General features: G+C 58.0%; 105 protein-coding genes, 1 tRNA gene and 1 riboswitch (1 of these 107 cut by a window edge). Of the genes, 68 read left to right on the top strand and 38 right to left on the bottom strand.

The window, feature by feature from the left end; all coding sequences use genetic code 11:
• The 4 genes from surE to rlmD all read left to right on the top strand — a co-directional run.
• Positions 1-464: the 3' portion of a 5'/3'-nucleotidase SurE gene (gene surE, locus B472_RS01305; RefSeq protein WP_019428023.1), read on the top strand. 307 nt of this gene lie to the left of the window's left edge; 464 of the gene's 771 nt are visible here — the last part of the coding sequence; its start codon lies off the left edge, out of view; it ends in the stop codon at positions 462-464.
• The gene (locus tag B472_RS01300; RefSeq protein ID WP_081504989.1) at positions 461-1,255 is read left to right on the top strand and encodes a protein-L-isoaspartate(D-aspartate) O-methyltransferase; all 795 of its coding nucleotides are present in this window, start codon (positions 461-463) and stop codon (positions 1,253-1,255) included. Before surE ends, B472_RS01300 begins: the two co-directional genes overlap by 4 nt.
• A 14-nt stretch (positions 1,256-1,269) precedes the next feature.
• The gene (locus B472_RS01295; protein WP_019428021.1) at positions 1,270-2,121 is read left to right on the top strand and encodes a peptidoglycan DD-metalloendopeptidase family protein; all 852 of its coding nucleotides are present in this window, start codon (positions 1,270-1,272) and stop codon (positions 2,119-2,121) included.
• A 106-nt stretch (positions 2,122-2,227) separates the two neighbouring features.
• Positions 2,228-3,664: a 23S rRNA (uracil(1939)-C(5))-methyltransferase RlmD gene (rlmD, locus tag B472_RS01290; RefSeq protein WP_019428020.1), complete on the top strand. Its 1,437-nt coding sequence runs from the start codon at positions 2,228-2,230 to the stop codon at positions 3,662-3,664.
• Between the two features lie 95 nt (positions 3,665-3,759).
• Here the strand turns inward: rlmD and B472_RS01285 are convergent, their stop codons facing one another.
• Positions 3,760-4,452: a Bax inhibitor-1/YccA family protein gene (locus B472_RS01285; RefSeq protein WP_019428019.1), complete on the bottom strand. Its 693-nt coding sequence runs from the start codon at positions 4,450-4,452 to the stop codon at positions 3,760-3,762.
• Positions 4,453-4,643: 191 nt separating this feature from the next.
• Here B472_RS01285 and B472_RS01280 point away from each other — a divergent pair, with 191 nt between their 5' ends.
• Entirely contained in the window at positions 4,644-5,051 is a 408-nt protein-coding gene (locus B472_RS01280) for a heme-binding protein (RefSeq protein ID WP_019428018.1), read from the top strand.
• 90 nt (positions 5,052-5,141) lie between these two features.
• Here B472_RS01280 and ilvD read toward each other — a convergent pair whose 3' ends face one another.
• A complete protein-coding gene (ilvD, locus tag B472_RS01275; protein ID WP_019428017.1) occupies positions 5,142-6,842 on the bottom strand; it encodes a dihydroxy-acid dehydratase in 1,701 nt (566 codons plus the stop codon).
• A 125-nt stretch (positions 6,843-6,967) separates the two neighbouring features.
• Here ilvD and lgt point away from each other — a divergent pair, with 125 nt between their 5' ends.
• The 3 genes from lgt (at position 6,968) to B472_RS01260 (ending at position 10,476) form a co-directional block, all read left to right on the top strand.
• Positions 6,968-7,765, top strand: a complete 798-nt coding sequence (gene lgt, locus B472_RS01270; RefSeq protein ID WP_026039743.1) for a prolipoprotein diacylglyceryl transferase — start codon at positions 6,968-6,970, stop codon at positions 7,763-7,765.
• An 87-nt stretch (positions 7,766-7,852) separates the two neighbouring features.
• A complete protein-coding gene (locus B472_RS01265) occupies positions 7,853-8,848 on the top strand; it encodes a tripartite tricarboxylate transporter substrate binding protein (RefSeq protein ID WP_019428015.1) in 996 nt (331 codons plus the stop codon).
• 62 nt (positions 8,849-8,910) lie between these two features.
• Positions 8,911-10,476 carry a malonyl-CoA synthase gene (locus tag B472_RS01260; protein WP_026039742.1) on the top strand — a complete coding sequence of 522 codons (1,566 nt, stop codon included), beginning with the start codon at positions 8,911-8,913 and terminating at the stop codon, positions 10,474-10,476.
• Positions 10,477-10,509: 33 nt separating this feature from the next.
• Here B472_RS01260 and B472_RS01255 read toward each other — a convergent pair whose 3' ends face one another.
• On the bottom strand, positions 10,510-10,953 hold the full coding sequence (locus B472_RS01255; protein WP_019428013.1) for a universal stress protein: 444 nt from the start codon (positions 10,951-10,953) through the stop codon (positions 10,510-10,512).
• A 105-nt stretch (positions 10,954-11,058) separates the two neighbouring features.
• Between B472_RS01255 and B472_RS01250 the strand changes: the two genes are divergently transcribed.
• The 8 genes from B472_RS01250 to B472_RS01215 all read left to right on the top strand — a co-directional run bounded on the left by B472_RS01250 (position 11,059) and on the right by B472_RS01215 (position 18,697).
• Complete coding sequence (locus tag B472_RS01250) at positions 11,059-13,473, top strand: cation-translocating P-type ATPase (RefSeq protein ID WP_081504988.1); 2,415 nt, start codon at positions 11,059-11,061, stop codon at positions 13,471-13,473.
• Between the two features lie 9 nt (positions 13,474-13,482).
• Complete coding sequence (ccoS, locus tag B472_RS01245; RefSeq protein WP_019428011.1) at positions 13,483-13,620, top strand: cbb3-type cytochrome oxidase assembly protein CcoS; 138 nt, start codon at positions 13,483-13,485, stop codon at positions 13,618-13,620.
• Positions 13,621-13,690: 70 nt separating this feature from the next.
• Entirely contained in the window at positions 13,691-15,130 is a 1,440-nt protein-coding gene (gene ccoN / locus B472_RS01240) for a cytochrome-c oxidase, cbb3-type subunit I (protein WP_019428010.1), read from the top strand.
• 13 nt (positions 15,131-15,143) lie between these two features.
• Entirely contained in the window at positions 15,144-15,770 is a 627-nt protein-coding gene (gene ccoO, locus B472_RS01235; RefSeq protein ID WP_019428009.1) for a cytochrome-c oxidase, cbb3-type subunit II, read from the top strand.
• 9 nt (positions 15,771-15,779) lie between these two features.
• Positions 15,780-15,920, top strand: coding sequence for a cbb3-type cytochrome c oxidase subunit 3 (locus tag B472_RS01230; RefSeq protein ID WP_026039741.1), 141 nt, complete (start codon positions 15,780-15,782; stop codon positions 15,918-15,920).
• 38 nt (positions 15,921-15,958) lie between these two features.
• Positions 15,959-16,879, top strand: coding sequence for a cytochrome-c oxidase, cbb3-type subunit III (gene ccoP / locus B472_RS01225; RefSeq protein ID WP_019428007.1), 921 nt, complete (start codon positions 15,959-15,961; stop codon positions 16,877-16,879).
• 125 nt (positions 16,880-17,004) lie between these two features.
• Positions 17,005-18,387 carry a cytochrome c oxidase accessory protein CcoG gene (gene ccoG / locus B472_RS01220; protein WP_081504998.1) on the top strand — a complete coding sequence of 461 codons (1,383 nt, stop codon included), beginning with the start codon at positions 17,005-17,007 and terminating at the stop codon, positions 18,385-18,387.
• Between the two features lie 28 nt (positions 18,388-18,415).
• Positions 18,416-18,697 (top strand): hypothetical protein, encoded by a 282-nt coding sequence (locus B472_RS01215; protein WP_019428005.1) that lies wholly within the window; start codon positions 18,416-18,418, stop codon positions 18,695-18,697.
• Positions 18,698-18,735: 38 nt separating this feature from the next.
• On the opposite strand, the gene fnr is transcribed toward B472_RS01215, so the two are convergent.
• Entirely contained in the window at positions 18,736-19,455 is a 720-nt protein-coding gene (gene fnr / locus B472_RS01210) for a fumarate/nitrate reduction transcriptional regulator Fnr (protein WP_019428004.1), read from the bottom strand.
• Positions 19,456-19,661: 206 nt separating this feature from the next.
• Between fnr and hemN the strand changes: the two genes are divergently transcribed.
• On the top strand, positions 19,662-21,044 hold the full coding sequence (hemN, locus tag B472_RS01205; RefSeq protein WP_019428003.1) for an oxygen-independent coproporphyrinogen III oxidase: 1,383 nt from the start codon (positions 19,662-19,664) through the stop codon (positions 21,042-21,044).
• A 74-nt stretch (positions 21,045-21,118) separates the two neighbouring features.
• Positions 21,119-21,793, top strand: a complete 675-nt coding sequence (locus B472_RS01200; RefSeq protein WP_019428002.1) for a sulfite exporter TauE/SafE family protein — start codon at positions 21,119-21,121, stop codon at positions 21,791-21,793.
• Between the two features lie 24 nt (positions 21,794-21,817).
• On the opposite strand, the gene B472_RS01195 is transcribed toward B472_RS01200, so the two are convergent.
• Together B472_RS01195 and B472_RS01190 are read right to left on the bottom strand one after the other, a co-directional pair.
• A complete protein-coding gene (locus tag B472_RS01195) occupies positions 21,818-22,630 on the bottom strand; it encodes a sulfite exporter TauE/SafE family protein (protein WP_019428001.1) in 813 nt (270 codons plus the stop codon).
• 4 nt (positions 22,631-22,634) lie between these two features.
• Positions 22,635-24,152, bottom strand: coding sequence for an acyl--CoA ligase (locus B472_RS01190; protein WP_019428000.1), 1,518 nt, complete (start codon positions 24,150-24,152; stop codon positions 22,635-22,637).
• 123 nt (positions 24,153-24,275) lie between these two features.
• Here B472_RS01190 and B472_RS01185 point away from each other — a divergent pair, with 123 nt between their 5' ends.
• Genes B472_RS01185 through B472_RS01175 form a run of 3 tightly spaced genes read left to right on the top strand, consistent with a single transcriptional unit; the run spans position 24,276 to position 27,278 of the window.
• Entirely contained in the window at positions 24,276-25,268 is a 993-nt protein-coding gene (locus B472_RS01185; RefSeq protein WP_019427999.1) for a tripartite tricarboxylate transporter substrate binding protein, read from the top strand.
• Between the two features lie 19 nt (positions 25,269-25,287).
• Positions 25,288-25,785 (top strand): tripartite tricarboxylate transporter TctB family protein, encoded by a 498-nt coding sequence (locus tag B472_RS01180; protein ID WP_019427998.1) that lies wholly within the window; start codon positions 25,288-25,290, stop codon positions 25,783-25,785.
• Between the two features lie 2 nt (positions 25,786-25,787).
• Positions 25,788-27,278, top strand: a complete 1,491-nt coding sequence (locus B472_RS01175) for a tripartite tricarboxylate transporter permease (protein ID WP_019427997.1) — start codon at positions 25,788-25,790, stop codon at positions 27,276-27,278.
• Here the strand turns inward: B472_RS01175 and B472_RS01170 are convergent.
• The 4 genes from B472_RS01170 to B472_RS01155 form a co-directional block, all read right to left on the bottom strand.
• A complete protein-coding gene (locus B472_RS01170; protein WP_019427996.1) occupies positions 27,265-28,269 on the bottom strand; it encodes a 2-dehydropantoate 2-reductase in 1,005 nt (334 codons plus the stop codon). The genes B472_RS01175 and B472_RS01170 overlap by 14 nt on opposite strands.
• Positions 28,266-29,039 (bottom strand): fumarylacetoacetate hydrolase family protein, encoded by a 774-nt coding sequence (locus B472_RS01165; RefSeq protein WP_026039738.1) that lies wholly within the window; start codon positions 29,037-29,039, stop codon positions 28,266-28,268. The genes B472_RS01170 and B472_RS01165 overlap by 4 nt, the downstream gene beginning before the upstream one ends.
• Positions 29,040-29,340: 301 nt before the next feature.
• Positions 29,341-29,670: a cell division protein ZapA gene (locus B472_RS01160; RefSeq protein ID WP_019427993.1), complete on the bottom strand. Its 330-nt coding sequence runs from the start codon at positions 29,668-29,670 to the stop codon at positions 29,341-29,343.
• Positions 29,667-29,894 (bottom strand): hypothetical protein, encoded by a 228-nt coding sequence (locus B472_RS01155; protein ID WP_026039737.1) that lies wholly within the window; start codon positions 29,892-29,894, stop codon positions 29,667-29,669. The genes B472_RS01160 and B472_RS01155 overlap by 4 nt, the downstream gene beginning before the upstream one ends.
• A gap of 84 nt (positions 29,895-29,978) precedes the next feature.
• Positions 29,979-30,227, top strand: a riboswitch (cobalamin riboswitch).
• Between the two features lie 172 nt (positions 30,228-30,399).
• Between B472_RS01155 and B472_RS01150 the strand changes: the two genes are divergently transcribed.
• Genes B472_RS01150 through B472_RS01125 form a run of 6 tightly spaced genes read left to right on the top strand, consistent with a single transcriptional unit; the run spans position 30,400 to position 35,941 of the window.
• On the top strand, positions 30,400-32,157 hold the full coding sequence (locus B472_RS01150) for a TonB-dependent siderophore receptor (RefSeq protein WP_192877836.1): 1,758 nt from the start codon (positions 30,400-30,402) through the stop codon (positions 32,155-32,157).
• A 7-nt stretch (positions 32,158-32,164) separates the two neighbouring features.
• Positions 32,165-32,968, top strand: coding sequence for an ABC transporter substrate-binding protein (locus B472_RS01145; protein WP_019427989.1), 804 nt, complete (start codon positions 32,165-32,167; stop codon positions 32,966-32,968).
• Positions 32,961-33,887 (top strand): ABC transporter substrate-binding protein, encoded by a 927-nt coding sequence (locus tag B472_RS01140; RefSeq protein WP_019427988.1) that lies wholly within the window; start codon positions 32,961-32,963, stop codon positions 33,885-33,887. Before B472_RS01145 ends, B472_RS01140 begins: the two co-directional genes overlap by 8 nt.
• A complete protein-coding gene (locus tag B472_RS01135) occupies positions 33,884-34,897 on the top strand; it encodes an iron ABC transporter permease (RefSeq protein ID WP_019427987.1) in 1,014 nt (337 codons plus the stop codon). Before B472_RS01140 ends, B472_RS01135 begins: the two co-directional genes overlap by 4 nt.
• On the top strand, positions 34,894-35,661 hold the full coding sequence (locus tag B472_RS01130; RefSeq protein WP_019427986.1) for an ABC transporter ATP-binding protein: 768 nt from the start codon (positions 34,894-34,896) through the stop codon (positions 35,659-35,661). The genes B472_RS01135 and B472_RS01130 overlap by 4 nt, the downstream gene beginning before the upstream one ends.
• 37 nt (positions 35,662-35,698) lie before the next feature.
• Positions 35,699-35,941 carry a glutaredoxin domain-containing protein gene (locus tag B472_RS01125; RefSeq protein WP_019427985.1) on the top strand — a complete coding sequence of 81 codons (243 nt, stop codon included), beginning with the start codon at positions 35,699-35,701 and terminating at the stop codon, positions 35,939-35,941.
• Here B472_RS01125 and B472_RS01120 read toward each other — a convergent pair.
• The 5 genes from B472_RS01120 to nth all read right to left on the bottom strand — a co-directional run bounded on the left by B472_RS01120 (position 35,926) and on the right by nth (position 40,773).
• A complete protein-coding gene (locus B472_RS01120) occupies positions 35,926-36,525 on the bottom strand; it encodes a DUF2894 domain-containing protein (protein WP_019427984.1) in 600 nt (199 codons plus the stop codon). The two genes, B472_RS01125 and B472_RS01120, sit on opposite strands and share 16 nt — an antisense overlap.
• Positions 36,522-37,172 (bottom strand): OmpA family protein, encoded by a 651-nt coding sequence (locus B472_RS01115; protein ID WP_019427983.1) that lies wholly within the window; start codon positions 37,170-37,172, stop codon positions 36,522-36,524. The genes B472_RS01120 and B472_RS01115 overlap by 4 nt, the downstream gene beginning before the upstream one ends.
• Positions 37,172-39,211 (bottom strand): hypothetical protein, encoded by a 2,040-nt coding sequence (locus tag B472_RS01110; RefSeq protein WP_019427982.1) that lies wholly within the window; start codon positions 39,209-39,211, stop codon positions 37,172-37,174. The genes B472_RS01115 and B472_RS01110 overlap by 1 nt, the downstream gene beginning before the upstream one ends.
• Complete coding sequence (locus B472_RS01105) at positions 39,208-39,993, bottom strand: DUF3348 family protein (protein ID WP_026039735.1); 786 nt, start codon at positions 39,991-39,993, stop codon at positions 39,208-39,210. Before B472_RS01105 ends, B472_RS01110 begins: the two co-directional genes overlap by 4 nt.
• A 147-nt stretch (positions 39,994-40,140) precedes the next feature.
• A complete protein-coding gene (gene nth / locus B472_RS01100; RefSeq protein WP_019427979.1) occupies positions 40,141-40,773 on the bottom strand; it encodes an endonuclease III in 633 nt (210 codons plus the stop codon).
• A gap of 66 nt (positions 40,774-40,839) precedes the next feature.
• Between nth and B472_RS01095 the strand changes: the two genes are divergently transcribed.
• Genes B472_RS01095 through B472_RS01085 form a run of 3 tightly spaced genes read left to right on the top strand, consistent with a single transcriptional unit; the run spans position 40,840 to position 43,063 of the window.
• Positions 40,840-42,036 (top strand): PLP-dependent aminotransferase family protein, encoded by a 1,197-nt coding sequence (locus tag B472_RS01095; RefSeq protein ID WP_019427978.1) that lies wholly within the window; start codon positions 40,840-40,842, stop codon positions 42,034-42,036.
• A gap of 3 nt (positions 42,037-42,039) precedes the next feature.
• A complete protein-coding gene (locus B472_RS01090; RefSeq protein ID WP_019427977.1) occupies positions 42,040-42,837 on the top strand; it encodes an alpha/beta fold hydrolase in 798 nt (265 codons plus the stop codon).
• Between the two features lie 16 nt (positions 42,838-42,853).
• Complete coding sequence (locus B472_RS01085) at positions 42,854-43,063, top strand: DUF3820 family protein (RefSeq protein ID WP_019427976.1); 210 nt, start codon at positions 42,854-42,856, stop codon at positions 43,061-43,063.
• A 12-nt stretch (positions 43,064-43,075) separates the two neighbouring features.
• On the opposite strand, the gene serB is transcribed toward B472_RS01085, so the two are convergent.
• Both serB and mfd read right to left on the bottom strand, forming a co-directional pair.
• The gene (gene serB, locus B472_RS01080) at positions 43,076-43,792 is read right to left on the bottom strand and encodes a phosphoserine phosphatase SerB (protein ID WP_019427975.1); all 717 of its coding nucleotides are present in this window, start codon (positions 43,790-43,792) and stop codon (positions 43,076-43,078) included.
• Between the two features lie 32 nt (positions 43,793-43,824).
• On the bottom strand, positions 43,825-47,319 hold the full coding sequence (mfd, locus tag B472_RS01075) for a transcription-repair coupling factor (protein WP_026039733.1): 3,495 nt from the start codon (positions 47,317-47,319) through the stop codon (positions 43,825-43,827).
• 166 nt (positions 47,320-47,485) lie between these two features.
• Here mfd and ispD point away from each other — a divergent pair, with 166 nt between their 5' ends.
• Positions 47,486-48,220, top strand: coding sequence for a 2-C-methyl-D-erythritol 4-phosphate cytidylyltransferase (gene ispD, locus B472_RS01070; protein WP_019427973.1), 735 nt, complete (start codon positions 47,486-47,488; stop codon positions 48,218-48,220).
• Positions 48,217-48,711, top strand: a complete 495-nt coding sequence (gene ispF / locus B472_RS01065) for a 2-C-methyl-D-erythritol 2,4-cyclodiphosphate synthase (protein WP_019427972.1) — start codon at positions 48,217-48,219, stop codon at positions 48,709-48,711. Before ispD ends, ispF begins: the two co-directional genes overlap by 4 nt.
• Here the strand turns inward: ispF and B472_RS01060 are convergent.
• Genes B472_RS01060 through B472_RS01050 form a run of 3 tightly spaced genes read right to left on the bottom strand, consistent with a single transcriptional unit; the run spans position 48,689 to position 51,584 of the window.
• Positions 48,689-50,035 (bottom strand): ATP-binding protein, encoded by a 1,347-nt coding sequence (locus tag B472_RS01060; RefSeq protein ID WP_050995482.1) that lies wholly within the window; start codon positions 50,033-50,035, stop codon positions 48,689-48,691. The genes ispF and B472_RS01060 overlap by 23 nt on opposite strands.
• Before the next feature lie 32 nt (positions 50,036-50,067).
• Positions 50,068-50,799: a two-component system response regulator OmpR gene (ompR, locus tag B472_RS01055; protein WP_019427970.1), complete on the bottom strand. Its 732-nt coding sequence runs from the start codon at positions 50,797-50,799 to the stop codon at positions 50,068-50,070.
• 14 nt (positions 50,800-50,813) lie between these two features.
• Positions 50,814-51,584, bottom strand: coding sequence for a 3-hydroxybutyrate dehydrogenase (locus tag B472_RS01050; protein ID WP_019427969.1), 771 nt, complete (start codon positions 51,582-51,584; stop codon positions 50,814-50,816).
• 96 nt (positions 51,585-51,680) lie between these two features.
• Here B472_RS01050 and B472_RS01045 point away from each other — a divergent pair, with 96 nt between their 5' ends.
• From B472_RS01045 to B472_RS01035, 3 genes are all read left to right on the top strand, one after another.
• Positions 51,681-52,631: an alpha/beta fold hydrolase gene (locus B472_RS01045; RefSeq protein WP_019427968.1), complete on the top strand. Its 951-nt coding sequence runs from the start codon at positions 51,681-51,683 to the stop codon at positions 52,629-52,631.
• Positions 52,632-52,671: 40 nt separating this feature from the next.
• A complete protein-coding gene (locus tag B472_RS01040) occupies positions 52,672-54,906 on the top strand; it encodes a bifunctional (p)ppGpp synthetase/guanosine-3',5'-bis(diphosphate) 3'-pyrophosphohydrolase (RefSeq protein WP_026039732.1) in 2,235 nt (744 codons plus the stop codon).
• A gap of 63 nt (positions 54,907-54,969) precedes the next feature.
• Positions 54,970-55,046, top strand: a tRNA-Val gene (locus B472_RS01035).
• Positions 55,047-55,154: 108 nt separating this feature from the next.
• On the opposite strand, the gene B472_RS01030 is transcribed toward B472_RS01035, so the two are convergent.
• From B472_RS01030 to B472_RS01015, 4 genes are all read right to left on the bottom strand, one after another.
• Positions 55,155-57,194, bottom strand: coding sequence for a M3 family metallopeptidase (locus B472_RS01030; RefSeq protein ID WP_019427966.1), 2,040 nt, complete (start codon positions 57,192-57,194; stop codon positions 55,155-55,157).
• A gap of 38 nt (positions 57,195-57,232) precedes the next feature.
• On the bottom strand, positions 57,233-58,084 hold the full coding sequence (folD, locus tag B472_RS01025; RefSeq protein WP_019427965.1) for a bifunctional methylenetetrahydrofolate dehydrogenase/methenyltetrahydrofolate cyclohydrolase FolD: 852 nt from the start codon (positions 58,082-58,084) through the stop codon (positions 57,233-57,235).
• Positions 58,085-58,161: 77 nt separating this feature from the next.
• Positions 58,162-58,788 (bottom strand): response regulator transcription factor, encoded by a 627-nt coding sequence (locus tag B472_RS01020; protein WP_019427964.1) that lies wholly within the window; start codon positions 58,786-58,788, stop codon positions 58,162-58,164.
• Between the two features lie 4 nt (positions 58,789-58,792).
• A complete protein-coding gene (locus tag B472_RS01015) occupies positions 58,793-61,315 on the bottom strand; it encodes a PAS domain S-box protein (protein WP_019427963.1) in 2,523 nt (840 codons plus the stop codon).
• A gap of 162 nt (positions 61,316-61,477) precedes the next feature.
• Between B472_RS01015 and aceE the strand changes: the two genes are divergently transcribed.
• The 3 genes from aceE to lpdA (B472_RS01000) are packed head-to-tail and all read left to right on the top strand — an operon-like array spanning position 61,478 to position 67,765.
• Positions 61,478-64,174: a pyruvate dehydrogenase (acetyl-transferring), homodimeric type gene (gene aceE, locus B472_RS01010; RefSeq protein WP_019427962.1), complete on the top strand. Its 2,697-nt coding sequence runs from the start codon at positions 61,478-61,480 to the stop codon at positions 64,172-64,174.
• A gap of 15 nt (positions 64,175-64,189) precedes the next feature.
• A complete protein-coding gene (aceF, locus tag B472_RS01005) occupies positions 64,190-65,854 on the top strand; it encodes a dihydrolipoyllysine-residue acetyltransferase (protein WP_019427961.1) in 1,665 nt (554 codons plus the stop codon).
• A gap of 57 nt (positions 65,855-65,911) precedes the next feature.
• Positions 65,912-67,765 carry a dihydrolipoyl dehydrogenase gene (gene lpdA / locus B472_RS01000; RefSeq protein WP_019427960.1) on the top strand — a complete coding sequence of 618 codons (1,854 nt, stop codon included), beginning with the start codon at positions 65,912-65,914 and terminating at the stop codon, positions 67,763-67,765.
• 85 nt (positions 67,766-67,850) lie between these two features.
• Here the strand turns inward: lpdA (B472_RS01000) and B472_RS00995 are convergent, their stop codons facing one another.
• The 3 genes from B472_RS00995 to B472_RS00985 form a co-directional block, all read right to left on the bottom strand.
• Positions 67,851-68,180: an XRE family transcriptional regulator gene (locus tag B472_RS00995; RefSeq protein ID WP_019427959.1), complete on the bottom strand. Its 330-nt coding sequence runs from the start codon at positions 68,178-68,180 to the stop codon at positions 67,851-67,853.
• Complete coding sequence (locus B472_RS00990) at positions 68,164-68,520, bottom strand: type II toxin-antitoxin system RelE/ParE family toxin (protein ID WP_019427958.1); 357 nt, start codon at positions 68,518-68,520, stop codon at positions 68,164-68,166. Before B472_RS00990 ends, B472_RS00995 begins: the two co-directional genes overlap by 17 nt.
• 239 nt (positions 68,521-68,759) lie before the next feature.
• Positions 68,760-69,152 (bottom strand): hypothetical protein, encoded by a 393-nt coding sequence (locus B472_RS00985; protein ID WP_133176044.1) that lies wholly within the window; start codon positions 69,150-69,152, stop codon positions 68,760-68,762.
• A 42-nt stretch (positions 69,153-69,194) separates the two neighbouring features.
• On the opposite strand from B472_RS00985, the gene B472_RS00980 reads away from it, so the two are divergent.
• Entirely contained in the window at positions 69,195-69,413 is a 219-nt protein-coding gene (locus B472_RS00980) for a hypothetical protein (RefSeq protein WP_019427955.1), read from the top strand.
• Positions 69,410-70,573, top strand: a complete 1,164-nt coding sequence (locus tag B472_RS00975; protein ID WP_019427954.1) for an MFS transporter — start codon at positions 69,410-69,412, stop codon at positions 70,571-70,573. The genes B472_RS00980 and B472_RS00975 overlap by 4 nt, the downstream gene beginning before the upstream one ends.
• Before the next feature lie 31 nt (positions 70,574-70,604).
• On the opposite strand, the gene B472_RS00970 is transcribed toward B472_RS00975, so the two are convergent.
• Complete coding sequence (locus B472_RS00970; protein WP_019427953.1) at positions 70,605-71,420, bottom strand: hypothetical protein; 816 nt, start codon at positions 71,418-71,420, stop codon at positions 70,605-70,607.
• 273 nt (positions 71,421-71,693) lie between these two features.
• Between B472_RS00970 and B472_RS00965 the strand changes: the two genes are divergently transcribed.
• Complete coding sequence (locus B472_RS00965) at positions 71,694-73,769, top strand: ATP-binding protein (RefSeq protein WP_019427952.1); 2,076 nt, start codon at positions 71,694-71,696, stop codon at positions 73,767-73,769.
• Between the two features lie 3 nt (positions 73,770-73,772).
• Here the strand turns inward: B472_RS00965 and B472_RS00960 are convergent, their stop codons facing one another.
• Both B472_RS00960 and B472_RS00955 read right to left on the bottom strand, forming a co-directional pair.
• The gene (locus B472_RS00960) at positions 73,773-74,639 is read right to left on the bottom strand and encodes an N-formylglutamate amidohydrolase (RefSeq protein WP_040506065.1); all 867 of its coding nucleotides are present in this window, start codon (positions 74,637-74,639) and stop codon (positions 73,773-73,775) included.
• 11 nt (positions 74,640-74,650) lie between these two features.
• The gene (locus B472_RS00955) at positions 74,651-75,622 is read right to left on the bottom strand and encodes a tripartite tricarboxylate transporter substrate binding protein (RefSeq protein ID WP_019427950.1); all 972 of its coding nucleotides are present in this window, start codon (positions 75,620-75,622) and stop codon (positions 74,651-74,653) included.
• 92 nt (positions 75,623-75,714) lie between these two features.
• Between B472_RS00955 and B472_RS00950 the strand changes: the two genes are divergently transcribed.
• A complete protein-coding gene (locus tag B472_RS00950; protein ID WP_019427949.1) occupies positions 75,715-76,635 on the top strand; it encodes a LysR substrate-binding domain-containing protein in 921 nt (306 codons plus the stop codon).
• A 23-nt stretch (positions 76,636-76,658) separates the two neighbouring features.
• Here the strand turns inward: B472_RS00950 and B472_RS00945 are convergent, their stop codons facing one another.
• The 4 genes from B472_RS00945 to ylqF all read right to left on the bottom strand — a co-directional run bounded on the left by B472_RS00945 (position 76,659) and on the right by ylqF (position 80,707).
• A complete protein-coding gene (locus B472_RS00945; protein WP_019427948.1) occupies positions 76,659-77,369 on the bottom strand; it encodes a response regulator transcription factor in 711 nt (236 codons plus the stop codon).
• On the bottom strand, positions 77,366-79,003 hold the full coding sequence (locus tag B472_RS00940) for a HAMP domain-containing sensor histidine kinase (protein ID WP_019427947.1): 1,638 nt from the start codon (positions 79,001-79,003) through the stop codon (positions 77,366-77,368). The genes B472_RS00945 and B472_RS00940 overlap by 4 nt, the downstream gene beginning before the upstream one ends.
• A gap of 176 nt (positions 79,004-79,179) precedes the next feature.
• The gene (locus tag B472_RS00935) at positions 79,180-79,773 is read right to left on the bottom strand and encodes a 3'-5' exonuclease (protein WP_019427946.1); all 594 of its coding nucleotides are present in this window, start codon (positions 79,771-79,773) and stop codon (positions 79,180-79,182) included.
• Between the two features lie 7 nt (positions 79,774-79,780).
• A complete protein-coding gene (ylqF, locus tag B472_RS00930; protein WP_026039728.1) occupies positions 79,781-80,707 on the bottom strand; it encodes a ribosome biogenesis GTPase YlqF in 927 nt (308 codons plus the stop codon).
• 106 nt (positions 80,708-80,813) lie between these two features.
• Between ylqF and B472_RS00925 the strand changes: the two genes are divergently transcribed.
• From B472_RS00925 to B472_RS00910, 4 genes are read left to right on the top strand one after another with little or no spacing between them, the layout of a single operon-like run.
• Positions 80,814-82,883, top strand: coding sequence for an ATP-dependent DNA helicase RecQ (locus B472_RS00925; RefSeq protein ID WP_026039727.1), 2,070 nt, complete (start codon positions 80,814-80,816; stop codon positions 82,881-82,883).
• A 35-nt stretch (positions 82,884-82,918) separates the two neighbouring features.
• Positions 82,919-83,407, top strand: a complete 489-nt coding sequence (locus B472_RS00920; protein ID WP_019427943.1) for a hypothetical protein — start codon at positions 82,919-82,921, stop codon at positions 83,405-83,407.
• Positions 83,404-84,621: a CaiB/BaiF CoA-transferase family protein gene (locus B472_RS00915; RefSeq protein ID WP_019427942.1), complete on the top strand. Its 1,218-nt coding sequence runs from the start codon at positions 83,404-83,406 to the stop codon at positions 84,619-84,621. The genes B472_RS00920 and B472_RS00915 overlap by 4 nt, the downstream gene beginning before the upstream one ends.
• 39 nt (positions 84,622-84,660) lie before the next feature.
• Entirely contained in the window at positions 84,661-85,053 is a 393-nt protein-coding gene (locus B472_RS00910; protein ID WP_019427941.1) for a VOC family protein, read from the top strand.
• A 28-nt stretch (positions 85,054-85,081) separates the two neighbouring features.
• Here the strand turns inward: B472_RS00910 and B472_RS00905 are convergent, their stop codons facing one another.
• Positions 85,082-86,101 (bottom strand): tripartite tricarboxylate transporter substrate binding protein, encoded by a 1,020-nt coding sequence (locus B472_RS00905; RefSeq protein ID WP_019427940.1) that lies wholly within the window; start codon positions 86,099-86,101, stop codon positions 85,082-85,084.
• 181 nt (positions 86,102-86,282) lie between these two features.
• Between B472_RS00905 and B472_RS00900 the strand changes: the two genes are divergently transcribed.
• Positions 86,283-87,467 (top strand): YbfB/YjiJ family MFS transporter, encoded by a 1,185-nt coding sequence (locus tag B472_RS00900; protein WP_202862765.1) that lies wholly within the window; start codon positions 86,283-86,285, stop codon positions 87,465-87,467.
• On the opposite strand, the gene B472_RS00895 is transcribed toward B472_RS00900, so the two are convergent.
• Together B472_RS00895 and B472_RS00890 are read right to left on the bottom strand one after the other, a co-directional pair.
• Positions 87,468-88,175: a VOC family protein gene (locus B472_RS00895; protein WP_019427938.1), complete on the bottom strand. Its 708-nt coding sequence runs from the start codon at positions 88,173-88,175 to the stop codon at positions 87,468-87,470.
• Positions 88,172-88,723, bottom strand: a complete 552-nt coding sequence (locus tag B472_RS00890; RefSeq protein ID WP_019427937.1) for a C40 family peptidase — start codon at positions 88,721-88,723, stop codon at positions 88,172-88,174. Before B472_RS00890 ends, B472_RS00895 begins: the two co-directional genes overlap by 4 nt.
• 124 nt (positions 88,724-88,847) lie before the next feature.
• Between B472_RS00890 and B472_RS00885 the strand changes: the two genes are divergently transcribed.
• From B472_RS00885 to B472_RS00845, 9 genes are all read left to right on the top strand, one after another.
• The gene (locus tag B472_RS00885) at positions 88,848-89,453 is read left to right on the top strand and encodes an isochorismatase family protein (RefSeq protein WP_019427936.1); all 606 of its coding nucleotides are present in this window, start codon (positions 88,848-88,850) and stop codon (positions 89,451-89,453) included.
• 117 nt (positions 89,454-89,570) lie between these two features.
• On the top strand, positions 89,571-91,469 hold the full coding sequence (locus B472_RS00880; protein ID WP_019427935.1) for a propionate--CoA ligase: 1,899 nt from the start codon (positions 89,571-89,573) through the stop codon (positions 91,467-91,469).
• A 216-nt stretch (positions 91,470-91,685) separates the two neighbouring features.
• Positions 91,686-94,553, top strand: coding sequence for a 2-oxoglutarate dehydrogenase E1 component (locus B472_RS00875; protein WP_026039725.1), 2,868 nt, complete (start codon positions 91,686-91,688; stop codon positions 94,551-94,553).
• 43 nt (positions 94,554-94,596) lie between these two features.
• Complete coding sequence (odhB, locus tag B472_RS00870) at positions 94,597-95,847, top strand: 2-oxoglutarate dehydrogenase complex dihydrolipoyllysine-residue succinyltransferase (protein WP_019427933.1); 1,251 nt, start codon at positions 94,597-94,599, stop codon at positions 95,845-95,847.
• Positions 95,848-95,907: 60 nt separating this feature from the next.
• Positions 95,908-97,335, top strand: a complete 1,428-nt coding sequence (gene lpdA / locus B472_RS00865; RefSeq protein ID WP_019427932.1) for a dihydrolipoyl dehydrogenase — start codon at positions 95,908-95,910, stop codon at positions 97,333-97,335.
• A 114-nt stretch (positions 97,336-97,449) separates the two neighbouring features.
• The gene (zapE, locus tag B472_RS00860; protein WP_019427931.1) at positions 97,450-98,547 is read left to right on the top strand and encodes a cell division protein ZapE; all 1,098 of its coding nucleotides are present in this window, start codon (positions 97,450-97,452) and stop codon (positions 98,545-98,547) included.
• Positions 98,544-98,927, top strand: a complete 384-nt coding sequence (locus tag B472_RS00855) for a hypothetical protein (RefSeq protein WP_019427930.1) — start codon at positions 98,544-98,546, stop codon at positions 98,925-98,927. The genes zapE and B472_RS00855 overlap by 4 nt, the downstream gene beginning before the upstream one ends.
• Positions 98,927-99,166 carry a YdcH family protein gene (locus B472_RS00850; protein ID WP_019427929.1) on the top strand — a complete coding sequence of 80 codons (240 nt, stop codon included), beginning with the start codon at positions 98,927-98,929 and terminating at the stop codon, positions 99,164-99,166. Before B472_RS00855 ends, B472_RS00850 begins: the two co-directional genes overlap by 1 nt.
• Positions 99,163-101,280: an ATP-dependent DNA helicase gene (locus B472_RS00845; RefSeq protein ID WP_019427928.1), complete on the top strand. Its 2,118-nt coding sequence runs from the start codon at positions 99,163-99,165 to the stop codon at positions 101,278-101,280. The genes B472_RS00850 and B472_RS00845 overlap by 4 nt, the downstream gene beginning before the upstream one ends.
• Here B472_RS00845 and B472_RS00840 read toward each other — a convergent pair.
• Entirely contained in the window at positions 101,255-102,019 is a 765-nt protein-coding gene (locus B472_RS00840) for an outer membrane protein assembly factor BamD (RefSeq protein WP_019427927.1), read from the bottom strand. The two genes, B472_RS00845 and B472_RS00840, sit on opposite strands and share 26 nt — an antisense overlap.
• A gap of 94 nt (positions 102,020-102,113) precedes the next feature.
• On the opposite strand from B472_RS00840, the gene B472_RS00835 reads away from it, so the two are divergent.
• From B472_RS00835 to hfq, 12 genes are all read left to right on the top strand, one after another.
• The gene (locus B472_RS00835; protein ID WP_019427926.1) at positions 102,114-103,109 is read left to right on the top strand and encodes an RluA family pseudouridine synthase; all 996 of its coding nucleotides are present in this window, start codon (positions 102,114-102,116) and stop codon (positions 103,107-103,109) included.
• 124 nt (positions 103,110-103,233) lie between these two features.
• The gene (scpB, locus tag B472_RS00830) at positions 103,234-103,914 is read left to right on the top strand and encodes an SMC-Scp complex subunit ScpB (protein ID WP_019427925.1); all 681 of its coding nucleotides are present in this window, start codon (positions 103,234-103,236) and stop codon (positions 103,912-103,914) included.
• Entirely contained in the window at positions 103,911-105,119 is a 1,209-nt protein-coding gene (locus tag B472_RS00825) for a pseudouridine synthase (protein ID WP_019427924.1), read from the top strand. Before scpB ends, B472_RS00825 begins: the two co-directional genes overlap by 4 nt.
• A 149-nt stretch (positions 105,120-105,268) precedes the next feature.
• Complete coding sequence (gene ndk / locus B472_RS00820) at positions 105,269-105,694, top strand: nucleoside-diphosphate kinase (protein ID WP_019427923.1); 426 nt, start codon at positions 105,269-105,271, stop codon at positions 105,692-105,694.
• A gap of 33 nt (positions 105,695-105,727) precedes the next feature.
• Complete coding sequence (gene rlmN, locus B472_RS00815) at positions 105,728-106,867, top strand: 23S rRNA (adenine(2503)-C(2))-methyltransferase RlmN (RefSeq protein WP_019427922.1); 1,140 nt, start codon at positions 105,728-105,730, stop codon at positions 106,865-106,867.
• 4 nt (positions 106,868-106,871) lie between these two features.
• Complete coding sequence (locus B472_RS00810; RefSeq protein WP_019427921.1) at positions 106,872-107,804, top strand: helix-turn-helix domain-containing protein; 933 nt, start codon at positions 106,872-106,874, stop codon at positions 107,802-107,804.
• A 2-nt stretch (positions 107,805-107,806) separates the two neighbouring features.
• On the top strand, positions 107,807-109,096 hold the full coding sequence (gene ispG, locus B472_RS00805; RefSeq protein ID WP_019427920.1) for a flavodoxin-dependent (E)-4-hydroxy-3-methylbut-2-enyl-diphosphate synthase: 1,290 nt from the start codon (positions 107,807-107,809) through the stop codon (positions 109,094-109,096).
• 17 nt (positions 109,097-109,113) lie between these two features.
• Complete coding sequence (gene hisS, locus B472_RS00800; protein ID WP_026039722.1) at positions 109,114-110,433, top strand: histidine--tRNA ligase; 1,320 nt, start codon at positions 109,114-109,116, stop codon at positions 110,431-110,433.
• 24 nt (positions 110,434-110,457) lie between these two features.
• A complete protein-coding gene (locus B472_RS00795) occupies positions 110,458-111,129 on the top strand; it encodes a tetratricopeptide repeat protein (RefSeq protein WP_019427918.1) in 672 nt (223 codons plus the stop codon).
• A gap of 8 nt (positions 111,130-111,137) precedes the next feature.
• Positions 111,138-112,259 (top strand): outer membrane protein assembly factor BamB, encoded by a 1,122-nt coding sequence (gene bamB / locus B472_RS00790; RefSeq protein ID WP_238147353.1) that lies wholly within the window; start codon positions 111,138-111,140, stop codon positions 112,257-112,259.
• 19 nt (positions 112,260-112,278) lie between these two features.
• Positions 112,279-113,619, top strand: coding sequence for a ribosome biogenesis GTPase Der (der, locus tag B472_RS00785; RefSeq protein ID WP_019427916.1), 1,341 nt, complete (start codon positions 112,279-112,281; stop codon positions 113,617-113,619).
• Between the two features lie 37 nt (positions 113,620-113,656).
• Positions 113,657-113,953: an RNA chaperone Hfq gene (gene hfq / locus B472_RS00780; protein ID WP_019427915.1), complete on the top strand. Its 297-nt coding sequence runs from the start codon at positions 113,657-113,659 to the stop codon at positions 113,951-113,953.
• Position 113,954 lies beyond the last annotated feature (1 nt).

Raw genomic sequence — 113,954 nt, 5'->3', positions numbered from 1 at the left:
CGGGCACGGTGGGCGCGGCCATGGAGGGGTTTTTGTTTGGCATACCGGCCATTGCCGTGTCTCAAATTGACAAAGGCTGGGCCCACTTGGATGGTGCGGCCAGCACGGTCAAGCGAATGGTGCAGCAAATGATCCAGCAAGACCTGATCGGCACGCGCCCATGGTTGTTGAATGTGAACATTCCGAATTTGCCGGTCTCGCAGATCAAGTCGCCCAAGGTATGCCGCTTGGGCCGTCGTCATGCGGCCGAGCCGGTCATTACCCAAGTTGATCCCAGGGGGCAGACCATGTACTGGATTGGCGCTGCAGGTGCCGCGATGGATGACAGCGTTGGCACTGACTTCCATGCCGCTGACCAAGGGCATGTCGTGGTGACACCTTTGAAAGTGGATTTGACCGAGCACGACCACCTGCAAGCCTGGCGCCAGACTTGCAATCTCCTGTGGCAACAGGACGGCGAATGAAGCCCAGGCCCAGTTTCCCTGCCAATTTGAGTGGCTCGGGCGTTCCGCCCAAGTCCAGCTTGAGCAGACCCGTACCGAAAACGCTGGCCAACGCAACAAACAAGAGCAGCTCTGTCCATCGCCCACCTCCTGTGTCAATGGGTTTGGGATTGGATTCAAGTGCTGTCAGGGCTCAGATGGTGGCCAAGTTGGCGGCTCAAGGGGTCCAAGATGCGCTGGTTTTGCAAGCCATGGGCCGGGTGGAGCGACACCTTTTTGTGGAATCGGCATTGGCCGGTCAGGCCTACGAGGACACCAGTTTGCCGATTGGATTTGAACAAACCATCTCCAAACCCAATGTCGTGGCCCGGATGATCGAGTTGCTGCGTCAAGACGCTCAAGGCAAGTTGGGCCGGATTTTGGAAATCGGCACCGGCTGTGGTTACCAAGCCGCTGTGCTCAGTCATGTGGCGAGCGAGGTTTACAGCATTGAACGTTTGCGCGGCTTGCACGAAAAAGCCAAAAAGAACCTGCTTCCCTTTCGTTTGCCCAATGTGCACCTGATCTTTGGAGACGGCATGTTGGGCTTTCCCAAAGGGGCGCCATACGCGGGCATCATTTCAGCCGCGGGTGGAGACAATGTTCCTCAGGCTTGGTTGGACCAGTTGGCCACAGGGGGACGCTTGGTCGCACCCACGGTCACGCCTTCGGGCCATCAAGCCTTGGTGGTGATTCACAAAACCAGTCAAGGGTTCGACCGACAGGTTTTAGAGGCGGTTCACTTTGTGCCTCTAAAATCAGGTATTGCTTGAAGGATTGAACCCGGATGATTTTTAGTCATGTTTCTCGTCTTTGGCTGGGTGGGTTCACCCTGGCACTTTTGGCTGCTTGCAACACGCCGCCCAGAGTGCCAGCGCCAGTGGAAAGCCGCAATGTGGGCGGTCGGACTGCCATGTCTGCCCCCGCTCCTGTGGCTTCGCCTGCGCCCGATGTTTCGGCGGCGAGTCCTTCCGCCAAAGTGATGCCCGGTGCAGAAAATGCGGGCAAACCAGGTTTTTATACCGTGCAACGTGGCGACACTTTGACACGCATTGCACTGGACAACGGTCAGTCTTGGCGCGATTTGGCCACTTGGAACAATTTGTCGAATGCCAACTTGATCGAGGTCGGCCAAGTCTTGCGTGTGGCCCCGCCAACGGCCATCACCGAGGCCAGCGGCGTCGTTGTCCAGCCGATGGGTCCTTCGACTCAAGCAGCGCCCAAACCCTTGCCCCAAGCTCCAACGCCCCCCGCACCCGCCGCTGCGGATCAGGGGTTCGCGTTTTCTTGGCCAGCCAATGGCCAGGTCATTGGCGCCTTTGACGAGGTGAAAAACAAAGGCCTGGACATCGCGGGCCAAGCGGGCGATCCGATCTTGGCGGCTGCCGATGGCCAAGTGGTTTATGCCGGTGCGGGCCTGCGCGGTTATGGCAACCTGATCATCTTGAAGCACAACAACACGTTCCTGACGGCTTACGCTCACAACCAGGCACTGCTTGTGAAAGAAGACCAGCAGGTTCGCAAAGGTCAAAAGATCGCCGAGATGGGCAAAACCGATGCAGACCGCGTCAAGCTGCATTTTGAAATTCGGCGTCAAGGCAAGCCTGTCGATCCCGCCAAGTTTTTGCCCGCTCGTTGAAATGGCTTTGGGCACTGTGGCCAGTGCCGGGCGTCAGCGAGAAAATCCATGGGCCTTCGGCGTGGCACTTTGATTTTTCGGCCGCTCATCCTGAGACAATCGGGGGATGAGCGAACCAGACATCTCCCTATCCCAAGCCCACGCCGACGAAACCAGTCACTCCAGTGAAGACCTGCCTGCTGGGTTTTTGCGTGTGGGGTCTTTGGACATGGATGCCCAAGGCATCGCCCGCCGGCCCGATGGCAAGGTGGTTTTCATCGAAGGCGCTTTGCCCTTTGAAATTGTCTCGGTGAACGTGCACCGCAAGAAAAACAATTGGGAGCAGGGCACTGTGACCGATATTCACCACGAATCGTCCCAGCGCGTGCGCCCGGGGTGCCCCAATTTTGGTTTGCACCAAGGCGCGTGTGGTGGCTGCAAGATGCAGCACTTGGAGGCCTCGGCCCAGGTAGCGGTCAAGCAGCGCGTGCTTGAGGACAACCTCTGGCACCTGGGCAAGGTCAAGGCTGAAACCCTGTTGCGCCCCATCGAGGGGCCGACATGGGGCTACCGTTACCGTGCCCGACTGTCTGTGCGCTATGTGATCAAAAAAGGCGAGGTCTTGATTGGTTTTCACGAGCGCAAGAGCCGCTACATCGCCGACATGAAAGTGTGTCCCGTGTTGCCACCGCATGTCAGCGCCATGCTCATGCCCTTGCGTGCACTGATCGCTCAAATGGATGCGCGCGAGTCACTGCCGCAAATCGAGTTGGCTTGCGGTGACGAGATCACGGCGCTGGTGCTGCGCCACCTGGAACCCTTGAGCGATGGCGACCAAGCCTTGCTGCGCGCTTTTGCTGCGCAACATCAGGTTCAGTGGTGGTTGCAGCCCAAAGGGCCCGACACGGTGCATTTGCTGGACGAGGGTGGGGTGCAACTGAGTTACGGCTTGCCCGACTTTGGCATCACCATGCCGTTTCGGCCCACCGACTTCACCCAGGTCAACCCCTTCATCAACCGCGTGCTGGTGGCGCGTGCGCTGCGTTTGCTGCAAGCGCAAAAGACCGAACGCGTGATCGACTGGTTTTGCGGCCTGGGCAATTTCACGCTGCCGATCGCCACGCAAGCCGCGCAGGTTTTGGGGATTGAGGGTGCCGAAACCCTGGTGGCCCGTTCGCGAGAGAACTACGCCGTCAACCAGTCCTCGCGCCAAGCAGGTCAGGCTTTGGTGCCCACAGAGTTTGTGGCGCGCAATTTGTTCGAAATGACACCAGAGATGCTGGTGGCCGATGGCACGGCCGATAAATGGTTGGTGGACCCGCCACGAGAGGGCGCTTTTGCTTTGGCCAAGGCATTGGCTGAGTTGAACGAAAACCAGGCCCTGCGACAAGGCTGGACGCCGCCCAAGCGCATCGTGTACGTGAGCTGCAACCCGGCCACACTGGCCCGAGATGCCGGCATCTTGGTGCACCGCGCGGGTTACCGCTGTGTGAGCGCAGGAGTCGTCAATATGTTTGCGCACACCGCGCACGTCGAGAGCATGGCGGTCTTTGAATTGGCATGATCTGAAAGCGCGTCTGATGTGCAGCCCCTTCGGACAATGGGCGGACACAAAAAAGGCTCCCGAGGGAGCCTTTGTCTTGAGGGGAGGGGCTGGGTTCAGTCGCGCTCGCCACCCATGATGCCGAGCAGGGCCAACAAGCTTTGGAAGATGTTGAACACGCTGAGGTACAGGGCCAAAGTGGCGCTGATGTAGTTGGTTTCGCCGCCATCCAGGATGCGCTTGAGGTCATACAGCAAGAAGGCGCTGAAGATACCGATGGCCAAAGTGGAGAGGACCAACATGCCGGCGGTAGAGCCCACAAACACGTTGATGATGCCGCCCACCATCAGGACCATGGCGCCTACAAACAGCCATTTGCCCATGCCAGACAAGTCACGCTTGATGACGCTGGCCAGGCTGGCCATGACGAAAAACACACCGGCTGTACCTGCAAAAGCGGTCATGACCAGGTCAGAGCCGTTCTTGAAGCCCAAAACCATGGCGATCATGCGCGAGAGCATCAGGCCCATGAAGAACGTAAAGGCCAGCAGCACGGGCACGCCAGCGGCCGAGTTTTTGGTTTTCTCGATGGCGAACATGAAACCGAATGCGCCGCCCAAGAACACCACCAGGCCCATAAAGCCCGTGAGTGATTGGGTGATGCCTGTGCTCACCCCGACCCAAGCGCCCAGCACGGTAGGCAGCATGCTCAGGGCCAGCAGCCAATAGGTGTTGCGCAGAACGCGGTTGCGAGCCGCCAGGTCCACATGTCCCCAGTCAGCGGAATTGAGGGTGCGAAGGTCGCTCATGGTGTATCTCCTAGATAAGCCTTTAAAAAAGGTGATTCCATTGTAGAGGCCAGAGGCTTGCTTGGCCCCTGTTTTGCTGATTTCCCCTAGATGATGGGGTTATCCAGTTGAATCAGTTTTGCTTTGTGGTGGTCAATCTGCAGATCTGACGCGTGTATGCTCTGTTTTTTCTTTTTTTAAATGATGCCGTCATGAAGACCCAATCCACTCTTGAACTGTCCGATGTCAAAGCGATTGCCGCAGCAGCCGAGGCCGAAGCCCTCCAAAACAACTGGGCGGTGAGCATCGCCATTGTGGACGCGGGCGGCCATTTGCTCCATTTCACCCGTCTGGATGGTGCTCCCCCTGTGTCGGCTCACATTGCCCCGTCCAAAGCCCACACGGCCGCTTTGGGTCGCCGTGAAAGCAAGGTTTACGAAGACGTCATCAATGGCGGACGCACCTCCTTCTTGTCAGCGCCCACCATCCACGGCATGCTGGAAGGCGGCGTCCCGATCATGAAAGACGGTTTCTGCCTGGGTGCCGTTGGCGTGAGTGGTGTCAAGTCCACCGAAGACGCTCAGATCGCCAAGGCGGGCATCGCGGCCATCGGTTTGTGATCTCTTTCTTCAAGTCTTGACCTGTTGGTCAAGGCCAACCATGAAAAAAGCCACCTTGCGGTGGCTTTTTTCATGCTGGCGGGTCATGGATCAGAACATGTCCAAAACTGCGCCCTTGCTGGCACTGGAGGCGTTGAAAGCAAATTTGGCTTGTACGCCGCGGGTGTAACGCGGGGCAGGGGCTTTCCAGCCTTCGCGTCGCTTGGCCAGTTCGGCCTCGGGCACGTTCAGTTCCAAAAGCAGCTTGTGCGCGTCGATGGTGATGCTGTCGCCCTCATTCACAAAGGCGATGTTGCCGCCCGCTGCTGCTTCGGGCGCCACGTGACCGACCACCATCCCCCATGTGCCACCCGAGAAGCGGCCATCGGTGATCAGACCGACCGTTTCGCCAAGGCCCGCGCCGATCAGGGCACCTGTTGGGGCCAGCATTTCGGGCATGCCAGGGCCCCCTTTGGGGCCGAGGTAACGCAACACCATGACATCGCCCGCCACGATTTTTCCGGCCAAAATGGCTTCGAGGGCTGATTGCTCATCGTCAAACACGCGGGCAGGGCCGGTAATGACCGGATTTTTCAGGCCCGTGATCTTGGCCACAGCGCCTTCAGGCGACAGGTTGCCCTTCAAGATGGCCAAGTGGCCTTGCTTGTACATGGCTTTTTCGATGGTGTGGATGACGGTGTCATTCGGCGGCGCGTCAGGCACATCCTTCAGAACTTCTGCAATGGTTTGACCCGTGATGGTGATGCAGTCACCGTGCAGCAGACCGGCATTGAGCAAAATCTTCATCACTTGAGGGATGCCGCCTGCGACGTGCAAGTCAACCGCCAAAGCCTTGCCGCTGGGCTTGAGGTCACACAAAACAGGGGTGCGCTGACGGATGCGCTCGAAGTCGTCGATGCTCCACTCCACGCCCGCACAGTGGGCAATGGCCAAGAAGTGCAGCACCGCGTTGGTGGAACCACCCGTGGCCATGATCACGGCAACCGCGTTTTCAATCGATTTGCGTGTGACGATGTCTTTGGGCTTGATGCCTTTTTGAATGGCTTGCACCAAGACTTTGGCCGACTCTTTGGCAGAGTGAACTTTTTCTTCGTGCACGTTGGCCATGGTTGAAGAGTAGGGCAAAGAAATGCCCAAAGCTTCAAAAGCAGAAGACATGGTGTTGGCCGTGTACATGCCGCCACAAGAGCCCGTACCCGGGATGGCGCGCTTTTCGATTTCTTTCAAATCAAAGTCGCTCATTTTGCCGGCGGCGTTTTCGCCCACCGCTTCAAACACGCTCACAATGTTCAGGTCTTTGCCTTGGTAGCGTCCGGGCAGAATAGTGCCGCCATAAACGTAGATGGCAGGCACATTGGCGCGCAGCATGCCCATCAGGCCGCCTGGCATGTTCTTGTCGCAACCACCGACGACCAAAACACCGTCCATCCACTGGCCTTGCACGCAAGTTTCGACGCAGTCAGCGATGACTTCGCGGGAAACGAGTGAGTACTTCATGCCCTCGGTGCCCATGGCCATGCCGTCGGAAATGGTGGGGGTGCCGAAGATTTGGGCATTGCCGCCCGCCTCTTCGATGCCTTCGACCGCCGCATCGGCCAGTTTTTGCAAGCCGCTGTTGCACGGCGTGATGGTGCTGTGGCCGTTGGCAACGCCCACCATGGGCTTGACGAAATCGCCTTCTTCGTAACCCATGGCGTAGTACATCGAGCGGTTGGGGGCGCGTGATTTGCCCGCGGTGATGTTGGCGCTGCGTTCGTTGATGGGTTTGATCGGAATGATTTTGTCGGTCATGGTGGCGTCTCTTCGGGAAAGAAAAAAATTTGTCACATTCTAGCGGTCAGTCTCAAACCCAAGCCGCTTGACCACGGCATTTGACCCGGGCCATTCAGGACTTCTTGACGGTGCACAATCCGAGCATGCTGATCCACCCACAAATCGATCCTGTCGCCTTGCAACTGGGGCCCTTGGCCATCCATTGGTATGGCCTGACCTATTTGGCCGCATTTGGTCTTTTTTACTGGCTGGGCACCCGGCGCCTAGGGCATCTGCCTTTCTCGAACTTGCCGCAATGGCAAAAAAGAGATGTGGAAGACATCTTGTTCTTGGGCGTGCTGGGTGTCGTCCTGGGGGGGCGCGTGGGCTATTGCTTGTTTTACAAACCGGCGTATTACTTGTCTAACCCGCTCGAAATTTTCGCCATTTGGCAGGGCGGCATGAGTTTTCATGGTGGCTTGCTGGGCGTGATGCTGGCCATGGTCTGGTTTGCCCGCACCCGACAGCGTCCGTTTTTGCAGGTCATGGACTTCGTCGCGCCTTGTGTGCCCACGGGGCTGGCCGCTGGGCGCATTGGCAACTTCATGAATGGTGAACTTTGGGGCCGCGTGGCCGATCCGTCCTTGCCTTGGGGCATGGTGTTCCGAGGGGCGGGTGATTTGCCGCGCCACCCCTCGCAGCTGTACCAAATTGCGCTGGAAGGCCTGTTGCTGTTTGTGTTGCTGTGGTGGTTTGCCCGCAAAGACCGCCCTATGGGGCAGGTTTCGGGTGCTTTTTTGCTCGGTTACGGATGCTTCCGGTTTGTGGCCGAGTTTTTCAGAGAACCTGATGCGCACCTGGGCTTGCTTTCCTTGGGGATGAGCATGGGCCAGTGGCTGTGCGTGCCCATGATGCTCGCGGGCTTGTATTTCCTTTTTAAGTCTACGAAGGTAACCAGATAAAGCTTTGTTGTTCAAGATTTTTTCTGTGGTTTTGCATTCAATTCGCCACCACTTTATGATTCGGCACCCATAACTAGGAGACTATTCATGACAGATCAGTTCAAAACACCTCAACGCAGAGATTTCATCAAGACCATCGCCGCCATGTCTGGTGCTCTGCCTGTGTGGGCTCAAGCCCAGGGCGCTTGGCCGACCAAGCCGATCAACATGATTGTTCCTTTTCCTGCAGGCGGGGGCACCGACGCCTTTGCACGCCCGATGTCTGCCGCATTTGCCAAGCTGACCGGTCGTCAAATGATCATTGACAACCGCGGTGGCGCTGGCGGTACTTTGGGCGCTGGCATCGCTGCCAAAGCGACACCTGACGGGTACAACTACTTCATGGGGGCCGTGCACCACACCATCGCACCCAGCATGTACCCACGCCTGGATTACGACCTGGAACGCGATCTGATTCCCTTGATTCAAGTGGCGGCTGTGCCTCAGGTTTTGGTGGTCAACCCCAAGAAAATCACCTCGCCAGATTTCAAATCCTTCTTGGAAATGCTCAAAAAGAACCCCGGCCGTTTGAACTACGGTTCTGCGGGTGGCGGCACATCGCACCATTTGGCCGGTGAGTTGTTCAAGCTTCAAACCAAGACCTTCATCACCCACATTCCATACCGTGGCGCAGGCCCCGCCTTGCAAGACCTGATTGCGGGCAACGTGGACATGATGTTCGATGGACTCGGTTCCTCGGCTGCTCACATCAAGGGTGGGCGCATCAAGGCTTTGATGGTCTCTGGCACCAAGCGCAATCCTGCTTTCCCGGATGTGCCTTGCTCGACCGAGCTGGGCTTGCCCGACTACACCGTCTCCACTTGGTATGGCGTATGGGCGCCCAAAGGCACCACCCCAGATGCCCAGGCCAAAGCGATCGAAGAGTTCCGCCGTGCCTGCCAGACCGACGAAGCCAAAGCCGTGTGGGCCAACCAAGGCGCTGAATTTCCCAACCTCACGGGCGCGCAGTTCGAAGCTTTCATCAAGAAAGAGTTGGCCAAGTGGTCCCAAGTGGTGAAGGCCTCGGGCGCCAAACTCGATTGAGCCTTGGGCTGATTTTTCCGGGCCTGTGATCAGGCCCTTTTTCTCGTTTGATTTTTGCCACCATGACCCAAAACAACCTGTTTGCGGCCCTCAGGGCTGCTTTTCCATCCGATCTGTCAAGTGTGGCGGTTCAAACCGACGATGGTCTGGAATACAGTTGGCACGATTTGGATCGCGCTACGGCCATGATGGCCAATTTGCTGGCATCGCTGGATTTGCCCGAAGGCAGTCGGGTGGCCGTGCAGGTCGAAAAATCGGTGGAAGCCTTGATTTTGTATTTGGCCACCTTGCGTGCGGGTTATGTGTTCTTGCCCTTGAACACCGCTTACCAAAGCGCTGAAATCGAGTATTTCATTGGCAATGCTGAGCCTGCCGTGGTGGTGTGCAGTGGTGCCAACTTTGGCTGGGTCAACAAGATCGCCTTCAAGGCCGGTACGCAGCATGTCTTCACCCTGAATGAAGACCGAAGCGGTAGCTTGCTGGACCGCGCAGCCCTGCAAAGTGACCGTCACACCCCGGTGCAACGCCGTGCAGACGATCTGGCCGCCATTTTGTACACCAGCGGCACAACCGGCCGCAGCAAGGGCGCCATGCTCACGCACGGCAACATGCTGAGCAACGCGCTGACACTCAAGGACTACTGGGGCTGGACGGCGACCGGAGGGCCTACAGGCCAAGGCGATGTGCTCATCCATGCCTTGCCCATCTTCCATGTGCATGGTTTGTTTGTGGCCATTCATGGCGCACTGATCAATGGCAGCAAGATGATCTGGATGGCCAAGTTCGATCCCAAGCGAGCCATTGGCTTCATGGGCCAAGCCACCGTGTTCATGGGCGTGCCCACGCTGTATGTCCGCATGTTGGCTGAACCTTCCTTGACCCCAGCGGCTGTTCGCAACATGCGTTTGTTTGTGGCCGGGTCGGCGCCCTTGTTGATTGAGACGTTCACCGAATGGCAGCAGCGCACAGGCCACACCATTGTGGAGCGCTACGGCATGAGCGAAACCGCCATGTTGACCTCCAACCCCTATGCGGCAGACAAGCGCTACGCCAAACAGTCTGAGCGGCGCGGCGGCACCGTAGGCTTTCCCTTGCCAGGTATTGACTTGAGGGTGCAGGGGGATGACGGGAAAAAGCTGCCCGTGGGAGAGATCGGTGCCATTCAGGTCAAGGGCCCGAACGTCTTCAAAGGCTACTGGCGCATGCCCGAAAAGACCGCCGAAGAATTTACGCCAGACGGCTTTTTCAAGACCGGTGACGTGGGCAAAGTGGACGAGCGCGGCTATGTGACCATTGTGGGTCGCAGCAAAGACCTGATCATCAGCGGTGGTTACAACGTGTATCCGGCCGAGATTGAGGGCTACATCAATGACATGAAGGGTGTGGCTGAAAGCGCTGTGATTGGCGTGCCGCACCCTGACTTTGGGGAGGTGGGGGTGGCGGTGATCACGCTCAAGCCGGGCGCATCCGTGCAACCTGAATCCGTCCTGGCCGAACTCAAGGCCAAGCTGGCGAATTTCAAGATCCCCAAACGCTGCTTCGTGGTGCCCGAGTTGCCCCGCAACACCATGGGCAAGGTGCAAAAAAACCTCTTGCGTGATCAACACAAGGGTCTTTTCGCCTCCTGATACCGGTCATCTTTGCCTGAGCGTCCCGCCACCTCAGCGAAGCACCAAAACGGGGATGTGAGAATGGGTCAGCACTTGTTGTGTTTCACTCCCTAACAACAAGCGTTTGATGCCCTTGCGGCCGTGTGAGGCCATCACGATCAAATCCGCGTGCTGCTTTTTGGCAGCGGCAATGATGGCGTCCGACACCACATCGGACTTGACCACCAGCGATTTGATGGGGACGCCTTTGGCTTTGGCCGATTTTTCTACAGTGGCCAATTGGGCCTGGGCGGCCTCTGCCCATTGCTTTTCAACGCGCGACACTTCCTCTGCAGACAGGGGAATGCTGCCCTCGAAGTAGGCCTGTGGGTAGCGTGGGACCACTTTGAGCGCGATCAACTCCGCTGCGCAGGTGGATGCCAATTGCATGGCACTGGCCACGGCTTTTTTCGACAATGTCGATCCGTCAGTGGCGACAAGGATGCGTTCGTACATGTTTGGCTCCTGGTGTGAAAAGAAAACCCAGCATAAAAGAGCCGCAAACGCAGCGGCTTGATGCACATCAAGCTTTGAATGGGTCGGCTGGCGTATCTTTGAAACATGACACAAGTCAATGTTTTTTCGAACGTTCCTGCGCACGGTTCTGAGCCAAAGGGTGTTCTGCGCGCCCATTCAACGCCGAATGCAGATACAGCGGCAGCTGCCGATACCGATACCGCTGCTCGTTTGCAATTGCTGGACAGGCCAGAGGAGTGGGCTGCATTCAGTATTCCGAATCCAAGGGGTTCGGCGTGCTGGACGTCCAGTGTCGTGTTGGAGGGCATGCATTGCGCAGCATGTGCGATCACACTGGAAGATGCCTTGCGAGCCGTGCCCGGCGTGCAGTCGGCACAAATCAGCGGTGCCAGTCACCGGGGGCAAATTGTGTGGTCTGCTGAGCAGACCCGTCCGTCTGAGTGGATGCGCTCGGTGGAGCGCTATGGTTATAAAGCCTTGCCTGCCAACGATGCCCATGCCCACACGCTGCGGCGCGACGAGTCACGGCGCATGGTTTGGCGTTGGTCCGTGTCGGCAATGTGCATGATGCAAGTCATGATGTACGCGACCCCGGCGTACCTGAGTGATCCGGGTGACATTGCCCCCGAGTCCATGCACCTGCTGCGTTGGGCGTCTTGGGTCTTGTCTTTGCCAGTGATTTTTTTCTCTTGCGCCCCGTTTTTTAGAAATGCTTGGCGTGACTTGCGCGAGCGACACATCAGCATGGATTTGCCCGTGGCCTTGGGGCTGGTGGTGACCTTTGTGGTGAGCACCTTGGGCACGTTTGAGCCGCAAGGACTCTTTGGTGCAGAGGTTTTTTTCGACTCCTTCACCATGTTTGTTTTCTTTTTGCTAACGGGGCGTTGGCTGGAGTTGCGCATGCGCGACCGCACCGCGGGCGCCTTGGAGGCCGTGTTGAACCGACTGCCCGAAAGCGTTCGCAAGCGTCAGCCTGATGGCAGCTGGGTGCTGTTGTCGGTGCGTCGTCTGCAAGTGGGTGATGTGATCGAAGTCTTGCCGGGTGAAGCCTTTGCCGCGGATGGCTTGGTGCTGAGCGGCTTGGCCCAAGTCGACGAAGCCTTGCTGACCGGCGAGTCCCGGCCATTGGCCCGAAAAGTGGGTGACCGCGTGATCGCTGGCAGCCACAACCTGAGCGGTACCCTGCAGGTGCAGATCGAGCAAATTGGCACGTCCACGCGCTATGCGCAAATCGTGGCCTTGATGGAAAGTGCGGCCGTGTCAAAACCGGCCATGGCCTTGCTGGTGGACCGTTGGGCCAAACCTTTTTTGCTGGCCGTCATGTTGGCGGCGCTGGGTGCTGCCGCTTACTGGTGGCCCAGTGACCCGGCCCATGCCGTCATGGTGGGGGTGGCGGTGTTGATCGTGACCTGTCCTTGCGCCCTGTCGCTGGCCACGCCTGCAGCCATGTTGGCCACGGCTGGGGCTCTGGCCCGCAGCGGCGTTTTGGTGCGAAGGCTCAGCGCTTTGCAAAATCTGGCGGCCATTGACACCGTGATTTTTGACAAAACCGGCACCCTGACGCGTGACGCCTTCGAAGTGGTGCGCATCCACACCCGAGAGGGTGTGTGTGAAGCGCGGGCCTTGGATTTGGCGGGCGCTTTGGCGCGTCACTCTTTGCACCCCGTGTCTCGGGCGCTGTGGTCCAAGGCCCGGCGGCAAGCCGAAGCCCAGGGCCGATTGCCTGATCTCGAAGCGCTGACGATGCACAACGTGGATGAACCAGCAGGGCAGGGCGTGCAAGGCGCTTTGCGTGGCCCAGCACAAGAAGACACGCTGTTGCGCTTGGGTTCTGCCGCTTTTTGCGACGCGCCGCTTCGCGCCGGTCACCGCTTGCAGGTCAGTCTGGCCGATGCATCAGGTTGGATGGCCAGCTTTGAGCTGGCCGAAGAAGTCAGGCCCGAGGCTGCGCGTGTGGTGCGTCGGTTGAGCGAGATGGGGCTGCGCTTGAAAGTGTTGTCTGGCGATGGCCCAGCGGCAGTGACCCAAGTGGCGCAAGCGGTGGGCATCTCGGATGCGCAAGGCAGTTGCAGTCCACAACACAAACTGCAAGCGCTGCAGGGCTTGCAAGCCCAAGGTCACAAAGTGGCCATGGTGGGCGATGGCTTGAACGACGGCCCGGTACTGGCCGGGGCCGATGTGTCCTTTGCCCTGGGTCAAGCCGTTCCATTGGCGCAGTCCAAATCAGACTTTGTGCTGATGGGTGGGCAACTCGAGGTGCTGGTCAGCACCTTGCAGCGCAGTCGCCAGACGATGCGCATCGTTCGGCAAAACCTCTGGTGGTCGGCCATTTACAACGCTGCATGTGTGCCGCTGGCTGTTGTGGGTTGGTTGCCCGCGTGGGCGGCGGGTTTGGGCATGGCACTCAGTTCACTGGGGGTTGTGCTCAATGCGCTGCGCCTGTCCAAGGCATTGCCCGAGGTGTTGACGACACCGGATTCAGCCCATCCATCTCATTGAGAAAACAGCATGGACATCTTGTATTTGTTGATCCCTTTGTCGGTGGCCTTGGTGTTTTTCATCTTGGCGGGCTTGTGGTGGGCGATCTACCGCGGTCAATTTGAGGACATGGAAGCCGAAGGCGAACGAATTTTGCGGGACGATTGATTTCGATCAAGTCTTGCCAATGTGCGTCCGTGCACACTCGGTTCGAAGATTTTAAAAACAAGAGGTGAAAATGAAATTTGCCAATATGCAGGCGACGTCTTACAACGACAAAGTTGTCAGGCAGTTCGCCATCATGACGGTGGTCTGGGGTGTGGTGGGCATGCTGGTGGGCGTGATCATCGCGGCCCAGCTGACCTGGCCGGAACTCAACTTTGGCATTTCCTGGCTCAGCTATGGACGCTTACGCCCACTGCACACCAATGCGGTGATTTTTGCGTTCGGTGGTTGCGGCTTGTTTGCCGCAGCCTATTACGTGGTGCAGCGCACCTGCAATGTGCGGCTGATCAGTGACCCACTGGCGGCTTTCACGTTCTGGGGCTGGCAATTGGTGATTGTGTTGGCCGCCATTTCCTTGCCTCTGGGTTTCACCAGCGGCAAAGAATACGCTGAATTGGAGTGGCCGATCGACATTCTGATCACCTTGGTCTGGGTGGCGTTTGCTGTGGTGTTTTTTGGCACCATCGGCACACGCAAGGTGCGGCACATCTATGTGGCCAACTGGTTTTTTGGGGCCTTCATCATCGCCGTGGCATTGCTGCACATCGTCAACAGTGCGGCTTTGCCTGTGGGCATGATGAAGTCGTACTCGGCCTACGCGGGTGTGCAAGACGCCATGGTGCAGTGGTGGTACGGCCACAACGCGGTGGGCTTCTTTTTGACGGCGGGCTTCTTGGGCATGATGTATTACTTCATCCCCAAGCAGGCCGAGCGCCCTGTGTATTCGTACCGCCTGTCGATCGTGCACTTTTGGGCGCTGATCTTCACCTACATGTGGGCAGGCCCCCACCACCTGCATTACACCGCCTTGCCCGATTGGACGCAGTCCATTGGCATGGTCTTTTCTTTGATTTTGTTGGCGCCCAGCTGGGGCGGCATGATCAACGGCATCATGACTTTGTCGGGCGCTTGGCACAAACTGCGTGACGACCCGATTTTGCGGTTCTTGATTGTGTCTCTGTCTTTCTACGGCATGTCGACTTTTGAAGGCCCGATGATGTCCATCAAGACCGTCAACGCCCTGAGCCACTACACCGACTGGACCGTGGGCCATGTGCATTCGGGTGCTTTGGGTTGGGTGGGCTTGGTCACGATGGGCTCGATGTACTACCTGATTCCCCGCCTGTTTGGTCAAAAGCAGATGTACAGCGTCAAGGCGATTGAGGTTCACTTCTGGACCGCCACCATCGGCATCGTGATTTACATCGCAGCGATGTGGATTGCCGGGGTGATGCAAGGCCTGATGTGGCGTGCCATCAACACCGACGGCACCTTGACCTACACCTTTGTGGAATCGGTCAAAGCCACTTATCCGTTCTATGTCCTGCGTTTGCTCGGTGGCTTGTTGTACTTCGGCGGCATGCTGATCATGCTCTGGAACACCATCATGACCGTGACCCAAGGCCGCTCGGTGGAAGTCCGAATCCCCACACTGGCCCCTGCACACGCTTGAGGAGAAATAAAACATGGCTCAAAACCCCAAATCAGGCGGCCTGTCGCATGAAAAAGTCGAGACCAACAACTTCCTGATGATCGTGCTGATCTTGGTGGTCCTGTTGGTGGGCGGCATGGTTGAAATCTTGCCCCTGTTCTTCCAAAAATCCACCACCGAGCCGGTGCCTGGCCTCAAGCCCTACACCGCCTTGCAAGTGGTGGGGCGCGATGTGTATGTGCGCGAAGGCTGCTACAACTGCCACTCGCAGATGATCCGGCCTTTCCGAGCCGAAACACTGCGTTATGGCCCTTACTCGCTGGCCGGTGAGTTTGTGTATGACCGACCCTTTCAGTGGGGTTCTAAGCGAACTGGCCCCGATCTGGCCCGTGTGGGCGGCCGCTACAGCGACGAGTGGCACCGCATTCACCTGACCAATCCACGTGATCTGGTGCCCGAGTCCAACATGCCCGCCTACCCGTGGCTTGAGAAAACACCTGCCAGTGCAGCCTCGATCCAAGCCCACATGAACGGCTTGCGCACCTTGGGTGCGCCCTACAGCGATGACGAAATCGCCAAAGCACCTGAAGCGGTGAAAGATAAGACCGAGCTGGATGCCGTCATCGCCTACCTCCAGGTGCTGGGCACCCACCGTAAATAAGGAATGGTCATGGACATCAACACCGTGCGCTCCGTTGTGACCTTGCTCGCTTTTTGCTGCTTTGTTGGCATCGTGCTGTGGGCCTGGTCAGGCCGTCACCAATCTGATTTTGACGAGGCGGCACAACTGCCCTTTCGCCAAAACGACTGAAGTGTCCTCACGCCATCTCATAAAACCAAGGAATTTCCATGAGTGACTTTGTCAGCCATTTCTGGCACTGGTATGTGGCCGGTATCACGCTGGTCAGCATCATGGCCTGTTTGCTCTTGCTGTGGTTCAGCGGCAAGGCCAAGGCCATGACGGCCAACGACAACACCACCGGCCATGTTTGGGACGGTGACCTGCGAGAAATGAACAACCCGCTGCCCCGTTGGTGGGTGGGCTTGTTCATCATCACCATCATCTTTGCATTGGTGTACTTGGCCATGTACCCCGGTGTGGGCACATGGGCAGGCAAGTTTGGTTGGTCTTCAGCAGGTCAGTACGAGGCCGAGGTGGCCAAAGGCAATGCCGATGTGGCGCCGATTTACACCAAGTTTTCGGGCATGCCGCCAGAAGAGGTGTCCAAGGATCCGCAGGCGATGGCCATCGGCGACCGACTTTTCATGAACAACTGCGCTCAGTGCCATGGCTCTGACGCACGCGGCAGTAAAGGCTTTCCCAACTTGGCCGATGGTGACTGGCTGTATGGCGGCACGCCCGATGCGATCAAAGCGACCTTGGTCCAAGGCCGTGCCGGCAACATGCCGCCCATGGCCGCAGCCCTGGGCACACCCGATGATGTGCGCAATGTGGCGCATTACGTTTTGAGCCTGTCCCAAAGCCCGCACGACTCACTGCGTGCTTCTCTGGGCAAGTCCAAGTTCGGGGTTTGTGCTGCATGCCACGGCATGGACGGCAAGGGCAATCAAGCCGTGGGCGCCCCCAACTTGACCGATGACATTTGGTTGCACGGCTGGGGGGAAAGCGCCATTGTGAACATCATCAACAAGGGCAAAGTCAACCTCATGCCGGCGCAGGTTGACAAGCTGAGCGAGGCGCAAATCCATGTGTTGGCCTCGTACGTATGGGGTTTGTCCAATAACGCTGTGGCCAAAGTTGCCAAGTGATGACCCCTGTCGCCTCTAGCCTTGCCCGCTGTAAAAACTGATCCAAGGTCTGCACGTTGTCTACTTCCGATGAACGCTCCTCGCGCAGCGTGATCCCCATCACGCCTTTGCCAGCCGAAGGCGAGATGGTGTCCTTGTACCAGGCGCATCAAAAAATCTACCCCCGCAGCGTGCAAGGCATGTTCGCGCGCTGGCGATGGTTCACGGTTTTCATCACCCAGTTGCTTTTTTATGGTTTGCCATGGCTGGAATGGGGGCAGCGTCAGGCGGTTTTGTTTGATTTGGGTGCGCGTCGGTTTTATATTTTTGGCTGGGTGTTCTACCCGCAGGACTTCATTTACTTGACGGCTCTGCTGGTCATTTCAGCGCTGTCGCTTTTCTTGTTCACGGCTGTGGCGGGGCGTTTGTGGTGCGGCTTTGCTTGCCCACAAACGGTTTACAGCGAAATCTTCATGTGGGTCGAACGGAAATTCGAAGGTGACCGCTCAGCGCGTTTGCGTTTGGATGCCGCACCCATGAGCATCAACAAGCTTTCTCGCAAAAGCGGTAAACAAATCGTTTGGCTGTTGTTGTCATTGTGGACAGGTTTCAGCTTCGTGGGTTACTTCACACCCATTCGCGAGCTGACTCATGCTGTCTTGTCGCTGGGTTTGGGTCCTTGGGAAATTTTCTGGATCCTGTTTTACAGCTTGGCCACTTACGGCAATGCGGGTTTCATGCGAGAGCAAGTCTGCAAATACATGTGCCCCTATGCGCGCTTTCAAAGCGCCATGTTCGACAAAGACACTTTGATCGTCACCTATGACGAAGCGCGTGGTGAGCCACGGGGTGCACGCTCCAAACAGGCAGACCTGAAAACCCTGGGGCTGGGTGCTTGTGTGGACTGCACCTTGTGCGTGCAGGTTTGTCCCACGGGCATCGACATCCGCAAAGGCCTGCAGTACGAATGCATTGGATGTGGCGCTTGTGTGGATGTGTGCGACACGGTCATGGACAAAGTGGGTTATCCGCGAGGTTTGGTCAAGTTTTCGACGCAAAATGCGCTCGACCAGGGCTGGGCTTGGGGGCAGATGGTTCGGCGAATTTTTCGGCCCCGTGTGCTCATTTACACGGCGATCCTTTGGGCCATCATCCTGGGCGTTGGCGCGTCCTTGTGGCTGCGTCTGCCGTTCAAGGTGGACATTGAGCGCGACCGCGCCACTTTGGCCCGAGTGGTTTCGGGTGGGCAAATCGAAAACGTCTACCGACTCCAAATCATGAATGCTTCTGAGCAGCCACTGATGTTTAACCTCGATGTGGCTGGATTGAGCGGCCTGCGCTTGGTCACAGAACCGCAGGTGCAAGTGGCGGCAACCGAATCGCGCTGGGTCTCTGTCCGTTTGCAATTGCCCTATGAAGCTGCGTCAGCAGGCTCACACCCGATTGATTTCCGCATCCAAGCCCGTTGGCCAAATGGGCATGAGGTCGGTCTATTGCACGAAAAAACGGTGTTTTTGGTGCCCCGTTGAACGAACTGATTCTTTTGGAAAGACAAGCATGAGCAATGCACTGAAGAGCCCTCAAGATGGACTGCCATGGTGGCGATTTGGCCTCGTCTGGATGGTGTTGGCAGGCCCAGCGGTGGTGGTGGTGGCGGGTTTTGCCACGCTTTATATCGCCGTGACCCATCCTGATCCAGTGATCACGGTGACACCGCGGACCGCCATTCAAGAACGCCAAGGCATCACCCATGCGCCCGCCATGCAAGGGCGAAACCATGCTGCGACGGGTGAGTTGCCGGTGCCTGCCGATTCGGCATCAGCGCCCAACAAACCTTAAAGCCCAGCCGCTCAAAGCCTCAGCCTTGCTTGAGTCTTTCAGTGGCAAGTGTTGTGGTTGACCAAACGCTGAAGGCCATCGCTGTCCAGAATTCGGACGTGGCGTTGTTTCACCTCGACCAAGCCGTCTTCGACAAATTTCGAGAAAGTACGGCTGACGGTTTCAAGCTTCAGGCCCAAGTAGCTTCCGATTTCTTCACGGGTCATGCGCAGCACCAATTCAGACTGCGAGAAACCCCGTGCATGGAGGCGTTGTACCAAGTTCAACAAAAAAGCAGCCAAGCGTTCTTCGGCACGCATGCTGCCCAAAAGCAGCATCACCCCGTGTTCGCGCACGATTTCACGGCTCATGATTTTGTGCACATGGTGTTGAAGTGCGGTCACCTCGCGTGAGATTTCTTCGATCCGGTCAAAAGGCATCACGCAAACTTCAGCGTCTTCCAGTGCCACAGCATCACAGGTGTGAAGGTCGTTCACGATGCCATCCAGGCCGATGATCTCGCCTGCCATCTGAAAACCTGTGACCTGGTCGCGTCCGTCTTCGGTGGCCAGGCAGGTTTTGAAAAATCCGGTGCGAATGGCGTACAAAGAAGTGAACTTGTCGCCATTGGTGAACAAGGTGGTGCCTCGTTTGACTTTTCGCCGAATGGCGACCAAGTCGTCAAGTCGGTTCAGGTCATGGTCGTTCAGGCCCATGGGCATGCACAACTCTCTCAAGTTGCAGTTGGAACAGGCGACTTTGATGGCTTGTGGATTCATGGTTTTATGCAATGTAAAAAAATGAATTTGCTCTGGATCAAGTCTTGAGCTTAAGGCCAAAAATTGACGGATGTTCAGTCTGTACCCGATATGGACCGGAAATCATTGAAAACCGGTAGCTTGTTTGATCTGGGTCAATACAGGGGCGTGGCCTGACAGGCAAAGTCACCACATTCTTTGGAACATGTTTTACCAGGGGCAGAACCATGTCCGTCATTTCGCCTGAATTGTTGACACGTTTTGATGTGTCAGGCCCGCGCTACACCTCTTACCCCACTGCAGACCGATTTGTGGAAGCCTTTGGCGAGGCCGATTACATCCAGGTTTTGCACCAACGCCAGTCCTGCCGTGTGGGTCAGCAGCCGCCTTTGTCCTTGTACGTGCACATCCCGTTTTGTGAGTCGCTGTGCTACTACTGTGCTTGCAACAAAATCATCACCCAACACAAAGACCGGGCGGCCACGTACTTGCGGTACCTCACGAAAGAGGTGATCCTGCACAGCCAACATCTGGGACAGGGTCAGCCGGTGAGCCAATTGCACCTGGGTGGGGGCACGCCCACCTTCATGAGCGACGAAGAACTGGGCCAACTCATGGCCATGTTGCGGGCGCACTTCACCTTTGTCCCTGGCGGTGAATACTCGGTTGAAGTCGATCCGCGCACCGTGGATGAGGGGCGTCTGGCGGTGCTGGCCGCGTTGGGCTTTAACCGCCTGAGTTTTGGCGTTCAGGACTTTGACCCTGCCGTGCAAAAAGCCGTGCACCGAATCCAACCAACCGAGCAAGTCTTTCAGCTGATTGAAGCTTCTCGCCGCTTGGGTTTTGAATCAGTCAATGTGGACCTGATTTACGGTTTGCCCATGCAAACGACGGCTTCATTTGACCGTACTTTGGAACAAATCAAACGTCTCAGGCCTGACCGCATTGCCCTGTATGCCTACGCGCATCTACCGGATCGTTTCAAGCCGCAACGGCGCATCCACGCGGAGGACCTGCCCTCTGGCAGCACCAAGGTGGCCATGCTGGCGCGCGCGCTCGATGCACTGACCGAGGCTGGCTACGTCTATATCGGCATGGACCACTTTGCCTTGCCCGATGATCCACTGGCGGTGGCCAAACGGCAGGGTCGCTTGCACCGAAATTTTCAGGGTTACAGCACGCAAGCCGACAGCGATTTGATCGCTCTGGGTGTGTCCTCCATTGGACGCGTCGGAGCCACTTACAGCCAAAATGCCAAGACCATGGACGAGTATGTCGACGCGCTCGACCAGGGCCGTTTCCCTGTGGTCAGGGGTTTGGCGCTGTCACGCGACGACCTGATTCGCCGCTCGGTCATCATGGCCTTGATGTGTCAGGGGCATCTCCAGTTTGAATCCATCGATTTGGCGTGGATGGTGGATTTCAAAACATCGTTTGCCAAAGAGTTGCTCCTCCTTGAAGACCTGCAGGCCCAAGACTTGGTTCAACTGAGCGAGACGGGCATTCAGGTCACGCCCACCGGGTGGTTCTTTGTGCGGGGTGTGGCCATGGTGTTTGACCGTTACGTCCAAGCCGATCAAAGTCGCCATCGGTTTTCCAAAATCATTTGAACCCTTATGCTGGCTTGTACAAGCAACAGGGGGACCGCTGACAAACTTCAGCTTGAACAACCAGTGAATTCACCGTGCAAAGTTCTTTGGCCATCACGGCTTTGATGATGGGTGTCTTGGGCGGGCCGCATTGCGTGGCCATGTGCGGTGCTGCCTGTGCGGGTTTGGGCCAGGCGGCGGGGGAGCGGCGGTCGCAAGCCCTGCTGGCGTTTCAGTGGGGTCGTGTGCTGGGCTATGCGCTCATGGGCGCCTTGGCTGCCGCCAGTGTTCAGGGCTTGGGGTGGTTGACCACACAATCGGCTGCCATTCGCCCGATCTGGACTTTGTTGCACCTGTCCGCCTTGGTGCTTGGTCTGTGGCTCATGTTTCAGGCGCGCCAACCTGTGTGGCTGGATGCTGCGGCGCGCCGTTTGTGGGCGCGAGTTCGCACATTCAACACGCGCTATGGCAGGGCAGCTCCCTGGGTCGTGGGTGGTCTTTGGGCCTTGATGCCTTGTGGTTTGCTGTATTCGGCACTGATGGTGGCCGCCTTGACCGCCCAGCCGCTAGAAGGTGCAGCCACCATGGCCTTGTTTGCCTTGGGCAGCAGCATCAGCCTGTGGGCCGGGCCGTGGTTGTTATTGCGCATGCAATCGCTGGGCGATGGCGCTTGGGGCATCCGCACCGCGGGATTGGCCCTGGCCGGCGTGTCCGGCTGGGCCTTGTGGATGGGGCTGGTGCATGACCAAGCCCCTTGGTGCATCACTTGATGAGACGCATGGCCAACCCAGCCGTCAAGCAGCACTCATGCCTTTGTTGAACATGTACACCGCAAGAAACACCAAGAAAAAAGAAAACACCCTTTTCAACTTCTTCACCGGTAATCGATGTGCCGCTCTGGCACCGAAAGGGGCCGTCACAACGCTGAAGCACGCAATGACCACCATGCCAGGTAGCCAGATATAGCCAAGTGACCAGGCTGGCAGATTCTCCAATTTCATGCCGCTGATGACAAAGCCGGTGACATTCGCAAGTGCAATGGGAAATCCCAATGCAGCGCTGGTGCCTATGGCGTTGTGTATGGCCACGTTGCACCAGGTCATCAAAGGCACACTCACGAAAGCCCCCCCAGCACCAACCAAGCCAGACAGCAGCCCGATCAGACCACCCATGCCCAATTGACCCGCGAAACCCGGCATTTGACGTGATGGCTTTGGTTTTTTATCCAAATACATTTGAAAGGCAGAAAAAGAGACAAACAGGCCAAACAAAATGGCCAATGTGGCGCCTTTGACGGCTACAAAAATCCAGAGGCTGGCCATGGCACTTCCCAGCACAATGCCAGGTGCTAAACCTTTGACCAAGTCCCATCGCACAGCGCCCAACTTTTGGTGGGTCCTCACGCTAGAGACCGATGTGAACAAAATGGTCGACATGGACGTCACAATGGCCATTTTGATGGACAGGTCTTCAGCGACGCCCATGTTGCCGAGTAAGAAACTCAACACTGGAACCATCATCAAACCACCGCCCAAACCCAGCAAGCCAGCCATGAACCCAACAACCGTGCCTGTCAGGGCCAGTTCTAAAAAGATTTGAGCTTCCATGGGTTTAGGCCAATCCGAGTTTCTGTGCCATGCCAATGCGTTGCAATTTACCGGTAGCCCCTTTGGGAATTTCTTCCATCAGCAAAACTTTGCGTGGCACTTTGAAATCGGCCAAACGTGTGGCCGTGTATTCGCGGAGTTCTTTTTCAGTGGCCGACATGCCCTCGCGCAGGACCACGGCAGCGCCGACTTCCTCGCCCAGCTTCTCATGAGGGATGCCAAAGCAAACGACCTGTGCCACAGCAGGATGGTCCATCAAGACTTCATCGACTTCGCGTGGGCTGATTTTTTCTCCACCGCGGTTGATGATTTCTTTGAGCCTGCCTGTAATGCTCACATAACCCTGTGCATCCAAGACGCCTTGGTCGCCTGTTCTGAACCATCCATGGGTGAAGGCTTCCGCGTTGGCTTTGTCGTTGTTCTCATAGCCAGGCGTGACGTTGCTGCCGCGGATCACAATTTCGCCAGTGCTCCCTACTGGCAATAAATCACCCTCTGCACTCATGATGGCAATTTCGGGGCCTGCAGCCAAGCCGACGGTGCCAGGTTTTCTTTGTCCAGGCGGCAGCGGATTGCAAGCCATCTGGTGAGCCGCCTCGGTCATGCCATAAGCTTCAATCACTGGCGCATTGAAGGTGGCTTCCAGCTCTGCCAAAACCTGCGGCGGTAACGAAGAAGATGATGAACGAATGAATCGAAGTGGCACCCTTGAAATGATTTCTTTGTTGTTGGCCGATCTGGACAAAATAGCTTGGTGCATGGTGGGCACTGCGGTGTACCAAGTGGGCTTGACTTCGTCCATTTGGCTGAAGAACTTCAAGGCATTGAAGCCACTGGTGCAAAAGACTTCCCCGCCTTGAGAAAGCGGAGCCAAGATGCCGGCAATCAGGCCGTGAATGTGGAAGAGGGGCATGACATTCAAGCCCCGATCGGAACTGGTGAAGCGTGTGCTTTGGGCAATGTTTTGCGCTGAAGCAGTGACGTTGCGGTGTGTCAGTGGAACAATTTTGGGGCGCGAGGTGGTTCCTGATGTGTGCAGTACCAGAGCCACGTCGTCAGGCTGAGCTTGACCAGGATGCTGCGCCGCCTTTTGCGAGAGGCCATTCATGTTCAGCGTGAAAGAGCCAGCGCCCACAGTCGGCGTGGGTTCTAGTTCAATGAGTGCGATGCCCATTTTGGCGGCGACTGCCACTGCAGGGCTGTTCGAACCTTTTTCAACGACCAAGGCTTTGGCGTTCAAGTCATTCAGATAAAACTCGAATTCATCGGCACGGTAGCTGGGGTTGAGGGGCGCTGACGTGCAGCAACAGGCCACAGTCACAAAACTGGCCGCCATTTCTGCGCTGTTGGGCAAAACGAGAGCCACACGATCGTTCCTGCCAATACCAACTTGGTTGAACTCTTTTTGCACATAGTTAATCAGTTTCCTTAATGCTGAATAACTCATGGGCGCACTGTTTGCAGCCGTCAAACAAACAGATTTGTCATTACCAAAAGCCAATAGATCGATGAGGTTTTTCATGGGTTAAAGATAAAAAAGTGTTTTTGAACGGATTTTTTACTCGACAAGATACAAATCATTCTAGTACGATACTAACGAGTCAAATAAATTACCAAGGAGTTTACTGTGAAAAATCGTCTCTGGATGTTCATCAACACAGCTGCCTTGGCGGTCAGCTGCTTGTTCAGTTTCAACGCTCAAGCCCAATCCAATTGGGAGCCCACTAAAAATGTCGAGTTCATCGTGCCTGCAGGTACTGGCGGCGGCGCTGATCAAATGGCGCGGTTTCTCCAAGGTGTGATCACCAAGCACAAGCTCATGGCCCAACCCTTGGTGGTGGTCAACAAATCCGGGGGGGCGGGCGCAGAAGGCTTTTTGGATGCCAAAGGCGCTCGACCAGATGGTCACAAAATCATCATCACATTGTCGAATTTATTCACAACCCCCTTGGCAACGGGTGTGCCCTTCAATTGGAAAGATCTGACCCCTGTGGCCATGCTGGCACTCGACGAGTTTGTGCTTTGGGTCAATGCCGAGTCTCCTTATAAATCGGTGGGTGACTTGACCAAGGCGATTAAACAAGCTGAACCTGGCAAATTCAAAATGGGCGGAACCGGCTCCAAACAAGAAGACCAGATCATCACGGTGGCCATTGAAAAAGCCACCAACAAAAAAATGATTTATATCCCGTTTAAGGGCGGTGGTGATGTCGCGGTTCAGTTGGTGGGTAAGCATATTGATACCACAGTGAACAACCCCATTGAAGCGGTGGCCCATTGGAAGGGTGGCACCTTGAGGGCACTGTGTGTCTTTGATTCCCAACCCATGCCTTATCCCAAAAAAATCACCGCCTCACTGTCTTGGAAAGACGTTCCCACCTGCAAATCGCAAGGCCTTGATGTGGAGTATCTGATGTTGCGCGGCATCTTCATGCCGCCCAAGGCCACGCCAGCGCAAGTGGCTTATTTCACCGATGTATTTCAAAAGGTTCGCCAACTCCCAGAGTGGAAAGAGTTCATGGAGACCGGCGCCTTCAAAGACACCTTCATGAAGGGCCAGGAATTTCAAGATTGGTTACTCAAAGCAGAGGTGGAACATTACCGCCTCATGCGTGAAGCTGGCTTCTTGGCCAAATAAAACCCTGAGGGACCTTGTCATGAAAACAAACACACACCTGCAAATGCGGTGGATGGAGTTGTTGGTGGCGGCTTGCTTTTTAGGCGTGAGCTTGTTGGTCATCACCGACAGTATTCGCGTAGGCAAGGCATGGGGCAGCGATGGCCCAGAACCTGGTTATTTTCCTTTTTACATTGGCTGCCTTTTGTTGGGCGGCGCTGCTTGGGTCATTTTGCAAACCTTGCTGACTTGGAAGCAAGACGATGGCAAAGAAGTATTTGCCGAAAAGCATGAGTTCAATTTGATGTCGCTGATGCTCATCCCGTCTGCGGTTTTCACAGCCGCCATTTTTGTTTTGGGAATTTATTTGGCCTCAATGACTTTTGTCGCAGCCTTTATGGTTTGGCAGGGCAAATACAGTTACTTCAAGTCCATGGCAGTCGGCTTGGGGATCAGCGCAGCTTTGTTTGCCTTGTTTGAGGTTTGGTTCAATTTGCCGTTGCCAAAAGGCTTCATCGAAACTTGGTTGGGTTATTGATCATGGATGAACTCAACAACCTGTTTCATGGCTTTGCCGTTGCGCTGACACTGCCTAACATCGGCTTTATGCTGGTGGGCATTTTTCTGGGCGTGTTGATTGGTGTATTGCCCGGTTTGGGCGGTGCCAATGGTGTGGCCATTTTGCTGCCGCTGACCTTTGGCATGTCACCCACCTCCGCCATCATCATGCTGTCATGCATTTACTGGGGTGCATTGTTTGGAGGTGCCATCACCTCCATCCTGTTCAACATTCCAGGTGAGCCCTGGTCGGTGGCGACCACTTTCGATGGTTACCCCATGGCACAAAAGGGCAAGGCCGCGCAGGCCTTGACCGCGGCCTTCACATCGTCATTTGTGGGGGCTTTGGTGGCTGTTCTCATGGTGACATTTTTGGCGCCCTTGGTGGCCAAGTTTGCGCTGAACTTTGGACCGCCTGAATTCTTTGCAGTTCAGTTGCTGACTTTCGCAAGCTTCATTGGGATGAGCAAAGAGCCGCCTGTCAAAACCATGTTGGCCATGATGCTGGGTTTTGCTCTGGCCGCAGTGGGTTTGGACAGCGTGACCGGTACATTGCGCATGACCTATGGCCAAGAAAGTTTGCTCAAAGGCTTTGACTTTTTGATCGCGGTCATTGGCCTCTTTGGTATTGGTGAAATTTTGCTCACCATGGAAGAGGGCCTTGCCTTCAAAGGACAAAAGGGTCGCATCACCCTCAGAGATGTCCTCGACACTTGGAAGGAACTGCCCAAATATTGGGCTACTTCCTTGCGGGCTTGTTTGATCGGGTGCTGGATGGGCGTGACACCAGGGGGCGCAACACCTGCTTCTTTCATGAGCTACGGCACGGCTAAACGGATTTCGAAGCAGCCTGAAAATTTTGGCAAAGGTGCCATTGAGGGTGTGATTGCACCCGAAACTGCTGCGCATGCCGCGGGCACCAGTGCTTTGTTGCCCATGCTCACGCTCGGAATTCCTGGCTCACCCACAGCGGCTGTTTTGTTGGGCGGACTCTTGATCTGGGGACTGCAACCCGGCCCCTTGTTGTTCACCGAGCAAAAAGATTTTGTTTGGGGTCTGATTGCCTCCATGTACTTGGGCAACATTGTGGGCTTGATTGTGGTCTTGACCACTGTGCCATGGTGGGCGGCGATCTTAAGAATTCCATTCTCGATCATTGCGCCAGTCATTGTGGTGATCTGTGCCGTGGGCGCCTACACGGTTCACAACAGCATGCTGGATGTTGTCTTGATGCTGGTCTTTGGCTTGATGGGCTACGCCTTCAAAAAGCTCAAATACCCTCTGGCCCCCTTGGTGTTGGCTTTGGTGCTGGGGGACATGGCCGAAACCAGCTTTAGACAGTCCATGCTGATTTCTAAGGGTAGTTTGGAAATTTTTGTGAGCACGCCATTGGCGGGCTCCATCACTGGGTTGGCCATCTTCATGCTGTTGTGGCCACTGTGGGGGGTCTTCAAGAAGCTCAGTCGAGGCTAAGCCCTTTGCCTCTTCTCAAAACACTCTGCTCGAGCAAGCGCGTCATGGCGTAAACCGAGTCGAGTGTGGGCGTGGGCATGTTGCAGATTTTGCCAAGCTCAATCACGCTGCCCAATAGCGCCTCTAATTCCAAAGCTTTGCCATGCTCAATGTCTTGCAGCATGGAGGTTTTGTGTGCGCCAACGGCTTGGGCGCCCGCAATCCGTTTGTCGATGCTGATCTTGAATTGAACGCCCAGTTTTTCTCCCACGGTTTGGGCTTCCGCCATCATGCGGGCGGCCAAATTGCGGGTGAGATCAAAATTACAAATGTCTTCGAGTGTGGCGTGCGTTAAGGCAGACACTGGGTTGAACGTGAGGTTGCCCCACAGTTTTACCCACAACTCGCTGCGAATGTCCGTAGACACAGGCGTCTTGAATCCAGCGGCAATCATGGCCTGCGCCAATTGGGTCACCCGCTCCGACTTTTCGCCACTGGGCTCACCCAAGGTAAAGCGGTTGCCCTCAATGAGTTTCACAACACCAGGCGCAACCAACTCGGCGGCGGGGTAAACCACTGCACCAATCACGCGTTGTGGGCCAATGTGCTGCCATTGGGCGCCACCAGGATCGATGGAACTCAATTGACGATCTTGATACTCGCCCACCAAGTTGTAAAAGTACCACCAAGGCACGCCATTTTGCAGGGTGACCACGGCGGTATTGTCGTGACACAGGCGCCCAATTTGTTCAGCAACTGGGCTGACCTGGTGCGACTTCATGGTCAAAAACACATAGTCGTGCGGTGTTGCTTCATCGATGGTGCAGGCCTTGACTTGAGGGGCGTGCAGAGATGTGCCGTCTTCTAAAGTCAGCGTCATGCCATTCGCTTGAATGGCTTTGAGATTCTCACCGCGCGCAATAAATGTGACGTTGCAACCCGATAAGGCCAACTTCACACCGAGGTAACCCCCAATGGCGCCTGCGCCCACAATGGCAATGTTCAAACTCATGCTGGGGCTTTCATGGTGTTAGAGAGGGTGCCAATGCCTTCAATGCTCACTTCGACAACGGCATCATTTTGCCAAGGCATGGCCCCGATGGATGTACCGCAAGAAATGATATCGCCGGGCTCTAAAGTCATGCCTCTGGAGAGTTTGGAGACCAATTCTTGGGGCGAGAAAAACATGTCACTCACAGGGTAATTTTGGCGCTCTCGTCCGTTGACTTTAGCGGTCACGATCGCTTGGGCGCAATCCAAGTCGGTTTCGATCCAAGGACCGAAAGGGGTAAAACCATCAAAATTTTTAGCCCGCGTCCATTGCTCAAAACTTGTGTCTGCTCTCAGCAGCTCAATGGCTGTGACGTCGTTCACACAGGTAAAGCCAAAAATATAGTTCTCAGCTTCCTCAAGCGGAATGTCGCGCCCGCGTTGACCGATGACGATGCCCAGCTCCGCTTCGTAAACCACCCGTCCTACATCGTGAGGGGGCCGAATGACAGCTTGAAGGTGGTGTGAAAATGAATTGGGCGATTTGAGAAAGTAGAGCGGTTCTGAAGGCGCACTCCAGCCATTCTTTTCTGCAGCCGTTTTGAAATTGTTCCAAAGCGCCAAAATTTTGGTGGGATTACAGGGTGCCAAAATCTCAACATCCGACACACTCAAGGTCTCGCCTGTGGCTTGCGGATGGTTAAAAAGAAGACCTTGATGAACATGTATGGTTTCACCCACCAATTGACCCATGCCCATATGGCCTTGGTGTGAATAGCGTAGCCACCTCATGCAATTTCCCCATTGAATACAAATGGTGTTAAAGGTGTCTGCAAGTGCCACCGGACCGGCATCCTGAACCGGGGTTCAGGTGGGCGAGGGCAGACTGGCGTTGGGTTCATCTGACGCGAGATGATCACGCTCACCAGCCGATGTTCCAAGCCCGGGCTCTAAGAGCATTGGTTCAAGGAAATATAAAGCCCGGCATGCACTGCAGACGGTTTGGATTGTAGGTCTTTAGCGGGGCGTCTGCAGGCCCATGATGAAAAGAGCCGCAGTGAACGCAAAAGCGTGAATCGGCATGGCGCCGCCATCAAAGCAGCTGGCCATCCTTTTCGATGACCTGGTCAAGGCGCTTGAGCAATTGATTCAAACGCTCTTGTGAGTCCGCAGGCAAGTCTGGGCTGCTCGGGGCAGAAGAGCTGGCTGCAACGGAGGGCGTGCCCACTTGCTCAAAGGCCAAATTCAAAGCCGCCAAGACAGCAATGCGGTCACGCGCCTTGATCTTGCCAGCATCGCGAATCTTGCACATCGCCTCATCCACCTTGCGTACCGCGGTCAGCAGGCTTTCTTCGCCGCCAACAGGGCAACCCAAGATGTAGCTTTGGCCCATGATCTGGACATCAATCTGTTTGTTGCTCATGAGGAGACCTCAGGCGATGTGGGTGCAGTAGTGGGCAATCGCTCGATCAAGGCATCCACACGCGCACGTGCGGCAGCCAAGCGTGATTTCAGTTGGTCCCGCTCGTTTGAAAGCGTTTGAACTTGTTGCGCCAACAAAACGTTGGTCTTCTGAAGCTCTTCGTGACGCAGCAACAGATGATCGACACGTTCGGCAATTTGATCGATGGTGTTGGAGTGGGCCATGGCAAATTGAAGAAAGAATTGACCCATTGTAGAACGTGCGCCCCCAGCTTCAATGACTTTGTAGGTTTGCCGACAGTTTTGCCCCTAGAATGGACAACTGTTGGTGCTCGCGGAACTGGTTCACAGTCCGCAGTTCAACGGGAAGCAGGAGGGCGAGGCCACCACGGCCCACCTAACCTGCGCTGCCCCCGCAACGGTAAGTAGACGGGTTTTCAGTCAAATGAAAACCCAGCTTTCATCTCAAACCACTGATGGCTCTGAAACAGGCTGTTGGGAAGGTGATGAAGGTCGCATCTACCAGCCCGGATACCGGCCAACAAGGTGACCTGTCGCAAGACAGGTTGTAAAGCCCATGCACTGTCGGGGAAGGCGGTGAGGGCATTTGACTTGTTAGTTTCCAATGAAAAATCGTTCCATTCGTGCATGCTCAGTTGTGCCCGTTCTTTCATCGTTGGCCGTGTTTTGTTCGCCACTTCTGGCACAAACCAGCAAGCCTGAGATTGTGGTGACAGCCAGTCGCACCGAGCAAATATTGACCGATGTCTTGCCCCACACCACCGTCTTGGGCCGTGATGCGATTGAGCAATCCCAAGTCATGGATTTGCCCAGCTTGCTGTCCAGGGAGGCCGGTTTTCAGTTCACCCAAACCGGCGGTCGCGGAGGGCAAGCCACTGCCTTTTTAAGGGGTGCTGCTTCGCTTCAAGTTTTGGTGTTGGTGGATGGGGTGCCGATGACGAAGCAGGATACGACGGGTGCTGTCAGCCTCGAACACATCATGCTCGACCAGGTGGACCGAATTGAAATCGTGCGAGGCAATGTGTCTGCCATCCACGGTAGTGGTGCGGTTGGCGGTGTGATCCAAGTATTTACCCGCCAAGGCACGGGTGAACCCACGGTTTTTGCCACCGCGGAGCAAGGCTCATTGGGAACCAGCAGAAGGCAAATGGGCACTCAGGGTTCCGTCGGGCGATTTGGGTACTCTGTGTCTGTGAGCCGCCTCGATACCCGCGGTATCAATGCCGCCAATATCGCTCAAACGACCAACGCCAACCCCGATCTGGATGGCTATACCAACGAAAATCGCACCTTGGCCTTGTCTTACAAACTCAATGACGACCATCAGCTGGGGCTGCGCTCCACACAATTCAATGGACGTTTTGACTACGATGTGTCGGGCAGCTTTTCTTCCCCTCAAGACGTTCACAAGGGGGGGGCCAAAATCGACAGCAACTCATTTTTTTGGTCTGGACGTTTGAACCCCATCTGGTCTGCTCGCCTGAGCCATACCGATGCCAAGGAGCGCAACACCACACAAACGCTGGGTTCCTTTCCTTTTGCGACTGAGGCCGAAACACGCAGCCAGATCACATCCTGGAGCAACAAATTTGATCTGGACTCCTGGGTGTTGTCATGGGGGGCTGATCACCAGTCGCAAGGCATTGACATGTCCACGGATGGTGTTTCAGGTTTGTCTCGCCAGCGCTCGGCGTCCGCGCTTTATGGAGGTGCTGTTTTCAACCGGAATGCGCACGGCCTGCAACTCAATGCCCGTCGTGATCATGTGCAGGGCATGTCGCACAAAGATTCTTTGTACTTGGGCTACGGCTTCAGCTTGAACCGCCAGTGGAAATTGATTGCAAGCCATTCGACCGCTTTCAATGTGCCGCCTTTGGGTTACCTTTTTGACCCTTACAGCGGCAATCCCAATTTGCGGCCTGAAACGGCGGAAACACAAGAGTTGGGTTTGCAGTGGGCTGCAGGGCCACATCGCCTGAGATCCACTTGGTTTGATACGCGGACCCGCGACTTGCTTTTGTACGACTTCAACACATGGCAATTTGGCAACGTCAGTCGAGTGAAGAATCAAGGACTTGAAACCAGTTACAGCGGTCGATTTCACATGACCGACTTGCGCGCCAGTCTGTCTTTGCAAGATCCGATCAACGAAACCACCGGCCTTCAGTTGGTGCGGCGCGCCAAGACGCTCGCCTCTGTGTCTGTGTCTCAATCGCTGGGCTTGTGGACGCTCGGAGGCAGTGCGCGCTACACGGGTGCAAGACCTGACGTTGCAGGGGTGCCAGAGCTTCCCAGCAATGTGCTGGTAGACCTGACAGCCAGGTATGTGCTGAGCCGTGATTTAACCGCTTTTGGCAGGATTGAGAACCTCACAGATGCCCGCTACCAAACAGCGTTTGGTTACAACCAGCTGCCCCGCACTCTCACGATCGGCTTGAGCTGGAAGATGAAGCCCGTCAAGCCTTGATACCGATATGCACGCTTTATTGCCCCAACGCATCGTCTGCCTGACCGAAGAGGCCACGGAGTGGCTTTACCTCCTCGGTGAAGAGGCGCGCATTGTGGGCATCAGCGGCTACACGGTGCGTCCGCGCCGTGCCCGCGCGGAAAAGCCCAAGGTCAGTGCGTTTTTGAGCGCCAAGATCGACAAGATCTTGGCGCTCAAACCGGATTGTGTTTTTGGGTTTTCGGACCTTCAAGCCGATATCGCCTCTTTGTTGATCAAGGCCGGTGTGCAGGTCACCATCTTCAATCAGCGCAGTGTGGACGAGATTTTTTCGATGCTGTACCAAGTGGCGGCCATGGTGGGGCAGGCCGATCAGGGCTTGGCGCGTTTGCAGGCCATGCGGACCGAACTGGATGCCATCGCGCTGCGGGCCGCAGGTTTCAAGCGCCGCCCCAAAGTGTTCTTTGAGGAGTGGGACGAGCCGCACATCAGTGGCATCCGCTGGGTGTCCGAGCTGATGGGCATTGCTGGCGGTGATGATGTTTTCCCCGAACTGGCTGTGCAATCACTGGGCAAAGACCGCATCATCGCGGAGGGTCAAAGCATCATTGACCGTGCGCCCGACATCATCATCGGCTCTTGGTGTGGCAAAAAGTTTCGGCCTGAAAAAGTCGCTGCCCGCCCAGGCTGGCAAGACGTGCCTGCTGTGCGCACCGGCCAGATTTTTGAAATCAAATCGGCCGATATTTTGCAGCCCGGTCCTGCGTCTCTCACGGATGGCGTGGCGCAGATGCACCGCATCTTCAGCCAGTGGGAAGCGCTGCATGGCTGATCTCTTGCGAAGCTGGGCTCAATCTTTGGCCTTGGTGGGGGCCATGTGGGGGTGCGCGCTGCCCGCCCAAGCCGTCATCGTGCTGGATGACCGCCAGCAAAAGGTGCAGATCGCTCAAGCCCCGCAGCGCATCGTCAGCTTGTTGCCGTCCCTGACGGAGACCGTGTGTGCCTTGCAGCAGTGTCACAAATTGGTGGGTCTCGATCGTTATTCCAATTGGCCGGAATCGGTCAAAGCCATACCGCGTGTCGGGGGCGGCTTGGACCCCAACATCGAGAGCATCGTGGCGCTCAAGCCCGATTTGGTCTTGGCTGCTGGCTCCACGCGAGGCGCAGACCGCTTGCAGGCTTTGGGACTGAATGTGCTGCGCCTAGAGCCACGCAACCACGCGGATGCGCTGCGTGTTTGGCGCACTGTGGCGCAAGCGCTGAATGTGCCTGCCGCTGACAGCGACAAGGTCTGGCAAGACATTCAACAGGGTGTGCAGGCGGCGGTCGCCTCGCTCAGCCCCGCTGCTCGCCAACAGCGTGTTTATTTCGAGGTCAGTCCTGCACCTTACGGTGCGAGTGAATCGTCCTTCATGGGAGAGACGCTCAAGCGCATGGGTGTGGGCAACATCTTGCCCGCTTCCATGGGTCCGTTTCCACAGGTCAACCCCGAATGGGTGGTGCAAGCGCGGCCTGATGTGATCATGGCGGGCGACAGCAGTCGCGCCAGCATGGCGCAACGCCCAGGCTGGAGCCGTTTGCGGGCCATGCAAGGCCAGCGCTTGTGCGTCTTCACCCCCGAAGAGTCGGACATGTTGGTGCGCGCCGGCCCGCGCATGGCTGAAGGCGCAAGCCTGATGGCGGGTTGCCTGAACCGCGCAGCAGCTCAAGCCGACGCGCTTGTGAGCCCCAACAGCGGGGTGTTGCGTTGACCACCGCCCGCGCACCGATTTTGGCTGGGGGCCTTTTGACCCTGGGGTGGCTTGTGGTGTTGCTGGGCACAAGCGCAGGCAGCCAAGGCTGGCAGGCCTGGTGGGTGGCAACGGCCGATCCGGTGGCCCAACAAATTGTGTGGGACATTCGCTTGCCGCGCAGCTTGGGCGCGTGGTTGGGCGGCGCCTTGCTGGGCTTGGCCGGGGCTGTGGCGCAGGGCCTGTTTCGCAACCCTCTGGCTGACCCGTATTTGCTGGGCAGCGCTTCGGGCGCATCGCTGGGTGTGGGCGTTTTTCTGAGCCTGTTTGGCGGCATCGCTGGGGCCACGAGCGCATGGCTCGGCTTGGGCCTCACGGGGGCTGCCTTTGTGGGCGCGGTGCTGGCGGTGGTGCTCACGCTGGTTTTGGCACGCGGTGTGCAACAAACCCTGCGCCTGTTGTTGGCGGGCGTGGTGGTGGGTGTGGTGTTGGGGGCGGTGACGTCTTTGATGTCGATGCTCCAGCCCCAGGTTTTGCAGGCCATGCAGGGCTTCATGCTCGGCTCTACGGCTTTTGTCAGCTGGACCGCCTGCGCCACCTTGGCGGGCGTGCTGGCCTTGTGCATGGCTCTGGCTTGGGTATTTGCACGCGTGTTGGACGCGCTGAGCTTGGGTGAAGCGACTGCGCAAAGCCTGGGTGTGCCGCTGCCCTTGGCCCGCATGGTGCTGGTGGGCGTGATTTCTTTGGCCACAGGTGCTGCGGTGGCGCACATCGGTTTGGTGGCGTTTGTGGGTTTGGCGGCGCCGCATTTGGTGCGCTCGCTGGTTCGTTGCACCCATGCCTGGCGATTGTGGTTGTCGGCGCTGATGGGCGGTGCTTTGTTGGTGCTGGCCGATGTGATGGCCCGTGTCTTGTTGGCTCCGCAAGAGCTGCCCGTAGGCGTGCTCACGGCGGTGCTGGGCGGTGGCTATTTGCTGTGGCGGGTGTACCGCGATGCCGACACCGGTGCCAGGACAGGGGGTGGGGCATGACGGCCGCGCTGAAAACCCATCAACTGAGTGCCACCTTGGGGGGACGCCAGGTCCTCAAAAACATTGATTTGGCGCTCGCGACAGGCCGCTGGACCTGCGTGGTGGGCCCCAACGGTGCGGGCAAATCGAGCCTGCTCAAAGCCATGGCGGGTTTGTTGCCACACAGTGGGCAGGTGTTTTGGCAAGGCCAGCCTTTGGCCTCTTTGACGCGCCAGTTCCGGGCACTTCAATTGTCCTGGTTGGGTCAGGGCGAGGCCAGCAGTTTGGACTTGCGGGTTTGGGACGTGGCCATGCTCGGGCGTTTGCCGCACCAAAGTTGCTGGGGTTCACCCCAAGCGCAAGATGCGCAAATGGTCGAAGCCGTGCTGAGAGCCACTCAGGCTTGGGATTGGCGTGAGCGCACGCTGGGTGAGCTATCGGGGGGGGAGCGTCAGCGTGTTTTGTTGGCCCGCGCCATGGCGGGCAACGCGCCCATCCTGCTGATGGACGAACCGTTGGCCAACTTGGACCCGCCGCACCAAGTGGATTGGCTGGAGCAGGTGCATTGTTTGCTGGCCCAGGGCACCACGGTGGTCAGTGTGCTGCACGAGATTGGCATGGCCCTGCACGCCGACGACATCGTGGTCATGTGTGATGGCCAAGTCGTTCACCATGGCGCAGGCCAGGATGCCGCCACGCATGCGGCCATTGAATCGGTGTTTGAGCACCGCATCCGCATCCATGCGCTGGATGGCCAGTGGGTGGTTTTGCCGCGCAAGGCCTGAACGGCCCCCTTGACCATCTTTCGCTAGAATTTCAGGCATGGAACTCAAAATCGTCGTCTACTCCAAGTCCGCATGCCCCCAATGCGATTCCGCCAAGATGGTGCTCAAAACCAAGTCATTGGCTTACGAAGAAATCAAGATCGACGGCGAAGCCGAACGCATGGCTTTCTTTGAAAAATGTGGTCCTTCGGTCCGCCAAATGCCCCAAATCTTCATCAACGACCAGCGCGTGGGTGGCTTGGCGGGTTTGCAGGCCGCATTGGTTCAACTGGGGCTCTGAAGCCCTTGTCGCTTGACTGCCGTTGTGCCCGATGCTTTTCGGGCGGCTGTTTTTGCGGTTACCGCTTCCTCCAGACACAACAGTGTGTCCAGATAGACCATGAACCTGCCCAGGTAGTCCGGCGACGCCTCGCGCATCAGACGCAGTGAGCGCAACACCAGCATGTGTGAGTTGATGGGTCCAGCATTTTTCGGGGCTTGTGCCATGGCTTGGGACACCTGTTTTTGCACACTGATTTGTCCCAGTTGCTTGCGAAACTGTTGAAGGCGAGGGCTTTCGGCGCGCCAAGTGTTGGGCTGACTTGGCCGTGTTTCAACAGAGGCTGGTGTCATCTCTTGCAGCAGTTGCGCCAAAGGCGAGGGTAAAGCGGCTTCGGCATGGGGTGCTGCGTCTGGCTCGCCGTTCAGCGTCTTGGCATCCCAGCGCGCATTCATCTCGGCCAAGGTTTTTTCCAATTTGGCCAACAACAAATCGCGCGTGAGGCCCGTGGCCTCGCTGGCGCGTTGCGCCAGCTGTTCGGTGTAATGCCAGCCCACCGGGTCCAAGGTGGCGAGCGCAGGCCTTGGCGAAGTGGCGTTGGTCATTGCGTCGCTGTCACCGCTTGAGCGGCCTTGGCCGCTTTGGGGACGGGTGCCATCTCGACCCGGCGGTTTTGGGCCCGGGCCTGGTCGTTGGTGTTGGCCACCAGCGGTTGCTCTTGCCCGAATGCGGCGGCGAACAGGGCCGAGGATGGCATGCCTTCCTCAATCAAAGTTCGGGTCACTGTGAGGGCACGTTGGGCTGAAAGCTCCCAGTTGTCCTCAAATTGGCGGTTGCGTTGTCCGATGGCTTTGTCGTCGGTGAAGCCACTGACCATCAGCATCTCATCGCGTGACTGCAGATAACTGCGCAATGGCACCACCAAACTTTTGAGCAGTTGGCGACCTTCGGGCTCGAGCTTGTCTGAGTTGAGCTCGAACAAGAGTTTGCCACTGATGCCGATGCGCCCGTTGTTCAAAGTGATGCGCCCGCTGGCCAAAGGAATGGCCAGCGCTTGCTCCAGCGACAAGCGTTTTTGTTCAGCCACTTGGCGTTTTTGCACCTCGTCTTCCAATTTGGAGGCCATGTCCAACTGTGCAGCCATCACGCCGACCAACAGCAAGACAAAGGCCCCCAGCAAACCGGTCATCAGGTCTGCAAATGACATCCAGGTGGGTGACGTGGAATCGACGTCGGCATCGTTCTCCAGCATCAGACGGCCCCTTGCGTGGCCAAGTCGGTGCGCCGCTGGAGCGCTTCGAGCACATCCTTTTGGCTGCCAATGCTCAAGTCCACAATTTCCCTAGCCTGCGCCACGTAGTAAGCCAGTTGTTCGTCGCTGCGTGTCATCGACTTGTTCATCGCCGCTTCGATGCGTTGCAAGTGGGCCATGAGTTTGTCGTTGGTTTCGCTGAAGGCGCGCACAGCGAAGCCAAAGGTTTCACCCAGGCTCGCCACATCCACCGCACTGGCCGTGACCTGCGCGGCGATGCCACCGAGCTTGTCGGTCTCGGCAGTCACATGGTCTTGGAACTTGCCGCTGGCTTCGTCCAGCGTGGCCTGGCTTGAGGTCACCAGCGCTTCGATCACACCGCGCTGCTCTGTGGAGGCATGGTTGATCGCGTCCAGCAAGGTGCTGAGCGTGGCCAAGATTCGGGTGCGCTCCTCCAGCAGCGCGTTGTCGCGTGCCACGCTCACTGAAATTTCCTGGCGCAACTGGCCAATGACTTCGGCTGCAGCTTTGGGGGCTTGTGATGCGGTCTCAATCAAGCGGTTGATGGGGTCTTCCAGGGCTGTGCCCAAGGTGCCCAAGTGATGTGTCAAGGCCGTTTGCAGATCGGCCAGGCGCGCGACTGCGGCATCGCCGCGCTGGGCTTCTTGATCGCGCAGTGCCCCCAGTTCTTGGCGCAAAACCACAGACAGTTCTTGCGCACGCGCGGCATGTTGGGCGGTCCAAGTGGCTTCTGAGTCGATGCGCTGCCGAACGAGGGCTTCGCTGCTGCCCATCAGGCGGGTAATTTCGGCCAAGGTCTGAGTGGCTTGCGTTTGCGTGTGGGTTGTCAGTTCTTGTGCTGTTCGAGCCAAGGTGTCGCAGAGGGCTTGTTGTTGCGCCAAGGTCTGCGCGCCCGAGGCTTGCCATTGGGTGCTGAGCGATGAAGCCATTTGCGCCAGTGCCGCTTGCCAAACCTGCAGTCGCTCTTGATCGGCGCTGTTGAGCTTTGCGTTTTGCTCGGCTTGGGCGGTGCCGATGTGGTCGACCATCGCTTTGGCCGTGCCGGTGAGTTGGGTGTTGATCTCGCTCAGCTGCACCTGAGCAATCTGCTGCAAGCGATCGTTCAGGGTTTGGGCCTGCTGGGCCAGCTGCGCCATGCTCGCTTGCACCATGGGTTTCATGCTGTCTGTGGCCAATTGCAGGCTTTGGCTCAAGCTGCGTTGCAAAGATTGGTCCACCGACTGGGCCAAACCCGAGTAGGCGCTATGCGCTTCTTGGTGAAAGCCTTGCTGGTTGGACAGCAAGCGCGCGTGCAGCTGTTCACTGGTGCTGGCCATTTGCACCATCATGTTTTGCAGTTGTTCAACCACTTGGGGCAGCGCCTGTGCTTGTTGTTGCAGGGCCTTGTAAGTTGCTTGACGCTGGTGCGTGAGTGAGAACCGGTGCAAATGCGTGGGAATCAAGCTGTCCAGTTGTTGTGATGCCAAAGCGCGTTCTTGCCGTGCCAAGCTGCTCATCAGGCCCAGCATGGCCGAGGTGGCCACCCCCGCTACCGATGTCCCGAAGGCCAATCCCAAACCTTTGATGGGTTCAGAGAAGGCGGCACGCACGCCGGCGATGCTGCTCGAGCCTTCGAGCGCAAACACCGCGCCGTTCAGGGTGACCACCATGCCCAAAAAGGTGCCCAACATGCCCAGCATGACCAAAAGACCGATCAAATAGGGCGTGAACACAGGGCCGGGCAGGCCCACGCGCTCGCCTTCAACCCGCTGACGCACTGGATTTTGGACATCGGCGGGCAAGGTGATCAGCCAATCGTTCAAGTGGACCAAGTCAGGTGGCAGTTGCGCCAAAGCTTGGTTCATGGTCTGCGTGGTGGCCCGGTATTGGCGCAACTCCAGCGCGCCAAAGGCATACACCGCGCCGATCAACGCCGTCATCACCAGCACCAAAAAATGGCTGCTGGCCACGGCAGCGGCTACCCAAAGCAGCGCCAGCGCGCCCAAACCAAAGGCGATTGAAAAAGAAAAGCGTTTCATGTGTCGGGGTTCTCTGATGTGAGGGCTTCCAGCAAACCGAGGGTGGGCTGCAAGCGGGTGTCCAATTCGGCCAACAATGCGCTGCGCAGCGCTTGGCGGTGTGGCATCAACCATGACAAGGTCTGCTGGTGCACACCCTGAGGGCTGGCCGTGTCCGATACAGCGTCGTTTTGCTGTTTGAGATGAAGTTTGAGGGCTTGAACAAAACGTTTTTCAAGCATTTTGATCACCTTACCCAGCAGCAAGGCTTCGCGTTCGCTGAGGATGTTTTCCAGTGCGGTGTCGAGTGTGGCCAATTGCTGCAAGTGGCCCCCTCGCTTGGTCAGCTGTAGGCGCACACTGGCTCGCAGGCTGCGCAAGCATGTTTCCATCTGACGCTGGTGTGCGGCGTGAAATCGCCGGTAAGGGGCAAAAGCGGTTTTGGGGTCAACCGGATCGTCCAGATCGGCAGCAGGCATCTGGATGAGTGCCAAGCCCGAGCCGGCTGGCGCCCCTTGGTTGATCGACTCGGTCAATTGCGCCCTGATTTTGTCGACATGTCTGGCCAAGGCGGCTGGGTTGATGGGCGCTGCACGCTGGCGGTGGGCCGGCAAGGCTTCAGGGCCACCTGGACCCGCCTGCAAAACGCTTTGCAAGGCGATGGCTTGGCGAAAATTGAGCCAATCGCCCAGCTTTTGCCCCACATCCTCTGTTGCTTGGACAGGCTCCATCATGGTGTTTTCGGTCAAAAACCGCACCAAGGGGGAGCTGTTGAAGTGGGCACGCGGCAAGGGGCGCGTCATGGAAGGGTATGTGGACTTGGGAAAACCGAGCGTCAAGGCTCTTGGGGAGGCAGGCATGTGCCCTGTGGACGAACGCAACCAATCTGGCAAAGGTGTGATTTTACCCGCCCCACATGCCTGATTTTGGCCCTGCCGTCGGGTCGAATCTCAGGGTGTTTTGGGCTTGAAATCGCAAAAAGCCGCCACCGAGCATTGGCCGCACAGCGGTTTGCGCGCTTGGCAGACGTAGCGGCCGTGCAGGATCAGCCAGTGGTGGGCATCCACCAAATACTTGGAAGGGATGCGTTTGAGCAGTTTCAGTTCAACCGCCAAGGGCGTTTTGCCCGGGGCTAGGCCCGTGCGGTTGCCCATTCGAAAGATGTGCGTGTCCACTGCCATGGTGGCTTCGCCAAAAGCCGAATTGAGCACCACATTGGCGGTTTTGCGGCCCACACCGGGCAGGGCTTCGAGGGCTTCGCGGCTGCGCGGCACTTGGCCGCCGTGTTGCTCCACCAAAATCCGGCAGGTTTCCATCAGGTGTTTGGCCTTGCTGCGGTACAGGCCAATGGTCTTGATGTAGCCCTCTAGCCCCTCCAGACCGAGGTCCAGGATCTTTTGAGGGGTGCCCGCCACCGGAAACAACTTGCGCGTGGCCTTGTTCACGCCCACGTCGGTCGCTTGGGCCGACAGCAGCACGGCGGCCAGCAACTCGAACACACTGGTGTATTCCAGCTCGGTCACGGGCATGGGGTTGGCGGCTTTCAGCGTGGCAAAGAAAGATTCGATCTGTGCGGGTTTCATGAGGGTCAAAAGTAGGGGTGCAGATGTTGGCAAAATGATGCCCAAGTCAACACGGGAAGATACACCATGCCTTTGCAATTTGCCGACCGCCTGAACAATGTCGAAACTTCCGCCATCCGTGAGCTGTTCAAGCTTCTGGGCAAGCCCGGCATCATCAGTTTTGCAGGTGGTTTTCCTGACAGCGCCATGTTTGACGTCGAGGGCATCCGCGAAGCCAGTAATTTGGCTTTGACCCAAGACCCCGGCGCCGCCCTGCAATACGGCGCGACCGAGGGCTTTGGCCCGCTGCGTGAGCAACTGGCCCACTTCATGGCCCAAAAGGGCAGCAAAGACGTGACCGCAGACCAGTTGATCGTGACCACTGGCAGCCAGCAGGGGCTGGATTTGATCGGTAAAACCATGATCAGCCCCGGCGACAAAGTGATCGTCGAAGGCCCGACCTTTCTGGCCACCATCCAGTGCTTCCGTTTGTATGGGGCCGAGCTCATCAGTGCCCCGGTGGACGGTCATGGCGTCAAGACCGACGAGCTGGAAAAACTGATCGCCGAGCACCAACCGAAGTTTGTCTACCTGATACCCACTTTCGGTAATCCGAGTGGAGCCCTGATGACTGCTGAGCGTCGCCGCCAAGTTCTGGAAATGGCCGTCAAGCACCAAACCCTGATTGTCGAAGACGACCCGTATGGCGATCTGTATTTTGGCGAAGCCCCACCGCCCAGCCTGTTGGCCTTGAGCAGCACCGTGCCTGGCAGCCGTGAGTTGTTGGTGCATTGCGGCTCTTTGTCCAAAGTGCTGTCCCCCGGCCTGCGTGTGGGCTGGATGGTTGCGCCCCCTGAATTGTTGGCCCGCGCCACCATGTGCAAACAGTTCAGCGACGCGCACACCAGCACTTTTGCCCAGGCCACGGCGGCGCAATACCTGTTGGCCGGCCGCATGCCCGCCACATTGGACAAGGTGCGCGCCGTGTACGCCCAACGCGCCCAAACCATGGGCGATGCGCTGCGCCGTGAGTTGGGCGATGCGGTGTCTTTTGTGCAGCCCGAAGGGGGTCTGTTTGTTTGGGCGCGCCTCACGGGTGCAGGCGGCAAGGTGAATGACGGCAACGTGTTTGCCAAACGTGCCATCGAACAAGGTGTGGCCTTTGTGCCGGGTACACCGTTCTTCTGTGCCAACCCCGACCACGCCACCTTCCGCTTGAGCTTTGCCACCGTGGGCGAAGACAAGATTCTGCAAGGTGTTTCGCGGCTGGCCAAAGCGCTTTGAGCCATGGCTGCGGGAACGGAACTGTGCATTACCGTCAACGGCACCGAAGTCTGGCTGCAGGGGCAGGGTGATGAAGTCATTCTCATGCTGCACGGCTGGCCTGACACACGAGCCTTGTGGGACGGCACTGTGGCGGCCTTGCAAGACCGCGCCATCTGCGCCCGCCTGACCTTGCCCGGTTTTGAATCCGGCCCTGCAGTCACCCGCTTGGACGATATGTGCCAGCTGTTGCGTCAGATTGTTGACCGCATCAGCCCCGACCAGCCGGTGACCTTGATGCTGCACGACTGGGGCTGCATGTTTGGGTATGAATTCGCCATGCGCCACCCCGATCGGGTGGCCCGCGTGGTGGCGGTGGACGTGGGCGACCACAATTCGGGGGCCTTGTTGCGCAGTTGGGGCTTCAAGGAAAAGCTGTCCGTCATGGGTTATCAGGTGTGGCTGGCCTTGGCGTGGAAGTTGGGTGGCAATTTGGGCACCCGCATGACCCGCGCCATGGCGCGGTGGCTGCGCTGTCCCTCCGATGCTGGCCGCATCACCCACAAGATGAACTACCCCTATGCCATGCAATGGTTCGGTACGGCGGGTGGCTTGAAGCATGCGGCGCCCGTCCAGTTGCCGATGCCGCTGCTGTTTGTCTATGGCGAGCGCAAACCCTTCATGTTCCATTCGACCCAATGGCTGGGAAAAGTCGCTGCCCAGCCTGGCAGTGCGGTGCAAGGCTTGCCCTGTGGGCATTGGGTGATGATTTCACGGCCCGAGGCCTTCCATGCCCGGGTGCGCAGCTGGCTGTGGGGCTAGCTTTGAGGGGGCAGGCTTGAAACCCGAAGACCTGGTGAAGCTGGTGACCACCCCGATGCCTTACGGCAAACACAAAGGCATGTTGATCGCCGATTTGCCCGGTAACTACCTCAATTGGTTTGCGCGTGAAGGTTTTCCCAAAGGTGAAATCGGGCAATTGCTGCAGCTGATGCAAGAGATCGACCACAATGGCCTGAGCGATTTGCTCAAACCGCTGCGCCGCTGAGAGGGTGTGACTTCAGGGCTTGACGACTTCCAGCAAGCGGTCGAGCCCACCTTGGTTGATGGCGACCATGGCTTGCTCGCGCACCTTGGGTTTGGCGTGGTAGGCCACCGACAATCCCGCGGCGCCCATCATGGGCAGGTCATTGGCACCGTCGCCGACAGCGATGCATTGATTTGGCTCAACGTCCATCAACGAGGCCATTTCCAGCAAAGTTCTGCGCTTCTCGGCACCGTCGCAAATGTCGCCCCAGCTTTGCATCACCAAGCCGCCCGTGAGTTCACCGTTGACCACCTCCAGCCGGTTGGAACGGGCGAAGTCGATGTTCAGGCGCTCTTTGACGCGGTCGGCAAAGAAGGTGAACCCCCCCGAGACCAGCAGCACCTTCATGCCCGCCTTTTGGCAAGCGGCAATCAACTCGGCTGCGCCGGGGTTGATGTTCAGGCGCTCGGTGTACACGCGCTCCATGTCGGCCAGCGTCACGCCCTTGAGCAGGGCCAAGCGTCGGCGCAGGCTTTCTTTGAAGTCGGTGATCTCGCCGCGCATGGCGGCCTCGGTGATGGCGGCGACCTCGGCTTTGCGGCCCACGGCATCGGCGATCTCATCGATGCATTCGATGCTGATGAGCGTGGAGTCCATGTCAAACGCGATCAGCTTGAATTGGGACAGCGGCAGGGGCGCGTTGAAGCCCTGAATGGCAAGGCCAGGGGCGAATTCGGTAGCGGTGGTCATAGGTCAGGATTATCAAAGATCGTTGAAATGGCTCAGGCTGGAACGGTTTCCGCTTGGGGTTGCCCCAAGCTGCGCAGCACATCCCGCACCATCTGCGCCCGCGCTTTGGGGTCGGGCAGTTCGCGTTCGATGCGGATTTTGTCGTTGCCCGCCAGCTTGATGTGTTTGTTCTTTTGAATCAGGCCAATGATGGCCATGGGGTCCACGGGCGGGTTGGGCTTGAAGGTGATCTGGATGACGCCAGGAGCCGCGTCGACTTTGACCACGCCGTAGGGCTGGGTCAGCACCCGCAGGCGGTGCACATCCACCAGCGTTTGCGCCTGCGGTGGCAGTTTGCCAAAGCGGTCCACCAGCTCTTCCAGCAAGGCGTCGATCTGGTCGCTGGTTTTGGCGGTGGCCAGCTTTTTGTAAAACGACAGGCGCAGGTGCACGTCGCCACAATAGTCGTTGGGCAGCAGGGCAGGGGCGTGCAGGTTGATGTCGGTCGTGACCGACAGGGGGCTGAGCAAATCGGGCTCTTTGCCCGCTTTGAGGCAGCGCACCGCCTCGGACAGCATTTCGTTGTAAAGCTGAAAACCCACTTCGAGCATGTTGCCGCTCTGGTTTTCGCCCAGCACCTCGCCCGCGCCGCGAATCTCCAGGTCGTGCATGGCCAGATAAAAGCCGCTGCCCAGTTCTTCCATTTGCTGGATGGCATCGAGCCGCTGGGCCGCCTGTTTGGTCAGGCCTTCGATCTCGGGCACCATCAAATACGCATAGGCTTGGTGGTGCGAGCGGCCCACACGGCCACGCAATTGGTGCAGCTGGGCCAAGCCGAATTTGTCGGCTCGGCTCATGATGATGGTGTTGGCCGTCGGCACGTCAATGCCGGTCTCGATGATGGTCGAGCAGAGCAAGATGTTGTAGCGCTGGGCCACAAAGTCGCGCATCACACGCTCGAGTTCACGCTCGGGCATCTGGCCGTGGGCCACGGCGATGCGGGCTTCGGGCAGGATTTCCTCGAGCTTTTGCTTGCGGTTCTCGATCGTGTCGACCTCGTTGTGCAAAAAGTACACCTGACCGCCGCGTTTGAGTTCGCGCAGCACCGCCTCGCGGATCACACCCGTGCCTTCGTTGCGCACAAAGGTCTTGATGGCCAGACGGCGCTGGGGCGCGGTGGCGATCACGCTCAAATCGCGCAAACCTTCGAGCGCCATGCCCATGGTGCGGGGAATGGGCGTAGCGGTCAGGGTGAGCACATCAACTTCGGCCCGCAGGGCTTTCATGGCCTCTTTGTGGCGCACACCAAAACGGTGTTCCTCATCGATGATGAGCAGGCCAAGATCGTGGAATTGGGTGGACTCGCTCAGCAGCTTGTGCGTGCCGACCACAATGTCCACCGTGCCATCGGCAATGCCTTTGAGGGCGGCGGTGACTTCTTTGCCCGAACGAAAGCGTGAGATCTCGGCCACCTTGACCGGCCATTTGGCGAAGCGGTCTTTCAAGGTTTGGTAATGCTGCTCGGCCAGGAGGGTGGTGGGGGCCAAAATGGCCACTTGCTTGCCGCCTGTGACGGCCACAAATGCGGCACGCAAGGCCACCTCGGTCTTGCCAAAACCCACGTCGCCACACACCAGCCGGTCCATGGGGCGGGGGCTGATCATGTCTTGGATCACGCAGTGGATGGCGGCCTTTTGGTCGGCGGTTTCTTCAAAGCCAAAGTCGTTGGCAAAGGTTTCGTAGTCTTGCGGGCTGTAGCGGAAAGGATGGCCTTCGCGTGCGGCGCGGCGGGCGTAAATGTTGAGCAGCTCGGCAGCCGAATCGCGCACTTGCTCGGCGGCTTTGCGTTTGGCCTTTTCCCATTGGCCTGAACCCAACTTGTGCAAAGGCGCCTCTTCGGCGCTGACCCCGGTGTAACGGCCAATGAGTTGCAGTTGGCTGACGGGCACATAGAGTGCCGCATCACCTGCGTATTCGAGGTGCAAAAACTCTTGTACGGCCGGACTGCCATCGCTGTTTTTTTGACCCATGTCCATGTTGACCAGGCCCCGGTAGCGGCCAATGCCGTGTTGGCTGTGCACCACCGGGTCACCCACGTTGAGTTCGCTCAGGTCTTTGATCAGCGCTTCGACATCGCTGACTTGTTCTTGTTTTTTGCGGCGTCGTGTGGTGGCACCCGCCGCAAAGAGTTCGGTTTCGGTGACCAGGTCGATGTTGTGCTCGAACCAGTGAAAGCCTTGGTTGAGGGTGGACGTGGCCATGCCCACTTTTTCGTCGCTGGCCAAAAACGCTTGCAGGCTGTCGAACACCGGGGGCGTGAGGCCGCTGGAGCGTACGAAGTCGAGCAGGCTTTCGCGTCGGCCGTCGCTCTCGGCCAAGATCAGCATCCGGCTGGTGCTGCTGCGAATATGCGCTTGCAGGCGCGCCAAGGGGTCATCGGCACCGCGCACTACGGTGAGTTCGGGCAGACTTTGCGCAAATGCGTTGTCCGGTACGTCGCCTGCGCTTTGTCGAAGCGCCAGTTGCGCGTGGGCATGGGTCAGTGTGTAGAACTGCTCTGCGCTCAAAAACAACGCTTCGGGCGGCAGCACCGGCCGCTCGGGGTCGCCTTGCACCAAGCGGTAGCGGTCTTTGGTGTCTTGCCAAAAGCGCTGGAACGAAGGCTCCAGGTCGCCGTGCAACACCACCGTGGCGGCGTTGGCTTCACCCGCGCCCAGATAGTTGAAAACGGTGGCGGTTTCTTCAAAAAACAGTGGCAGGTAGTACTCGATGCCCGCTGTGGCGACGCCATTGCCCATGTCTTTGTAAATGCGGCTTTTGGTCGGGTCACCTTCGAGCAGCTCGCGCCAGCGGCTTCTGAAGCGTGCACGCGCGGCTTCGTCCATCGGGAATTCGCGCCCAGGCAAAAGCCGCACTTCGGGCACGGGGTAGAGGCTGCGCTGGCTGTCGGGGTCAAAGGTTCGGATGCTGTCGATCTCGTCATCGAACAAATCCACTCGGTAAGGCACCAGAGAGCCCATGGGGAAAAGGTCGATCAGTCCGCCCCGCACCGCGTATTCGCCGGGGCTGACCACTTGGCTCACATGCGCGTAACCCGCCAAAGTCAATTGCGCCTTGAGTTGGGCTTCGTCCAGCTTTTGTTTGACCTTGAATTCGAAGGTGTAACCCGCCAAAAAAGACGGTGGGGCCAGCCGGTACAGCGCGGTGGTGGCCGGCACCAGCACCACGTCGGCGCTTTCGGGGTGATTGCGCTGCTTGATGCGCCACAGCGCGGCCAGCCGCTCACTGATCAGGTCTTGGTGCGGCGAGAAGGTGTCGTAGGGCAGTGTTTCCCAATCGGGGAACATCACGCAGCGCAGATCGGGTGCAAAAAACACCAACTCGTCCATCAGCCTTTGGGCATCGGCCGCGTCGGCGGTGACGATGGCGGTGATCTTGCCTGCCTTTTTTTCGCGCTCGGCCAGCTGGGCCAGCAGCACGGCATCGGCCGATCCGGCGGGGCGAGGCAGGGTGAAACGTTTGCCGGAAATCAGGCTGGGCAGTTGCATGGCAATGGCGATCAAAAAAGCAAAACACCCCCCGCCAAGAAGGAGGGGGGTGAGAAAATGGTCAGACGACCCATTGTAGAAGGGCCCCAACGGCTTGGGCAGTGGTTCAAGACGATGACCTTGATGCCGGATTGGGGCGCGAGTCACCGTCCTACAATGGACAGCCATGTCAAACACCCCAGACTTTCCCCGTTTTCATGCCTTGGTTCCTTGTGCTGGCACGGGCAGCCGCGCGGGCACAGCCCAGCCCAAGCAATACCAAATGCTGTTGGGTCAGCCCATGGTCATGCACACGTTGATGGCGCTTGCCGGTGTGCCGCAGTTGTCCAGTGCTTGGGTGATTTTGTCGCCAGGCGATGATTTTTCATGGCCTCAAGAGCGATGGCCTGCGCATTTCAGGCGTGAGGCCTGTGGTGGTGCAACGCGTGCAGCCAGCGTTTTTAACGGTCTTACGGCCATGTTGCAAGCGGGCCTGTCTGCGCAAGATTGGGTCTTGGTGCATGACGCGGCGCGTTGCTTGATCACACCCGATGCGGTGTCGCACCTGATCGAGGCATGCGGCGGAGACGATGTGGGCGGTTTGTTGGCATTGCCGCTGCCAGACACCCTGAAATCACAAACCCACTTCACAACGGGCTCAAGGGGGCCCAGAGTGGCCAGCACTGTGCCGCGCGAGGACAAATGGCTGGCACAAACGCCCCAAATGTTTCGTTTGGGGGCTTTGTACGCCGCTTTGGCGGAGGCGGCGAATACCGATTTTGCGGGCATCACCGACGAGTCCAGCGCGATGGAGCGCTTGGGCTTGTCGCCACGCCTGGTGCCCGGATCGGTCCACAATTTGAAAGTCACTTACCCGGCTGACTTTGCGTTTGCAGAGATGGTTTTGAAAGGCAGAACATGAACATGCGCATTGGAGAGGGCTGGGACGTGCACGCCTTGGTGCCGGGCCGCCAACTGATCTTGGGTGGCGTACAGATCGCGCACCCCACCGGGCTGATGGGCCACTCAGATGCCGATGTATTGCTTCACGCCATCACCGATGCGGTGTTGGGCGCTGCGGGTTTAGGCGACATTGGGCGGCATTTCCCAGACACGGATGCACAGTTCAAGGGTGCAGATTCTGGCGTGTTGTTGCAAGAGGCCATGCGGCGTGTCCGCGAAAAAGGGTGGGAGCTGGTGAACGTGGACAGCACCATCGTGGCCCAAGCCCCCAAGCTGGCCCCGCACATGGCCGCCATCCATGCGGGCGTGGCCCAGGCACTGGGGGTGGGTTTGCATCAAGTGAACGTGAAAGCCAAAACCGCAGAAAAGCTGGGGCCCGTGGGCATGGGGCAAAGCATGGAGGCGCGTGCCGTGGTCTTGCTGGTTCTCAAGTCGGCGTCACCTGCCTGAATTTCATCAAGGCCATCAGCCCCCCGGCGCTGTGGTTGACCACCGTGAACGTGCCGCCCATGCGCAGCACAGACTTTTCCACAATCGCCAACCCCAAGCCTGATCCTGTTGCGTCGGTCCTGGCGGTGTCGCCTCTGAAAAACGGTTGGGTCAGTTTTTTCAAGGCTTCTTCGGGCACGCCGGGGCCTTGGTCGCACACGCTGAGCGACACCCAGCCGTCTTGCAAGCGGGCCATGATCTCGACCCGGGTGATGCCATCGATCGGGCTTTGGCCATAACGGCGGGCGTTCTCCAGCAGGTTGGACAACACCCGTTCCAGTTCGACTGGTTCGGCATGGACCTGAAGGTCTTCGGCCACATGCACTTGAATGAGCAGTCGGGGGTCATGGCGCCAAGGCGAAATGCTGCGGCTGATCGCGCCCGACAGCAAAACCGGCCCCAAGTTCGTGGGCTCGGGCCGGGCGTAGTCGAGGAATTTGTCGATGATGGCGTCCAGTTGGGCGATGTCGGCGGCCATCAAGTCGCGCGTTGCCAGGTCGGCAACGCTGAGCTCGGTCTCCAGGCGCAAGCGGGCCAAGGGGGTGCGCAAGTCGTGCGAAATCCCTGCCAGCATCACGGCGCGCTCTTGTTCGATCTTGGCCAAACGCTCGGCCATGCGGTTGAAGCCGATGTTGACTTCGCGGATTTCGCTGGTGGCGGCGTCTTCGTCCAGTTTGGCGGTGTTGAAATGCCCGTCGCGCACGCGGCCTGCAGCCAATGACAAGCGCTTCAAGGGACGGTTGATCAGGCCGGCCATCATGGCCGCGCCGCCCAAGGACAGCGCCAGTGTCAGGCCCAGCCAAGACAGCCAGGCCGAGCCGCCCAAAGGTCTGAGCCTCTCGGGGTCCATTTGCAGCCAGTAACTGTCACGCTCAATTTTGAAGCCGATCCATAAACCGTCGACTTGGTTAACTTGGGAGGCAATCAGGGTTTCAGGCCCCAGACGCTTGACCATCTCGGTGACCAACTGGCGCTCCAGCCCGGACGCGCCAAAGGCCAGGATCTGGTCGCCGGGTTCCCGGATTTGGATGCTGACGTCCTCCTCGTCTGCCAGCGTTTTGAGAAGAGACACCCGCGCAATCGCATCGGTATGGATCAAGGCGGTTTTGGTCAAATTGACCACCGTGGCAATTTGGTGGACGTTGCGCAAAATGCGCGGTTCGTACTCCTGGGTGCGAAACATCTGCAGCCAAGCCAAGCTGCTGAACAAAATCAGCAAAGCCAACAAAATGAAGGTGCGCCAGAACAAGCTGAGTTGGAGCTTGCGAGGGGTTTTTTTGGCCATGCGGGGCTCAGGTGCAGTGACTTCTGCAGGGATCACGTTTGTCCATCGGGCACAAAGACATAGCCAACGCCCCAAACCGTTTGAATGATTTTGGGGGAGGCGGGGTCTTGTTCGATCATTTTTCGCAGGCGAGAGATTTGGACGTCCAAGCTGCGGTCAAAAGGTTCAAAGTCGCGGCCTCGCGCCAGTTGGGCCAATTTTTCGCGCGACAAAGCTTGCTTGGGGTGACGTGCCAGGGCTTTGAGCATGGAAAATTCGCCGCTGGTGAGCGGCATGTCCTCGCCCAAACGGCTCAGGGATCGGGTCCCCAAATTGAGCGTGAAGGCACCAAACTCGATGACCTCGTTTTCGGCCGTGGATGGCGCACCGGGCACCTCGGCCATTGGCCGGCGGCGCAAGACGGCGTGAATTCGGGCCAACAACTCGCGGGGGTTGAAAGGCTTGCCCAGGTAGTCATCGGCGCCGATGTCAAGGCCTGCAATGCGGTCGGTGTCCTCGACTTTGGCGGTGAGCATGATCACAGGCGTTTTGTGGCCAAGGGCGCGCATGCGTTTGCAAATGCTCAACCCGTCTTCGCCGGGCAGCATCAGGTCGAGCACCACCAGATCGATGGTTTCTCGCTGCAAGATGCGGTCCAGAGCCCGGCCATCCTCGGCCAACAAGACATCAAAGCCTTCTTGCGACAAAAAACGCCGCAGCAAATCACGGATGCGAGCGTCGTCGTCGACGATGACGACTTTGTCAAGCCGGGTGGAGCTGCTCATGGCCGGGCTCTGGGTTATTGAGCGGTCCAGCCGCCATCCATGTTCCAGGCTGCGCCGCGCACGTTGTTGCCAGCGGCCGAGCAGAAGAACACCGCCAACTCGCCCAGTTCTTCGGGGGTGGTGAATTGCATGGAGGGCTCTTTTTCTTGAAGCAGTTGTTTTTTGGCCTCTTCGTTCGACAAGCCCATGGCCACGGCTTTGGCGTCCACCTGTTTTTGGACCAGCGGTGTCAGCACCCAGCCTGGGCAAATGGCGTTGCAGGTCACGCCGGTGGTGGCGTTTTCGAGCGCCGTGACTTTTGTCAGGCCCACCACGCCATGCTTGGCCGCCACATAGGCTGACTTCTCGGCAGAACCGACCAAGCCGTGGATGGAGGCCACGTTGATGATGCGGCCCCAGTTAGCGGCTTTCATGGCGGGCAAGGCCAAACGCGTGGCATGAAAGGCGCTGGTCAGATTGATGGCGATGATGGCGTCCCAGCGCTCGACCGGAAAGTCTTCGATCTTGGCGACGTGCTGGATGCCAGCGTTGTTCACCAAAATGTCGACGCGGCCAAAGGTGTCGGCCGCAAACTTCATCATGGCTTCAATTTCGGAGGCTTTGCTCATGTCGGCCCCGTGGTAGGCGACTTTGACGCCCAGGGCAGCGATTTCGGCTTGCGGGCCTTGGGTATCGCCAAAGCCGTTCAGCACGATGTTCGCGCCTTGTTGGGCCAAAGCCTTGGCAATGCCCAGACCGATACCGCTGGTTGAACCTGTGACCAGGGCTGTTTTACCTTGCAACATGATGATGACTCCGAAAGATGAATTAGGATGTTCAAAAGAACATTATGGCGCTGGCCAAAGACTTGTTCTGTCTGTTTGGCCTTCAGATTGTTTCCGATGCTCATGATCCACACCTCAGCCCCAACCCCCAGTGCAGCGCCTCAACTGGCGTTCGTGTCTTGCCCACACCCAGAGGGCCAGCACCGCATGGCTTATTGGCGTTGGGGCGATGCGCAAGCCCAGCACGTTGTGGTGTGTGTCCATGGCTTGACGCGTCAAGGACGCGACTTTGACAGCTTGGCTCAGGCATTGGTGTTGTCAAGCCCTGTGCCCGTGCAAGTGATTTGTCCAGATGTGGTCGGGCGGGGTCAAAGCGAATGGCTGCAAAATCCGGCGCTCTACCAAATTCCGCAATACGCGGCCGATATGCTGGCCCTGTTGGGACAGATACAGGCCAGATTGGGTCCCGATCGACCGGTTCAAGCCTTGGACTGGGTGGGCACCAGCATGGGGGGCTTGATCGGTATGGTGCTTGCCGGACAACCCGGCTTGCCCTTGCCAGCCCCCATGCGCCGATTGGTGCTGAACGATGTGGGCCCGGCCATCACCTGGTCGTCGGTGCAGCGCATGCAAGGCTATGTGGGGCAATACGGCCAATTTCGCGATCTCGATGAGGCTGCGGCAGCGCTGTGGGCCTTGTCGCAAGGCTTTGGTCCCGTCTTGCCCGAGGTTTGGCGCGAGATGTCGGCACACATGACACGTCCAGGTACCGATGGGGCTTTGACCCTGCACTACGACCCGGCCATTGGGGTTCCGTTGCGCGCTTTAACGCCCGAGGCCGCATCGGCGGGTGAGGCCGCCATGTGGTCTTTGTACGACCAAATTCAAGCCCAAACCTTGCTCATCCGCGGGGGGCAGTCGGATTTGTTGACCACCGAAACCGCCCTGGCCATGACGCAGCGTGGACCCAAAGCCCAGTTGGAGACGTGGCCAGACTGTGGGCACGCGCCGACGTTGACCGCGGCACACCAATTGGGCGTGGTGACGCATTTCTTGTGGGGTGCTTGATCCGATGGTCAGCCCCAGTTCCAGCCATTCCGCCAGCCCCATGTCGCATTCTGGGCGCCTGCATGCTGCGCATTTGCCACCGGTCATGCTGGCCACATCCGATGGCCTGGGTTTGCCAGCGGATGCCGAACTCCTGGCCAAAGCCCGAACATTTGCCGAGCCCCTGATTGCAGGCGAATCTCTCGACACGGGTGAAAACATCTTGGCCCACGCCGATGCGGTGGCCACCATCCTGGCAGGCATGGGTGGCTCAGTGGTCATGCAAGCGGCCATCTATTTGGTCTATGCCTGCCCGCATCTGAACAAACCAGAAGAAGTGATGGGCAAGGCCTTTGGCGTGCATCTGGCACAACTGGCCATGCAAACCAACCAGTTGGTCCATGTGCAGCGTTTGTCTCGGGCTGCGGAGTCCAGTGCCCAAGGGCCTGACAACACGCCTCTGAGCCCGCGCATCCAGACTGAAAACGTGCGCAAGATGCTGTTGGCTTTCAGCCGCGACTTGCGCGTGGTGATGCTGCGATTGGCTTCGCGTTTGCAAACCTTGCGCCATTTTGCGGCCAGCAAATTGCCGGTGCCCGCGGTGTTGGCCCGTGAATCTTTGCAGGTGTTTGCGCCGCTGGCCAACCGTTTGGGCATTTGGCAAATCAAATGGGAACTGGAAGACCTGTCCTTCCGTTTTCTGGAGCCCGCCACCTACAAAGACATTGCCCAGTTGCTGGACGAAAAACGCACCGAGCGCGAACTTTACATGGTGGCCCTGCGCGAGCGGTTGCAGCAAGCCTTGGGCACCCAAGGCATGGCTGCCAATGTGGAGGGGCGGCCCAAACACATTTACAGCATTGTCAAAAAGATGCGCGGCAAGGCGCTGCCCTTTGAGCGCGTGTTCGACATTCGGGCCCTGCGCGTGGTGGTGCCCAGCGTGGCCGATTGCTACCAAGTGCTCAGTTGGGTACACGAACATTTTGTGCCTATCGCCGAAGAGTTTGACGATTACATTGCCAAACCCAAAGCCAATGGCTACCAGTCGCTGCACACGGTGGTCCGTGATGCCGATGGCGGCCCGATTGAGGTGCAAATCCGCACCCAGGCCATGCACGAGCATGCCGAGCATGGCGTGGCTGCGCACTGGGCTTACAAAGAAGCGGGGGCCAAAGGTTATGCGGGGGTCTCGGCCAGCAGCGAATACGACACCAAGATTGCGGTGCTGCGGCAATTGTTGGCTTGGGAGCGTGATTTGTCGGGTGCCGCGCAAGCCCACGGGCAAGGCAGCGGCTTGTTTGAGGACCGCATTTATGTGCTGACGCCCGATGCGGCGGTCGTGGAGTTGCCGCAAGGCGCCACAGCGATTGACTTTGCCTACACCGTGCACACCAATTTGGGCCACCGTTGTCGTGGCGCCAAGGTCGACGGGGCGATGGTGCCTCTGAACACCCCATTGGCCAACGGCCAGACGGTGGAGATCACGGCCATCAAAGAGGGGGGGCCATCACGGGATTGGCTCAACCCCGAGCTGGGCTTTTTGGCCAGCCCGCGGGCGCGTGCCAAGGTGCGTGCCTGGTTCAATGCGCAGGTCAGTGAAGAAACCATCGCCAAGGGCCGTGAGGCGGTCGAAAAATCTTTGCAACGCTTAGGCCGCACCGCCATCCGTTTGGATGATTTGGCCAGCCAATTGGGCTTCAAGTCGGCAGACGGTTTGTTTGAGGTGGTGGGCAAGGACGAGTACTCGCTGCGCAACATCGAGGTTTTGCTCAATCCACCCGAACCAGCCCTGGAGCCCGATGAGTACTTCCAAAAGAAGTTCAAAGGCGCAGTGGCCCGCAAGTCACCCTCCGGTGTTTTGGTGGTGGGGGTGGATTCCTTGCTGACGCAACTGTCGCGTTGCTGCAAACCCGCTCCGCCCGATGCGATTGGTGGATTTGTCACACGCGGCAAGGGCGTGAGCATCCACCGGCAGGACTGCAGCAATTTCCGCGAATTGGCTTCGCGCCATGCCGAACGCGTGATTGATGTCCGCTGGGGTGTGGGGAAAGCTTCGGAAGGCTCGGTCTATCCGGTCGATGTCTCGGTGGAGGCCATCGACCGCCAAGGCTTGCTGCGAGACATCTCTGAAGTGTTTGCCAAGGAAAAAATGAACGTGATCGGCGTGCAAACCCAATCCGTCAAAGGCATGGCTTGGATGACCTTCACGGTGGAAATCGGGGATGCCATGAGTTTGAACCGGGTCTTGGTCACCGTTCGCGGCGTCAAAGGCGTCAGGGCCGCCCGCAGGCGCTGAATTCGCCATGTCGACACAGCAGGTCAAAAAGCGCTTTTTTGACGTTATAATTCGAGGCTTAGCAGGCGCGTAGCTCAGTTGGTTAGAGCACCACCTTGACATGGTGGGGGTCGCTAGTTCGAATCTAGTCGCGCCTACCAAATTCGGTAGGGAAAACAAGCACTCAGCGGAAACGCTCGGTGCTTTTTTTTCGTCCCATGCATCTTTGAGAGAAGGCGGGCCGTTTTTTGTGCGGCCCAAAGCCAACTTCAAACCGCGACCATGCCTTGGTGTCTCAGCAAGGCATCAAGGCTCGGCTCACGACCTCGGAAGGCCTTGAATGATTCGAGCGCCGGCCGGCTGCCACCGGCCTCCAAAATGGCCTGGCGGTAGAGGCGGCCGGTTTCCACGCTGGGCGTACCATCGGCTGCAGCGGTTTCTTCAAACGCGGCGTAGGCATCGGCGCTCAGCACCTCGGCCCATTTGTAGCTGTAATAGCCTGCGGCGTAACCGCCTGCAAAGATGTGGCTGAAGGTGTGGGCCATGCGGTTGAATGCCGGTGGCCGCATCACAGCGACTTCGTTGCGCACTTGGGCCAGCAGCGGCATGAAGTCTTGCGCCGGGTCGTGCTCGGAATGCACCAGCATGTCGAACAAAGAAAACTCGATTTGACGCAGCGTTTGCAAACCGCTTTGGAAGTTCTTGGCCGCCAGCATCTTGTCGAACAGGGCACGCGGCAGGGGCTCGCCGGTTTCCACATGGGCCGTCATGTGGCGCAGCACCGACCATTCCCAACAAAAATTCTCCATGAACTGGCTGGGCAGCTCAACCGCATCCCACTCAACGCCGCTGATGCCTGAAACATCACGCTCGTTCACTTGCGTGAGCATGTGGTGCAGGCCATGGCCAAATTCGTGGAAAAGGGTGATGACGTCGTCGTGCGTCAGCAAAGCGGGCTGGCCGTTCACGCCCTCAGCAAAGTTGCACACCAAGTGCGCCACAGGGGTTTGCAACACACCCGTGTCGGGCCGCTGCCAGCGGCCACGCACATCGTCCATCCACGCGCCGCCGCGCTTGCCCGCGCGGGCTGGGGGGTCCAAGTAGAACTGGCCGATCAGCTGGCCATCGCGCTCGATGCGGTAAAAGCCCACGGCCGGATGCCACACGGGCGCCTGGTCGGCGCGGATGCTGACTTCAAACAAAGTCTCGATGATCTTGAACAGACCCGCCAGCACCTTGGGCGCGGTGAAGTACTGCTTGACCTCTTGTTCGCTGAAGCTGTAGCGGGCTTCTTTGAGCTTTTCGCTCAAGTAAGGCACATCCCATGCGTTGAGCGGGCCTGTATTGCCCAGTTCTTGGGCGGCAAATTCGCGCAGATCGGCCAGGTCTTTTTCGGCGAATGGGCGTGCTTTGGCTGCCAGATCGCGCAAGAAACTGGTGACTTTTTCGGGGGACTCGGCCATTTTGGGCACCACCGAGACCTGGGCGTAATTGTCAAAACCCAGCAGACGTGCTTCTTCTTGGCGCAGGGCCAAGATTTCTTGCATCAAGGGGGTGTTGTCGAAATGCTTGAAGTCTTCTGGGGCTTGGTCTGAGGCGCGGGTGACATAGGCTTTGTAGAGTTGTTCGCGCAAAGCCGTGTTGTCGGCGAACTGCATCACGGGCAAATACACCGGCATTTTCAGGCTCAGGCGGTGGCCTTCTTTTTCTTCTTTTTGGGCTGCGTCGCGGGTGGCCTGCACAACGTCTGCCGGCACGCCTTTCAACTGGTCTTCGCTCACGTACAAGGCAAATTTGTCGGTGGCGTCCAGCGTGTTTTCGCTGAACTTTTGAGTGATTTCAGCCAGCCGCTCCTGAATGGCGGCGTAGCGTTCCTTGGCCGCACCTTGCAGTTCGGCACCGCCCAGCACAAAGCCGCGCAGGGCATTTTTGCGGGCCTGCGTTTGCTCCGTGTTGAGGCTGGCGGCGTCAATGGCTTTGTATTTGGCGTAAAGACGCTCATCGCTGCCCAGGCGCGTCCAAAACTCGGTCACGCGGGGCAGGGCGGCGTTGTAAGCGGCGCGCAATTCAGGCGTGTCGGCCACGCTGTTGAGGTGTGAGACCGCGCCCCAAGCCATGCCGAGTTTTTCGGTGTTCACGTCCAGGGTTTGCGCGATGGCTTTCCATTCGGCTGGAAATTCGGCGGCGGTCACGGCGTCCAGCGCTTTTTCGGCGGCAGCCAGCAGTTCGTCCATGGCCGGGGCGACATGCTCGGGCGCAATGCGGTCAAACAAGGGCAGGCCAGAGGTGTCGAGCAAGGGATTGGTCATGGCATTTTCCAGAAAGCGGTTGGATGGTGTCCGTTGTATCACTTGGTGGCGCGTTCAGCCGCTTCAAGGGTGTTGACCAACAGCATGGTGATCGTCATGGGGCCCACACCACCAGGCACAGGGGTGATGTGGCTGGCGACTTGCTTCACGCCGTCAAAGTCCACGTCGCCGCACAGTTTGCCTTCTTCGTTGCGATTCATGCCCACGTCCAGCACCACCGCGCCGGGCTTGACCATGTCGGCCGTCAGCACGTTGCGCTTGCCCACAGCCGCCACGATCACGTCGGCTTGCAGGGTCAAGGCTTTGAGGTTTTGGGTGCGCGAGTGCGCGACCGTCACCGTGGCGTCATTTTGCAGCAGCATCAGTGCCATGGGTTTGCCCACAATGTTGCTGCGGCCAATGACCACGGCGTGTTTGCCGCGCAGGTCGTAGCCAATGCTCTCCAGCATCTTCATGCATCCATAGGGTGTGCAGGGCCAAAAGCCAGGCATGCCGGTCATGAGGGCCCCTGCGCTGGCGATGTGGAAGCCATCCACATCTTTGGCGGGGCTGATGGCTTCGATCACCTTTTGTGCGTCGATGTGCGCGGGCAGCGGCAGTTGCACCAAGATGCCGTGGATGGTCGGATCCTGGTTGAGCGCTTCCACACGGGCCAGCAGCTCGGCCTCGCTCATGTTCGCTTCGTATTTTTCCAGTACCGAGTGCAGCCCGCTGTCTTCGCAGGCCTTGACCTTGTTGCGCACATACACCTGGCTGGCCGGGTTGTCGCCCACCAGCACCACAGCCAGACCCGGCGTGACGCCTTTGGCCTTGAGGGCCTGGGCGCGGCTGGCGACCGCGGTGCGAAGTTGTTTGGAAAGCTGGTTGCCGTCGATCAGTTGGGCCGTCATGGGTGAAAACTCGAAAAGTCAGAGAAAAAATGCAAAACGCCCGACTTGTGCGGGCGTTTGGGTCGGGCGTGCTCGGTTCAGGCCTTGGGTGCGTTTTGCCCCAGCGCGATCTTGAGCAGGTCGGCCACGGTATTGGCGTTGAGCTTTTCCATGATGTTGGCGCGGTGCGCCTCTACCGTCTTGATGCTGATGCCCAAATCGTCGGCGATTTGTTTGTTCAGTCGCCCGGCGACGATCCGCTCGAGCACCTGGGCTTCCCGGCCTGTGAGTTTGGACAACAAGGCGTCACGGCTGGCAGCTTGTTGGTAATCGGCAAAGGAATCGCGGGCCTCGTCAAGCATGCGCTCAACCAAGCTCAAAAGTTCTTCTTCCTTGAAGGGCTTTTGGATGAAATCCATGGCGCCTTTTTTCATGGTGTTCACCGCCATGGGCACATCGCCGTGGCCGGTGATGAACACGATGGGCAGGGGCGAGCGCCGTTCAATCAAACGGTCCTGCAGCTCCATGCCGCTCATGCCGCCCATGCGAATGTCGGCAATCAAACAGGCCACTTCGCGCGGGTCGTAGCGGCTGATGAACGATTCGGCGCTGTCAAAGCAACGCACTCGGTAATCCTTGCCTTCCAGCAACCATTGCAAGGAATCACGCACGGCTTCGTCGTCATCGACAACGTACACAGTGCCTTTTTTTGGTATCAAACTCATTCGCTTACCCCAGTGGGTTGTGATGTGGTTCACCAGACTCGACCGGTATCCAAAAGGAGAAACGGCAGCCTGTGACTTCGTCGGCATTGTAGATGTTCTCGGCTTTGATCCTGCCTTGGTGCGATTCCACAATGCTTCGGCACAAATTCAAGCCAATGCCCATGCCTTCTACTTTGGTCGAGAAAAAGGCTTCATAAACCCGCTCAATCGACTCGGGTGGCAAGCCTGCGCCCGTGTCGGTGACCGAAAACTCCACCACCGATTGCTTGTCTATGGTCTTGGGCAGGATGCGCAATTCGACCTGACGTTGCTCTGGGGGGCGGTTGGCGTTGTCGATCGACTCGGCAGCGTTTTTCATCAAGTTCACCAGCACTTGCTCGATCAAGATCGGGTCGACCCACAGCTGAGGCAAGCGGGCCGCGATGTGGTGGGTTAGACGAACGTGGCGTCTGCGCAGCTCGATTTCTGCCAATTCCAGCGATTCGCTGACCATGGCCGAGACGTCGGACAGGGCGCGGTTGGGTTCGCTGCGTTTGACGAAACTGCGAATGCGCAAAATGATTTGTCCGGCCCTTTGGGCTTGGTGGGCGGTTTTTTCCAGAGCCCAGAGCAAGTCTTCTTCTTTGACTTGTTTGGCCTGTATGCGCGAGATCATGCCGCTGCAATAGTTGCTGATGGCGGTCAAGGGTTGGTTCAGCTCGTGCGCCACGCTGGACGCCATTTCGCCCATGGTGATCAAGCTGCTGGCGGTTTGCGCGCGCTCGGCTTGTTGGGCTGCCAGTTCTTCGGCTTGGCGCCGGGGCGTGATGTCGCTGGCAATGACCATTTGGGCCAAACGGCCGTCAGCCCAGTTGATGTAACGGGAGCGGACTTCCAGCCATTTGTTCAATTCGGGGACGAAAATTTCAGCATTTTCTGGTCCCACAACAGGCAAGCCCACGGTCGGCAGGCCGGCCATGTCATCCACGTCTTCAGAGGCCCTCTCGCCACTGTAGGCGCCTGCTTGCTGGACCAGCCGCAGGTGACCTTCAGTGTTTTGCCCAAACCATAAACGGTACAGCTTGTTGGCAAACAACAACTCTTCGCTGCCCAGAGGCGCCACCGACACCGAAGCGTCCAGCGCCTCCAGCACGATGGTGAAGCGCTCGTGGGAATTGGCCAGTTGTTCACGGATGCGGTTGGGCTCGGTGATGTCGGTCATCGAGGTCATCCAACCCGTTTGTTTGCCTGTGGCGTCAATCAAGGGGGAGACGTACATGCGCGCTTCAAACAACTGACCGTTCTTGCGTTTGACCCGGACTTGGAACCCCCCAGCCGAATGTTGTCCGCTGATTTCTTCTTCCAAGCGCCGCATCAACAGTTCACGGTCTTGTTCAGGCCAATAAGGAAAGGGGGCCACCGCGCCCACCAAGTCGGACTCACTCCAGCCCGTCATGTGGCAAAAACCCGGATTCACATAGGTGATGCGACCGCGCAAATCCAGCGCACGCATGCCCGTCAGCATGGAGTTTTCCATGGCGCGACGGAAGTTGGTCTCTGCCACCAAGGCTTTTTGAGCCTGCAACCGCCTGCGGGTGTGTCGCCAGTTGGCAATCAGCATCCAGGCGGTCATCGCACTGAGAACACTGACCAGCCAAAACAAGCCACTGCCCACCAGGCCCTGAGAGGTTCGCCAAGTTTGGGCACGCAAGACCAAGTCGTTGCCAACGGGTGAAACTGGAATTTCAAAGTCGTTGTGGGGCTTGTCGCTGCCGGGCAGCAAAGACCATAAAACGGCACGGGAGGCAATCGATTGGCCGGCCAGCAAGCGCCCTTCGCCGTCTTGCAAGGCCACGGCGTATTTGGCCAACACCTCGGTGGGAATGCCGTAGCGAAGCAGTCCCTCCATGCTGTATTGCGCCATGACAACCCCATTGAAGCGACCTTGGTCGTTGCTCAAAGGGGTGTGCAACTGCAACACGTTCATGGGCGTATCCCGCTCGGCCTCCACGGAGATCTGCCCATAAATGGGCTGCATCAAGTCTCTGGTCAAACTGAACAGGCTCTCTGTATCGCCTGTTTTCAAGGTGCTGCCCGTGCGCAATTGTTGGCTGGAGGAGATGCTGGAGATGCTTTGGTTGGCCACGATTCTGCGCCGTTCATCGATCCATGTCAGCGACAAAAACTCGGGGTACTGTTGCACCAACGACTCTGATCGGATCAAAAACTGTTCCAAGCGGATCTCGCGGTTAGAAACGTCCCTGGCCAATCGCATCACCTGTTCTTGCCGTTCCAGCAGACGAAGCCTCAGACGTTGCTGCGCGTATTCCACATCTCTTTTAATGGCTTCCTGCTCACGCTCGACTTCTTCGACCCTCAGATACCAGAATGCACTCGCAATGGCGGCCAGAAACAAGACCACCGCAGCGACCGGGGCCAGGTTGGCAAAACGGTCCTGTTTGTTGGGCGATTGGCGGCGCCACCAAGACAGCCACCATGTCCAAGGGCTCACTTTTTTCACAACCGACGTTGTTTTGTTCAATTCCATCGTCCGAGTTTAGAGGACGGACACGACAAAACCGTCAAGCCATGTGTGCCAGCTTTCTTTGAAAATTTCACAATACAAAACACATCCGCATAATTTGAAATAAAAAGAAAAATATGAGAAAATTTGAGACAGTTCTAAGGCCATGATTTTCAGGAGACAACTATGACAGCGGCAACACCTCAAAAAACGGTGCAAGACACAGACAGCCAAGAAACCCGTGAATGGATGGACGCGCTGTCGGCGGTCATTGAGAAAGCGGGCCCTGAGCGTGCCCACTTCTTGCTGGAAGGCCTGCTGGAAGAAGCCCGTCAGCACAGCATCGATTTGCCGTTTTCAGCCACGACGGGTTATGTCAACACCATTGAGCCCACCGAGGAAGCACGTTGCCCCGGCAACATCGAGATCGAAGAGCGGCTTCGCGCTTACATGCGCTGGAACGCCATGGCCATGGTGGTCAAGGCCAACCGACACAATCCTGCAGATGGCGGCGATTTGGGCGGCCACATTGGCTCCTTTGCATCGCTGGCCCACATGTTCGGCGCTGGGTTCAACCACTTTTGGCATGCCGAAAACGAAAACCACGGTGGCGATTGCCTCTACATTCAGGGCCACGTTTCCCCCGGTGTTTACGCGCGTGCTTACTTGGAAGGTCGCTTGACGGAAGAGCAGTTGCTCAATTTCCGTCAAGAAGTCGATGGCAACGGTCTGTCCAGCTACCCACACCCCAAACTCATGCCCGAGTTCTGGCAGTTCCCCACCGTGTCCATGGGCCTTGGCCCATTGATGGCCATTTACCAGGCGCGTTTCCTCAAATACTTGCATGCCCGTGGCATCGCCAACACCGAAAACCGCAAGGTCTGGGTGTTCTGCGGTGACGGCGAGATGGACGAAGTCGAATCATTGGGTGCCATTGGTTTGGCCGCCCGCGAGAACTTGGACAACCTGATTTTTGTCGTCAACTGCAACTTGCAGCGCCTGGACGGACCGGTGCGCGGCAACGGCAAGATCGTGCAAGAACTCGAAGGCGAATTCCGCGGTTCTGGCTGGAACGTCATCAAGCTGCTGTGGGGCAGCGAGTGGGACAGCTTGCTGGCCCGCGACAAGGACGGCGCCCTGCGCAAACTGATGATGGAAACCCTGGACGGCGACTACCAGGCTTTCAAAGCCAACGACGGCGCCTATGTCCGCAAGCACTTTTTTGGACGCGACCCGCGCACGCTGGACATGGTGGCGCACCTGTCGGACAACGACATCTGGAACCTCAAGCGTGGCGGTCACGACCCGCAAAAGGTCTATGCGGCCTACCACCAGGCGGTGAACACGAAGGGACAGCCCACTGTGTTGCTGATCAAGACCGTCAAAGGTTTTGGCATGGGCAAGGCGGGTGAGGGCAAGAACACGGTCCACCAGACCAAGAAGCTCACGGACGACGACATCAAGTACATGCGCGACCGCTTCAACATTCCGATTCCGGACAGCGAGTTGGCCAATATTCCTTTTTACAAGCCCGCTGACGACACGCCAGAGATGCGTTATCTGCACGAGCGGCGCCAAGCGCTGGGTGGTTATTTGCCCAAGCGCCGCGCCAAGGCCGAAGAGAGCTTCACCGTGCCTTCGCTCGACACCTTCAAGGCCGTGATGGAGCCGACTGCCGAAGGCCGTGAAATCTCCACCACCCAGGCTTATGTGCGTTTCTTGACGCAACTGCTGCGCGATCAAGCCCTGGGCCCACGCGTGGTGCCGATTCTGGTGGACGAAGCCCGCACTTTCGGTATGGAAGGCTTGTTCCGTCAGATCGGTATTTACAACCCCGCAGGTCAGCAGTACACCCCGGTCGACAAAGACCAGGTCATGTACTACAAAGAAGACAAAGCGGGCCAAATCTTGCAAGAAGGCATCAACGAAGCCGGCGGCATGTCGAGCTGGATCGCGGCGGCCACCAGCTACAGCACCAGCAACCGCATCATGGTGCCGTTCTACGTGTACTACTCGATGTTTGGCTTCCAGCGCATTGGCGACCTGGCTTGGGCGGCGGGCGACATGCAGGCGCGCGGTTTCTTGTTGGGCGGCACATCGGGCCGCACCACGCTCAACGGCGAAGGCTTGCAGCACGAAGACGGTCACAGCCACATCATGGCCAACACCATCCCCAACTGCGTGTCTTATGACCCTACCTTCGCACACGAAGTGGGTGTCATCCTTCACCATGGCTTGAAGCGCATGGTCGAGAAGCAAGACAACGTCTTTTATTACATCACCCTGCTGAACGAAAACTATGCCATGCCAGGTCTCACGCCTGGCACCGAAGAGCAGATCATCAAAGGCATGTATTTGTGCAAGCCAGGTGCTGCGGGTGACAAGCGCGTGCAGTTGTTGGGCTCGGGCACCATCTTGCGCGAATCCATTGCCGCGCAAACCTTGCTGGCCACGGATTGGGGCATTCAAGCGGACGTTTGGAGCTGCCCCAGCTTCAACGAACTGACCCGCGACGGTCAAGACGCCGAGCGCCACAACATGTTGCACCCCATGGACGCCCCTCGCGTGTCCTTTGTGGGCCAACAACTGACCAAGCACAGCGGCCCGGTGGTCGCTTCAACCGATTACATGAAGGCCTATGCCGAGCAGATTCGTCCTTTCATTCCGAAAGACCGCACCTACAAAGTGTTGGGCACCGACGGATTCGGCCGCTCTGATTTCCGCAGCAAGCTGCGAGAGCACTTTGAAGTCAACCGCCACTACATCGTGGTGGCCGCCCTCAAAGCATTGAGCGAAGACGGTGCTGTGCCCGTCAGCCAAGTGGCCGATGCGATCAAAAAGTACGGTATCAATACCGACAAAATCAACCCGCTGTACGCATAAAAGCTGGAGACAAACATGGCATTGGTAGAAGTTCAAGTCCCGGACATCGGGGATTTCGATGAAGTGACCGTCATTGAGTTGATGGTCAAGGTGGGCGATACGGTCAAGGCCGAGCAATCGCTGATCACTGTGGAGTCCGACAAAGCCTCGATGGAAATTCCATCGAGCACGGCTGGCGTCGTGAAAGAAATGCGCGTCGCTTTGGGTGAAAAAGTCAAGCAAGGCTCCATCGTGTTGGTGGTCGAAGCTGCTGGTGCGGCTGTTGCTGCGCCTGCCGTTGCAGCTTTTGCAGCGCCTGCCGTTGCTGCTGTCGCTGCGGCTCCGGCAGCGCCTGTCGCTGTGGCAGCCCAGGTTGTCTCAGGTCCTGTACAAGTGCATGTGCCTGACATTGGCGACTTCAAAGACGTGGTGGTCATTGAGGTCATGGTCAAGCCTGGCGATGCCATCAAGGTCGAGCAATCCTTGATCACGGTCGAGTCGGACAAAGCGGCGATGGAAATCCCTTCCTCGCATGCTGGCGTGCTCAAAGAGCTCAAAATCAAATTGGGCGACAAGGTCAACATTGGCGACTTGTTGGCTATTTTGGAAGGCACCGTGGCGGCTGCAGCTGCGCCTGTGGCGGCTGCAGCTGCGCCTGTCGCGGCTGTGGCTGCGGCAGTGGCCTCGACGCTCGCTGCTGCGCCAACGCCCCTGGCGGCTGCCGCAGTGGCTGCGCCTGCCCACGCCCCCGGTGGCAACACGGTGGGCTTGCCCCACGCGTCACCCTCGGTGCGCAAGTTCGCCCGAGAGCTGGGCGTGCCGCTCGAAGAAGTCAAAGGCTCAGGCCTCAAAGGCCGTATCACCGAGGGCGATGTGCATGCCTTCACCAAGGCCGTCATGTCGGGCGCTGCGCAAACGAAGGCCCAGGCGGCCAAAGCGCCTGCAGCTTCGGGCGGTGACGGCGCAGCTTTGGGCCTGATCCCTTGGCCCAACGTCGACTTTGCCAAGTTCGGCCCCATCGAGCGCAAAGAAATGGGCCGCATCAAGAAGATCAGCGGCGCGAACTTGCTTCGCAATGCCATCATGATTCCGGCCGTCACCAACCACGACGATGCCGACATCACCGACCTAGAAGCTTTCCGTGTTTCGACCAACAAAGAGAACGAGAAGTCGGGCGTCAAAGTGACGATGCTGGCCTTCTTGATCAAGGCTTGCGTGGCCGCGCTCAAGAAATACCCCGAGTTCAACAGCTCGCTCGACGGTGATGCGCTGGTCTACAAAAACTACTGGCACATCGGCTTTGCCGCTGACACGCCCAATGGTTTGATGGTGCCCGTCATCCGCGATTGCGACAAAAAAGGCGTGCTGCAAATCAGCCAGGAAATGGGGGAGCTGGCCAAGAAGGCGCGAGAAGGCAAACTCAGTCCTGCAGAAATGTCGGGCGCCACTTTCACCATCTCCAGCCTCGGCGGCATTGGCGGTAAGTACTTCACGCCCATCATCAACGCGCCCGAAGTGGCGATTCTCGGTGTGTGCAAAAGCACCATGGAGCCTGTCTGGGACGGCAAGCAGTTTGTGCCCCGCTTGATGCTGCCCCTGTCTTTGACATGGGACCACCGCGTCATCGATGGCGCCGCAGCGGCACGCTTCAACGCGTTCCTGGGACAAATCCTCAGCGACTTCCGTCGGGTATTACTCTAATCCTTGGGGGCGGACCAAAGCGCAGCTTTGCTCGGCCTCCAACCTCTTGAGAAGAACATGACACTCATAGATATCCAAGTCCCCGACATTGGCGATTTCGACGAAGTCACCGTGATCGAGTTGATGGTCAAGGTGGGCGACACCGTCAAAACTGACCAGAGTCTGATCACTGTAGAGAGCGACAAAGCCTCCATGGAAATTCCTTGCAGCCACGGCGGCGTGGTCCAAGAACTCAAAGTCAAGCTCGGCGACAAGGTCAAGCAAGGCTCTGTGGTGTTGGTGCTGGACGGCGAGGGCGCTGCCGCGGCCCCGGCCCCTGCAGCCGCTTCCGCTCCAGCGGCTGCACCAGCACCAGCACCTGCTCCAGCCCCTGTTGCAGCAGCCCCCGCACCCACTGCCTCTTCCTTTGGCGAGAACTATGCAGGGGTGGCCGACATCGCGTGCGATGTGCTCGTCTTGGGCGGCGGCCCCGGCGGTTACTCGGCAGCCTTTCGCGCAGCCGATCTTGGCTTGAACGTCGTCATCGTTGAGCGATACGCCACCTTGGGTGGCGTGTGCCTCAACGTGGGTTGCATCCCCTCCAAAGCCTTGCTGCACGTTGCAGCCGTGATTGATGAAGTCAGCCACATGGCCGACCTCGGTGTGGACTTTGGCAAACCGGTGGTCAACATCGACAAGCTGCGCGGCCATAAAGAAAAAGTCATTGGCAAACTCACCGGCGGCTTGGCGGCCATGGCTAAGATGCGCAAGGTCACCACCGTGCGCGGTTTGGGCCAGTTCGTCGGTGCCAATCACCTCGAAGTGTCTGAGACCACAGGAACAGCACAAGAACAAAACGGCAGCAAAAAAGTGATTGCCTTCAAGAAGGCCATCATCGCTGCGGGCTCGCAAGCGGTGCGCTTGCCTTTCATGCCCAACGATCCTCGCGTGGTGGACAGCACCGGGGCTTTGGAACTCAAAGAAGTGCCCAAACGCATGCTGATTTTGGGCGGCGGCATCATCGGCCTGGAAATGGGCACGGTTTACAGCACGCTGGGCGCACGCCTCGATGTGGTGGAAATGATGGACGGCCTCATGCAAGGCGCTGACCGCGACTTGGTCAAAGTCTGGCAAAAGATGAACGCCAAGCGCTTTGACCACATCATGCTCAAGACCAAGACCGTGTCCGCACGCGCCTTACCTGAAGGCATTGAAGTGACTTTCGAAAGCGCCGAACCCGGCGGCACCGCCCCCGCGCCGCAGGTGTACGACCTGGTGTTGCAAGCCGTGGGCCGCACGCCCAACGGCAAAAAACTCGCCGCTGAAAAAGCTGGCGTGTCTGTGACCGACCGTGGCTTCATCAACGTCGACATTCAAATGCGCACCAACGTGCCGCACATCTTTGCCATTGGCGACATCGTGGGCCAGCCCATGTTGGCGCACAAAGCGGTGCATGAAGCCCACGTCGCGGCCGAAGTCATTGCGGGCGAACTGCAAGGCAACAAAGAGTTGGCAGCCGCGGCGTTCAACGCCCGCGTGATTCCCAGCGTGGCCTACACCGACCCCGAAGTGGCGTGGGTGGGCCTGACCGAAGACCAGGCCAAAGCGCAAGGCATCAAGGTGAAAAAGGGCTTGTTCCCTTGGTCGGCTTCAGGCCGCGCCATTGCCAACGGACGCGACGAAGGTGTGACCAAGCTGCTGTTTGACGATTCACCCGAGGCCCATGGCCACGGCAAGATCTTGGGCGGCGGCATGGTGGGCACACACGCGGGCGACATGATTGGCGAGATCGCTCTGGCGATTGAGATGGGCGCAGACGCGGTGGACATCGGCAAAACCATCCACCCCCACCCCACGCTGGGTGAAAGCATTGGCATGGCGGCGGAGGTGGCGCACGGTAGCTGCACGGACTTGCCGCCAGCGAAGAAGTAAACGCTTCGCGCTGCAAACAAAGAAGCCCGGACGGGAAACCGTCCGGGCTTTTTGCTGGAGGCGCACTGCAGGTTTTTGGTTTCCCTTACGCCGAGGTGGCTCGCGAACGCTTGGTGTCGCGCTTGAGCCGAATTTCGACAGTCCTACCCACTGCGCTGGCCGCTTTGACCAAGGTGTCGAGCTGGATGGACAGGTTGCTCGGGTCCAGTACGCGGTCCAATTGGGAGCGACTGGTGGCCATGCGCTGTGCCATGTTCACTTTGCTGAGTTTGCCGCTTTGCATGGCGTCGTCCAGTTGCTCGGCCAATGCGCGTTTGAGCGCACGGGCCTGCACTTCTTCATAAATACCGTCCTCTTTGAGGAAGTCATCAAAACTGCTGCCCGTGTGGGGATTGACGTTAGTTGCTTTGGCCATTGATCCACTCCTTCAAGCGTTTGGTTGCCAGTTCAATATCGGCGGGGTTGGTTTGCTGGGTCTTCTTGACAAAGGCATGCAGCAAAATCATTTCGGACTCCTCCACAGCAAAAAGCACGCGTGCTATCCGGTTTCCGATCTTGCTGCGAACCTCCCAGATTGGTCCTCGCAAATGATCGACCCGTGGTTTGCCTATGGGCCATTTGTATTGGACATAGGCAATGTCCTCACCTACGGTTTGGCGATCTGCTTTGTCCAAAGTCTTCAGCCATTCGCGCACTGGCTCGCTGCCGGATTCATTCCGGTAGAAGATTGCAGGGATTTTTCTGCTTGAAGACATCAGTTAAGTGTACCTTATAAAGTACTTTTAAATGCGTGTCTGCTAGTGACCTTGGCTTCATCAAAGTCGACATTCAAATGTGCTCCAATCAGCCGCACATCTTTGACATTGGTGACAATCGGCAAAACCATCCTCCCCATCCCTCGCTGGGCGAGAGCATCGGCAAGGCGGCAGAGGTGGCCAGGGACACGTTCCTAAGGTGATGAGGGTTATGACTGGGAATTTCACATTCCGAGTTTTCATGCCCCCGAAAAGTCTTTTTCCAGCTCTCGCTGCAAGGTGATCCAGGCTTGGTCAAAACTGAGTTTTTGGGACAAGGGGGTTCCAGGCTCCACCACTCGCCAAAACGGCGGCAAATCGGCCAGCGAGACATTTCTCTCGTTGTGCTCCTCCCACGCGTACTCGGCCACAATTCTCAAAAATATGGACGTCGAGACGGGGCACGTGGCATCACAGGCTTGCGCTTGGGCAATTTTTTGACGAAATAGCTGCAGCGAAACCGTTTCGCCGGGTCGAATTTTTCTGAGTTCATCTGCAATTTCCTGCGGGCTGGAAATGTGCAGTTTTGAGCCGCTTTTCACGCCCGCGAAGTCTTTTTCAAGAACAACATGGTGCGGTGGCTTGGTGGCCATTTTGTCTTTCCAAGTTTTTTGAGCTCTTGGCATGGTCATTGAATGAGAAGTGATGAAGTTTTGATTTTCTTCGCTCAGTTGAGCCGTGCAAATAATGCCAGGGAAACCCCTTATTTTTATGGAATTACCCGGGTCCCACTGCGCAATGCTGACACCGATCGCGTGGTAGCTTGGGTGGGCCTGCAGGAAGACCAAGATCAGCGGCATGCGGCTTTTTTCTTCCTGCTGCCTGCGCTAGCCGGTTTACAGTCACGGCTATGAATCCCGTCCCTCGTCATGTCTTGCCCGTTTTGGTGCTGGCCCAATTTGCTGGAACCTCTTTGTGGTTTGCGGTCAATGCCGTCATGCCCGATTTGCAGCAAGCCTTTGGCTGGCCTGCCACCGCTGTGGGCAGCCTGACCTCTGCTTTGCAATGGGGTTTTATTCTGGGCACTTTGGTGTTTGCCTTGTTGGCTTTGGCGGACCGGTTTCGGGCCACACGGGTGTTTTTGTGTTGTGCCATGGCAGGCGCGGCGTGCACCGTTGGGGCTTGGGCCATGGTGTCGGACTTCACGGCGCTGCTCTTTTGGCGCTTTGCGAGCGGGTTCTTCATGGCCGGTATTTACCCTGTGGGCATGAAGATCGCGTCGCAGTGGTATCGGCAAGGGCTGGGTTCGGCGCTGGGTTATTTGTTGGGCGCCTTGGTGCTGGGTTCGGCCAGTGCGCATGGTCTTCGGGCCGTTGCCGATGCCTTGCCCTGGCCCAGCATCATGTTGGGCGTGGCCGCTTTGGCTGCAGCAGGTGGCTTGCTGATCCTGACGCTGGGTGAGCCACCGCAAGCGCCGGTGCGCGTGAGCACGCTGCAGTGGTCAGCGATGGCCACGATGTGGACCGATGCTCGGGTGCGAAGCTCTGTCCTGGGCTACTTCGGACACATGTGGGAGCTCTACACGCTGTGGGTCCTGGTGCCCCTGATTTTGAGCACCCGTTTGTTGGGCGTGGGCTTGTCCTGGATGGCTTTTGCGGTTTTGGGCAGTGGCGCTGTGGGCTGTGTGTTGGGCGGGCATGCGGCTCAGCGCTGGGGCAGTGCGCGGGTGGCTGCTTTTTTCTTGGGCGTCAGCGGATTGTGTTGCCTGTTGGCACCGTGGCTGCTGCACGCCAGCGATGCCATCTTTTACGCATGGCTGTTGGTGTGGGGAGTCAGCGTGGCTGGAGATTCTCCCCAGTTCTCTACGCTGACCGCCCGCAATGCGCCACCGCAGGCGGTGGGCACGGTGCTGACGCTCACCAACTGCATCGGGTTCTCCATCAGCACGCTGAGCATCTTGTTGTTTGTGGCTCTGACCGATGGGGTGCCCTTGGGCTGGTTGCTCACAGGTTTGGCCTTGGGGCCGGTGCTGGGCTTATGGGCTTTGCGTTTGTTGGTGCGAGAGCGCGCTTGAGGCTTCGCCCTTAGGCGAACACCTCAGGACTTTAGCCGTCTGTGCACTCCCCGTCTTCTTCACTGCACATGGCGGCCAAGAAAGCTTGATCCAGCGCCTGGCCTGGCAGCAACAGCTCTTCGTTGGGCCAGCGCTTGACCAAATGGCCGTTGGCCACGCCGCCGTTATGGGGGGCTTGGTAGGCGCGGCGGTGTTGCATGGTGACGCCCTTGTTGCCATTTGCAATGATTCGGCTTTCGCCCAAGGCCCAAGGCTCAAAGTAGGCATTGGCCGCGGCATCGACATGGCGGAAATAGGCTCGGGCCCCTTCGGCATTCAGTTTTTTGCGCACGGTGCGCGTGATCAGGCCTTGCAATTGGTCAAGCGCTGCACCGTCCATTTGGTTCAATGCGTCTGCGCTCATGTCTTGCGATGCCAAAGAAGCTGACATGGCCAATTCAGCAGGCAAAACCTGCACCATGGCTTTCACCACATCGCGATGGGGAGCCACCGCAGTGGCGACACCACGAGTTTGCGGCTGAATGGGGCAGCGAATTTCCACGAAGCGCGGCTTGATGGGGTCCGTGCAGCCGTCGTGGTGGTAGTACTCGCCTTGACTCAGACGCCCCTTGCTGGAGCGGCCACGTACATCGCGGTAGGTGGGGTGCTCTGTGTGCAGGTTCAGGCAAATGACCAAGCCCGTGTCATCGACCAATTGGTAAAAGGCTTCGCGCCATGGCGGTGACAGCAGTTGCTCGTGGAGGTAATCACGGGTCTTGGGCGGTACATCGTTGACATCTTCGCCCTCAATCACAAGCACAAAAGGCTTTGGGCGACGGACACGCCAGCGTGTATTGGCAAAAGACATGAGAGCGACTGTGGACGCTGCAATCGCAGACTTATCAGGTGCCAGGCTTAAGGACATGGTTTTGCAGTGAGGGCTTACGAAGGGGGCCCCAATGAGAGGGGCGTGCAGTTGAGATTTTAGGGCGCGAAATTTTGCGGCAGCACATGCCACAAGCCCCCAGGGATTCACGCCCAAAATTCCCTGAGATTCCTTGCGGTCATGTTGTAATTTTTATTTATTTAATCATTTAACAGTCATTAAAATATAAAAAATACTTTTTTAAGCACCGTTGTCATGAACACACTTTTCAGCCGCTTGTCGATACGCTTCAGACTCCTGATTGGATTTGGCTTGATGAGCAGTTTGCTGTTTGCTGTTGTGATGGTGAGTTGGTGGACCCTGAACCATGTTCAATCCAATGCCAAGCAAATCATCGACATGTATGAGCCTCAGGTGGACCGCATGACCCGAGTTGAGCTGTTGATGGTCAAAATATCACTGGAGGCGCGGCATGCCATTTTGTCGGCCAAGGATCCCACAGAACTTCATGCTGCGATGGAGCGTATCGGAAAAGATCGACGCAGATTGGTGGAGTTGATCCATGAAACCGAAGCCAATTTGTCGACCGACATCGGTCGAGACATCATGAAAAATATCCGTGAAGCGGATGATGTGTTTTGGCGTCTGTCACTTCAAGTCGTGGGCCATGCTCAAACGGGTCAGGTCGCGGCGGCATACGCCTTATTGACCACCGACTTGGTGCCAGCCCGCAATCGCCAGCTGGATCACATTGGGGCTCAAAAGGAGTGGCAACGTCAGTTGATGAACCAGGCCTTGGCCGATGCCAATCAGACCATTGCCCAAGTGAAAATGGTGTTGGCTGCTGTTGTGACCGGCATCTTGGTCCTGATCAGTTTCATGTTGATGCGATTGATCAATTCCATGATTCGTCCTCTGACGAGCTTGCTCAACACCATTGTCGAAGTGGAGCACAGCGGTGATTACACCAAGCGAGTGTCTGTGGTGGGTGAGGATGAAGTCGGGCGAACCGCTGCTGCATTCGACCGCATGATGGAGATCGTGGAGAGCCGGACCAACGAGTTGGCTCGTAACAGAGAGCAACTGGAAGAAAAAGTAGAGCAGCGCACAGCTGAACTGAGCCGTGCTGTGACGTCGGCCAAAGCGGCCAACGAGGCCAAAAGCCGCTTCTTGGCGACCATGTCCCATGAGTTGCGCACACCCATGAATGGCGTGTTGGGCATGGCGCAGTTGCTGCTGTCAGGCCCGGTTGATGCCAAAAAGACGCAAGACCACGCCCGCACCATCTTGCAATCGGGCCAGTCGCTGTTGACCTTGCTCAACGACATTTTGGATTTGTCAAAAATTGAGTCGGGAACCCAGACCCTGGGTGCGGGGATGGTCAATCCCGTCGAGCTCTTGCTCAACACCCAAGCCTTGTTTGCCAACAACGCGATGGCCAAAGGCCTGAAGTTGAGTGTTCAGTGGAATGGACCACATGGCAGACGTTACCGCGGGGATGCCAACCGATTGCAACAAATGCTGTCCAATTTGACGAACAACGCCATCAAATTTACAGCGATGGGGGAAGTGCGCATTGAGGCGACCGAGTTGAACCAAGTGGACGGGTCTGCTGGTGTTGAGTGGGCCGTACAGGACTCAGGGATGGGCATTCCCCTGCAAAAAATGCCCTTGTTGTTTCAGCCTTTTAGCCAAGTCGATGACTCGACAACGCGTCAATATGGGGGCACTGGTTTGGGCTTGTCCATCGTCAAAAGCTTGGCGCAACTGATGGGTGGGGAAGTCGGTGTCGAAAGCCAAGAAGGCGAGGGCGCGAGGTTTTGGATTCGTCTGCGTTTGGATGTCATGACCGATGCAGTGGATCTGTCAGAACTCGATACGGGCCATCGGACCGGTCTGATGCCCCAAGATTCTTCTCAACAGATGTCAGGCCGAGTGTTGGTGGTGGAGGACAACCGAGTCAATCAGCAGGTGATTTGTGCGATGCTGAACCAACTGGGCTTTGAGGTGATTGCCGTTGACAATGGGCAGTTGGCCGTAGAGCGGGTGATGCAGGAAGCCGATGCGATCTCGGCCATTTTGATGGATGTGCAAATGCCTGTGCTGGATGGTTATGAGGCGACTCGTCAGATACGAGATTGGGAAAGCTTTCAGGGGCGCTCAGCTTTGCCCATCATTGCCGTGACTGCCGACGCGTTCATTGAAGACCAAGCGCGCTGCCGGGACGCTGGAATGGACCAGTTCTTGCCCAAGCCCATCAAACTGAGTGCATTGTCCAAGGTGCTCGGTGCTTTTCAAACCGATCAAGCAGACCGGTCAACCCGCCCTTGAGTGTCAAGCATTTTGTCCACGCACTTGAGATTGGACATAGAAGGCCACATCGCTCAGTGTCTTGTCCAAGCTCAATTTGAGCTTTTCGAAATCAGCGTTGCGCGCACGGCTGGCTTCATGCATGTACAGCGGTCTGCGGATTTCAATCTGTAAGCTATGCCGTTTCAGTGCAGGTTGGCCTATTTGCTCCAGCAAGGCCACGCCTTTGTAAGGGTCGTTGCGGGCTACGGTGTACCCACTTGCCTTGAGGCTTTTTTCAACCAGATTGACGAATTCAGGCTCACAGCTTGCGCCATCCCGATCACCGAGAACAAAGTCGGCCAGCGGTTTGTCGGTCTTGATGCCCAGCCGTTCGTAGGCGTTTTGGGGCATCGAGTGCAAATTCAGATGCCACACACAGCCGAAAGTTTGGTAAGCAGACTGTATTTCGTCATCCAGCGCAGAACGGTAAGGTTGCCAGTAACGGTCAATGCGCTGCTGAACCTCTGAAACGGTCAGCCGCCGGTTGTAGATGGGGCTGTCGGCATTGACTTTGCTGAAAATCAGGCCATAACCGAGTTTGGACTTGGGTCCCGGCGACAAGGGAACAGGCCATGTGCCGTCGAGCAAAGAAGGGTCCAGGTCGTCCAGCGCACGGTTAGGGTCGATGTAACAACGTGGAAACAAGGCGGCGACCAATGTCCCCCCCACAGCAGGCACACCGGCCCACAAAGCCTCGATGTCTGTGTCTTCTGTTTGGCGGAGCTGAGCCAGCGCAAGAGCCGACTGGAAATCTGGTGGGTAAATGGTGCCGCTGTGCGGCGAGTCGCACACCAAGGGCAATCGCCGATTGTTTTCAGGGCGACTCAGCACATAACAAGTCTCAGACATGCCGCGATCTTTCAATCAATCTGGATATTGGCCGACTTCGCAATGCGCTGGTAACGCGCCAAAGCCCGCTTGATTTGATCGCCAAATTGTTCGGGGGTATTGGCCATGGCAATACCGTCAATCGTTTCAGCGCGCGCCTTGAATGCGGGATCTTGCATGGCTTGATGGGCCGCCTCATTGAGCCGGAGCACAACCGCTCTTGGCGTTTTGGCGGGGGCTAACAAGCCGAACCATCCGCCCTCATCCAAATCCGGATAACCAGATTCTTTGTACGTCGGCAGGTCGGGCAACAGCTTGCTGCGCTGGGGCGACAACAAGGCCAGCGGACGCAGACGGCCGGCTTGAATATGCGGCAGAGTGGATGGCAAATTGTCGGTCAGTGCGTCGATTTGGCCCGCCAAGGCATCGTTCAGCGCAGGACCACCTCCCTTGTAGGGCACATGCAAGAGTTTGATGCCTGCCAATTGCAAAAGGTTCTCGACGTTGGCATGGCCCAAGGAGCCGTTGCCTGGTGATCCATACGAGTACTTGCCGGGCGAGGCCTTGGCCAAGGCCACAAACTCTTGCAAGTTTTTGACAGGCAGTTTGGGGTGAACGGTCAGGACACTGGGCACGGACATGACGTTGGTGATGGGTTCAAAATCTTTGGCGGCGTCATAAGGAATCTTTTTGTACACCGCAGGGCTGGCGCCATGCGTGCTGACGGTTCCCATCAGCAGCGTGTAACCGTCTGGGCTCGCTTTGGCCACGGCATCGGCACCCAAAACGCCGCCCACACCTGCGCGGTTTTCGACCACCACGCTTTGACCCAAGATCGGGCTCATGCGTTCAGCCAGCAGCCGTGCCACCATGTCGGTGGATCCGCCGGGCGCGAAAGGAACGATCAATTTGATGGGTTTTTGCGGGAAAGCTTGGGCCTTGACCGCTGGTGCCAGCGCCTGCAGACACACCAAAGCCAAAACAGAAAGAAATTTGACACGCATCACCAGCCTCCTTGAAAAACACCATTCTGAAAGGGTGCTTGACGATTGGCGAGTGACATTCGGGCTTTCAATGGTGATTAAAATTCACCCCTATGCGGATTGCCTCACCCTCACTGTCCGAACTGCATGCCTTTGTTGCCGCCGCTAGGTTGGGGACTTTTTTAAAGGCCGCCGAAATTTTGTGTGTCACACCAGGCGCCGTCAGCCGTGCCATCTCCAGAATTGAGGCCGATTTGGGGTGTCAACTGTTCACCCGACATGTCCGAGGATGTGAACTCACAGACCAAGGGCGGGATTACCTGGCCTTGGTGGCGCCCGCCTTAGATGCGCTGGAGTCTGCAGCAGCCAAAGCCAAAGTCAGGTCTGCCAACCGTGTGCTTCGTTTGTCGGTCACGCCCACCTTGGCCAGCCACTGGTTGATCCGACGTCTTCCCGAGTTTCACCGTGAACACCCTGAAATCAGTCTAGAGTTCGTGCCCTACCGTGCAGGGGATTACCCGCTTTTGGCATCTCAGGGAGCGAGCTTGTGTGGTGGCAATGGGCAATGGCCTGTCGGCTTAGAAGCCACTTATGTGGTGGGTCGTCAAATTGTGCCTGTTTGTCGTCCGGTCGATTTGACAGGCCCCAACCCCCTCAAGAAACCCGCTGATTTGTTGCATTGGCCCCTTTTGTTTCACGCGCACCATCCACACACTTGGCGTCACTGGTTCGACGCGATCGCTTGTCTTTCCAACGAAGCCATTGGTCACCGAGACCTCCAGGCGGCTGCCAGTTTTGACCAAGTCAGCCAGTTGCTGGAGGCGGCGGTCAGTGGCTTGGGCGTTGCTTTGGTGCAGCGGTGCCTGACGGAAGACTACTTGGAGGCGGGCAAGTTGGTGATTCCATTTGCCGAAGTTGTCCACAACGACCGGGGTTATTACTTTTGCTACCCCGAATCGTTGAGAAGAACTGATGCGGTTGAGGCTTTCAGAGCGTGGCTGGTCAAGCACGGTGAAATCAGCGATGCGACCTGATGGGGCCAATCCTTTCAGACCCGTTATTCGGTGGGTGCTTCGAGCCTGTAACCCAGACCGCGCATGGTTTGAATCAAGGGCACTGGCCGGCCCTCGTCGATTTTGCTTCTCAAGCGCCGAATGTAGACATCCACCACATTCGTCAGCGGGTCCTCGTTCAAACCCCAAACACTCGACAAAATCCGTTCACGGCTGAACAGGCGGCCAGGCGCACTCATCAGCAGTTCCAGCAGGGCCAATTCACGCGCTGTCAGGTTCAGGGTCTCCCCAGCACGACTGGCCCGCATCGATTCGCGGTCCAGCATGACATCGGCCACTTGCAAGTGGGTTGGACGGCTGATCTTTGGGCCTTGCCCGCGTCGGGCCAAGGCCTCCAACCGGGCCAACAATTCTTCAAACTCAAAAGGCTTGCACATGTAGTCGTCTGCGCCCATGCGCAAACCGGCCACCCTTTCTTCCAGCGTGTTCAAGGCCGTGAGCATCAGCAAGGGAAACGTGATGCCTTGTGCCCGAAGGGTTTGGCATATTTCCATGCCGTTCATGCCCGGCAGCATCAAATCCAGAACGACGACGGTGGGGGCGGTTTCAGTTTTATTCTGCCGAGCGGTCTCCATGACCAAGGCCAGCCCCTCCGGACCGGTTGCAGCGCGTTGCACTTGAAGACCTTCGGCCCTCAGGCCGCGTTGTAAAAAGTCGGCAATCCGAGGGTCATCTTCGATCAGGATGATGTTCATGTCTGAGCTGTTTGAAGTGTGTCTAAGACGGGACGGGTCAACAATGGCAAGTTCAAAATCACGCAAGTTCCCGTGTTCTGCATGTCATCGGCAGGGCTTTGCAGCGTTAAATGGCCCCCGTGGGCCAAGACCAAGGCCTTGGCGATGGGCAGCCCCAAGCCGCTGCCCGCTGCTCGGTGCAAACGGGCCAGACTGCCGCGAAAGTGGCGGTCAAAAACTTGGTGCAGCTCCTCAGCAGGGATGCCAATGCCTTGGTCGGTGACCTGCAGCCTCAACATGGGTGGAAACTCGGTGCTGCGTTCCCAGCGGACGGTGACTGTGCCATGGCGGTGTGAATAGCGCACGGCGTTATCGAGCAAAAGCAACAGCAGTTGACTCAGGCGTTGCCCATCTCCCATCACCTTGACCGAGCCTTTGGGCATGGGCGGGCAATCGAGGAGAATACTTCTTTCGCCCGCCAAGGCGCTGGCTTGAGACAGTGCATCGGCCAAGGGTTCGGACATGTCGACGGTTTGGTGCACGATGCTGAGCGTCTCCATGTCGCTGCGGGCCATCGCGAGCAAGTCGTCGATCACCGAACCCAGTTGGCGCGAAATCGCCACAATGCGCTGCAAGGCCTCGCGGTATTCTGGGCCGGGTCTTTCACCACCGCGCAGGGTGATTTCGGCTTCGCCCCGAATGGCGGTCGTCGGGGTGCGCAGCTCGTGGCTGATGTCGGCCAGCAGCTGTCGGCGCCGCGTGTCGGTTTGTTGCAGTGACTTGTTGGCCTCATGCAATGCGCTGGTGCGTTCGCGCACTTCGGACTCCAGCCGATGGCGCTGTTCGGTTTCTTGTTGGCTGTGCCTTTCCAGGGCTGCTGCCATGGCGTTCATGCTGCGTGCCACGTCCGAAAACTCATCTTGCCCATCCAGTGGAATGCGGTGCTGCAGTCGCCCTTGTCGGAGTTTGTGCGCCCCTCGGGCCAATTCGTCGATGGGGCGGCGCAGGGCCCGCGCAAAATAAACCGTAGCGCCCAACGCCAACAAGGCCAGTGACAAGGCCATGCCCACCCACAACCAACGGATGCGCGCCAGCGTGGCATCAGCGGCTTGGCGCTCGCGCAGCATGGCGGCACGTTCACGAACAATGCTTTGGCCGATCAACTCGCGCAAATCGCGCCCCTCCGACTTTTCAAAAACCTCGCTCAAGGTGTCCCAGCCCAAACGGGCCGGGATGTCGGCGGGCAGGGTTTTGACGAGCCCAATGGCGTCTCCGAGGGTTTTGACGTTTTGCCCCAAAACACGCAAAGCCTCTTGTCTGGCAGTTTGTTCCTCCCCATCGCTGCGGTCCATGCCCAAGCTGGACGCTGATTGGGACAGCTTCGTCAAATCGGCCAATGTTTGGTGCATGTCGCTCAGCAAGGCGTCGCGTGCAGCCGGATTTCCTCCGGCACCGATTTTGTGTTGAGTCACCCATGCGCGCAGGTGCTGCTTGGTGGCCGACAGTTGCACAAATCCTTGGTGAATGTCGCTGGCGATGCGTCCGCGTACCACTTGGCGTTCGGCTTCACGCAGGGCAAAAACGGCCCCCACACCCTGCAACACGATGCAGGCAGCCAAAAAGAGTAAGACCCAGCTGAGTTGTTTTCTGAACATTTTTGTATTGTCGCTGTCCGCATCGCCATGCAGGTGCTCGTCATCTCTTGTTAATGCTGAGAGCTGCCCATCGCCATTTGGCGTGAAATTCCTGGTCCTTGCCTATTGCCGCCAAGGATTCATGACCGAGATGAGCTCAGTCCAAGCTGAGGCACCGTTGGGCAGGGCTGGCTGCTTCACAAGCCCAAAGCGTGCCAAACCCGAATGGCCGCATACGCATCGTTGGCGGCGTAGACCAGTTGAGCCTCGCTCAGGCGGGCGTTGGCCCAATTGCTGGTGGCGGCTTTTTTGGATTTGATGAAGCGTTGGTTGAACAGAACCGCCACCGCGCCTTTGACGCCCATGTCTTTGCGGTAACCGCGTTCGCGAAAAATGGTGTTGAGCTCCAAGATGCCTTGGGGCTCGATGCCCAATTTGTGCACGATGCGTTTGCGGTCGTCGCCCAGGCCAAACCCGGCTTTGGCAATGCCGCTTCGGGCCAACAAGTCGGCCGCCACGGCGCGGCATTCGGGCTCATGCAGTTGAAACACCCAGGCCCGCTCGGCGGTGGCCAGTTGCAAAATGTGCGGCCCGTCAGACTGCTCGCCCACCCGAAAGGTGGGTTTGGACTCGGTGTCAAAGCCCCAGGCTTTGGCCGCGATCAACTGGCCATGCGCTTGGTGCGCCTCGCTGCCTGTGCAGACCAAGCTGATGCGGTCTAGCCCCAGGCGCTCGAATTCGGGCAGAAGGGCAATCGCCTCTTTGTCGGGGGTGGCTTTGTGTTCTTGCATCTTGGGCTCAGTCTTTCATGGCCTTCTTGGCTTTTTTGCTGCCTTCTTTGCGCACAGCCCGCTCTGCATCGGCCTTTTTGCCTTCGGCCAGCCAAACGGCAAATTCTTGCGGGGTCTCCAGCGTCAAACGGCCCAATGCGGCCGATCGGAAATCGTGGATCACGATTTCGGCGGCTTTGGTGGTGTTGATCCGCCCGCCGCTTTGGATCGCACCACGGTAGCGGGCGATGGCTTCGAGCAGGGTTTCGTCGGTGTGGCTGGCCACGTCTTGCACCTTGTAGCGCTCGGTGATGGCATGGGGGTAACGGGGAATCAGATAGTTCAGCAGTTCCAGGGCCACGACTTCTTCGTCAAAAGCGTTCACGCCAATCGCACCGCTGGCGGCCAGATTGAAGCCACTTTGCTCGACGATGATGCGTGGCCACAGCACGCCGGGCGTGTCGTACAAATAAAAGTCATCGGCCAGGGTGATGCGCTGCTCCAGCTTGGTCACGCCCGCTTCGTCGCCGGTTTTGGCGGCGCGTTTGCCCTTGAGGGTGTTGATCAGTGTCGATTTGCCCACGTTGGGAATGCCGCAAATCAGCACCCGCATGGGCTTGACCATGCCGCCCCGGTTGGGGGCCAACTGACGGCTGGCATCGATCAAGGCCTTGGCGGGGGACACCACACTCGTGTCCATGCCCAAAGCGCTCACGCCGGGCAAGGCGTTGTAATGTGCCAGCCAGGCCGCGGTTTGCACCGGGTCGGCCAAGTCTTGTTTGCTCAGGATTTTCAGGGCCGGTTTGCCTTCGATCAGATCGGCCAGCATCGGGTTTGCGCTCGACCCCGGCAGGCGGGCGTCCAGCATCTCAATGACGACGTCAATGTCTTTGATGCGCTCCCCAATCGCCTTGCGCGTGAGGTGCATGTGTCCGGGAAACCATTGAATCGCCATATAAAAGCCGCTGCAGACTGAAAGTGCCAAAGGGGTGATTGTCGGGCAGTTCTCATGGGTCGGACTTGGCCTCAAAATGAGAGCAACAAGATCTCAGGGAAAAGTCATGCCTACCAGCCCAGTTCAAGTCCGTGACTTTGCACAAGCCCATATGCACACCATCCTGGCCCATCTGGCTGGGCCCGGTGCGGTGCCTCGCGCCGACCAAGTGGACGCGGTGCATGCGGTGCTGCAACCGGCGTCGCGCGTGTTGGTGGTTCAGGCCACGGGCTGGGGCAAATCGGCGGTGTATTGGGCGGCCACGCACGCCATCCGCAGCAGCGGCGCAGGGCCCACGCTGGTGGTGTCGCCGCTGTTGGCCCTCATGCGCGACCAGGTGAGCGCCGCCGAGCGGGCGGGCCTGAAGGCGGCCACGGTCAACTCGACGAACCTTGACGATTGGGACGATGTGTTCCAGCGGCTGGACGAGGACGCCATCGACGTGCTGCTGGTCTCGCCCGAGCGGCTGGGCAACCCGCGCTTTGCGGCGCGCCTGGGCACTTTGCTGGCCCGGGTGGGCCTGATCGTGATCGACGAGGCGCATTGCATCAGCGATTGGGGTTTTGATTTCAGGCCCGATTACCAGCGCTTGGCGCGGGCGCTGCTGTCCACACCCACGGCCAGCGTGCTGGCCACCACGGCCACGGCCAACGAGCGGGTCACGCACGACATTGGCAAACAGCTGGGCGAAGGCACCGTGACGTTTCGCGGCACGTTGGCCCGCACCTCGCTCACGCTGTCGGTGGTGCCGGGTTTGTCGCCTTTGCAGCGCTTCGCCTGGATCGCCGATGCGCTGGAACAGTTGCCGGGCTCGGGCATTGTGTATGTGCTGACGGTGGCCGAGGCCGAGCGCTTGACGGCTTTTTTGCGCAGCTGCGGCCATGCGGTCGATGCCTATTCGGGTCAGACCGATGCCGATACGCGCTTGCAGGTGGAAGACCGTTTGCGTCACAACCAAGTCAAGGCGGTGGTGGCCACCTCGGCGCTGGGCATGGGTTACGACAAACCCGATTTGGGCTTTTGTGTGCATGTGGGCTCGCCCTCGACACCCGTGGCCTACTACCAGCAGGTGGGCCGGGCGGGCAGGGCGGTGGCGCATGCCGAAGGGGTGTTGTTGCCGTCGGACGCCGATGAGCGCATTTGGGATTACTTCGCCACCGCGTCCATTCCTGACCCGCAAACGGCCGAGAAAGTGCTGCTCAACTTGGGCAGCGATGGCCGCAGCCTGATCGAGATCGAAGCCGACACGGGCGTGCGCCGGGGGCGGTTGGAGGCGCTGCTCAAAATTTTGGCGGTCGAGGGCGTGGTGGACAAAGACGGCTCGGCCTGGCGGGCCACGGGCGTGCCCTATGTGCACGACAGCGCCAAATGGACCGCGCTGGCCCGGGTGCGCCAGCAAGAGGCCGGCATCATGCGCCAGTACGCCCACGGCGCGGGCTGTCTGATGGCGTATTTGCAAACCGCGCTGGACGACCCATCGCCCGCGCCGTGTGGGCGCTGCTCGGTGTGCACGGGCCATTTGCCGTTTCCGGGCCTCACGCCTTCACCAGACAAATTGATCGCTGCGCGTGACTTTTTGCGTGGCATGGACGTGGACATCGAGCCGCGCAAGCGCTGGCCTGCTGGGGTGGGGCGCAAGGGGGCGATTCGAGGTTTTGACGCAGGGCGAGCCGTGGCCTTTGCCGACGATCCGGGCTGGGTGGCCGAGTTGCAGCGGATGCGCAACGCGCCGCCAGGGGATGTTCCCCCCGATTTGTTGTTGGGCGCTGTGGCCACGCTCGGGCGCTGGGCCAAGCGCTGGCCCGCCCGCCCGGTGTGTGTGGTGCCGATGCCTGCGCCGGACATGGCGTCCAACCGGGCTTTGGCCCAATTCATCGCCCATAAAGGCAGGCTGTCTTTGCACGACGTGTTCAGCTGGACGGGCGGCCCCGCGCCGGATGACGTGGCGTCGACCCCGGTGGTGGCGCACTTGGAGTCGGTCATTCGGCTGGCCACCGATACCGTTTTGCCAGCCGGACCGGTGTTGCTGGTGGCCACCGATGTGCGCACCCGCTGGACAGCCACTGTGGCGGCCGCACTTTTGCGTGAACGGGGTGCTACCCAGGTGCTGCTGCTGGCTTTGCACCTGCGGCCATGAGGCATGATTCAGGCTTGATGTGAATGACCCCGACGATGAACAACGACACCCAAGACATGCAAGACCGGCCCCTGGCTCAGGAGCCGCGCCTTTGGCAAAACGAGCAATGGACAGCTCAGGTCATCAAAAATGACGATGACGATGGTTGGGCCGTGGCCATGTTCAAAGATGGCGAGAGCGAACCTGCGCTCGTGGGGCCTTGGACCATGGGCCGCGACAAAAAGAACCCCAAGCCGCTCGATGGCTCGGCGTTCATCACCTTGGTGAAAACCGCCAGTGAGTTTGTGCGCCGCAGCGAGCAGCAGCTGCATGCCCAGCTGAACCAGAGCGTGACCGTGAATGGCAAAGACAGCCGTGTGACCGTGCTGCTGCGCATCGTGCCTGACGAAGACAGCCCGTATGCGGTGTTGAGTGCGCAGGACGAAGGCGGTGAGTCCTTGGCCGAAGTCAAGGTGGAGGCCGGGTTCAAGTTCAATCGACAAACTGCCCAGGCCTGGGTGGATGCAGACTTTGTGAAACCATGACCCACGCAAAAGCTTTTTCACCCTCGACCGGCCCTTTGGCGGGCCTCAAGGTTCTGGAACTTGGCCAGTTGATTGCCGGTCCTTTTGCGGCCAAAACCTTGGCCGACTTCGGTGCCGATGTGGTCAAGATCGAGCCGCCTGGCTCGGGCGATCCCTTGCGCCAATGGCGCTTGATGAAGGACGGCACTTCGGTCTGGTGGCAAGTGCAGTCGCGCAACAAACAGTCTTTGGCGCTCGACCTGAAGCAGCCTGCTGCACAGGACATCGTGCGCCAACTGGCGGCCGAGAGCGATGTGTTGATTGAAAACTTTCGCCCGGGTGCCATGGAAAAATGGGGCTTGGGGCCTGACGATTTGATGGCCCTCAACCCGCGTTTGATCATGTTGCGCGTGAGCGGTTATGGCCAGACCGGTCCTTACCGAGACCGCCCCGGTTTTGGTGTGGTGGGCGAGGCCATGGGTGGCATCCGGCATTTGACAGCGGAGCCGGGCCGCGTGCCCGTGCGCGTGGGCATCAGCCTGGGCGATACGCTGGCGGCTTTGCATGGCGTGATTGGCATTTTGTTGGCCATGCACGAGCGCAAGACCTCGGGTCGGGGGCAGGTCATCGATGTCGCGTTGTACGAGGCCATGTTCAACTGCATGGAAAGCCTGCTGCCCGAGTACAGCGCTTTTGGCGCGGTGCGCGGACCGGCTGGCAGCGCCTTGCCGGGCATTGCGCCGAGCAACGCCTACTTGTGCAAGGACGGCGGTTATGCCTTGATTGCGGGCAACGGCGACAGCATCTTCAAACGGTTGATGGCCGAAATCGGCCGCGATGATTTGGCGCAAGACCCCGGCTTGAAAGACAACACGGGCCGAGTGGCTCGGGTTGCCGAGATCGATGGGGTGATTGGCCAGTGGACCGTGCAGCACACGGTGGACGAGGTGCTGGCTGCACTGGACCGTGCCAGTGTGCCGGCCGGGCGCATTTACACCGTGGCCGATATCGCCCAAGACCCGCATTACCAAGCGCGTGAAATGCTTCAAACGGTGCGCATGGACGATGGCAGTGATTTGATGGTGCCGGGTGTCGTGCCCAAGCTGTCACGCACGCCTGGGGGGCACCGCCGCAATGCGCCTGGCATCGGTCAGGACAGCGATGCAGTGCTCTTGGGCATGGGCCTGAGCGCCGCGCAAATCCAGGCACTGCGCGAGCAGGGCATTGTGGCTTGATCGCGCTTTTGCAAACGCATTCAATTTGGAGATTGACCCATGATTGACCACCTGGACCACCTGGTCTTGACCACCTGCGACGAGGCCGCATGCATCGACTTTTACACCCGTGTGCTGGGCATGCAGCTCGAAAGTTTTGTGGGCGGCACACCCCCAGTTCAGCGCCAGGCTTTCAAGTTCGGACACCAGAAAATCAACCTGCATGTGCGCGGCCGGGAGTTTGAACCCAAAGCCCATCTGCCCGTGCCCGGGGCACTCGACCTGTGTTTCATTGCCAGTGTGCCGCTCGATGAGGTCATAGCCCGTGTGGCCCAGGCCGCTTGGCCGATCGTGGAGGGGCCGGTCATGCGCACTGGGGCGACCCAGAAGATCCGATCCATCTACCTCAGAGACCCCGACCTGAACCTGATCGAGATCTCCGAGTTGGTTTGAGTGCTGTCAGCCGGGGACAGCGAGGACATCACTGCGCCTTGGCGCCCGAGTCTTTCACCACTTTGGCCCATTTGGTGATTTCGGTGGCTTGGTAACGCGCCAGTTCATCGGGGCTGGACAAGACCGCATCCAGGCCCAGCGTTTTCAGGCGTTCTTGCACATCGGGCAGTCTGAACACGCGCAGCACCTCCGCGTTCAAGCGGTCGATCACGGGCCTGGGCACGTTGGCAGGAGCGAACAAGGCAAACCAAGTGGTGGCTTCAAAGCCAGGCACCGTTTCGGCCACGGTGGGCACATCGGGTGCGGCAGGTGAGCGTTTGGCGGTGGTTTGTGCCAAAGCCCGGATCTTGCCTTCTTTGGCCATGGGCAGGGCCGAGGGCATGTTGTCAAACATGACCTGGATGCTGCCGCCGATCAGGTCGGGGATGGCGAATTGGCGGCCTTTGTAAGGCACGTGTTCCATGGTCGTGCCAGTCAGGGATTTGAAGAGTTCGCCCGAAACGTGCACCGAGGTGCCGATGCCAGGCGATCCAAACGACAACTTGTTGGGGTTGGCCTTCATGTAAGCGATCAGCTCGGGCACGTTTTTGACGGGCAGGGCGTTGTTGACCACCAGCAAGTTGGGGGCCGAGGCGATCAAGGAGATGGGGGTGAAGTCCTTGACCATGTCGTAAGGCATTTTTTCGTACAGCGCCCCGTTGATGGAGTGCGTGCCCACGGTGCCCATGACGATGGTATGCCCATCACCGGGTGACTTGGCCACATTGTCAGCACCGATGTTGCCGCCCGCGCCAGGCCGGTTGTCGACCACCACCGGAAAACCCAATTGGGCTTTTTCGCTGAACAGACGGGCCAAAATGTCGGGCGCTCCGCCCGTAGGGAAGGTGACCACCAAGCGCAAAGGTTTGTTTGGAAACGCTTGCGCGCCGGCGCCTGTGGCGCTCAATGCGCCCAAGCTCAGGGCCAAAAGGCCGAGGCTGCGGCGCAGGGGCGATGCCAAGCGCTTGGTGCTTGGATCGATGGATGCGCATGGAATGGGGTTGGTCATGTCAGTCTCCTGGTGATTTTGGATTCACTTTAGGGTTCTGTGCAGGGCTGTGGCATGGTGAAAACCCTGCACCCTGGGGGTGTTGTGTCGTCTGAGCGACGCCAACATGCCTCAGCTCAAGCGTCATGACAAAACCCTGTTCATGGGTAGAGAAGCCACAATCACGCGTTAACCTATGGCCATGACGACACCTCCCAGCTTTTCAGCAACGCGACCCCTGCAAGCCTGGCAAGTCATGCTGGGTGGGATTTGCGGCTTGGTTTTGACCATTGGTCTGGCCCGATTTGCCTACACGCCCTTGTTGCCCGCCTTGCAGGCACAAACCGGTTTGAACGATGCGGCTGCCGGTGGGCTGGCGGCCATCAATTACGCGGGTTACATCGTTGGGGCCTTGGTCACGGCCTGGATGGACGATGTGCGCTGGCGTCACCGTTTTTACAGTGCAGGCCTGTGGATGGCTTTGCTGACCACAGCCGCCATGGCGCTGTCGACTTGGTTGCCAGCCTGGGGCCTTTGGCGTTTTTTGGGCGGTTTGTGTGGGGCCACTGGGATGCTGTTGGGCTCTGGTTTGGTCTTGGGCTGGTTGATCCGACAAGGGAGAAGGCCTGAGTTGGGTGTTTTGTTCATTGGCCTAGGCTTGGGCATTGTGGTTTCTGCGCTCGGCGCTTGGGTCTTGTCGGACATCTGGACGCTTTGGTCAGACCAGTGGCTGGCGTTTGCGGCATTGGGCTTGGTTTTTTTTGTACCCGCTTGGTTGTGGCGGCCGCCTGTGCCCCCAGCACCTGCGGCCCAAGTGGTGGCTCACGCCCAACCCTTGGTATCGAAGCGCTGGATGAGGACCATGGCCTTGAGTTATTTCGCGGCCGGCTGGGGGTTTGTCATCAGTGCCACATTCACCGTGGCGATCGTTGAGCGTGAACCGGCTTTGGCCGGGCAGGGCGCTTTGGTTTGGGCTTTGGTGGGTTTGGCAGCGATGCCAGCGGTCTTTTTGTGGGACCGAGTGGCTCGCCGATGGGGCGACATACCGGCGTTGTTGCTGGCGTTTGGCCTGCAGACCGTGTCCATTGTGCTGCCGGCGATGTCGGGTTCCTTGACTGCAGCACTTGCCGGTGCTCTGGGTTACGGCGCCACTTTCATTGGCATTGTGAGTTTGACCTTGGCCTTGGTCGGGCGTCGTGCCCCTCAAAATCCGGGCAAAGCCATGGCGCGTTTGACCTTGAGTTACGGCGCAGCACAAATGATTGCGCCAGTGGTGGCCGGGGCCATGGCTCAGGCCACGGGGAACTTCAAAGCGGCTTTGTGGTTGACCGCCGTGGTGATGTTGGTGGGCATGGCCCTGTTGGCCAGTTTGCCCAAAGACGGCTGATCACGCGCCCCTGCTTTGCAACTGCACCAAGCCTTTAGGGGTTTGCAAGGTGGCCACCAAGTTGGCCGGTCCATTCACAACTTCAACACCTGTCAGACCAACGGCTTCCAGCGCGGTTTGCAGTTTGGCGCTGCTGGGGTGGTGAAGGGTCAGGCTTTGCAAAGTCACGCCTGAGCGGGGCAGGCTGTTGCGTGGGTGCAAGCGCAAGGGTTCGGCGGCTTCGGGTTTGCCCCATTGAATCAACGTGGGCAGGCAGCCGTTGAACAGGCGCTCACCGTCTTCACGCACGGTGATTTGCCAGTGCAGCATGCCTTTGCTGGATTTGCGACTGGCGTGCACGATTTGTCCACGTTCGATGCCCTGGGTGCGCAAGGCGTGCCGCGCCGCCTTGATGTCGTCGGTGCTGCTGACAAAGTGCACCAAGCGTGGTTCTTGGGCGATGGTTTTTTGCAGCACCGCATCGTCCATGTCAAACCAACGCGTGACTTGCAGGCGTTTTGGAATCACGGCCTCGGGGTTGATGGCGATGATTTCAAAATAGGCCAACGGGAATTGGGGCGTGGCGATCTTGAACAGGCGGTTGTGGGTGCCGTATTTTTCGTGTTCGCCACCGGCAGACGGGGTGATGCCCAAGGTGGCTTCGCACCATTGAACGCCCACCTCCAAAGAGGGGGCCATCACCACCAGGTGGTCAATTTGGGTTTTCATGGTTTGGCGTTTTCGCTGTCCAGGGGCACTCGGCGTGCACCGTTGAAACGTTTTTGCCAGTAGGCGCTGCGCATGTCTTCCACCTGCACCGATTTACCAGCACGGGGAGAGTGGATGAATTGGCCATCGCCGACATAAATACCGACATGGCTGAAGGCTCGGCGCATGGTGTTGAAGAAAACCAGGTCACCGGGCTTCAGTTCTTCTTTGTCGATCACTTGTGTGGCTCGGGCTTGCTCTTCGGCGCGTCGCGGCAACAGCCGGCCCACCGATTTTTCATAGAGATGACGCACGAAACCACTGCAGTCAAATCCGGAGCTTTCAGTGTTGCCGCCACGTCGGTAAGGCACGCCCAAAAGACTCATGGCCTGAACGACCATGCCTGTGGCTTGGTCACTGGCCTTGTCTTTGGCCAAAGTCAATTGACTTGTGATTTGGGAGACCAAGCTTTTGTCCGCAGGCGCCGCAACCAACGCTTCGTCAGAAGGTGCGGACCAAGTCGGGGTGCTTAAAAACAAGCTCAGCAAAAACAGGAACTTCCATCGCATAGTGGACGAGCATAACGGATCTGGATGCTTGCCTTGGGCCAGCCTTGGACAGGTGAGTACAAGGCGCGGCTCAGGCATTGGGATGTGCTGCGACAATGCATTCCTTCTTTTTCGAGGACAGACGATGTTGATGCAAGTGGATGAGAGTCAATTGGTGTTGGTGGATTTTCAAGCGCGCTTGAAGCCCGTGATGCTGGATGCCGATGCGGTATGGGCCAATGCGGCTCGGCTGGCCACTTTGGCCAAGGCCTTGCAAGTGCCCATCTGGGGCACTGAGCAAAACCCATCACGTCTGGGCGAGATGCCCCCCGACCTGCGCAACCACTGCCAACAGGTTTTGGCCAAGATGCATTTCAGTGCCGTCGAGGAAGGCCTGGGTGAGTGGCTCAAGCCCGAACCCGCCCAAGCCCCTCGTGGCAATGCCCGCAGCTTGCCGCGCCATTTGCAAAAGCCCCAGCCTGCCGCTCAAGAGCGCCAAACCATTGTGTTGGCGGGTTGTGAGGCACACATTTGCCTGCTGCAAACGGCCCTCGATTTGTTGGAAGATGAGTACGAAGTGTGGGTGGTGACCGATGCTTGCAGTTCTCGCACGGAGCGCAACCGAGATGCCGCCTATGACCGCTTGGCAGGTGCTGGGGCGGAATTGGTCACCTCTGAGATGGTGGCTTTCGAGTGGGTCCGCTCAGCCGAGCACCCTGACTTCAAGCTGCTTCAAAGCCTTTTTAAATGAGTGTTTGAGTCAGCTTGTAGCAAGTCGTTTGGCCATAATTATGAATTCAGAAGAGGGCTTGCATGTGCAGCCCTTTCGTTCAGACGCATTGACTTGGCCGGTTAACAGGAGACTTTCATGGGCAATTTTGCTGATTTTCACGCGCGCTCTATCCATGATCGCGATGCTTTTTGGGCAGAACAAGCCAAATGGGTGGACTGGAAAGTCCAGCCGCAGCAAATTTGTGACTACAGCCATCCGCCATTTGCGAAATGGTTTGTAGGCGGCGAGACCAACCTGTGCCACAACGCGGTGGATCGCCACTTGGCCGAGCGCGCTGACCAGCCGGCCTTGATTTTTGTATCGACCGAGACGAACCAGGAAAAAACCTACACCTACCGCGATTTGCACGCCGAGGTGCAGCGCATGGCGGCTGTTCTGCAAGATATGGGGGTCGTCAAGGGCGACCGTGTCTTGATTTACATGCCCATGATTGCCGAGGCCGCTTTTGCGATGTTGGCCTGTGTGCGCTTGGGCGCCATCCATTCTGTGGTGTTTGGTGGTTTTGCCTCGCACTCGCTGGCCAGCCGCATCGAAGACGCTTCGCCCAAGGTCATCGTCAGCGCCGACGCGGGTTCGCGTGGGGGCAAGGTGGTGCCTTACAAGCCACTGCTGGACGAAGCGATCAAGCTTTCGGCGCACAAGCCCGGCAAGGTGATCATGGTTGACCGCCATTTGGCGGCTTTCACGCCTGTGGCCGAGCGCGATGTGGATTACGCCTCTGAGCGCGCCAAGCACATGGATGCCGTGGTGCCTTGCGAATGGGTCGAATCCACCCACCCCAGTTACACCCTCTACACCTCGGGCACCACCGGCAAGCCCAAGGGCGTGCAACGGGACACCGGGGGCTACACCGTGGCCTTGGCTGCCAGCATGCCCCACGTGTTTGAAGGCAAGCCGGGCGGTACTTTCTTCTGCACCAGCGACATCGGTTGGGTGGTGGGCCACAGTTACATCATTTATGGCCCACTGATCGGCGGCATGGCCACCATCCTTTACGAAGGTCTGCCGATCCGTCCCGATGGCGGCATCTGGTGGAGCCTGGTCGAAAAATACAAAGTCAACGTCATGTTCAGCGCCCCCACGGCCATTCGGGTGCTCAAAAAACAAGACCCCGCATTGCTCAGCAAATACGACCTGTCCAGCCTGCAAGCCTTGTTTTTGGCGGGTGAGCCCCTGGACGAGCCCACCGCCAAGTGGATTTCTGAAGGTTTGAATGGCAAAGCCATCATCGACAACTACTGGCAGACGGAGACCGGCTGGCCGATCCTGAGCATTTGCAACGGCGTTGAAAAAGCGCCCAGCAAGTTTGGCTCGCCCGGTAAGGCCATCTATGGCTACAACGTCAAACTGGTCGACGACCAGACGGGTGAAGAACTCACCGGTGCCAACCAGAAGGGCGTCTTGACCATTGAGGGCCCATTGCCCCCAGGCAATCTGCAGACGATCTGGGGCGACGACGCGCGTTTTGTCAAAACTTACTGGCAGACCGTCCCGAACAAGCTCGTCTACAGCACCTTCGATTGGGCGGTGCGCGACGAAGACGGGTATTACTTCATTCTGGGCCGCACCGACGACGTGATCAACGTCGCGGGTCACCGTCTGGGCACCCGCGAGATCGAGGAGAGCATTTCCAGCCACCCCAACATCGCCGAAGTGGCGGTGGTCGGTGTGGCCGATCAGCTCAAAGGGCAGGTGGCCATGGCGTTTGCCATTGCCAAGGACACATCGGGCCTGACCGACTTGGCCGGTCGCATCAAGTTAGAAGGCGAAGTCATGAAAGTGGTGGACAACCAGCTGGGCGCTGTGGCCCGTCCATCGCGTGTCTTCTTTGTTTCGGCCCTGCCCAAGACCCGCAGCGGCAAGCTGCTGCGCCGGGCCATTCAAGCCGTGGCCGAGGGCCGTGACCCGGGCGACCTGACCACCATGGACGATCCGGCAGCTTTGCAGCAGATCGTGGAACTGGTCAAGGCCTGATCCCTCCAACCCCGCTTCGGCGGGGTTTTGTGCATTTAAAGCCATTCCCTTTTATCCGGACTGTAAGTTAGCGGTTGGACAAGGCGTGGCACAATGCACGCTGTACTCAGGCCCTTCCCATGCCACAGTCGCATCCGCCAACCGGTTCAGCCGTGTCGCGGAAGGTAACTCTTAACCAACTAATGTTTCCCTGAGGGGAACGGAGGTCAGCGAAATATGAGCGAGACTAATTCCGTCTACGCTGCCTATTCAGGCAACACCCACCTTTTCGGAGGCAACGGCCCATACGTCGAAGAGATGTATGAAAACTACCTGGCCAATCCAGGCAGCGTGCCCGACTCCTGGCGCGAGTATTTCGACGCCCTCCAACATGTTCCTGCTCTCGACGGCTCCAATGCCAAAGACGTTCCCCATTTGCCCGTCATCAATGCTTTTGCAGAACGTGCCAAAGCCGGTGGGACCAAAGTGGTCATGGCCAGCGAAAACGTCGAGATGGGACGCAAGCGCACTGCCGTTCAACAGCTCATTGCCGCCTACCGCAACGTCGGTCAGCGCTGGGCCGATCTGGACCCCTTGAAGCGCACTGAGCGCCCCCACATTCCCGACCTCGATCCGGCTTTTTACGGCTTTTCGGATGCCGATCAGGAAACTGTGTTCGACACCAGCAACACCTTTTTCGGCAAAAACAACATGTCTTTGCGCGAGCTGCTCAATGCGCTGCGCGAGACCTATTGCGGCACGCTGGGCGCTGAGTACATGTACACCACTGAGCAGGCTGAAAAGCGCTGGTGGCAGCAAAAGCTCGAAAGCATCCGCAGCAAGCCCAACTTCACGGCCGACAAGAAAAAACAAATCCTGGACCGCTTGACCGCTGCCGAAGGCTTGGAGCGTTACCTGCACACCAAATACGTCGGCCAAAAGCGCTTTTCGCTGGAGGGCGGCGAGAGCTTCATTGCGGCCATGGACGAGTTGATTCAGTCGGCTGGCGTTCAGGGCGTGCAAGAGGTGGTGATCGGCATGGCCCACCGTGGCCGCCTGAACGTGTTGGTCAACACCATGGGCAAATTGCCTGCCGACCTGTTTGCCGAATTCGACCACACGGCGCCAGAAGAGCTGCCTGCGGGTGACGTGAAGTACCACCAGGGCTTCAGCTCGGACGTGAACACGGCTGGCGGTCCAGTGCACTTGTCGCTCGCGTTCAACCCCTCGCACCTTGAAATCGTGAACCCGGTGGTCGAAGGTTCTGTCCGCGCCCGCATGGACCGCCGTGGCGATCCGCTGGGCAAACAAGTCTTGCCCGTCTTGGTGCACGGTGATGCGGCCTTCGGCGGCCAAGGCGTGAACCAAGAAACCTTTGCGCTGGCCCAAACCCGGGGTTATTCCACTGGCGGCACGGTGCACATCATCATCAACAACCAGATTGGTTTCACCACCTCTGACCCGCGTGACATGCGCTCAAGCGTGTTCTGTACCGACATCGTGAAGATGGTTGAAGCCCCGGTGTTGCACGTCAATGGTGATGACCCTGAGGCCGTGGTCATGGCCACACAGCTCGCGCTGGAATACCGCATGACCTTCCGCAAGGATGTGGTGCTGGATGTGGTGTGCTTCCGCAAATTGGGTCACAACGAGCAGGACACGCCCGCCTTGACCCAGCCGCTGATGTACAAAAAAATCGCGGCGCATCCTGGCACACGCAAGTTGTTTGCGGACAAACTCTCGGCGCAAGGTTTGGGCGACACCCTGGGTGACGACATGGCCAAGGCTTACCGCGCCGCCCTGGACGCAGGCAAAAACACGACCGAACCTGTGTTGACCAACTTTAAAACCCAGTTCACCGTGGACTGGGCGCCCTTCATGGGCAAAAAGTGGACCGATGCGGGCGACACGTCGATTCCGATGGCCGACTGGAAGAGATTGGCCGAAAAAGTCTCGACCATTCCAGCGTCGGTCACGCCGCACCAATTGGTCAAAAAAGTCTATGACGACCGTGCTGCCATGGGCCGCGGGGAAATTCCCGTGGATTGGGGCATGGGCGAGCACATGGCTTTCGCCTCACTCGTGGCCAGCGGTTACCCGGTGCGCCTGTCGGGTGAGGACTGCGGCCGCGGCACTTTCACGCACCGCCATGCGGTCATTCACGACCAAAAACGTGAAAAGTGGGACACGGGCTCTTATGTGGCCCTGCAAAATGTGTCGGACAAACAAGCCCCATTCGTGGTCATTGACTCGATCTTGTCCGAGGAAGCCGTTTTGGCCTATGAGTATGGTTACGCTTCCAACGACCCCAATACCTTGGTGGTTTGGGAAGCCCAGTTCGGCGACTTTGCCAACGGCGCGCAAGTGGTGATTGACCAGTTCATTGCTTCGGGCGAAGTCAAGTGGGGCCGTGTCAACGGCATCACCTTGATGCTGCCGCACGGCTATGAAGGTCAGGGCCCAGAGCACAGTTCGGCCCGCGTGGAGCGCTTCATGCAATTGGCAGCCGACACCAACATGCAGTTGGTTCAGCCCACCACCGCCAGCCAGATTTTTCATGTGCTGCGCCGTCAGATGGTGCGTGATTTGCGCAAGCCGCTGGTGATCTTCACCCCGAAGTCGCTGTTGCGCAACAAAGACGCCACCTCGCCTGTGTCCGAGTTCACCAAAGGCAGCTTCCAGACGGTCATTGGCGAGACCAAGGACATCAAGGCCGACAAAGTCAAGCGCGTGATCGCTTGCTCGGGCAAGGTTTATTACGACCTGGTCAAAAACCGCGAAGCCAAAGGGGCCGATGACACCGCCATCATCCGTGTGGAGCAGCTTTACCCGTTCCCGCACAAGGCGTTTGCCGCAGAACTCAAAAAGTACCCGAACGCCACCGATGTGGTCTGGTGCCAAGACGAGCCGCAAAACCAGGGTGCTTGGTTCTTCATCCAGCACAACATCCACGAAAACATGCAAAGCGGCCAGCGCCTCGGTTATGCCGGACGCGCAGCCTCTGCATCACCTGCCGTGGGTTATTCGCACCTGCACCAGGACCAGCAAAAAGCATTGATCGAAGCGGCCTTCTCAAAGCTCAAGGGCTTTGTGTTGAGCAAGTGATCCCAAGAACAAACTGGCGTTTAACTTTTAAAGAGAAATCAACATGGCTATCGTAGAAGTCAAAGTCCCTCAACTGTCCGAGTCCGTGGCGGAAGCCACCATGCTGCAGTGGAAGAAAAAAGTCGGCGATACCGTCGCTGCGGATGAGATCCTGATCGAGATCGAAACCGACAAGGTGGTGCTGGAAGTACCCGCCCCCTCGGCCGGTGTTTTGTCTGAAATCCTGGTGGGTGATGGGGGTACCGTCACGGCCGAGCAGCTGATTGCGCGCATCGACACCGATGGCAAAGTGGCCGCAGCCGCACCTGTCGCCGCTGCGCCTGTCGCAACATCGGCCCCAGCCGCTGCCGCTGCACCCGCAGCGGCCAGCACCAGCATGGCTGGTGTGGCCATGCCTGCTGCTGCCAAGCTGATGGCCGATAACAGCCTGGCCGCTGGCTCGGTTCCTGGTACTGGCAAAGATGGCCGCGTGACCAAAGGTGATGTGCTCTCCGCTGTGACCGGTGGGGTCAAGTCGACCGCTGCGGTGATCCCTACAGGCGTGCCCACCAAAACGCTGGCTCAAGTGGCAGCGCCTGCTGTGAACTTGGGCGACCGTCCTGAGCAACGCGTGCCCATGACCCGTCTGCGTGCCCGTGTGGCCGAGCGTTTGCTGCAATCGCAGTCGACCAATGCCATCCTGACCACCTTCAACGAAATCAACATGGCCCCGGTCATGGACATGCGCAAGCGCATGCAAGACCGATTTGAGAAGGAACATGGCTGCAAGCTGGGCTTCATGAGCTTCTTCGTCAAGGCGGCCGTGCACGCCCTCAAGAAGTTCCCGGTGCTGAACGCTTCGGTGGATGGCAACGACATCGTCTACCACGGCTATTTCGACATTGGCATCGCCGTGGGTTCGCCCCGTGGTTTGGTGGTGCCGATTTTGCGCAATGCCGACCAAATGAGTTTTGCCGACATCGAAAAGAAAATCGCTGAGTTTGGCCAGAAAGCCAAAGACGGCAAGCTGGGCATCGAAGAGATGACCGGCGGCACCTTCTCTATCTCCAACGGCGGTACCTTCGGCTCGATGATGTCCACCCCCATCATCAACCCACCCCAGTCGGCCATTCTTGGCGTGCACGCGACCAAAGACCGCGCCATGGTGGAAAACGGTCAGGTCGTGGTTCGTCCCATGAACTACTTCGCCATGTCGTACGACCACCGCATCATCGATGGCCGCGAAGCTGTCTTGGGCTTGGTCGCCATGAAGGAAGCGCTGGAAGACCCAGCCCGCTTGCTGTTCGACATTTAAAACCCCTTGTTATGAATGCCCCCTTCCCAGGGGGCGTTTTTTATCCCAAAGGCATTTCCCATGAGCAAACAATTTGACGTCGTTGTCATCGGCGGTGGCCCCGGTGGCTACATTGCGGCCATTCGCGCTGCCCAACTCGGTTTCCAGGTCGCCTGCATTGACGAGTGGAAAAACGCTGCCGGAGGCCCAGCCCCCGGCGGCACCTGCACCAATGTGGGTTGCATCCCCTCCAAGGCTTTGTTGCAGTCCAGCGAGCACTTTGAGCACGCCAACCACCACTTCGCAGACCATGGCATCACGGCCAAGGACGTGAAGATGGACGTGTCCAAAATGATCGCCCGCAAAGACACCGTCGTGAAGCAAAACAACGACGGTATTCTTTATCTGCTCAAGAAAAACAAGGTCACCTTCTTCCACGGTCGCGGCAGCTTTGCAGGCCAAGCCGAGGGCGGCTACGAAATCAAGGTGGCGGGCAAGACCGAAGAGTCGGTCAGCGGCAAACACGTCATCATCGCCACAGGCTCCAATGCCCGCGCCTTGCCGGGCACCCCGTTCGACGAAGTCAACGTCTTGTCGAACGATGGTGCTTTGCGCTTGGGCGGTGTGCCCAAGAAATTGGCCCTGATCGGTTCCGGCGTGATTGGCCTGGAAATGGGTTCGGTCTGGCGTCGCCTCGGCGCAGAAGTCACCATCCTCGAAGGCTTGCCGACCTTTCTGGGTGCCGTGGACGAGCAAATCGCCAAGGAGGCCAAAAAGGCTTTCGACAAGCAGGGCCTGAAGATCGAACTCGGCGTCAAAGTCGGCGAAATCGTCAATGGCAAGAAGGGCGTGACCGTCAACTACACCAATGCCAAGGGTGAAGCCGTGGTGCTGGACGCTGACAAGCTGATCATCTCGATCGGCCGGGTGCCCAACACCATCGGCCTGAACACCGAAGCCGTGGGTTTGCAGCTGGACGAGCGTGGCGCGATCGTGGTGGACGGTGATTGCAAAACCAACTTGCCCGGCGTGTGGGCCGTGGGCGACGTGGTGCGTGGGCCCATGTTGGCGCACAAAGCGGAAGAAGAGGGCGTGGCCGTGGCCGAGCGCATCGCGGGCCAACACGGGCATGTCAACTTCAACACCATCCCTTGGGTCATCTACACCAGCCCCGAAATCGCATGGGTGGGCCGTACCGAGCAGCAGCTCAAGGCCGATGGTGTGGCTTACAAGGCGGGTTCGTTCCCGTTCCTGGCCAATGGACGTGCCCGCGCCTTGGGCGACACGACCGGCATGGTCAAGATGCTGGCCGATGCCACCACCGACGAAATCTTGGGCGTTCACATCGTCGGCCCTCAAGCCTCTGAGTTGATCGCCGAGGCCGTAGTGGCCATGGAATTCCGTGCCAGCGCCGAAGACATCGCCCGCATCTGTCATGCGCACCCATCTTTGAGCGAAGCGACCAAAGAAGCGGCTTTGGCTGTGGACAAGCGCACCCTGAACTTCTGAGCCCTTGACCTGCCCTGAACTGTGGTTTGGGGTGAGTTGGGTTAAAGTTCAGTCACCCTGAAAACCCGGGCTCAACCCGGGTTTTTCTCATTTGAATTGAAGAGTCCACTGCCCATGTCCGTTCGTGAAGTTTACGAAGCTGAGTTGCTCAAGCGTGATTACCAAAGCGATCCGGCGCAGCTCCGAGCCATTGACGCTTTGGAGCGCTGCGCCAGTGAGTGGACAGCCTATCAATCCAAGCGCTCCGGTCTGCTGGGCAAGCTGTTCTCCCGGCCTGACATTCCCAAAGGGGTCTACATGTTTGGCGGCGTGGGCCGGGGCAAAAGTTTCTTGATGGACTGCTTTTTTGCCGCTGTGCCGGTCGAGCGCAAAACCCGTTTGCACTTTCACGAATTCATGCGCGAGGTGCACCGAGAGTTGACGGCCATTCAAGGCACGGTGAACCCCTTGGACGAGCTGGGCAAGCGCATGGCCAAGCGCTATCAGCTCATCTGTTTTGACGAATTCCATGTGGCGGACATCACCGATGCCATGATCCTGCACCGCTTGCTGGTGGCGCTGTTTGACAATGGCGTTGGTTTTGTCACCACGTCCAATTTTGAGCCCAACGGTCTGTACCCCGATGGTCTGCACCGCGACCGCATCTTGCCCGCCATTGCCTTGCTGAACGAGCGCATGCAGGTGTTGAATGTGGACAACGGCACGGACTACCGCCGCCGCACGCTGGAGAGGGTCAAGCTCTACCATTCGCCTTTGGGTGAGCAGGCCGACCGTGAGATGAACGAGGCCTTCAACCGCCTGGCCACAGGACCCGACGAAGACCCGGTGCTGCACATTGAGGCGCGCGAAATCACCGCCAAACGCCGTGCAGGAGATGTGGTGTGGTTTGATTTCAGGGCCATTTGTGGGGGGCCACGGTCACAAAACGATTACTTGGAAATCGCCACCCAATACCACACAGTCTTGCTGAGCAATGTGCCTTTCATGCCCGTCAGCATGGCATCCGAGGCACGCCGATTCACATGGCTGATCGACGTGCTGTACGACCGCCGGGTCAAACTCATCATGTCTGCCGCCGTGCCACCCGAAGGCCTTTACACCTCAGGTCCCATGTCCCATGAGTTTCCGCGCACGGTGTCTCGCCTCCATGAAATGCAGTCCAGTGAATTCTTGGCGCTGGAGCACCGCACTGTGGACACGAACCTCACATGATCCGCGTGCGCCTGTTCTGGCTGGCTGGCTGGTTTGCGGCTTGGGCGCTGTGGGGTGGGGCTCATGCGCAAAACATGGGGTCTGCAGCCTCAGATGGCTCAGAACTGCAGGCCGAACCCCAGGACATTGCCATTCAAAGGCAGGCATTGGCGGTACAGCGTGACGCCATATTGAAATCGGATGAGCAGCGACAAGCGCTCTGTTGGCAAAAGTTTGCGGTCAATGCGTGTTTGATCGAGTCCCGCCGGATCCGCAGACAAGCCCTTGATCCATTGGCCCAGCAAGAGCTGGTCTTGAACGCTCGAGAACGTGCGTGGCGGTCAACACAGCGTGACCTGCGTTTGCTTGGCAAACAACCAGACAAGCAGGGCACACCCTGATGGACAGCTCCCCGCCCACATTGCCGGGCTTGCCCGGGTTTGATTTGCACTCACCCCAGCGTCAGTTGATCGAGTGGCAAATGGCGCATGCCGATTTGGATGCCTTGATTGACCAGGCATCGGCCCTAGCCTCAAAGCAGGATGATCTGAGCCTGCGGCGCATGAAAAAAAGGCGCTTGGCATTGCGCGACCAAATTGCTTTGCTACAGGCCCGTTTGCTGCCCAAGGAGCCTGCTTGAATTTGCTTGACCAGCGGGTGGCCGATACCTTGTCCAGCCAAGGCATCTTGGCCCAAGCTGTGCCTGGTTTTCAACCCAGGCAGGGACAAACTGACATGGCCTTGGCGGTGAGTCGAACGGTCCAAGACGGCGGGCAGTTGGTGGTCGAGGCGGGCACGGGGACCGGTAAAACCTACGCCTATTTGGTGCCGGTTTTGCTCAGTGGTCAGCGGGCCTTGGTGTCCACAGCGACCAAAGCCTTGCAAGACCAATTATTTTCTCGTGACATTCCCCGTTTGATCGAGGTCCTGGGCTTGCCGATCCGGGTGGCTTTGCTCAAAGGGCGCTCCAACTACTTGTGTTTGCACCGCATGGAGCAGGCCCGGCACAGCCCCGAATCGGCCCAGCCGGGCGCGCAAAAAGCATTGGCCAAGATGGAGACCTGGTCGCAATCCACGCGAACGGGCGATATGGCCGAATTGACAGGTCTGGACGAGCGTTCCTCATTGTGGCCACTGGTCACGTCCACCCGCGACAACTGTTTGGGCTCCAGCTGTCCTCGCTACCGGGCCTGTCATGTGAATTTGGCCCGCAAAGAAGCCATGGCGGCGGACGTGGTGGTCATCAACCACCATTTGTTTTTTGCCGACATGGTGGTGCGTGAATCGGGTGTGGCCGAGTTGTTGCCTACGGTCCGCGTGACTGTGTTTGACGAGGCTCACCAACTCAACGAGATTGGCGTGAATTTCTTAGGCCAGCAGTTGTCCACAGTGCAATTGCACGAGCTGGTGCGAGACACTTTGTCCACGGGCTTGCAGCTGGCGCGAGGCCTGGTCGATTGGCAGGGATTGAGCGCAGGTTTGGAAAAAGCGGCCCGTGATTGGCGCTTGGCCGCTGGCATGCACCGGGGGGCTGTGCGTTTGCGTTGGACGGGTCAACACCCAGAGGGTGTTGACCCCCACGAATGGGACACCGGTTTGCAAGCCGTGACACAAGCGCTTGCCGAGTTGCAAAGTGGCTTGGACATGGTCAGTGAACTGGCACCTGATTTTCAGCGCTTGGGTGATCGCACCCGCGAACTGATCCAACGTGCCGCCATGTTTGCCGATACCCCCAAGCCAGAGGGGGTGCGCTGGGCAGAAGTCAGTGCACAGCTGCGCCTGATCGAGTCTCCCTTGGACATTGCGCAGTCATTCTCAGCACTGACACGGCCCGTTTCAGCGGCACCGGCCATCGATGCAAGCCATGTGAACGAGCCTGATTCTTTGGAAGCGCTGATGGCCGGGGATACTCGGCATAACGCTTCGGACAGGGCGTCCAGTGGCGCTTTGGTGGGCCTGGGTCAGCGTGCCTGGATCTTCACTTCAGCCACTTTGGGGGACGAACCTAGCTTGCGTTGGTTCACCGAGCCTTGCGGCCTGAGTTCTGCCGAGGTCATGCAAGTCAGCAGCCCTTTTGACTATGCACGCCAAGCGGCGCTGTATGTGCCCACCCATTTGCCACGCCCGGGTGATGCCGATCATGCGTCTCAGGTGGCCCGTCTGGTCTTGGAGGCCATGGCCATTTTGGGCGGCCGGACCCTGGTGTTGACCACCACATTGACTGCGATGCGAAGCATTGGCGAACATTTGCAGCTTCAGGGCGATGCCAGCGTGGAAGTCTTGGTGCAAGGGCAAAGCCCCAAGCGTCGGTTGATGGAGCGTTTCCGTGAGGGTGGAGGGCAGGGTGATCCTCATGGGCGCAGGGGGTGTGTGCTGGTGGCATCCGCTTCTTTTTGGGAAGGCTTTGACGTGCCCGGCGATGCTTTGCAGCTGGTGGTGATCGACAAACTTCCGTTCCCACCTCCCGGCGATCCTTTGTTCGAAGCCCGCAGCCAACGCATGACCCAACAAGGCAAGAGTGCTTTTGCCGATCACGCTTTACCGGAGGCTGCCGTGTCTCTCAAACAAGGAGCCGGTCGGTTGATACGGAGTGAATCCGATCGGGGGATTTTGGTGGTGTGCGACAGCCGCTTGGTGAGCATGTCTTACGGGCGCCGCTTGGTGCGAGGTCTGCCAGACATGCGCCGTTTAGAGGACCACGAAGCCTTTGTGCAGGCTTTGCAGCAGCTCACCAAAGACGCCACCAGCCTTTAGTGCCCGATGGGGAATTGCCCGGAAGGTAAACCGACTGAGGGTAATTTTGGGTCAATACCCGCAATGCGTCGTCTCGCAACAGGGTCATGCCCATGGCGTCATAAGATTTGACCAAAATGGCCAGGGCTTCTTCGATGGCCGGGACACCTTCGAAATCGATGATCGCTTGTTGTGCCCGGTTGATGGCCGCCACATGAGCGCCGCGTTTGGCGTAGTAGCGTGCCACATGCACCTCGTAAGCGGCCAATGAGTTGACCACATGCGTCATGCGCTGGCGAGCGTCGGCGCTGTACTTTGAATCGGGAAAGCGGGTGGTCAGCTCCAGAAAGGATTCATAGGAGTCTTTGGCCGCTTTTTGGTCACGCTCTGACAAGTCTTGGCGTGTCAAAAACGAGAACATTCCCAAGTTGTCGTTGAAATTGACAACGCCTTTTAGAAACAGTGCGTAGTCCAGAGCAGGGCTGGTGGGATGCAAGCGGATAAAGCGGTCCAAAGTGGCCAAAGCTTGGATTTTGTTGCCCGTTTTGAATTGGGCATAGGCCTTGTCAATCTGAGCCTGTTGAGCCAAAACGGTTCCAGCGGCGCGCCCTTCCAGCTTTTCGTAGTAACCAATCGCCTTGTCCCAAGCACCCGCGTTGACCTCGTCGCGGGCTTCGCTGTAGATTTTTTCTGGCGTCCAGCCTGCAGTGGGGTCTTTGGGGTTGTTGGCACAGCCGCTCAGAAGAAGTCCCGCAGCCATCAAAAGGCTGACAAGAACCGTCGATAATCTGAAGCTTTGCATCTAAAACACCCCTGAGCTGTTGAACACTTTGATTATATCGACCGACCCCGAAATGGAAGACCCCGGTCAAGCGCTGGATGACGCGGAGCGCTTGGTGGAGGCGACCCAAGAGGTGCGCCATGCTTTGGTGCCTTCGACTTTGCACGGTCAACGCTTGGACCGTGTTTTCGCGCAATTGGTTCCTGAGTTTTCACGCAGCTACTTGCAGCAACTGATTGAACAAGGCGACGCCTTGGTGGACGGGCGGGTGACCACCAAGGTCTCGGCCAAGGTCCGTTTGGGCAACCAATTGCAAATCACACTGCGGGCCACGCCTCAGTCACAAGCCTTTGTGCCCGAAGCCATGCCAATCGACGTGGTTTACGAGGATGAGCACCTCCGGGTGATCCACAAACCTGCCGGTTTGGTGGTGCATCCAGCGCCAGGCCATTGGGGCGGGACCTTGCTGAACGGCCTTTTGGCCTTGGACCCCAAAGCCAGCGAAGTTCCCCGTGCCGGCATCGTCCACCGTCTGGACAAAGACACCAGTGGCTTGATGGTGGTGGCCCGAACGCGCCAAACCATGGATGCGCTGGTGGCCCAGATTGCGGCCCGAGACGTGCACCGCCAATACTTGGCTTTGGCCCATAAAGCTTGGGCAGGTCCTGTTCAAAAGCATGTCGATGCAGCCATTGGCAGGGACCCGAGCCATCGTTTGCGAATGGCGGTCGTGGATTTGACGCATCAGTCGGGCAAAACCGCTGCAACGACCCTTGATCTGCTGGCACAGGGAGAGCGTTGCTGCTTGGTTCGTTGCACCTTGCACACGGGGCGGACACACCAGATTCGGGTGCACATGGCCCATATCGGACACGCGTTGATCGGTGATGGGGTTTATGGCGGTGCGCCATTGGGCGGCATGGTGCGTCAAGCCCTGCATGCATGGCGGTTGGCGTTTGTGCACCCCATCACCGGCGCCAACATCGATTTGCAAACCGACTGGCCACAAGACATGGCTGCGGCATTGCAGCCATTGGGCCTCAGTTACAATTTGAGCCCTGGAATGTAAGCGGCGCTTGACGTCTCCGTGCCAGTCATGCAGGTTGAGCCGGTCCCGACTTCTGCTTTTGACCATGGCGGCAGCTGATTCCCTAACCACGCCGTGAGGCGTTTTTTTCCGAAAGACCGACACCATGAACATGGCGCAAGCCAAGCGTGTCCTGGAAGCGGCGCTGCTCACAGCAGGTCAGCCACTGTCTCTGCGCGACCTCCGCGTCTTGTACGACGATGAACTCGGGGCCGATACCCTGAGGTCGATGCTGCAAGAAATTGAACTCGAATGGGCTCATAAGGGCTTGGAATTGGTCCATGTGGCCAGTGGTTGGCGCTTTCAAAGTCGACCCGAGCTGCGGTCTTATCTTGACCGCTTGCACCCGGAAAAACCCCCTAAATACACACGGGCTGTTCTCGAGACCTTGGCCATCATCGCCTACCGTCAACCCGTCACGCGTGGCGACATGGAAGACATCCGAGGGGTCACGATTGGCTCCCAGATTCTCAAGCAACTCGAAGATCGGGGCTGGGTTGAAGTGATTGGACACCGGGAAACGGTGGGTCGCCCCAGCCTTTTTGCCACAACGCGCCAGTTTTTGGACGATTTGGGCTTGTCTTCCTTGGATCAGCTGCCTTTGCTGTCTCAGGTTGACCCGCAGATGTCGGCTTTGTCCGACATGCTGGACGAATCGCCCTTGCAAGCCAGCCTGTCTTTGGACGAGGTGCTGCCCAACCCCCCAACTGTCTTGGAGTCCCTCTCCAATTTGCCCGATGTGGCCCCCACAATTTCCCTGAACGGGGATGAAGCCCCCAACTCATGAACGATCACTCCTCCAACGACCAGAACACCCAAGCTGGCGTTTACGCCAAACGCAAGCCGGGCGCTATGGCGCAGGACCTGCAGGTTTCTTTCAAGCCCATCGCCTTGGCCGATGTGGTGTCCGGCCAATTCGATGACGAAGAGGTTGTGGAGGCTTTGTCCGAAGATTTGGGCAAGCGGGTGTTGGCACCGCAAACCGATTCTCCCAAGTTGCACAAAGTGCTGGCGCAAGCGGGTATGGGTTCTCGGCTTGAGATGGAAAAGCTGATCGCCGAAGGCCGAATTGCTGTCAATAACGAGCCTGCTCACGTGGGGCAGCGTGTTCAATATGGTGATCAAATCAAGGTGGATGGCAAGCCGATTCGCATCCGCATTGACCCGCCACCAGCCCGTGTGATTGCGTACCACAAGCCTGCCGGTGAAATCGTCAGCCATGACGATCCGCAAAACCGCCCCTCTGTTTTCCGAAAATTGCCGCGTTTACAAAATGGCAAATGGCAGTCGGTGGGCCGATTGGACCTCAATACGGAAGGGCTTTTGTTGTTCACCAGCTCCGGTGAGTTGGCCAATCAGTTGATGCATCCCCGCTTTGGTTTGGAGCGTGAGTACGCCGTTCGTGTGCTGGGCGCATTGAGCAAAGATGAAAAGCACCGTTTGCTGGACGGCGTCATGTTGGACGACGGCCCTGCGCAATTCGGATCGATTGAAGATGGGGGCGGGGAGGGGTCCAATTGTTGGTACCGCGTCACCATTTCTGAGGGGCGCAATCGGGAAGTGCGCCGCATGATGGAATCCGTGGGTCACGCGGTCAGCCGTTTGATCCGCATTCGATATGGCGCGATGGTGCTGCCCCATGGTTTGCGCCGAGGCGCTTGGCTGGAGTTGGACGAGGCCGATATCCGCTCTTTGATGCGCGCAGCGGGAACTTCCGAGCGCCCCCGTGCCGTGACCGAGCCGGCATCGCGCACAAACCGCAACGACAGACGCCCTCGGACCGGTGGGCAAGGGCGTGCGGGCACGGCTGTGCCACGTGCCAAACCTGCAGCCAAGCCGAATCAAGCGCCCGGAGGATCCGGCTTGCACGCCAAATCGGATGCCCCCAAAAATGAAGCCAAGTACATTGGTGCTGAAAGCTTTAACCGTTTGAAAAAAGTCCCCGGTGGAACGGGACGGGGTGGACGAGGTGGCAGCAAAACCAGCCGATGAGTCCGCGTGTCTGGGGCCATTGAGCCTGTCTGGACTGAGACCCTTCCTTTGGCGAGGTCGAGGATGTCATCTGCCTCGCTCGGGTTAGAATATCTGGCTTTGCTGCTGGGCAAATTTGCTTTATAAAACTCTTGAAATAGGAAGAAATCATGGCCATCGAACGCACACTCTCCATCATCAAACCCGACGCCGTTGCCAAGAACGTCATCGGTCAAATCTACGCTCGTTTCGAAGCTGCTGGCCTCAAAGTGGTCGCGGCCAAGATGGTTCACCTGTCACGTGGCGAAGCCGAGCAGTTCTACGGTGTGCACAAGGCGCGTCCTTTCTTCAAGGACTTGGTCGACTTCATGATCTCGGGTCCAGTGATGATCCAAGCCCTTGAAGGCGAGAACGCCATCGCCAAAAACCGTGACCTGATGGGTGCGACGGATCCCAAGAAGGCCGACGCTGGCACGATTCGCGCCGACTTCGCTGACAGCATCGACGCCAATGCTGTTCACGGTTCTGACGCCCCTGAAACTGCCGCTGTAGAAATCGCCTTCTTCTTCGCTGGCTTGAACGTTTACGCACGCTGATCGCGTTGCGGCCCTAGCCCGTCCCCGAACCCCATGACGGCCAACCTTCTTGAATTTGATCTGGATGGTTTGGCCGTTTTTTGCGAGGGGCTGGGCGAAAAGCGCTTCAGGGCCACCCAGTTGTTCCGCTGGATACACCAGCGGGGCGCTGCGAATTTCGATCAGATGAGCGACTTGGCCAAATCACTGCGCCAAAAGCTCCAGGGTCATGCCCACATCGCCTCTTTGCCTGTCATCAGCCAACACATTTCAAACGACGGCACCATCAAGTGGTTGTTCGATGTTGGCGATGGCAATGCCATTGAAACCGTGTTTATCCCTGAAGACGATCGGGGCACCCTGTGCATATCTTCTCAAGCCGGTTGTGCCGTGGGCTGTCGTTTTTGCTCCACGGGTCATCAAGGTTTCAGCCGCAACCTCACCACGGGTGAGATCCTGGCGCAATTGTGGTTTGCCGAGCACTTTTTGCGCAAGCACCTGAACACGCCAGATCGCGTCATTTCCAATGTGGTGATGATGGGCATGGGTGAGCCCTTGCAAAACTATTCGGCACTGGTTCCTGCTTTGCGCGCCATGCTCGACGACCATGGTTATGGCCTCTCGCGCCGCCGTGTCACGGTGTCCACCTCGGGTGTGGTGCCCATGATCGAGCGTTTGTCTGGAGATTGCCCAGTGGCCTTAGCGGTGTCCTTGCATGCCCCAATCGATACGCTGCGCGATCACTTGGTGCCGCTCAACCGCAAATACCCGCTCGATGAACTCATGAAAGCGTGCACAGCTTACTTGGCCCACGCGCCCCGCGATTTCATCACCTTTGAATATTGCATGTTGGACGGTGTGAACGACCAAGCTGAGCATGCCAGCCAATTGATTGATTTGGTACAAAAGCACGCCCGGCAAGGCTTGCGGTGCAAGTTCAATCTGATCCCTTTCAACCCCTTCCCGGCCTCGGGTTTGCTCCGATCGCCCCATGCCCGTGTGCAGGCGTTTGCCAAGCAATTGCAAGACGCAGGTTTGGTGACCACGGTCCGTAAAACCCGTGGTGATGACATCGACGCAGCTTGTGGTCAACTGGCTGGTGATGTGAAGGACCGCACACAGGTTCAGTCCCGCATGGCTCAGCAACGTGTTGTGCCTTTGGTGCCCTACCCGACGCGAGCGCGTCAGGAGTGATTGAATGAGCAACGATGCCGATACCCCAACGGGCCCCATTCTGACTGCAGGTCTTTTGCTGCGTGAAGCCAGACTCAAGGCGGGCATTCATGTGGCCGTTTTGTCGGTGAACCTCAAGGTGCCTGTGCGGCAGTTGGAGGCGCTTGAAGCCAATGTCTTCGATGCCGACAAAGGACCTGTTTTCTACCGAGGTTTGGCGTCCAGTGTTTGCCGTCAGTTGAACCTTGATCCGGCCCCCGTTTTGGCTTTGTTACCGCGCCCATCCAGTCAGCTTGCTGCTTTGAAACAGATTCAACAACAGCCAACACTGACGCAAGCCCGATTGAATCGGATGGGCACTGCTCACAACACGATCAAGTCCAAGGTGTTTTGGCTTGGGGCGCTGCTGTTGGCATTGACCTTGTCGTTTGTCTGGTTGCCATCTCCACTTCAATGGGCTTGGTTGGACCTCTCCAGACTTCCGTGGTTGAACAGCGACTCAGCGGTTGAAGTGACTCAAGATAGCCGTGTTGAGCCTGCTCGAACGATGACCGATGTGGCGTCTTCGCAGACGCAGACCCCCCTTGAACCTTTGAGCCCATCGGCAGTCAGCTTGCCTCCGTCGGGACTTGCACCTGTTCCTGCACCACCCGCTGTGCAGCAAGAAGCCAATACCCGTCAAAATCCTGCCGCCGGTATGGCGGCAGCAACGGTCAAATCTGCGCCCTGGGTTTTCAGGGCCTCTGCCGAAAGTTGGCTTGAGTTGCGTGACGCACAAAATGCGGTGGTCTGGAGCGGCCTTTTGAAGGCGGGCGAGACCACTCAGATTGACAGTCCGCTGCCTGTACGCGTGGTGGTGGGACGTGCTCAATCGGTGAGTGTCACACTGCGTGGCGAGGCCTTTGATTTGAAGCCACACACGCAAGTGACCGTGGCACGGTTTGAAGTGAAGGAGTAATCATGTCTTCTGTTTTGACTTCGTCATCGGCTCATCCGATTGAAATTGCCAAACCGCTTAAGCGGGTCAGTCGTCAATCCAAGGTGGTTTGGGGCTCCAAAGTGGTCACCGTGGGCGGCGGTGCACCTGTCAGGGTTCAATCCATGACCAACACAGACACTGTGGACGTCATTGGAACAGCCATCCAAGTCAAAGAGTTGGCGATCGCGGGCTCTGAGATGGTGCGGATCACGGTCAATACCCCAGAAGCTGCCGAGGCGGTTCCGCACATTCGCGATCAGCTCGACAAAATGGGCATCGACGTGCCATTGATTGGTGACTTTCATTACAACGGCCACCGCCTGTTGACCGATTACCCTGCGTGCGCCGAGGCGCTGTCCAAATACCGCATCAACCCCGGCAACGTGGGCAAGGGCGATAAGCGGGATATTCAATTCGGTCAGATGATCGAAGCGGCCATGCGTTGGAACAAGCCCATTCGCATTGGTGTGAATTGGGGTAGCCTGGACCAAGATCTTTTGGCTGAGCTGATGGATGTGAACAGCCAGCGTGCATCGCCGTGGGAAGCCCGGCAAGTGATGTACGAGGCTTTGATCGCTTCGGCCATTTCTTCTGCACAACGCGCAGAGGAAATGGGTTTATCCGGCGACCACATCACGTTGTCTTGCAAAGTGTCTGGCGTTCAGGATTTGATCTCTGTTTACCGCGAACTCGGACGCCGTACCGACTACGTCTTGCACCTTGGCCTGACAGAAGCTGGCATGGGCACCAAGGGCACTGTGGCTTCTGCTGCCGCCTTGTCTGTGCTGCTGCAAGAGGGCATTGGCGACACCATCCGCGTGTCGCTCACCCCTCAGCCAGGCGAAGCCCGCACGCAAGAGGTGGTGATTGCCTCTGAGATTTTGCAGTCCTTGGGTTTGCGTATTTTTGTCCCCAGCGTGACGGCATGCCCCGGATGCGGCCGGACCACCAGCAGCACTTTCCAGGAGCTGGCCAAGCAAATTGACGACTTTTTGCGTGCCCAAATGCCCGTATGGCGTGTGCGCTACCCCGGGGTTGAAAACCTCAAAGTGGCGGTGATGGGCTGTATCGTGAACGGTCCAGGCGAGAGCAAGCACGCTGACATCGGCATCAGCCTACCGGGCACGGGCGAAGCGCCTGCTGCACCGGTGTTCATTGATGGCGAAAAGCGCCTGACTTTGCGCGGTGAAGGCATTGCGCAAGAGTTTCAGGTGCTCGTTGAAAATTACATTGAGAACCGCTTTGGTTCCGGATCTGCAGAACAAAAATGAGCGACGCGCTGAAAGACATGGCCTCTGTGAAAGCGGACAAAGCCACCAAGCTCCCAAAGCTGGTCGGCGTGAAGGGTATGAACGACATCTTGCCACCAGAATCAGCCCGTTGGGAGTGGCTGGAAGGCCAGATTCGCGCCTTGATGGCACGTTACGCCTACCGCAATGTGCGTTTGCCCATCGTTGAGCCCACCGCTTTGTTCGTGCGTGGCCTGGGCGAAGTGACCGACATCGTTGAAAAGGAGATGTACTCCTTTGAAGACCGCCTGAACGGCGAGCAACTCACTTTACGGCCCGAGGGCACCGCCGGTTTGGTGCGTGCAGTGGTTGAGCACAATTTGCTTTACGAAGGCGGCAAGCGCCTGTATTACATGGGGCCGATGTTTCGACATGAGCGCCCGCAGCGCGGGCGTTACCGCCAGTTTCACCAAGTCGGTGCCGAGGTGCTGGGGTTTGGCGGTGCCGAGGTGGATGCCGAGCTGATTTTGTTGGCCAATGACCTTTGGAAGGTGTTGGGTCTCAAGGACGTGCGTCTGGAACTCAACAGTCTGGGCCAGCCGGCCGAGCGCCAAGCCCACCGCGCCGCCTTGATCGCCCACCTTGAAAAGCACAGCGATGTCCTTGACGAAGAGGCAAAACGGCGCCTTCACAGCAACCCTTTGCGCATTTTGGACACCAAGAACCCGGCCATGCAAAGCGTGGTCGAAGCAGCCCCCCGTTTGCTTGACTTTTTAGGCGAGGCTTCCTTGGCGCACTTCAACGCGGTCAAGGCGATTTTGGAGGCCAATGGCGTGGCCTACACCATCAACCCGCGCTTGGTTCGCGGTATGGATTACTACAACCTCACAGTCTTTGAGTTCATCACCACCAGCCTGGGCTCGCAAGGCACGATTTGCGGCGGCGGCCGATATGACTACCTGATTGAGCAAATTGGCGGCAAGCCTTCCCCCGCGGTCGGTTGGGCTTTGGGTGTTGAGCGTGTGTTGGAACTCATCAAGGAGCAGGGCGAGGCTTTGCCCGATTTGGCCCCTGATGTTTACGCCATCATTCCAGAAACAGCGGCTTTGCCCGTTGCCATGCAGGTGCTGCAGACCTTGCGCGCTTGTGGCGTGTCGGCCCAAATGCATGCCGGCAGTGGCGAAGGCATGGGCAGCATGAAGACCCAATTCAAAAAGGCAGATGGTTCTGGTGCCCGTTATGCCTTGGTTTTTGGGGCCGAAGAATTGGCCTTGGGGCAAGTGGCCGTCAAATCCCTGCGCGACGGTCAAGGGGCGCAGCGTACTGAGCCTTTGGGCGCGGTGGCCGACTGGGCCCACACCCTACAATCACACTCTTGATGTTTACCGAATAGTCAATACACCATGGCCAAAGCTCTCGACCTAGAAGAACAAGAACAACTTGACCAGATCAAGCATTTTTGGAAGAAATACGGCAACCTGATTTCTTGGATTTTGATCGTCATTTTGGGTGCTTATGCCGCTTGGAATGGCTACCAATACTGGCAGCGCGATCAGGCCGCCAAAGCAGCCATTCTCTTTGATGAGGTGGAACGTTCGGCCAATGCTGGCGATTTGGCGCGGGTCCAGCGGAGCTTTGCAGACATCAAAGACAAATTCCCAGGGACCTTGTTTGCCCATCAGGCCTCTTTGGTGGCGGCCAAGTTCTTGAGCACCCAAGGCAAATCGGCTGAGGCTCAAGCTGCCCTGAAATGGGTGGTGGGTGCGGCGCCTGACCCTGCATACCGTGACATTGCACGTCTGCGTTTGGCCGCGCTTTTGCTGGACGGTGGCTCGTTGGATGAGGCCTTGGCGCAATTGGCTCAACCCGTAGTTCCCTCTCTGATGGGTTTGGCTTCGGACTTGAAAGGGGATGTTCTGTCCGCGAAGAATCAAAAGCCTGAAGCCCTTTCTGCTTACAAAAAAGCCTGGGATGAATTGAGCGAAATCCCTGACTTTCGCCGTTTGGTCGAGGCCAAACTCAACGCTTTAGGGGTCGATCCTCTTGCCTCTGCCTCATCAGGAAACACCAAGTGATGAAGCCCATGTTTTCAGTTGTGTCGCGTCTCATGCTTGTGGCCTTTGCCCTGCTTGTGGGTGCTTGTTCCAGCGCGCCTGAAAAACCCAAGGCTTCGCCCTTGCCAACCACCAGTGGTACTTTCAAAGTTCAACCTGTTTGGAAGAGCCAAATCGGACCCGTGTTTGCGCATTTGCTGCCTTCCGTGCATGGGCAGCAGATGGCATTGGCCTCTGCACAAGGCCAGTTGGCCTTGATCGATGTGCGCAATGGCCTTGATGTTTGGCGCCTCAACCTGAATGCGCCGATTCAAGCCGGAGTGGGTGGCGATGGCCGCCGCTTTGCCGTGGTGACCCAAGCCAATGAATTGGTGGTTGCCGAGGCGGGCAAAGTATTGTGGCGGCATGTTTTGCCGGCCTTGTCCTACACCCCGCCGTTGGTGGCAGGCGATCGCGTGTTTGTGTTGACCGGAGACAGAGCCGTGACGGCCTTTGATGCCGATACTGGACAACGCCTTTGGGGCCAACAGCGTCCTAGCGATCCTTTGTTGCTTCGCCAGGCGGGTCTGTTGATGCCGATCGGTGACAACCTCTTGGTCGGATGGGGTGGTCGATTGGCTTCTTTGAATCCTATGACCGGTGCTGTGCGCTGGGAAACTTTGGTGGGCGTGACACGCGGTACCAACGAAGTCGAGCGTCTGGTTGATTTGGTTGCCGGTGCCAGCCGGCAAGGCCATGGCCTGTGTGTTCGCGCTTTCCAAACCGCTGTCGCTTGTTTGGATGGTTTGACGGGTCGCATGGCTTGGTCCCGTCCCGCCCAAGGTCATCAAGGTCTTGATGGCAACGAACAATTCTTGGTGGGCACCGAGTCGGATGGGAAAGTACTGGCTTGGCAGCGCAGTACGGGTAACCCACTTTGGTCCCAAGACGCGCTGCGCTTTCGAGGTCTGAGCACGCCTTTGCTTTTGAACAATGCGGTGGTCGTGGGTGATCAAGAGGGCTGGGTTCACTTCTTGTCACCCCAAAATGGCCAAGCTTTGCAACGCGTGGCCACAGATGGCCATGCCATCATGGGCAAGCCCATTTGGTCTGGTCAGACGTTGGTGGTGGTGACACGTGCCGGGGGCGTGCATGGATTTCGCCCTGAATGATGGATCGGAAAATTTTTAAGTGAAACCTGTTTTGGCCCTTGTTGGCCGCCCCAATGTGGGCAAATCCACGCTCTTTAACCGTCTGACCAAAAGCCGGGATGCCATCGTGGCCGATTTTGCGGGCCTGACCCGTGACCGCCACTACGGCAATGGCAAACAAGGTCGCCAAGAATTCATCGTCATCGACACCGGGGGTTTTGAGCCCGACGCCAGCGCAGGGATCTACAAAGAAATGGCCAAGCAAACGCAGCAAGCTGTTGCGGAAGCTGACATCGTCATCTTTGTGGTTGACGCTCGCGGCGGGTTGTCTGCACAAGACCACGACATCGCCAAATACTTGCGAAAAATTGGCAAACCGACTTTGCTCGTCGCCAACAAAGCCGAGGGCATGCTCGAAGGCATCCAATTGACGGAGTTTTATGAGCTGGGTTTGGGGGAGGTGATCGCCATCTCGGCAGCTCACGGTCAAGGTACGCGTGGCTTGGTCGAATTGGCATTTGAATCGTTGCATCTGTCCGACGAACCGGAAGAGACCGAAGACGACCCCTCGGTCATCAAGCTCGCTGTAGCCGGTCGTCCCAACGTGGGCAAGTCAACATTGATCAATACTTGGTTGGGCGAAGAACGCTTGGTGGCGTTTGATATGCCCGGCACCACACGCGATGCGATTTCTGTCCCGTTCGAAAAGCAAGGTCAAAAATTTGAATTGATTGACACGGCCGGTTTGCGTCGCAAAGGCAAAGTGTTTGAGGCGATCGAAAAGTTTTCAGTGGTCAAAACCCTGCAAGCCATTGAATCGGCGAATGTCGTGCTGTTGCTCCTGGACGCGGAACAGGGTGTGACCGACCAAGACGCTCACATCGCGGGCTATGCCCTTGAAAGTGGCCGCGCCATGGTCCTGGCCGTCAACAAGTGGGATGCGGTCGACGAATACCAGCGTCAATTGGTACAACGCTCCATCGAAAATCGCTTGCCGTTTTTGAGCTTTGCGAACATGCACTTCGTCTCGGCCAAAAAACGCCAAGGTTTGGGTCCTGTCTGGGCGTCAATCGTTCAGGCCCATAAGGCGGCCATGTGCAAGATGAGTACGCCCATTTTGACGCGCTTGTTGCTGGAGGCGGTTCAGTTCCAAAGTCCACAGCGCGGTGGTATGTTTCGTCCTAAGCTGCGTTATGCCCATCAAGGGGGGATGAATCCTCCGGTGATTGTGGTTCATGGCAATTCGCTGGAGCACGTCACCGACACTTACAAACGGTTTCTGGAAGGGCGCTTTCGAAAGGCCTTCAATCTTTCTGGAACGCCTCTGCGGATCGAGATGAAAACCTCCACCAACCCCTTTGCGGACAAGGAATCCAGTTGAGGGACGAGGGCATCACTTCATCCCAGCGGGGCACCCCATGCCCTGTGGTAAGGTCAAGTCTTTCAAACTTCTGAACACGGAGAATATCGTGAGCAACAAAGGCCAACTTTTGCAAGACCCCTTCTTGAATGCACTGCGCAAAGAGCATGTGCCCGTGTCCATTTACTTGGTCAATGGCATCAAGCTGCAAGGTCAAATTGAGTCCTTCGACCAGTACGTCGTTTTGCTGCGAAACACGGTCACCCAGATGGTCTACAAACACGCTATTTCGACCATCGTTCCTGGTCGCTCTGTCACTTTCAGCACGCCTGAAACTGGCGAAATCACAGCCTGAT

Origin of the sequence: Limnohabitans sp. Rim28 (assembly GCF_000293865.2) — a bacterium.
Taxonomy (GTDB): Bacteria; Pseudomonadota; Gammaproteobacteria; order Burkholderiales; family Burkholderiaceae_C; genus Limnohabitans_A.
Note: the sequence above shows the minus strand (reverse complement) of the source record. Positions and strands in the feature narration are given on the sequence as shown.

Coding starts and splice junctions, on each gene's coding strand:
- B472_RS00915 (WP_019427942.1), top strand. CDS start 83,404: ATGACCCACGCAAAAGCTTTTTCACCCTCGACCGGCCCTTTGGCGGGC.
- B472_RS01170 (WP_019427996.1), bottom strand. CDS start 28,269: ATGAGTTTGAACATTGCCATTGTGGGCGCAGGCGCCATTGGGGGTTAC.
- B472_RS00880 (WP_019427935.1), top strand. CDS start 89,571: ATGGGCAATTTTGCTGATTTTCACGCGCGCTCTATCCATGATCGCGAT.
- ndk (WP_019427923.1), top strand. CDS start 105,269: ATGGCCATCGAACGCACACTCTCCATCATCAAACCCGACGCCGTTGCC.
- ccoG (WP_081504998.1), top strand. CDS start 17,005: ATGGTGTCCTTGTACCAGGCGCATCAAAAAATCTACCCCCGCAGCGTG.
- serB (WP_019427975.1), bottom strand. CDS start 43,792: ATGACCACCGCTACCGAATTCGCCCCTGGCCTTGCCATTCAGGGCTTC.
- ispG (WP_019427920.1), top strand. CDS start 107,807: ATGTCTTCTGTTTTGACTTCGTCATCGGCTCATCCGATTGAAATTGCC.
- B472_RS00905 (WP_019427940.1), bottom strand. CDS start 86,101: ATGACCAACCCCATTCCATGCGCATCCATCGATCCAAGCACCAAGCGC.
- B472_RS00960 (WP_040506065.1), bottom strand. CDS start 74,639: ATGTCTGAGACTTGTTATGTGCTGAGTCGCCCTGAAAACAATCGGCGA.
- B472_RS01140 (WP_019427988.1), top strand. CDS start 32,961: ATGGCTGATCTCTTGCGAAGCTGGGCTCAATCTTTGGCCTTGGTGGGG.
- B472_RS01265 (WP_019428015.1), top strand. CDS start 7,853: ATGACAGATCAGTTCAAAACACCTCAACGCAGAGATTTCATCAAGACC.
- B472_RS01250 (WP_081504988.1), top strand. CDS start 11,059: ATGACACAAGTCAATGTTTTTTCGAACGTTCCTGCGCACGGTTCTGAG.
- rlmN (WP_019427922.1), top strand. CDS start 105,728: ATGACGGCCAACCTTCTTGAATTTGATCTGGATGGTTTGGCCGTTTTT.
- B472_RS01260 (WP_026039742.1), top strand. CDS start 8,911: ATGACCCAAAACAACCTGTTTGCGGCCCTCAGGGCTGCTTTTCCATCC.
- B472_RS01095 (WP_019427978.1), top strand. CDS start 40,840: ATGCCTTTGCAATTTGCCGACCGCCTGAACAATGTCGAAACTTCCGCC.
- B472_RS01190 (WP_019428000.1), bottom strand. CDS start 24,152: ATGAAAAACCTCATCGATCTATTGGCTTTTGGTAATGACAAATCTGTT.
- ylqF (WP_026039728.1), bottom strand. CDS start 80,707: ATGGCGATTCAATGGTTTCCCGGACACATGCACCTCACGCGCAAGGCG.
- odhB (WP_019427933.1), top strand. CDS start 94,597: ATGGCTATCGTAGAAGTCAAAGTCCCTCAACTGTCCGAGTCCGTGGCG.
- nth (WP_019427979.1), bottom strand. CDS start 40,773: ATGAAACCCGCACAGATCGAATCTTTCTTTGCCACGCTGAAAGCCGCC.
- B472_RS01155 (WP_026039737.1), bottom strand. CDS start 29,894: ATGGCCCACTCCAACACCATCGATCAAATTGCCGAACGTGTCGATCAT.
- B472_RS01160 (WP_019427993.1), bottom strand. CDS start 29,670: ATGAGCAACAAACAGATTGATGTCCAGATCATGGGCCAAAGCTACATC.
- B472_RS00885 (WP_019427936.1), top strand. CDS start 88,848: ATGTTGATGCAAGTGGATGAGAGTCAATTGGTGTTGGTGGATTTTCAA.
- B472_RS01130 (WP_019427986.1), top strand. CDS start 34,894: ATGACGGCCGCGCTGAAAACCCATCAACTGAGTGCCACCTTGGGGGGA.
- B472_RS01195 (WP_019428001.1), bottom strand. CDS start 22,630: ATGGAAGCTCAAATCTTTTTAGAACTGGCCCTGACAGGCACGGTTGTT.
- aceF (WP_019427961.1), top strand. CDS start 64,190: ATGGCATTGGTAGAAGTTCAAGTCCCGGACATCGGGGATTTCGATGAA.
- B472_RS01125 (WP_019427985.1), top strand. CDS start 35,699: ATGGAACTCAAAATCGTCGTCTACTCCAAGTCCGCATGCCCCCAATGC.
- ccoN (WP_019428010.1), top strand. CDS start 13,691: ATGAAATTTGCCAATATGCAGGCGACGTCTTACAACGACAAAGTTGTC.
- B472_RS01165 (WP_026039738.1), bottom strand. CDS start 29,039: ATGAGGTGGCTACGCTATTCACACCAAGGCCATATGGGCATGGGTCAA.
- ispF (WP_019427972.1), top strand. CDS start 48,217: ATGAACATGCGCATTGGAGAGGGCTGGGACGTGCACGCCTTGGTGCCG.
- B472_RS00935 (WP_019427946.1), bottom strand. CDS start 79,773: ATGCAAGAACACAAAGCCACCCCCGACAAAGAGGCGATTGCCCTTCTG.
- B472_RS00970 (WP_019427953.1), bottom strand. CDS start 71,420: ATGTCTTTTGCCAATACACGCTGGCGTGTCCGTCGCCCAAAGCCTTTT.
- aceE (WP_019427962.1), top strand. CDS start 61,478: ATGACAGCGGCAACACCTCAAAAAACGGTGCAAGACACAGACAGCCAA.
- B472_RS00955 (WP_019427950.1), bottom strand. CDS start 75,622: ATGCGTGTCAAATTTCTTTCTGTTTTGGCTTTGGTGTGTCTGCAGGCG.
- B472_RS00920 (WP_019427943.1), top strand. CDS start 82,919: ATGAACAACGACACCCAAGACATGCAAGACCGGCCCCTGGCTCAGGAG.
- B472_RS01175 (WP_019427997.1), top strand. CDS start 25,788: ATGGATGAACTCAACAACCTGTTTCATGGCTTTGCCGTTGCGCTGACA.
- B472_RS01040 (WP_026039732.1), top strand. CDS start 52,672: ATGTCGCATTCTGGGCGCCTGCATGCTGCGCATTTGCCACCGGTCATG.
- B472_RS00850 (WP_019427929.1), top strand. CDS start 98,927: ATGGACAGCTCCCCGCCCACATTGCCGGGCTTGCCCGGGTTTGATTTG.
- ompR (WP_019427970.1), bottom strand. CDS start 50,799: ATGAGCAGCTCCACCCGGCTTGACAAAGTCGTCATCGTCGACGACGAC.
- B472_RS01020 (WP_019427964.1), bottom strand. CDS start 58,788: ATGAGTTTGATACCAAAAAAAGGCACTGTGTACGTTGTCGATGACGAC.
- B472_RS00840 (WP_019427927.1), bottom strand. CDS start 102,019: ATGGCTGCGGGACTTCTTCTGAGCGGCTGTGCCAACAACCCCAAAGAC.
- B472_RS00810 (WP_019427921.1), top strand. CDS start 106,872: ATGAGCAACGATGCCGATACCCCAACGGGCCCCATTCTGACTGCAGGT.
- hfq (WP_019427915.1), top strand. CDS start 113,657: ATGCCCTGTGGTAAGGTCAAGTCTTTCAAACTTCTGAACACGGAGAAT.
- B472_RS01015 (WP_019427963.1), bottom strand. CDS start 61,315: ATGGAATTGAACAAAACAACGTCGGTTGTGAAAAAAGTGAGCCCTTGG.
- B472_RS00795 (WP_019427918.1), top strand. CDS start 110,458: ATGGCCAAAGCTCTCGACCTAGAAGAACAAGAACAACTTGACCAGATC.
- ccoO (WP_019428009.1), top strand. CDS start 15,144: ATGGCTCAAAACCCCAAATCAGGCGGCCTGTCGCATGAAAAAGTCGAG.
- bamB (WP_238147353.1), top strand. CDS start 111,138: ATGTTTTCAGTTGTGTCGCGTCTCATGCTTGTGGCCTTTGCCCTGCTT.
- B472_RS01115 (WP_019427983.1), bottom strand. CDS start 37,172: ATGCTGGAGAACGATGCCGACGTCGATTCCACGTCACCCACCTGGATG.
- B472_RS00975 (WP_019427954.1), top strand. CDS start 69,410: ATGAATCCCGTCCCTCGTCATGTCTTGCCCGTTTTGGTGCTGGCCCAA.
- ispD (WP_019427973.1), top strand. CDS start 47,486: ATGTCAAACACCCCAGACTTTCCCCGTTTTCATGCCTTGGTTCCTTGT.
- B472_RS00895 (WP_019427938.1), bottom strand. CDS start 88,175: ATGAAAACCCAAATTGACCACCTGGTGGTGATGGCCCCCTCTTTGGAG.
- lgt (WP_026039743.1), top strand. CDS start 6,968: ATGCTGATCCACCCACAAATCGATCCTGTCGCCTTGCAACTGGGGCCC.
- B472_RS01280 (WP_019428018.1), top strand. CDS start 4,644: ATGAAGACCCAATCCACTCTTGAACTGTCCGATGTCAAAGCGATTGCC.
- B472_RS01185 (WP_019427999.1), top strand. CDS start 24,276: ATGTTCATCAACACAGCTGCCTTGGCGGTCAGCTGCTTGTTCAGTTTC.
- B472_RS01120 (WP_019427984.1), bottom strand. CDS start 36,525: ATGACCAACGCCACTTCGCCAAGGCCTGCGCTCGCCACCTTGGACCCG.
- fnr (WP_019428004.1), bottom strand. CDS start 19,455: ATGAATCCACAAGCCATCAAAGTCGCCTGTTCCAACTGCAACTTGAGA.
- B472_RS01045 (WP_019427968.1), top strand. CDS start 51,681: ATGCTCATGATCCACACCTCAGCCCCAACCCCCAGTGCAGCGCCTCAA.
- B472_RS01215 (WP_019428005.1), top strand. CDS start 18,416: ATGAGCAATGCACTGAAGAGCCCTCAAGATGGACTGCCATGGTGGCGA.
- B472_RS01105 (WP_026039735.1), bottom strand. CDS start 39,993: ATGACGCGCCCCTTGCCGCGTGCCCACTTCAACAGCTCCCCCTTGGTG.
- B472_RS01145 (WP_019427989.1), top strand. CDS start 32,165: ATGCACGCTTTATTGCCCCAACGCATCGTCTGCCTGACCGAAGAGGCC.
- B472_RS00980 (WP_019427955.1), top strand. CDS start 69,195: ATGAGAAGTGATGAAGTTTTGATTTTCTTCGCTCAGTTGAGCCGTGCA.
- B472_RS01030 (WP_019427966.1), bottom strand. CDS start 57,194: ATGACCAATCCCTTGCTCGACACCTCTGGCCTGCCCTTGTTTGACCGC.
- B472_RS00890 (WP_019427937.1), bottom strand. CDS start 88,723: ATGCGATGGAAGTTCCTGTTTTTGCTGAGCTTGTTTTTAAGCACCCCG.
- B472_RS00855 (WP_019427930.1), top strand. CDS start 98,544: ATGATCCGCGTGCGCCTGTTCTGGCTGGCTGGCTGGTTTGCGGCTTGG.
- ccoS (WP_019428011.1), top strand. CDS start 13,483: ATGGACATCTTGTATTTGTTGATCCCTTTGTCGGTGGCCTTGGTGTTT.
- B472_RS00950 (WP_019427949.1), top strand. CDS start 75,715: ATGCGGATTGCCTCACCCTCACTGTCCGAACTGCATGCCTTTGTTGCC.
- B472_RS01110 (WP_019427982.1), bottom strand. CDS start 39,211: ATGAAACGCTTTTCTTTTTCAATCGCCTTTGGTTTGGGCGCGCTGGCG.
- B472_RS00985 (WP_133176044.1), bottom strand. CDS start 69,152: ATGGCCACCAAGCCACCGCACCATGTTGTTCTTGAAAAAGACTTCGCG.
- B472_RS01295 (WP_019428021.1), top strand. CDS start 1,270: ATGATTTTTAGTCATGTTTCTCGTCTTTGGCTGGGTGGGTTCACCCTG.
- ccoP (WP_019428007.1), top strand. CDS start 15,959: ATGAGTGACTTTGTCAGCCATTTCTGGCACTGGTATGTGGCCGGTATC.
- B472_RS00945 (WP_019427948.1), bottom strand. CDS start 77,369: ATGAACATCATCCTGATCGAAGATGACCCTCGGATTGCCGACTTTTTA.
- scpB (WP_019427925.1), top strand. CDS start 103,234: ATGAACATGGCGCAAGCCAAGCGTGTCCTGGAAGCGGCGCTGCTCACA.
- B472_RS00995 (WP_019427959.1), bottom strand. CDS start 68,180: ATGGCCAAAGCAACTAACGTCAATCCCCACACGGGCAGCAGTTTTGAT.
- lpdA (WP_019427960.1), top strand. CDS start 65,912: ATGACACTCATAGATATCCAAGTCCCCGACATTGGCGATTTCGACGAA.
- hisS (WP_026039722.1), top strand. CDS start 109,114: ATGGCCTCTGTGAAAGCGGACAAAGCCACCAAGCTCCCAAAGCTGGTC.
- folD (WP_019427965.1), bottom strand. CDS start 58,084: ATGACGGCCCAACTGATCGACGGCAACCAGCTTTCCAAACAACTTCGC.
- B472_RS01285 (WP_019428019.1), bottom strand. CDS start 4,452: ATGAGCGACCTTCGCACCCTCAATTCCGCTGACTGGGGACATGTGGAC.
- B472_RS00900 (WP_202862765.1), top strand. CDS start 86,283: ATGACGACACCTCCCAGCTTTTCAGCAACGCGACCCCTGCAAGCCTGG.
- B472_RS00835 (WP_019427926.1), top strand. CDS start 102,114: ATGGAAGACCCCGGTCAAGCGCTGGATGACGCGGAGCGCTTGGTGGAG.
- B472_RS00940 (WP_019427947.1), bottom strand. CDS start 79,003: ATGTTCAGAAAACAACTCAGCTGGGTCTTACTCTTTTTGGCTGCCTGC.
- B472_RS01230 (WP_026039741.1), top strand. CDS start 15,780: ATGGACATCAACACCGTGCGCTCCGTTGTGACCTTGCTCGCTTTTTGC.
- B472_RS01090 (WP_019427977.1), top strand. CDS start 42,040: ATGGCTGCGGGAACGGAACTGTGCATTACCGTCAACGGCACCGAAGTC.
- B472_RS01180 (WP_019427998.1), top strand. CDS start 25,288: ATGAAAACAAACACACACCTGCAAATGCGGTGGATGGAGTTGTTGGTG.
- B472_RS00965 (WP_019427952.1), top strand. CDS start 71,694: ATGAACACACTTTTCAGCCGCTTGTCGATACGCTTCAGACTCCTGATT.
- rlmD (WP_019428020.1), top strand. CDS start 2,228: ATGAGCGAACCAGACATCTCCCTATCCCAAGCCCACGCCGACGAAACC.
- B472_RS01060 (WP_050995482.1), bottom strand. CDS start 50,035: ATGGCCAAAAAAACCCCTCGCAAGCTCCAACTCAGCTTGTTCTGGCGC.
- B472_RS00990 (WP_019427958.1), bottom strand. CDS start 68,520: ATGTCTTCAAGCAGAAAAATCCCTGCAATCTTCTACCGGAATGAATCC.
- zapE (WP_019427931.1), top strand. CDS start 97,450: ATGTCCGTTCGTGAAGTTTACGAAGCTGAGTTGCTCAAGCGTGATTAC.
- B472_RS00825 (WP_019427924.1), top strand. CDS start 103,911: ATGAACGATCACTCCTCCAACGACCAGAACACCCAAGCTGGCGTTTAC.
- B472_RS00910 (WP_019427941.1), top strand. CDS start 84,661: ATGATTGACCACCTGGACCACCTGGTCTTGACCACCTGCGACGAGGCC.
- B472_RS01255 (WP_019428013.1), bottom strand. CDS start 10,953: ATGTACGAACGCATCCTTGTCGCCACTGACGGATCGACATTGTCGAAA.
- mfd (WP_026039733.1), bottom strand. CDS start 47,319: ATGCAACTGCCCAGCCTGATTTCCGGCAAACGTTTCACCCTGCCTCGC.
- lpdA (WP_019427932.1), top strand. CDS start 95,908: ATGAGCAAACAATTTGACGTCGTTGTCATCGGCGGTGGCCCCGGTGGC.
- ilvD (WP_019428017.1), bottom strand. CDS start 6,842: ATGACCGACAAAATCATTCCGATCAAACCCATCAACGAACGCAGCGCC.
- hemN (WP_019428003.1), top strand. CDS start 19,662: ATGTCCGTCATTTCGCCTGAATTGTTGACACGTTTTGATGTGTCAGGC.
- B472_RS01050 (WP_019427969.1), bottom strand. CDS start 51,584: ATGTTGCAAGGTAAAACAGCCCTGGTCACAGGTTCAACCAGCGGTATC.
- B472_RS01300 (WP_081504989.1), top strand. CDS start 461: ATGAAGCCCAGGCCCAGTTTCCCTGCCAATTTGAGTGGCTCGGGCGTT.
- B472_RS00925 (WP_026039727.1), top strand. CDS start 80,814: ATGCCTACCAGCCCAGTTCAAGTCCGTGACTTTGCACAAGCCCATATG.
- B472_RS00875 (WP_026039725.1), top strand. CDS start 91,686: ATGAGCGAGACTAATTCCGTCTACGCTGCCTATTCAGGCAACACCCAC.